81 protein-coding genes, 6 tRNA genes and 2 pseudogenes are annotated in these 88,334 nt (G+C 52.6%); 25 read left to right on the top strand and 64 right to left on the bottom strand.

Going from position 1 to position 88,334, the window contains the following annotated elements; genetic code table 11:
• Nucleotides 1–106: 106 nt before the first annotated feature.
• Genes hemG through pepQ form a run of 4 tightly spaced genes read right to left on the bottom strand, consistent with a single transcriptional unit; the run spans nucleotide 107 to nucleotide 4,099 of the window.
• Nucleotides 107–652: a menaquinone-dependent protoporphyrinogen IX dehydrogenase gene (gene hemG / locus G434_RS09025; RefSeq protein WP_000853963.1), complete on the bottom strand. Its 546-nt coding sequence runs from the start codon at nucleotides 650–652 to the stop codon at nucleotides 107–109.
• An 11-nt stretch (nucleotides 653–663) separates the two neighbouring features.
• Nucleotides 664–2,115, bottom strand: a complete 1,452-nt coding sequence (gene trkH / locus G434_RS09030; RefSeq protein ID WP_000545661.1) for a Trk system potassium transporter TrkH — start codon at nucleotides 2,113–2,115, stop codon at nucleotides 664–666.
• 38 nt (nucleotides 2,116–2,153) lie between these two features.
• Nucleotides 2,154–2,768, bottom strand: coding sequence for an IMPACT family protein (locus G434_RS09035; protein WP_001296979.1), 615 nt, complete (start codon nucleotides 2,766–2,768; stop codon nucleotides 2,154–2,156).
• Entirely contained in the window at nucleotides 2,768–4,099 is a 1,332-nt protein-coding gene (gene pepQ / locus G434_RS09040) for a Xaa-Pro dipeptidase (RefSeq protein WP_000444561.1), read from the bottom strand. Before pepQ ends, G434_RS09035 begins: the two co-directional genes overlap by 1 nt.
• A gap of 189 nt (nucleotides 4,100–4,288) precedes the next feature.
• Here pepQ and fadB point away from each other — a divergent pair, with 189 nt between their 5' ends.
• Together fadB and fadA are read left to right on the top strand one after the other, a co-directional pair.
• Nucleotides 4,289–6,478, top strand: a complete 2,190-nt coding sequence (fadB, locus tag G434_RS09045; protein ID WP_000965964.1) for a fatty acid oxidation complex subunit alpha FadB — start codon at nucleotides 4,289–4,291, stop codon at nucleotides 6,476–6,478.
• A 9-nt stretch (nucleotides 6,479–6,487) separates the two neighbouring features.
• Complete coding sequence (gene fadA, locus G434_RS09050; RefSeq protein WP_000438702.1) at nucleotides 6,488–7,651, top strand: acetyl-CoA C-acyltransferase FadA; 1,164 nt, start codon at nucleotides 6,488–6,490, stop codon at nucleotides 7,649–7,651.
• Between the two features lie 190 nt (nucleotides 7,652–7,841).
• On the opposite strand, the gene fre is transcribed toward fadA, so the two are convergent.
• Nucleotides 7,842–8,543 (bottom strand): NAD(P)H-flavin reductase, encoded by a 702-nt coding sequence (fre, locus tag G434_RS09055; RefSeq protein WP_001306785.1) that lies wholly within the window; start codon nucleotides 8,541–8,543, stop codon nucleotides 7,842–7,844.
• A 45-nt stretch (nucleotides 8,544–8,588) separates the two neighbouring features.
• A complete protein-coding gene (gene ubiD / locus G434_RS09060) occupies nucleotides 8,589–10,082 on the bottom strand; it encodes a 4-hydroxy-3-polyprenylbenzoate decarboxylase (protein ID WP_000339790.1) in 1,494 nt (497 codons plus the stop codon).
• Between the two features lie 166 nt (nucleotides 10,083–10,248).
• On the opposite strand from ubiD, the gene rfaH reads away from it, so the two are divergent.
• On the top strand, nucleotides 10,249–10,737 hold the full coding sequence (gene rfaH / locus G434_RS09065; RefSeq protein WP_001192396.1) for a transcription/translation regulatory transformer protein RfaH: 489 nt from the start codon (nucleotides 10,249–10,251) through the stop codon (nucleotides 10,735–10,737).
• Here rfaH and tatD read toward each other — a convergent pair.
• The 9 genes from tatD to udp all read right to left on the bottom strand — a co-directional run bounded on the left by tatD (nucleotide 10,734) and on the right by udp (nucleotide 18,639).
• The gene (tatD, locus tag G434_RS09070) at nucleotides 10,734–11,516 is read right to left on the bottom strand and encodes a 3'-5' ssDNA/RNA exonuclease TatD (RefSeq protein WP_001377145.1); all 783 of its coding nucleotides are present in this window, start codon (nucleotides 11,514–11,516) and stop codon (nucleotides 10,734–10,736) included. The genes rfaH and tatD overlap by 4 nt on opposite strands.
• A 41-nt stretch (nucleotides 11,517–11,557) precedes the next feature.
• Nucleotides 11,558–12,334 (bottom strand): Sec-independent protein translocase subunit TatC, encoded by a 777-nt coding sequence (gene tatC, locus G434_RS09075; RefSeq protein WP_000109944.1) that lies wholly within the window; start codon nucleotides 12,332–12,334, stop codon nucleotides 11,558–11,560.
• 2 nt (nucleotides 12,335–12,336) lie between these two features.
• Nucleotides 12,337–12,852 (bottom strand): Sec-independent protein translocase protein TatB, encoded by a 516-nt coding sequence (tatB, locus tag G434_RS09080; protein WP_000459594.1) that lies wholly within the window; start codon nucleotides 12,850–12,852, stop codon nucleotides 12,337–12,339.
• A gap of 3 nt (nucleotides 12,853–12,855) precedes the next feature.
• Nucleotides 12,856–13,125: a Sec-independent protein translocase subunit TatA gene (gene tatA / locus G434_RS09085; RefSeq protein WP_001295260.1), complete on the bottom strand. Its 270-nt coding sequence runs from the start codon at nucleotides 13,123–13,125 to the stop codon at nucleotides 12,856–12,858.
• Between the two features lie 78 nt (nucleotides 13,126–13,203).
• Nucleotides 13,204–14,844, bottom strand: coding sequence for a ubiquinone biosynthesis regulatory protein kinase UbiB (gene ubiB, locus G434_RS09090; RefSeq protein ID WP_000187543.1), 1,641 nt, complete (start codon nucleotides 14,842–14,844; stop codon nucleotides 13,204–13,206).
• Nucleotides 14,841–15,446, bottom strand: a complete 606-nt coding sequence (ubiJ, locus tag G434_RS09095) for a ubiquinone biosynthesis protein UbiJ (RefSeq protein WP_001309097.1) — start codon at nucleotides 15,444–15,446, stop codon at nucleotides 14,841–14,843. The genes ubiB and ubiJ overlap by 4 nt, the downstream gene beginning before the upstream one ends.
• Before the next feature lie 13 nt (nucleotides 15,447–15,459).
• Entirely contained in the window at nucleotides 15,460–16,215 is a 756-nt protein-coding gene (gene ubiE / locus G434_RS09100; protein WP_000227958.1) for a bifunctional demethylmenaquinone methyltransferase/2-methoxy-6-polyprenyl-1,4-benzoquinol methylase UbiE, read from the bottom strand.
• A 94-nt stretch (nucleotides 16,216–16,309) separates the two neighbouring features.
• The gene (gene rmuC, locus G434_RS09105; protein WP_000347714.1) at nucleotides 16,310–17,737 is read right to left on the bottom strand and encodes a DNA recombination protein RmuC; all 1,428 of its coding nucleotides are present in this window, start codon (nucleotides 17,735–17,737) and stop codon (nucleotides 16,310–16,312) included.
• Nucleotides 17,738–17,877: 140 nt separating this feature from the next.
• On the bottom strand, nucleotides 17,878–18,639 hold the full coding sequence (gene udp, locus G434_RS09110; protein ID WP_000045180.1) for a uridine phosphorylase: 762 nt from the start codon (nucleotides 18,637–18,639) through the stop codon (nucleotides 17,878–17,880).
• A 261-nt stretch (nucleotides 18,640–18,900) separates the two neighbouring features.
• Here udp and G434_RS09115 point away from each other — a divergent pair, with 261 nt between their 5' ends.
• Complete coding sequence (locus G434_RS09115; RefSeq protein ID WP_001309096.1) at nucleotides 18,901–19,716, top strand: dienelactone hydrolase family protein; 816 nt, start codon at nucleotides 18,901–18,903, stop codon at nucleotides 19,714–19,716.
• 38 nt (nucleotides 19,717–19,754) lie between these two features.
• On the opposite strand, the gene metE is transcribed toward G434_RS09115, so the two are convergent.
• The gene (gene metE / locus G434_RS09120; protein WP_000153949.1) at nucleotides 19,755–22,016 is read right to left on the bottom strand and encodes a 5-methyltetrahydropteroyltriglutamate--homocysteine S-methyltransferase; all 2,262 of its coding nucleotides are present in this window, start codon (nucleotides 22,014–22,016) and stop codon (nucleotides 19,755–19,757) included.
• 235 nt (nucleotides 22,017–22,251) lie between these two features.
• Between metE and metR the strand changes: the two genes are divergently transcribed.
• The gene (gene metR / locus G434_RS09125) at nucleotides 22,252–23,205 is read left to right on the top strand and encodes an HTH-type transcriptional regulator MetR (RefSeq protein WP_000573612.1); all 954 of its coding nucleotides are present in this window, start codon (nucleotides 22,252–22,254) and stop codon (nucleotides 23,203–23,205) included.
• Here the strand turns inward: metR and bioP are convergent.
• The 3 genes from bioP to pldB all read right to left on the bottom strand — a co-directional run bounded on the left by bioP (nucleotide 23,093) and on the right by pldB (nucleotide 25,898).
• Nucleotides 23,093–23,992 (bottom strand): biotin transporter, encoded by a 900-nt coding sequence (bioP, locus tag G434_RS09130; protein WP_001196244.1) that lies wholly within the window; start codon nucleotides 23,990–23,992, stop codon nucleotides 23,093–23,095. The genes metR and bioP overlap by 113 nt on opposite strands.
• 75 nt (nucleotides 23,993–24,067) lie before the next feature.
• A complete protein-coding gene (gene yigL / locus G434_RS09135; protein WP_000285353.1) occupies nucleotides 24,068–24,868 on the bottom strand; it encodes a sugar/pyridoxal phosphate phosphatase YigL in 801 nt (266 codons plus the stop codon).
• A gap of 7 nt (nucleotides 24,869–24,875) precedes the next feature.
• Nucleotides 24,876–25,898, bottom strand: a complete 1,023-nt coding sequence (gene pldB / locus G434_RS09140) for a lysophospholipase L2 (RefSeq protein WP_000487648.1) — start codon at nucleotides 25,896–25,898, stop codon at nucleotides 24,876–24,878.
• A gap of 110 nt (nucleotides 25,899–26,008) precedes the next feature.
• Between pldB and rhtB the strand changes: the two genes are divergently transcribed.
• On the top strand, nucleotides 26,009–26,629 hold the full coding sequence (gene rhtB / locus G434_RS09145) for a homoserine/homoserine lactone efflux protein (protein WP_000171710.1): 621 nt from the start codon (nucleotides 26,009–26,011) through the stop codon (nucleotides 26,627–26,629).
• Between the two features lie 61 nt (nucleotides 26,630–26,690).
• On the opposite strand, the gene rhtC is transcribed toward rhtB, so the two are convergent.
• The 3 genes from rhtC to pldA form a co-directional block, all read right to left on the bottom strand.
• Nucleotides 26,691–27,311: a threonine export protein RhtC gene (gene rhtC, locus G434_RS09150; protein ID WP_000928828.1), complete on the bottom strand. Its 621-nt coding sequence runs from the start codon at nucleotides 27,309–27,311 to the stop codon at nucleotides 26,691–26,693.
• Nucleotides 27,312–27,374: 63 nt separating this feature from the next.
• The gene (gene recQ / locus G434_RS09155) at nucleotides 27,375–29,204 is read right to left on the bottom strand and encodes an ATP-dependent DNA helicase RecQ (protein ID WP_001377144.1); all 1,830 of its coding nucleotides are present in this window, start codon (nucleotides 29,202–29,204) and stop codon (nucleotides 27,375–27,377) included.
• A 132-nt stretch (nucleotides 29,205–29,336) separates the two neighbouring features.
• Nucleotides 29,337–30,206, bottom strand: a complete 870-nt coding sequence (gene pldA, locus G434_RS09160; protein ID WP_001259694.1) for a phospholipase A — start codon at nucleotides 30,204–30,206, stop codon at nucleotides 29,337–29,339.
• Between the two features lie 164 nt (nucleotides 30,207–30,370).
• Between pldA and yigI the strand changes: the two genes are divergently transcribed.
• The 4 genes from yigI to G434_RS09180 all read left to right on the top strand — a co-directional run bounded on the left by yigI (nucleotide 30,371) and on the right by G434_RS09180 (nucleotide 32,649).
• Nucleotides 30,371–30,838, top strand: coding sequence for an acyl-CoA thioesterase YigI (gene yigI, locus G434_RS09165; protein WP_001277142.1), 468 nt, complete (start codon nucleotides 30,371–30,373; stop codon nucleotides 30,836–30,838).
• A 51-nt stretch (nucleotides 30,839–30,889) separates the two neighbouring features.
• On the top strand, nucleotides 30,890–31,780 hold the full coding sequence (gene rarD / locus G434_RS09170; RefSeq protein ID WP_000339094.1) for an EamA family transporter RarD: 891 nt from the start codon (nucleotides 30,890–30,892) through the stop codon (nucleotides 31,778–31,780).
• Between the two features lie 94 nt (nucleotides 31,781–31,874).
• Complete coding sequence (gene yigG / locus G434_RS09175) at nucleotides 31,875–32,255, top strand: protein YigG (RefSeq protein ID WP_001309870.1); 381 nt, start codon at nucleotides 31,875–31,877, stop codon at nucleotides 32,253–32,255.
• Between the two features lie 13 nt (nucleotides 32,256–32,268).
• The gene (locus tag G434_RS09180; RefSeq protein ID WP_000032585.1) at nucleotides 32,269–32,649 is read left to right on the top strand and encodes a DUF2628 domain-containing protein; all 381 of its coding nucleotides are present in this window, start codon (nucleotides 32,269–32,271) and stop codon (nucleotides 32,647–32,649) included.
• 42 nt (nucleotides 32,650–32,691) lie between these two features.
• On the opposite strand, the gene corA is transcribed toward G434_RS09180, so the two are convergent.
• Together corA and ysgD are read right to left on the bottom strand one after the other, a co-directional pair.
• On the bottom strand, nucleotides 32,692–33,642 hold the full coding sequence (corA, locus tag G434_RS09185) for a magnesium/cobalt transporter CorA (protein ID WP_000947159.1): 951 nt from the start codon (nucleotides 33,640–33,642) through the stop codon (nucleotides 32,692–32,694).
• A gap of 151 nt (nucleotides 33,643–33,793) precedes the next feature.
• A complete protein-coding gene (gene ysgD, locus G434_RS30515) occupies nucleotides 33,794–33,850 on the bottom strand; it encodes a protein YsgD (RefSeq protein WP_211180520.1) in 57 nt (18 codons plus the stop codon).
• A gap of 161 nt (nucleotides 33,851–34,011) precedes the next feature.
• Here ysgD and G434_RS09190 point away from each other — a divergent pair, with 161 nt between their 5' ends.
• Together G434_RS09190 and G434_RS0125655 are read left to right on the top strand one after the other, a co-directional pair.
• Nucleotides 34,012–34,776, top strand: coding sequence for a phosphodiester glycosidase family protein (locus G434_RS09190; protein WP_000951197.1), 765 nt, complete (start codon nucleotides 34,012–34,014; stop codon nucleotides 34,774–34,776).
• Nucleotides 34,777–34,858: 82 nt separating this feature from the next.
• Nucleotides 34,859–35,761: pseudogene (locus G434_RS0125655) on the top strand (S-adenosyl-l-methionine hydroxide adenosyltransferase family protein).
• A 44-nt stretch (nucleotides 35,762–35,805) separates the two neighbouring features.
• Here the strand turns inward: G434_RS0125655 and uvrD are convergent.
• The 6 genes from uvrD to lptM all read right to left on the bottom strand — a co-directional run bounded on the left by uvrD (nucleotide 35,806) and on the right by lptM (nucleotide 41,429).
• Nucleotides 35,806–37,968: a DNA helicase II gene (gene uvrD, locus G434_RS09195; RefSeq protein WP_000383420.1), complete on the bottom strand. Its 2,163-nt coding sequence runs from the start codon at nucleotides 37,966–37,968 to the stop codon at nucleotides 35,806–35,808.
• 83 nt (nucleotides 37,969–38,051) lie between these two features.
• Entirely contained in the window at nucleotides 38,052–38,768 is a 717-nt protein-coding gene (gene yigB, locus G434_RS09200) for a 5-amino-6-(5-phospho-D-ribitylamino)uracil phosphatase YigB (protein ID WP_001213584.1), read from the bottom strand.
• Complete coding sequence (gene xerC, locus G434_RS09205) at nucleotides 38,768–39,664, bottom strand: tyrosine recombinase XerC (RefSeq protein WP_000130691.1); 897 nt, start codon at nucleotides 39,662–39,664, stop codon at nucleotides 38,768–38,770. Before xerC ends, yigB begins: the two co-directional genes overlap by 1 nt.
• Complete coding sequence (locus tag G434_RS09210; RefSeq protein ID WP_000812789.1) at nucleotides 39,661–40,368, bottom strand: DUF484 domain-containing protein; 708 nt, start codon at nucleotides 40,366–40,368, stop codon at nucleotides 39,661–39,663. The genes xerC and G434_RS09210 overlap by 4 nt, the downstream gene beginning before the upstream one ends.
• On the bottom strand, nucleotides 40,365–41,189 hold the full coding sequence (dapF, locus tag G434_RS09215; protein ID WP_001160654.1) for a diaminopimelate epimerase: 825 nt from the start codon (nucleotides 41,187–41,189) through the stop codon (nucleotides 40,365–40,367). The genes G434_RS09210 and dapF overlap by 4 nt, the downstream gene beginning before the upstream one ends.
• 36 nt (nucleotides 41,190–41,225) lie before the next feature.
• On the bottom strand, nucleotides 41,226–41,429 hold the full coding sequence (lptM, locus tag G434_RS09220; protein ID WP_000799889.1) for an LPS translocon maturation chaperone LptM: 204 nt from the start codon (nucleotides 41,427–41,429) through the stop codon (nucleotides 41,226–41,228).
• 188 nt (nucleotides 41,430–41,617) lie between these two features.
• Here lptM and G434_RS27885 point away from each other — a divergent pair.
• A pseudogene (locus G434_RS27885) lies at nucleotides 41,618–41,772 on the top strand (DKNYY family protein); the annotation flags it as partial.
• Nucleotides 41,773–41,894: 122 nt separating this feature from the next.
• On the top strand, nucleotides 41,895–42,215 hold the full coding sequence (gene cyaY, locus G434_RS09225; RefSeq protein ID WP_000999947.1) for an iron donor protein CyaY: 321 nt from the start codon (nucleotides 41,895–41,897) through the stop codon (nucleotides 42,213–42,215).
• A gap of 39 nt (nucleotides 42,216–42,254) precedes the next feature.
• On the opposite strand, the gene cyaA is transcribed toward cyaY, so the two are convergent.
• Entirely contained in the window at nucleotides 42,255–44,801 is a 2,547-nt protein-coding gene (gene cyaA / locus G434_RS09230; protein WP_000281696.1) for a class I adenylate cyclase, read from the bottom strand.
• Nucleotides 44,802–45,187: 386 nt separating this feature from the next.
• On the opposite strand from cyaA, the gene hemC reads away from it, so the two are divergent.
• The 5 genes from hemC to aslA all read left to right on the top strand — a co-directional run bounded on the left by hemC (nucleotide 45,188) and on the right by aslA (nucleotide 51,644).
• A complete protein-coding gene (hemC, locus tag G434_RS09235) occupies nucleotides 45,188–46,129 on the top strand; it encodes a hydroxymethylbilane synthase (RefSeq protein WP_001303155.1) in 942 nt (313 codons plus the stop codon).
• Entirely contained in the window at nucleotides 46,126–46,866 is a 741-nt protein-coding gene (gene hemD / locus G434_RS09240) for a uroporphyrinogen-III synthase (RefSeq protein WP_000026054.1), read from the top strand. Before hemC ends, hemD begins: the two co-directional genes overlap by 4 nt.
• Nucleotides 46,867–46,887: 21 nt before the next feature.
• A complete protein-coding gene (hemX, locus tag G434_RS09245) occupies nucleotides 46,888–48,111 on the top strand; it encodes a uroporphyrinogen-III C-methyltransferase (RefSeq protein ID WP_000139073.1) in 1,224 nt (407 codons plus the stop codon).
• Between the two features lie 2 nt (nucleotides 48,112–48,113).
• A complete protein-coding gene (hemY, locus tag G434_RS09250) occupies nucleotides 48,114–49,310 on the top strand; it encodes a protoheme IX biogenesis protein HemY (protein ID WP_000921803.1) in 1,197 nt (398 codons plus the stop codon).
• A 678-nt stretch (nucleotides 49,311–49,988) separates the two neighbouring features.
• Complete coding sequence (gene aslA, locus G434_RS09255; RefSeq protein ID WP_000395844.1) at nucleotides 49,989–51,644, top strand: arylsulfatase AslA; 1,656 nt, start codon at nucleotides 49,989–49,991, stop codon at nucleotides 51,642–51,644.
• Nucleotides 51,645–51,745: 101 nt separating this feature from the next.
• Here aslA and G434_RS09260 read toward each other — a convergent pair whose 3' ends face one another.
• The 21 genes from G434_RS09260 to trxA form a co-directional block, all read right to left on the bottom strand.
• The gene (locus G434_RS09260) at nucleotides 51,746–52,981 is read right to left on the bottom strand and encodes an anaerobic sulfatase maturase (protein WP_000941553.1); all 1,236 of its coding nucleotides are present in this window, start codon (nucleotides 52,979–52,981) and stop codon (nucleotides 51,746–51,748) included.
• A 146-nt stretch (nucleotides 52,982–53,127) separates the two neighbouring features.
• Nucleotides 53,128–53,204 (bottom strand) — tRNA-Pro (locus G434_RS09265).
• Nucleotides 53,205–53,246: 42 nt separating this feature from the next.
• Nucleotides 53,247–53,333: transfer RNA gene (locus G434_RS09270), tRNA-Leu, on the bottom strand.
• 20 nt (nucleotides 53,334–53,353) lie between these two features.
• Nucleotides 53,354–53,429: transfer RNA gene (locus G434_RS09275), tRNA-His, on the bottom strand.
• A 58-nt stretch (nucleotides 53,430–53,487) separates the two neighbouring features.
• Nucleotides 53,488–53,564, bottom strand: a tRNA-Arg gene (locus G434_RS09280).
• Nucleotides 53,565–53,666: 102 nt separating this feature from the next.
• Nucleotides 53,667–55,052 carry a bifunctional threonine/serine APC transporter ThrP gene (gene thrP / locus G434_RS09285; RefSeq protein WP_000774741.1) on the bottom strand — a complete coding sequence of 462 codons (1,386 nt, stop codon included), beginning with the start codon at nucleotides 55,050–55,052 and terminating at the stop codon, nucleotides 53,667–53,669.
• Nucleotides 55,053–55,242: 190 nt separating this feature from the next.
• Nucleotides 55,243–55,983 (bottom strand): lipopolysaccharide N-acetylmannosaminouronosyltransferase, encoded by a 741-nt coding sequence (wecG, locus tag G434_RS09290; RefSeq protein ID WP_001064038.1) that lies wholly within the window; start codon nucleotides 55,981–55,983, stop codon nucleotides 55,243–55,245.
• A 2-nt stretch (nucleotides 55,984–55,985) separates the two neighbouring features.
• Nucleotides 55,986–57,338, bottom strand: coding sequence for an ECA oligosaccharide polymerase (gene wzyE, locus G434_RS09295; protein ID WP_000055143.1), 1,353 nt, complete (start codon nucleotides 57,336–57,338; stop codon nucleotides 55,986–55,988).
• Complete coding sequence (gene rffT, locus G434_RS09300; RefSeq protein ID WP_000217257.1) at nucleotides 57,335–58,414, bottom strand: TDP-N-acetylfucosamine:lipid II N-acetylfucosaminyltransferase; 1,080 nt, start codon at nucleotides 58,412–58,414, stop codon at nucleotides 57,335–57,337. The genes wzyE and rffT overlap by 4 nt, the downstream gene beginning before the upstream one ends.
• Nucleotides 58,411–59,661 carry a lipid III flippase WzxE gene (gene wzxE, locus G434_RS09305; protein ID WP_000050247.1) on the bottom strand — a complete coding sequence of 417 codons (1,251 nt, stop codon included), beginning with the start codon at nucleotides 59,659–59,661 and terminating at the stop codon, nucleotides 58,411–58,413. Before wzxE ends, rffT begins: the two co-directional genes overlap by 4 nt.
• A 1-nt stretch (nucleotide 59,662) precedes the next feature.
• A complete protein-coding gene (gene rffA / locus G434_RS09310) occupies nucleotides 59,663–60,793 on the bottom strand; it encodes a dTDP-4-amino-4,6-dideoxygalactose transaminase (protein ID WP_000612044.1) in 1,131 nt (376 codons plus the stop codon).
• A 4-nt stretch (nucleotides 60,794–60,797) separates the two neighbouring features.
• Nucleotides 60,798–61,472: a dTDP-4-amino-4,6-dideoxy-D-galactose acyltransferase gene (rffC, locus tag G434_RS09315; RefSeq protein ID WP_001145170.1), complete on the bottom strand. Its 675-nt coding sequence runs from the start codon at nucleotides 61,470–61,472 to the stop codon at nucleotides 60,798–60,800.
• Nucleotides 61,450–62,331 carry a glucose-1-phosphate thymidylyltransferase RfbA gene (gene rfbA / locus G434_RS09320; protein ID WP_000676063.1) on the bottom strand — a complete coding sequence of 294 codons (882 nt, stop codon included), beginning with the start codon at nucleotides 62,329–62,331 and terminating at the stop codon, nucleotides 61,450–61,452. Before rfbA ends, rffC begins: the two co-directional genes overlap by 23 nt.
• A gap of 18 nt (nucleotides 62,332–62,349) precedes the next feature.
• Entirely contained in the window at nucleotides 62,350–63,417 is a 1,068-nt protein-coding gene (gene rffG, locus G434_RS09325) for a dTDP-glucose 4,6-dehydratase (protein ID WP_001226594.1), read from the bottom strand.
• Nucleotides 63,417–64,679 (bottom strand): UDP-N-acetyl-D-mannosamine dehydrogenase, encoded by a 1,263-nt coding sequence (gene wecC / locus G434_RS09330; RefSeq protein ID WP_000006621.1) that lies wholly within the window; start codon nucleotides 64,677–64,679, stop codon nucleotides 63,417–63,419. Before wecC ends, rffG begins: the two co-directional genes overlap by 1 nt.
• Nucleotides 64,676–65,806, bottom strand: a complete 1,131-nt coding sequence (gene wecB, locus G434_RS09335; RefSeq protein ID WP_001306792.1) for a non-hydrolyzing UDP-N-acetylglucosamine 2-epimerase — start codon at nucleotides 65,804–65,806, stop codon at nucleotides 64,676–64,678. Before wecB ends, wecC begins: the two co-directional genes overlap by 4 nt.
• A gap of 55 nt (nucleotides 65,807–65,861) precedes the next feature.
• Nucleotides 65,862–66,908, bottom strand: a complete 1,047-nt coding sequence (gene wzzE, locus G434_RS09340) for an ECA polysaccharide chain length modulation protein (RefSeq protein ID WP_001295256.1) — start codon at nucleotides 66,906–66,908, stop codon at nucleotides 65,862–65,864.
• Between the two features lie 11 nt (nucleotides 66,909–66,919).
• On the bottom strand, nucleotides 66,920–68,023 hold the full coding sequence (gene wecA, locus G434_RS09345) for a UDP-N-acetylglucosamine--undecaprenyl-phosphate N-acetylglucosaminephosphotransferase (RefSeq protein ID WP_001050971.1): 1,104 nt from the start codon (nucleotides 68,021–68,023) through the stop codon (nucleotides 66,920–66,922).
• Between the two features lie 239 nt (nucleotides 68,024–68,262).
• On the bottom strand, nucleotides 68,263–69,522 hold the full coding sequence (rho, locus tag G434_RS09355; RefSeq protein WP_001054527.1) for a transcription termination factor Rho: 1,260 nt from the start codon (nucleotides 69,520–69,522) through the stop codon (nucleotides 68,263–68,265).
• An 84-nt stretch (nucleotides 69,523–69,606) separates the two neighbouring features.
• A complete protein-coding gene (gene rhoL / locus G434_RS0125650) occupies nucleotides 69,607–69,708 on the bottom strand; it encodes a rho operon leader peptide RhoL (RefSeq protein ID WP_001295255.1) in 102 nt (33 codons plus the stop codon).
• Between the two features lie 140 nt (nucleotides 69,709–69,848).
• Nucleotides 69,849–70,178: a thioredoxin TrxA gene (gene trxA / locus G434_RS09360; RefSeq protein ID WP_001280776.1), complete on the bottom strand. Its 330-nt coding sequence runs from the start codon at nucleotides 70,176–70,178 to the stop codon at nucleotides 69,849–69,851.
• A 130-nt stretch (nucleotides 70,179–70,308) separates the two neighbouring features.
• Between trxA and rhlB the strand changes: the two genes are divergently transcribed.
• Both rhlB and gppA read left to right on the top strand, forming a co-directional pair.
• Entirely contained in the window at nucleotides 70,309–71,574 is a 1,266-nt protein-coding gene (rhlB, locus tag G434_RS09365) for an ATP-dependent RNA helicase RhlB (protein WP_000047500.1), read from the top strand.
• Nucleotides 71,575–71,709: 135 nt separating this feature from the next.
• Entirely contained in the window at nucleotides 71,710–73,194 is a 1,485-nt protein-coding gene (gppA, locus tag G434_RS09370; RefSeq protein ID WP_001309088.1) for a guanosine-5'-triphosphate,3'-diphosphate diphosphatase, read from the top strand.
• Between the two features lie 46 nt (nucleotides 73,195–73,240).
• On the opposite strand, the gene rep is transcribed toward gppA, so the two are convergent.
• Entirely contained in the window at nucleotides 73,241–75,262 is a 2,022-nt protein-coding gene (gene rep / locus G434_RS09375) for a DNA helicase Rep (protein ID WP_001238867.1), read from the bottom strand.
• A gap of 86 nt (nucleotides 75,263–75,348) precedes the next feature.
• Between rep and ppiC the strand changes: the two genes are divergently transcribed.
• Nucleotides 75,349–75,630, top strand: a complete 282-nt coding sequence (gene ppiC, locus G434_RS09380) for a peptidylprolyl isomerase PpiC (protein ID WP_001140251.1) — start codon at nucleotides 75,349–75,351, stop codon at nucleotides 75,628–75,630.
• A 45-nt stretch (nucleotides 75,631–75,675) separates the two neighbouring features.
• Here ppiC and ilvC read toward each other — a convergent pair whose 3' ends face one another.
• Complete coding sequence (gene ilvC, locus G434_RS09385) at nucleotides 75,676–77,151, bottom strand: ketol-acid reductoisomerase (protein WP_000024951.1); 1,476 nt, start codon at nucleotides 77,149–77,151, stop codon at nucleotides 75,676–75,678.
• A gap of 149 nt (nucleotides 77,152–77,300) precedes the next feature.
• On the opposite strand from ilvC, the gene ilvY reads away from it, so the two are divergent.
• Nucleotides 77,301–78,191 carry an HTH-type transcriptional activator IlvY gene (ilvY, locus tag G434_RS09390; RefSeq protein ID WP_001053418.1) on the top strand — a complete coding sequence of 297 codons (891 nt, stop codon included), beginning with the start codon at nucleotides 77,301–77,303 and terminating at the stop codon, nucleotides 78,189–78,191.
• Here the strand turns inward: ilvY and ilvA are convergent.
• From ilvA to ilvL, 7 genes are all read right to left on the bottom strand, one after another.
• Entirely contained in the window at nucleotides 78,188–79,732 is a 1,545-nt protein-coding gene (gene ilvA / locus G434_RS09395) for a threonine ammonia-lyase, biosynthetic (protein WP_000785615.1), read from the bottom strand. The genes ilvY and ilvA overlap by 4 nt on opposite strands.
• 2 nt (nucleotides 79,733–79,734) lie before the next feature.
• Nucleotides 79,735–81,585, bottom strand: coding sequence for a dihydroxy-acid dehydratase (ilvD, locus tag G434_RS09400; RefSeq protein WP_001127397.1), 1,851 nt, complete (start codon nucleotides 81,583–81,585; stop codon nucleotides 79,735–79,737).
• A 64-nt stretch (nucleotides 81,586–81,649) separates the two neighbouring features.
• Nucleotides 81,650–82,579: a branched-chain-amino-acid transaminase gene (gene ilvE, locus G434_RS09405; protein WP_000208520.1), complete on the bottom strand. Its 930-nt coding sequence runs from the start codon at nucleotides 82,577–82,579 to the stop codon at nucleotides 81,650–81,652.
• A gap of 19 nt (nucleotides 82,580–82,598) precedes the next feature.
• Nucleotides 82,599–82,862, bottom strand: coding sequence for an acetolactate synthase 2 small subunit (gene ilvM / locus G434_RS09410; RefSeq protein ID WP_000983255.1), 264 nt, complete (start codon nucleotides 82,860–82,862; stop codon nucleotides 82,599–82,601).
• Nucleotides 82,859–84,505, bottom strand: coding sequence for an acetolactate synthase 2 catalytic subunit (gene ilvG, locus G434_RS09415; protein WP_001012610.1), 1,647 nt, complete (start codon nucleotides 84,503–84,505; stop codon nucleotides 82,859–82,861). Before ilvG ends, ilvM begins: the two co-directional genes overlap by 4 nt.
• A 2-nt stretch (nucleotides 84,506–84,507) precedes the next feature.
• A complete protein-coding gene (ilvX, locus tag G434_RS29910) occupies nucleotides 84,508–84,558 on the bottom strand; it encodes a peptide IlvX (RefSeq protein ID WP_001387183.1) in 51 nt (16 codons plus the stop codon).
• Nucleotides 84,559–84,644: 86 nt separating this feature from the next.
• A complete protein-coding gene (gene ilvL, locus G434_RS0125645) occupies nucleotides 84,645–84,743 on the bottom strand; it encodes an ilv operon leader peptide (RefSeq protein WP_001311244.1) in 99 nt (32 codons plus the stop codon).
• 352 nt (nucleotides 84,744–85,095) lie between these two features.
• On the opposite strand from ilvL, the gene G434_RS09420 reads away from it, so the two are divergent.
• Nucleotides 85,096–86,616: a YifB family Mg chelatase-like AAA ATPase gene (locus tag G434_RS09420; protein ID WP_000058978.1), complete on the top strand. Its 1,521-nt coding sequence runs from the start codon at nucleotides 85,096–85,098 to the stop codon at nucleotides 86,614–86,616.
• 25 nt (nucleotides 86,617–86,641) lie between these two features.
• Here G434_RS09420 and maoP read toward each other — a convergent pair whose 3' ends face one another.
• Complete coding sequence (gene maoP, locus G434_RS09425) at nucleotides 86,642–86,980, bottom strand: macrodomain Ori organization protein MaoP (RefSeq protein WP_000841001.1); 339 nt, start codon at nucleotides 86,978–86,980, stop codon at nucleotides 86,642–86,644.
• A gap of 118 nt (nucleotides 86,981–87,098) precedes the next feature.
• On the opposite strand from maoP, the gene hdfR reads away from it, so the two are divergent.
• Complete coding sequence (gene hdfR / locus G434_RS09430; RefSeq protein WP_000379230.1) at nucleotides 87,099–87,938, top strand: HTH-type transcriptional regulator HdfR; 840 nt, start codon at nucleotides 87,099–87,101, stop codon at nucleotides 87,936–87,938.
• A gap of 94 nt (nucleotides 87,939–88,032) precedes the next feature.
• On the opposite strand, the gene G434_RS09435 is transcribed toward hdfR, so the two are convergent.
• Nucleotides 88,033–88,108 (bottom strand) — tRNA-Trp (locus G434_RS09435).
• 8 nt (nucleotides 88,109–88,116) lie between these two features.
• Nucleotides 88,117–88,193: transfer RNA gene (locus G434_RS09440), tRNA-Asp, on the bottom strand.
• Nucleotides 88,194–88,334 lie beyond the last annotated feature (141 nt).

Below are 88,334 nucleotides of genomic sequence, written 5' to 3'. Positions count from 1 at the left end.
TTGCCGTTGTTCCGTGTCAGTGGTGGCGCATTATAGGGAGTTATTCCGGCCTGACAAGAGGAAATTTAAAATAATTTTCTGACCGCGCATTTTTTATTCTTTATGCTTATTTCAGCGTCGGTTTGTCGGTTAAATGGGCGATTTCTCGGGCGAAATTCGCCACCTGCTCCCAATCGGTATAGACAACTTCTTTGCGCGTATCCGTTTCACCGCCTGACATCTTCATAATTAGCTTGATCATAAAACGGTCGTACCAGCGATAACGTGGGTAACGCAGCGCCCCGGCAATGACCGCGCAGCGATCGGGACGCCATTGTGAACTCATCAGAAACTTCCGCGCGTAGCTGTTGGTCTGTGGAGTACGCTTCTCAGGTTTACGCGCCACCAGGTTTACGGAGTAAAAGGCGCTCGGCATCGAATTCAGTCGCGTCGCATGCTTTTTGACAAACTCCTGGAACGCAGAGTGGTAGTGACCATAGCGAATAGAAGCACCAATGACCACACGGTCGTAGTTTTCCCACTGTGGTTCTTCAATGCGGTGCACATTGGCGACATCCGCCTGGATCCCCAGTTCTTTCAGTTCCGAAGCCAGGTAGGAGGCAATCTCGCGCGTTTGTCCGTCCCTTGTTGAGAAAAGAATTAATGTTTTCACGTATTACTCCATCATTCACGCCAGAAAGTCGGGGTAAAGAGCACCAGCAATGTAAAGACCTCGAGACGACCAAACAGCATGTTGGCAATCAGGATCCATTTAGCCACCGGGTTCATACTGGTAAAGTTATCAGCAACCACGCCAAGCCCTGGCCCCAGGTTATTCAATGTCGCAACAACCGAGGCAAAGGCAGAAAAGTCATCCACGCCCGTGGCGATAATCGCCAGCATACTGACAATAAACACCAATGCATAGGCGGAGAAAAATCCCCAAACGGCTTCGAGGATACGTTCCGGCAGTGCGCGATTCCCCAGCTTAATGCTATAGACGGCGTTCGGATGCACCAGTCGTTTCAGCTCACGGTTCCCCTGCTTAAACAGCAGCAGGATGCGGATCACTTTCAGGCCACCGCCCGTTGACCCGGCGCAACCGCCGATAAAAGCTGAACATAAAAGCAGTACCGGCAAAAAGAGCGGCCAGCGGGCAATGCTGTCAGTCGTAAACCCGGCGGTTGTCGCCATCGATACCACCTGGAAAAACGCCTGGTTAATTGTCATCAGCGCCGAACTGTAGACATTATGAAACCACAGTACGAGTGTACAAATAACCACCAGCGTAAACTGTACGCCGATAAACATGCGAAATTCCGGATCGCGCCAATAAACCTTCAGACTACGCCCACTTAACAGTGAAAAGTGCAGACCGTAGTTACAGCCGGAGATCAGCAGGAAGATAGCAATGATAGTGTTAATAGTCGGGCTGTCGAAATAACCGATACTGGCATCATGTGTCGAGAAGCCGCCAATAGCGATAGTCGCAAAGCTATGGCCGATGGCATCAAAGGCATCCATTCCGGCAAACCACAACGCCAGCGCACAGGCGACGGTCAGCAAGACATAAATCAACCACAGGGTTTTCGCCGTTTCCGCAATTCGCGGGCGCATTTTGTTATCTTTCAGTGGGCCGGGCATTTCTGCGCGATAGAGCTGCATCCCACCCACGCCGAGGATAGGCAGTATCGCAACCGCCAACACGATGATCCCCATCCCGCCAAACCATTGCAGCATCTGGCGATAAAAGAGGATGGCGTGAGGGAGCGAATCCAGCCCCACCAGCGTAGTGGCCCCCGTGGTGGTCAGGCCAGAGAAAGATTCAAAAAACGCATCGGTAATCGTGAGGTTCGGGCTTTCCGAGAAGATAAAAGGGAGCGCACCGACGCTACCCAGCACGGTCCAGAACAGCACCACTATCAGAAACCCCTCACGGGATTTCAGTTCGCCCTTCTCTTTGCGGTTCGGCCACCACAGTATAGAGCCAATGGCGAGGGCGACAAAAAAGGTCTGGGTAAAAGCGCGGCCCGCTCCATCCCGGTAGATGAGTGCTACCAGCCCAGGGATAATCATGGTCCCTGAAAATAAGATGACCAGTAGTCCAACGATTCGGGTAATGGCGCGAAAATGCATCTCTGCCGCTTCCTTAGTTCTGCAAAACGAAGTGGGGATTATTCTTCAATCGCTAACAATTGCAATGAACCACGGCTAAAATCCGCCAGCTTTGCGGAAAATTCAGCCACTTTCGCCGCCGGAAGCGCCACCCGCAGCAGAACGAATGCCTGATAATCACTGTTGATAATTTTGCCGTCACACTGCCCCAGCAACGCTTCAATGCCGGTTAACTGACTATATTCACATTGCAAAGTATATTCGGTTAATGGCGTCTTGCGTTGGGTCGTTAGCTGGCGCAGCGCCTGATTCACGCCGCCGCCATACGCTTTCACTAACCCACCGGTACCAAGCAATATGCCGCCGTAGTAGCGCACCACCACAGCGGTAATTTCCCCGACGCCGCTGCCCATTAGTTGGGCGAGCATCGGTTTACCGGCCGTTCCCGCCGGTTCCCCGTCGTCAGAGAAACCGAGCTGTTGAGAATCATCCGGCGCACCCGCCACCCACGCCACGCAATGGTGGCGGGCATCGGGGTGTTCTGCCCGCACCGATTCAACAAACGCTTTCGCCGCCTCAACGCCATCGGTATGCGCCAACATCGTTATGAAGCGGCTCTTTTTGATCTCTTCAACGACCGTGACTGGTGCCGCAGGAATTAACCAGCTTTCCATCACGCCAGTTTCAGATCCCGGGTCATGTTTTCCACGTTGTTTTCGTGGATCACCACGTTGTCTTCGATACGAATGCCGCCGAACGGTTTCAGTGCTTCAATTTTCTGCCAGTTGAAGTGCTTGCTGAACTGCCCTTCACGCCACGGTGCCAGCAGCGATTCAATGAAGTAAATACCCGGTTCGATGGTTAACACCATGCCCGGCTGGAGAATACGGGTGCAGCGCAGGTACGGATATTTTGCCGGTGCCGCGAGGTGCGTACCGCTATCATCTTGCATAAAGCCAGCTACGTCATGCACCTGCAGGCCCAGCGGATGACCGATACCGTGCGGCATAAACGGTCCGGTGAGATCGTTTTCGACCATCGCTTCTTCACTCATATCGGTGATGATTTGATGTTTACGCAGCAATTTGGCGATGCGCTGATGGAACTGGATGTGGTAATCCACATAGCTGACGCCTGCTTTCATGGTGGCGATCAGCGCCAGTTGTTCATCATTTACGTCTTTCACCAGCTGTGCGTAGTCGTTATCGCTTTTTGCCGACCAGGTACGGGTCAGGTCAGCCGCATAGCCGTTATATTCGGCCCCGGCATCCAGCAGGAAGCTGCGCATCTCTTCCGGTGCCTGGTGGTCCAGTTTGGTGTAATGCAACACCGCAGCGTGTTCGTTAAGCGCCACAATGTTGCTGTAAGGTACGTCGGTATCACGATGACCGGTCGCGGTCAGATAGGCAATATTGATATCGAACTCGCTCATGCCAGAACGGAACGCTTCTTCTGCCGCGCGATGACCGTTGACCGCCATTTTCTGCGCTTCACGCATACAGGCCAGTTCGTACTCGGTTTTGAAGGAGCGGTAGTAATGCAGGTAGTCGATCACCCCTTTCGGGTTGATATTGCTGGCCTCAATACCCAGTTGCAGCGCACGCTCCGGCACCGGACCGATATAACCGATATTCCCGCGCGCAGCAGGCAGCAGGCTACCAATGCCATCGGCTTTCGGCAGCGCGATCACTTCTACATCTTCAGTCCAGAAGGAGGTCGGCAGCGGTTCGACGTTGTGCCAGTAATCAACCGGCAGATAAAACCACAGTTTCGGCTTGTTCACGCCATCCACCAACAGCCAGCAGTTTGGCACCTGAGTTACCGGCACCCACGCTTTGAATTGCGGATTCACTTTAAACGGATAGGGATGATCGTCGAGAAAAACGTTGAACAGTTCGCCGGAGTGAATAAGTAACGCATCCAGCTTGAAGCGCGCCAGCGCATCGCGAGTCCGTTCTTGTAAGGTAGCTATATGATTTTTATAGAGTGAGGCCAGTGATTCCATTTTTTACCCTTCTGTTTTTTTGACCTTAAGTCTCCGCATCTTAGCACATCGTTCATCCAGAGCGTGATTTCTGCCGAGCGTGATCAGATCGGCATTTCTTTAATATTTTATTTGCATATTTTTAACACAAAATACACACTTCGATGCATCTGGTACGACCAGATCACCTTGCGGATTCAGGAGACTGACATGCTTTACAAAGGCGACACCCTGTACCTTGACTGGCTGGAAGATGGCATTGCCGAACTGGTATTTGATGCCCCAGGTTCAGTTAATAAACTCGACACTGCCACCGTCGCCAGCCTCGGCGAGGCCATCGGCGTGCTGGAACAGCAATCAGATCTAAAAGGGCTGCTGCTGCGTTCGAACAAAGCAGCCTTTATCGTCGGTGCTGATATCACCGAATTTTTGTCTCTGTTCCTCGTTCCTGAAGAACAGTTAAGTCAGTGGCTGCACTTTGCCAATAGCGTGTTTAATCGCCTGGAAGATCTGCCGGTGCCGACCATTGCTGCCGTCAACGGCTATGCGCTGGGCGGTGGCTGCGAATGCGTGCTGGCGACCGATTATCGTCTGGCGACGCCGGATCTGCGCATCGGTCTGCCGGAAACCAAACTGGGCATCATGCCGGGCTTTGGCGGTTCTGTACGTATGCCACGTATGCTGGGCGCTGACAGTGCGCTGGAAATCATTGCCGCCGGTAAAGATGTCGGCGCGGATCAGGCGCTGAAAATCGGTCTGGTGGATGGTGTAGTCAAAGCAGAAAAACTGGTTGAAGGGGCGATGGCGATTTTACGCCAGGCCATTAACGGCGACCTCGACTGGAAAGCGAAACGTCAGCCGAAGCTGGAACCGCTAAAACTGAGCAAGATTGAAGCCACCATGAGTTTCACCATCGCTAAAGGGATGGTCGCACAAACGGCGGGGAAACATTATCCGGCCCCCATCACCGCAGTAAAAACCATTGAAGCGGCGGCCCGTTTTGGTCGTGAAGAAGCCTTAAATCTGGAAAACAAAAGTTTTGTCCCGCTGGCGCATACCAACGAAGCTCGCGCACTGGTCGGCATTTTCCTTAACGATCAATATGTAAAAGGCAAAGCGAAGAAACTCACCAAAGACGTTGAAACCCCAAAACAGGCCGCTGTGCTGGGCGCAGGCATTATGGGCGGCGGCATCGCTTACCAGTCTGCGTGGAAAGGCGTGCCGGTTGTCATGAAAGATATCAACGACAAGTCGTTAACCCTCGGCATGACCGAAGCCGCGAAACTGCTGAACAAGCAGCTTGAGCGCGGCAAGATCGATGGTCTGAAACTGGCTGGCGTGATCTCTACAATCCACCCAACGCTCGACTACGCCGGGTTTGACCGCGTGGATATTGTGGTAGAAGCGGTTGTCGAAAACCCGAAAGTGAAAAAAGCCGTACTGGCAGAAACCGAACAAAAAGTACGCCCGGATACCGTGCTGGCGTCTAACACTTCAACCATTCCTATCAGCGAACTGGCCAACGCGCTGGAACGCCCGGAAAACTTCTGCGGGATGCACTTCTTTAACCCGGTGCACCGGATGCCGTTGGTAGAAATTATTCGCGGCGAGAAAAGCTCCGACGAAACCATCGCGAAAGTCGTCGCATGGGCGAGCAAGATGGGAAAGACGCCGATTGTGGTCAACGACTGCCCCGGCTTCTTCGTTAACCGTGTACTGTTCCCCTACTTCGCCGGATTCAGCCAGTTGCTGCGCGACGGCGCGGATTTCCGCAAGATCGACAAAGTGATGGAAAAACAGTTTGGCTGGCCGATGGGTCCGGCATATCTGCTGGACGTTGTGGGCATTGACACCGCGCATCATGCCCAGGCTGTCATGGCAGCAGGCTTCCCGCAGCGGATGCAGAAAGATTATCGCGATGCCATCGACGCGCTGTTTGATGCCAACCGCTTTGGTCAGAAGAACGGCCTCGGTTTCTGGCGTTATAAAGAAGACAGCAAAGGTAAGCCGAAGAAAGAAGAAGACGCCGCTGTTGACGACCTGCTGGCAGAAGTGAGCCAGCCGAAGCGCGATTTCAGCGAAGAAGAGATTATCGCCCGCATGATGATCCCGATGGTCAACGAAGTGGTGCGCTGTCTGGAAGAAGGCATTATCGCCACTCCGGCAGAAGCGGATATGGCGCTGGTCTACGGCCTGGGTTTCCCTCCGTTCCACGGTGGCGCGTTCCGCTGGCTGGACACCCTCGGTAGCGCAAAATACCTCGATATGGCACAGCAATATCAGCACCTCGGCCCACTGTACGAAGTGCCGGAAGGTCTGCGTAATAAAGCGCGTCATAACGAACCGTACTATCCCCCGGTTGAGCCAGCCCGTCCGGTTGGCGACCTGAAAACGGCTTAAGGAGTCACAATGGAACAGGTTGTCATTGTCGATGCAATTCGCACCCCGATGGGCCGTTCGAAGGGCGGTGCTTTTCGTCACGTGCGTGCGGAAGATCTCTCCGCTCATTTAATGCGTAGCCTGCTGGCGCGTAACCCGGCGCTGGAAGCTGCTGCCCTCGACGATATTTACTGGGGCTGTGTACAGCAGACGCTGGAGCAAGGTTTTAATATCGCCCGTAACGCGGCGCTGTTGGCAGAAGTGCCGCACTCTGTCCCGGCGGTTACTGTCAATCGCTTGTGTGGTTCATCCATGCAGGCACTGCATGACGCAGCACGAATGATCATGACCGGCGATGCGCAGGCATGTCTGGTTGGCGGCGTGGAGCATATGGGCCATGTGCCAATGAGTCACGGCGTCGATTTTCACCCCGGCCTTAGCCGTAATGTCGCCAAAGCGGCGGGCATGATGGGCTTAACGGCAGAAATGCTGGCGCGTATGCACGGTATCAGCCGTGAAATGCAGGATGCCTTTGCCGCGCGGTCACACGCCCGCGCCTGGGCTGCCACGCAGTCGGGTGCATTTAAAAATGAAATTATCCCGACCGGTGGTCACGATGCCGACGGCGTCCTGAAGCAGTTTAATTACGACGAAGTGATTCGCCCGGAAACCACCGTGGAAGCCCTCGCCACGCTGCGTCCGGCGTTTGATCCCGTCAGCGGTACGGTAACGGCGGGTACATCTTCTGCGCTTTCCGATGGCGCAGCTGCCATGCTGGTGATGAGTGAAAGCCGCGCCCATGAATTAGGTCTTAAGCCGCGCGCCCGCGTGCGTTCGATGGCGGTCGTTGGTTGTGACCCATCGATTATGGGTTACGGCCCGGTTCCGGCCTCGAAGCTGGCACTGAAAAAAGCGGGGCTTTCTGTCAGTGATATCGGCGTGTTTGAAATGAATGAAGCCTTTGCCGCGCAGATCCTGCCATGTATTAAAGATCTGGGACTGATTGAGCAGATTGACGAGAAGATCAACCTCAACGGTGGCGCGATCGCGCTGGGTCATCCGCTGGGTTGTTCCGGTGCGCGTATCAGCACCACGCTGCTGAATCTGATGGAGCGCAAAGATGCCCAGTTTGGTCTGGCGACGATGTGTATCGGTCTGGGTCAGGGTATTGCGACGGTGTTTGAGCGGATTTAACCACTTACCGAATGCGGCGTGAACGCCTTATCCGGTCTACCGATCCGGCACCAATGTAGGCCTGATAAGACGCGCCAGCGTCGCATCAGGCATCGTGCACCAATTGCCGGATGCGACATAGATCTAAATGCCACTGAATAAAGTTTTAGTTGCCGTTCTTCCCGCCTGTCAGGGGCGGGTTTTTTATATCTCAGATAAATGCAAACGCATCGCCAAACAGGCGATCTTCCCGCGCATTACGCTCACTGCAAAACAGGTCACGGGCAATTTTCGCCATCTCAAAACGTCCGGCAATATAGATATCATGCTCTGCCAGCGTACCGTGATCCTGCAATACCGCCGTTAACACAGTGCCAGTACGCCCACGCCAGCCCGCTTCCGGTTGTTCAACCACCGGCACCACTTGCAGACCAGGATGCTTAAGCGAAAGCGCCTCAAGCTCGGAGAGATCATAAAGATGCTGCTCTTCACGCCCGCCCCAGTAAATGGTGATATCACGGTTTGGGTTACGCGCCAGCGCCGTCAGCAAAATCGAGCGCGCATAAGAGAACCCGGTGCCGCCCGCGATGAGAATCATTGGACGTTCTTCATCATCGCGCAGCCACGCTTCTCCGTGGGGAATATCGACCACGATTTGATGATCTTTGAGGATGCGGTCCATGACTGCTTTCGCGTAAAGGTTGATTTCAGAAGCGCCAATATGCAGCTCGATAAACCCTTTTTCATCCGGCGTCGAAGCCATTGAGAACGGACGTTTGTCACGCTCATCCATCACTACCATCAAATACTGACCAGCACGAAAAGAAAAGGCCGCGTCTGGTACGATTCGGACACGGTATACGGTATCCGTGATAGCTTCTACCGAGGTCACTTTACAGCTTAAGGTTGTCATGCGCTTTCTCTGTCGGATCGATAAATAGGGCAAAACAAACGCGCATCAGGCGCTTTTACCGTTGTTAAAAATAGCCAGTTCATCCCAGATGGCGTCAATATGCGCGACAACATCCGGATCTTTTTTGATGGGACGTCCCCATTCACGCTGGGTTTCCCCTGGCCATTTATTCGTGGCATCCAGCCCCATTTTTGAACCCAGCCCGGACACAGGCGAGGCAAAATCCAGATAATCAATAGGCGTATTTTCTACCAGAACAGTATCCCGCGCCGGGTCCATACGGGTAGTAATCGCCCAAATCACATCGTTCCAGTCGCGTGCGTTGACGTCATCATCGCAAACGATCACAAATTTAGTGTACATAAACTGGCGTAAGAACGACCAGACGCCCATCATGACGCGCTTCGCGTGTCCGGCGTACTGTTTTTTGATCGTCACTACCGCCAGGCGATAAGAGCAGCCTTCCGGCGGCAGGTAAAAATCGACAATTTCCGGGAACTGTTTTTGCAGAATCGGCACAAACACTTCGTTCAACGCCACGCCCAGTACCGCAGGTTCATCCGGCGGACGCCCGGTATAGGTGGAATGATAAATCGCATCTTCACGCTGGGTAATATGCGTCACAGTAAATACCGGGAAACTATCGACTTCGTTATAGTAACCGGTGTGGTCGCCATACGGCCCTTCCGGCGCAGTTTCGCCTTGTTCGATATACCCTTCCAGCACAATCTCCGCACTGGCGGGCACTTCAAGGTCATTGGAGATACACTTCACCACTTCGGTCTTGGTGCCGCGCAGCAATCCGGCAAACGCATACTCTGAAAGCGTATCTGGAACGGGGGTGACTGCACCGAGAATTGTGGCGGGATCAGCACCCAGCGCCACAGAAACCGGGAAACGTTCGCCCGGATGCGCCGCACACCACTCCTGGAAATCCAGCGCGCCGCCGCGATGCGACAACCAGCGCATAATCAGTTTGTTTTTACCAATTAGCTGTTGACGATAAATACCCAGATTCTGCCGCTCTTTATGCGGGCCACGCGTCACGGTCAACCCCCAGGTAATCAGCGGCGCGGCGTCTTCCGGCCAGCAGGTCATAATGGGAATGCGATTGAGATCGACGTCATCGCCAGAGACGATTTTTTGTTGGCAGGGCGCACCACGCAGTCGCTTTGTCGGCATGTTCAATACCTGCTTAAACTGCGGCAGTTTATCAAACAGGTCGCGAAAACCTTTTGGCGGTTCAGGTTCCTTGAGAAAGGCTAATAATTTACCGACTTCACGCAGCGCAGAAACATCTTCCTGCCCCATGCCCATCGCCACGCGCTTTGGCGTACCGAACAGGTTGCACAGCACCGGCATCGAGTAGCCTTTAGGGTTTTCGAACAACAGCGCAGGCCCACCGGCACGCAAAGTACGGTCAGCAATTTCAGTGATTTCCAAATGCGGATCCACCGGGAGCGTGATACGTTTTAGCTCACCCTGCTGTTCAAGCAGCGTCAAGAAGTCGCGTAAATCGTTATATTTCATGGCGTCCATTGTAGCCTCTTAATCTGCGCCCATTATACGGCGTTCATCTTTGCGATGCTGTAAATTTGTTAAATTAGCGTGAACTCTGACGGTATAACGCAAACTGGGGAATATAATTAACTTAGCGTAAAGCTTTTGCTATCCTTGCGCCCCGATTAAACGGATAAGAGTCATTATGCAATCCTGGTATTTACTGTACTGCAAGCGCGGGCAACTTCAACGTGCCCAGGAACACCTCGAAAGACAGGCTGTGAATTGCCTGGCACCGATGATCACCCTGGAAAAAATCGTGCGTGGCAAACGTACTGCAGTCAGTGAGCCATTGTTCCCCAACTACCTGTTTGTGGAATTTGATCCAGAAGTGATTCATACCACGACTATCAACGCGACCCGCGGTGTCAGCCACTTCGTGCGCTTTGGCGCATCGCCAGCGATAGTCCCATCGGCGGTGATTCATCAGCTATCGGTATATAAACCGAAAGACATTGTCGATCCGGCAACCCCTTATCCGGGTGATAAGGTGATTATTACCGAAGGCGCGTTCGAAGGTTTTCAGGCCATTTTCACCGAACCCGACGGCGAGGCTCGCTCCATGCTGTTACTTAATCTTATCAATAAAGAGATTAAGCACAGTGTGAAGAACACCGAGTTCCGCAAACTCTAAAACGCAATCCCAAACAGTGTTTTGACATTGGCATCCGTGGTGGCAGCCAGCCATGCGGCATCTTCTCCACGCCAGTGCGCAATACGTTGCAAAATATGGGCCAGATGGGCTGGCTCGTTGCGCCGGGATGATGGTTTCGGCGTGAGATCGCGCGGGAGCAGATACGGCGCATCAGTTTCGATCAGCAATTTCTCCGCCGGAATCAACGGCAACAGTTCCCGCAGCTCCAGTCCGCGTCGTTCATCGCAAACCCAACCGGTAATGCCGATATAAATTCCATGCGCCACGCACGCCTGCATCTCTTCGCGTGTGCCGGTAAAGCAATGAAGAACCGCACCAGGCACTTTATCCAGCCACGGCTCCAGCAATGTCATAAACCGCTCGTGGGCATCGCGACAGTGCATAAATACCGGCATGTTTAATTCTGCGGCAATGCGTAGCTGGGCAACAAAAGCGCGTTCCTGCTCTTCCGGCGTCGAAAAGTTGCGGTTAAAGTCGAGGCCACATTCACCAATCGCCACCACTTCTGGCTGCGCGGCCAGCTCAATAATCGCTTCTTCAGTCGCAGCTTGCCACTGGCTGCTGTCGTGAGGATGTACGCCCGCCGTTGACCAACAGGACGAATACTGACGCGCCAGCTTTTGCGCCTGCTGGCTTTCACGCAGGTTAGTGCCGGTGATGAGTAGCCCATTAACTCCCGCGTCAAAAGCGCGCGCTACAACATCATCACGGTCTTTCGCAAATTGCGAACTGGTCAAATTAACGCCGATATCAAACATCCTGAACTCCATATGACAACCGCCCTGACGGGCGGTTGAGTTTATTCTTTAGTTTTTTCGCTTTCTGCTTCAGCGTCGTTTTCTTCTTCTCGGTTTCGACCCTTACCAACGTAAAAGCGTGAGAAGAAGACACCGATTTCAAACAGGCAGTACATCGGGATCGCCAACAGCGTTTGCGAGAAGACATCCGGCGGTGTCAGCAGCATCCCGACAACGAATGCACCAACCAGCACATACGGGCGTTTTTTGCGTAAGTCTTCTGGCGAGGTAATCCCCATCCAGCACAGCAGCACTATTGCCACCGGCACTTCAAAGGAGACACCAAACGCCATAAACAGCGCCATAACGAAGCTTAAATAGCTGGCGATGTCGGTGGATACCTGTACCCCTTCCGGCGCGGTATTGGCAAGGAAGCCAAATGCCAGCGGAAAGACCACAAAGTAGGCGAACGCCATGCCGATATAAAACAACAGAGAGCTGGAAACCAGCAGCGGCACCACCAGGCGACGTTCATGCTTATACAGCGCTGGGGCGATAAACGCCCACACCTGATAGAGAATCACCGGCGCTGACAGAATCAGCGACACCATAAAGGTCAGCTTGATCGGCGTAAAGAACGGTGAGGCCACGTCGGTGGCGATCATCGTTGAACCTTGCGGCAACTGCTTGATCAATGGCGCGGATACCAGGTGATAGATGTCATTGGCGAAATAGACCAGACACAGGAATATCACGATCACCGCGATAATGCAGTTCAGCAGACGCTTACGCAGCTCAATCAGATGCGTGATAAGCGGTTGAGTATCTTCTACAGACATGTTTACGGTTTATCACTCGACGAAGGGGAAGGTGCAGCGGTTTTCGGTTCAGCGTCCGCAGCAGGTTTTACCACCGGCTCTGGCGTGGTTTCTGGCTTCTGTTCCGGCGAACTGGCCTGCGTTTGTGCAGCGGCAGGCGTTACGCCTTCATGCGCAGCTTCATTGTCTTTCACCACCGGGTTATGGATGGTGTGCGCTTCATCGCTCGCCTTTTCAGGATCGTTTGCAACGTAGGAACGCTTCATCGACTCCGCGGCCTGGCGTAGTTCATCCATCGACGCTTTCAGTTCGGGCGTCAGGTTAGTGAGGCTCGCCTTTTCAACCTTTTTCAGACTGTCCTGAAACTCCTGGAGTTTTAACTCCTGGGTCAGTTCGTTCTGCACCGTTGTCGCCAGTGAACGCAACGCGCGAATCCAGCCCGCGACCGTTTTTACCGCCACAGGCAGTCGTTGCGGCCCCAGAACGACGAGGCCGATGATGAATACCAATAGCAGTTCGCTAAAACCGATATCAAACACGGATTACACCTGCTCTTTATCGTGGCGCTTCGCGTCTTCTGTTTTAGCCTGTTCCTGATTCGTATCCGCCTGCTTATCGGCGATAGTTTTCGCAGTAAAATCAGCATCCTGACTGGTTTTATCCTGCTTTGGTTCATCATCGCTCATTGCTTTTTTAAAGCCTTTGATCGACGCACCAAGATCGGAACCGATGGAGCCGAGCTTTTTGGTGCCAAAAAGCAGTACAACGATGACGGCAATAATCAATAACTGCCAAATACTGATACCACCCATACATGTTCCTCTGTGGTAGATGATGATTAAACAAGGCCGCATTATACGTTACACGGCCCGCCTTGAGCGATGAAAAAATCAGCGTGTTTTGCGCCAACCGACAAACCAGGCGATCAGACCACCTGCCATTAACCAGCCGGGCATCAGCCCCCATTCAGGTCGGCTGACCAACAAGAATGTGCCACTTAATACTAACGTAGCGCCAATTCCGAGAAAATAACGCGATTGTCCCTGACGTACATGATTTGACTGAAGCTCGCGGGCAATCTTATCAACACTGTGCTGTAAATACTTGCCCTGGCGCAAACTGTCGTAAACCAGTTCAGGCAGTTCTGGCATTTTTTCGACCCAGAACGGCGCTTTTTCTTTAAATGCTCTCACCAGCGCAGGAATACCGACCTGATCTTTAATCCACGACTCCAGGAAAGGCTTCGCCGTTTTCCATAAATCGAGTTGCGGATAAAGCTGGCGTCCTACCCCTTCGACGTAGAGCAGGGTTTTCTGGAGTAACACCAGTTGCGGCTGCACTTCCATATTGAAGCGACGCGCCGTATTAAACAGATTTAACAGTACATGTCCAAACGAAATTTCGGCCAGCGGTTTCTCAAAGATAGGTTCACAGACCGTACGAATGGCAAATTCGAACTCTTCAACGTTGGTATCTGGTGGCACCCAGCCAGAATCGACGTGTAGCTCTGCCACTTTGCGATAGTCGCGATTAAAGAAGGCGATAAAGTTTTCTGCCAGATAGCGTTTATCTTCTTTGTTTAGCGAGCCAACAATCCCGCAATCAATGCCGATATATTTCGGGTTTTCCGGGTGTTCATAGCTTACGAAGATGTTGCCAGGGTGCATATCGGCATGGAAAAAGCTGTCGCGAAAGACCTGAGTGAAGAACACCTGCACGCCGCGTTCCGCCAGCAATTTCATGTTAGTGCCGTTTTTCTCCAGCGCCGCAACATCAGACACCGGAATGCCGTAAATGCGCTCCATCACCATCATCCCTTCACTACAATAGTCAGGGTAAACTTCCGGGATGTAGAGCATCGGGCTGTCTTCAAAATTGCGCCGAAGCTGAATGGCGTTGGCAGATTCCCGCAGCAAATTCAGTTCATCAATCAATGTCTTTTCGTACTCGCGCACCACTTCGGTTGGGCGCAGACGGCGACCATCCGGCAGCAAACGCGGCACCCAGCGAGCCAGACGGTAGATAAGTTTCAGATCCGCTTTAATAACCGGCAAAATATCCGGGCGGATGACTTTAATCACCACCTCTTTACCATTCGATTTCAATCGCGCGGTATGAACCTGGGCGATAGAAGCAGAAGCCAGCGGCTTGATTTCAAAATCGTCAAACCACGCTTCTACCGGCAAGCCGCCCATTGCAGCTTCAATCTGCTGCTTCGCCAGCTTGCCATCAAACGGAGCGACTTTGTCCTGCAATAACGCCAGCTGATCGGCAATATGCGGCGGAAAAAGATCGCGGCGGGTTGATAACATTTGCCCGAACTTGATCCATACCGGCCCCAGTTCTTGCAGGGCCAGTCGTAGCCGCTCACCTAAAGGTTTGTCTTTATGCCGATTTGGCATCCAGAATAATGAGTATCGCCATAGCCGTAGCGGCAGGGTGATACGCATTTTGGGGATCAGTTCATCAAGTCCGTAGCTTAAAAAAGTGCGAATGATGAAATATAGGCGCCGTACTTCACCTGGCGTCATTTAGCCTCCAGTTTTTCCAGCCGTTTGGTCAGGGCATCAACAGCACGCTCGACGGCAGCCGTCTCTTCCGCAAACCAGGCCACTTCAAGCGGACCGGGTGCCATACGCCACTCTTCAGTAATGGCTTCTGCCACATAACGTTGCTGGCGCTTAATGCCGTGATGCAGGAACTTTGCGCCTCCGCGCATGGCTTTGCTGATTCCTTCAGCGGCGATATCACCGGTATAAGGGGCCAGCAGTTCCGCAGGGTCGAACTCTGCCAGATCTGCCAGCGCAACGAAGTTTTGCACCACCTGAATATCGCCCTGCACTTCCAGCTCACCACTGCGAATCAGGGCGGCAAGCTGCTGGCGATCGCGAAGTTTCGGCAACACACTGGCGTAAGCGATAACGGTGCAGTCAGCATCGCCTGCCCATTCGCCCAGTACATCAACCTGGCGTTCGCTGAACACCAGAATCAATGACGTCGAAAAGCCCTTTACCTCCACGCGCAGCACTTTGCCCAACAGACGCGAGCGGGCCGTTTTCAGCGCGGGTGAGCGATACAGGAAGGTGTTGAGCAGACTTTCAATTCCTGCCGTCACTAAAGGTTTAAAAGGCATTTCCGGTCTCCTGTCAGAACTTATAACCACGATGCAACGCCACAACCCCTGCCGTCAGATTGTAGTAGTCGACACTTTCGAATCCGGCATCCTGCATCATGGCTTTCAGGGTATCCTGATCGGGATGCATACGGATGGATTCTGCCAGATAACGATAGCTGTCGGCGTCGTTCGCGACCAGTGAGCCAATACGCGGCAGCACATGGAAGGAGTATGCATCATAGGCTTTGCTCAGCGGCTCGATAATCGGCTTCGAGAACTCAAGCACCAGCAGGCGGCCGCCGGGTTTCAGCACGCGATACATTGAACGCAGTGCTTTATCTTTGTCGGTGACGTTACGCAGACCAAACGAAATGGTGATGCAATCAAAGGTGTTATCCGGGAACGGCAGCGCCTCAGCGTTCGCTTGAACATACTCAACGTTGCCAATCACACCGATATTACGCAGCTTCTCGCGTCCCATTTTGAGCATGGATTCATTGATATCAGCAAGGACCACTTTGCCAGTTTCTCCGACCAGGCGGGAGAATTTCGCTGTCAGGTCGCCGGTGCCACCAGCCAGATCCAGCACGGTCTGCCCGCGGCGTACGCCGCTGCAATCAATCGTGAATCGCTTCCACAAACGATGAATACCGAATGACATCAAATCATTCATGACATCGTATTTTGATGCCACGGAATGGAAAACGTGAGCGACCATATCCGCTTTTTGTTCCTTCGCGACGGTCTGAAAACCAAAGTGCGTCGTTTCTTGTGACTTATCCACCATCTCAATGCCTGCTCATCAAAAAATTGTTCCAGAAGTGTAACAGATTGGGCGTCGATGCCCTAGATTTCTACCCGGCTTAACTACCCCCAATGGGCTAGCGCGACTGCTGATTATATTCATCATCGCGTTGATAAGCTTCATCATTCGGCTGCTCCGGAACCGACCGCAGTCGATACTCTTCATCCTGGCTCACCGCCTGTTCAGCCAAATCCGGATTAATCTCGCGTTTAATTTCTACCCCTAAACCGCGAAACGCTTCTGCCTGCGCCAGCACATTTCCGCGACCTGAAGAGAGTTTTTTCATTGCCTGGCGGTAGTTATCCTGCGCTTTGTCGAGACTTTGACCAATCGCGGACATGTCATCGATGAACAAACGCATCTTGTCGTACAGCTTGCTGGCACGATCGGCGATTTGCTGGGCGTTGCGGCTTTGATGCTCATAACGCCACAGGTTGGCGATAGTGCGCAGCGCCACCAGCAGCGTAGTCGGGCTAACCAGCATGATATTGTTTTTCAACGCTTCGGTGATCAGCTCCGGCTGGCGGTCAAGCGCCAGTAAAAAAGCGGGTTCAACGGGAATAAACATCAGCACGTAATCCAGGGTTCGCAGCCCCGGCAGCTGTTGATAATCTTTGCGTCCCAGCAAACGGATATGGTTACGCACCGACGCGATATGTTCCTGTAGCGCGCTTTCGCGGGTGTAGTCATCTTCGGCGTTGAAATAGCGTTCATAGGCGACCAGCGTCATTTTGGCGTCGATCACCACATCTTTTCCCTGCGGCAACCGCACGATGACATCCGGCTGCATCCGCGAGCGGGCGTCATTTTCGATGCTGACCTGGGTTTCATATTCATACCCTTCACGCAGACCGGAAGCCTCCAGCACCCGCGTCAATACTACCTCGCCCCAGTTGCCCTGGGTTTTATTGTCGCCTTTCAGCGCGCGCGTCAGGTTGATCGCTTCCTGGGCCATTTGCGCGTTGAGCTGCTGGAGATTGCGAATTTCGTGGGTCAGGGTATGGCGTTCTTGTGCTTCTTTACCAAAGCTGTCCTGAACCTGACGGCGGAAACCGTCCAGTTGTTCACGTAGCGGCGACAACAGGCTGTTCAGACTCTGACGGTTTTGCTCATCAACCCGGCGATTGCTGTGCTCAAAAATACGGTTGGCGAGGTTTTCAAACTGCTCACTGAGGCGCTGCTCGCTGTTAATCATCTGGCGAATTTTATCGTCAGCGTGTTGCTGTGCGGCTTCCATCCGCGTGGTCACCTCACGCAGATCGGCCTCCAGAGAGGTGTTAATACTTTGCAGGCTGCGCACTTCGTTATTGAGTAACTCGCACTCAGCGCGCCAGTGCTCGCTTTGAGTAATTTGTTGTTTTGCCGCGCTTAACTCCGCGACCATCTCTTCACGTTCAGCTAATTGCTCGGCTTTTTGCTGCGCATGTTGATAACTGGCAAACAGCCAGCCAATTGCCACACCCACCAACGCAATAACTGCGTAAACCATGATTGAGAAATCCACAACGCCTCCTGACGCAACAACTTACCCGCACAAAATAGAATTGTGCTGTACAAACGTCCAGTTGGAAAGGCATTTCCTGCGAGGCGCTACGCAAAAATACAAAAGGCCGAACGCGTCGGCCTTCAGACAGGAGAAGAGGATTACAGCAGACGACGCGCCGCTTCCACCACGATTTTCACCGCTTGGCTTTCAGTTTGTTTCATCGTCTCAGCATTCGGGATCTCTTGCTGGGTGCGGTTAACGATAACACCCGCTACCATACCGGCACGTAGGCCCTGACTTGCACACATGGTCAGCAGGGTTGCAGATTCCATTTCATAGTTCATTACGCCCATCGCCTGCCACTCTTCCATAGAACCTTTAAAGTGACGAACTACGCGACCAGAGTAAGTATCGTAACGTTCCTGACCTGGGTAGAAGGTATCAGAAGAAGCCGTCACGCCAACGTGAGTCGTCGCGCCGATGGATTTCGCAGCCTCAACCAGCGCAGTCGTACATTCGAAATCAGCGACAGCCGGGAATTCCAGCGGTGCGAAGTGCAGGCTCGCGCCATCCAGACGAACAGACGCCGTGGTAACCAGAACATCGCCAACATTAATATGCGGCTGAATAGCGCCCGTTGTACCGATACGCAGGAAGGTGCGAATGCCCAGCTGTGCCAGCTCTTCAACAGCAATAGAGGTAGACGGGCCGCCGATACCGGTAGAGCAGACGATAACAGGTTTACCATCCAGCTCTGCACGCCAGGTGGTGAATTCGCGGTGAGATGCCAGCTTAACCGGCTTATCCATCAGCGCGGCGATCTTTTCCACACGATCCGGGTCGCCAGGGACGATGGCAAGCGTAGCCCCTTGTAAATCGTTTTTAGTGAGGCCGAGATGAAAAACATCAGACTTGGACATATACAACTCCTCTGTGAATCGGTTTAGTCAGAAGAAGCAAAAAGACACTTTACCGAAGGGTTTAACATTTTTTCGTGATACTCATCACCATGACGAAAATGCGTTGCATAAATTTACCCGCCAAAAGTGATGCAAATCACATAAATCACTCTTCATTCTGCAGGACTGCATAAAAGATGAGCCGATTCAGGCAATGTGATTTGTTGCATGCTGACTATAGTTAACATTGCGCAACATTTTTATAAGGGTACGGAGAATACCATGGCAACAACACAACAATCTGGATTTGCACCTGCTGCATCGCCTCTAGCTTCGACCATCGTTCAGACCCCGGACGACGCGATTGTGGCGGGCTTCACCTCTATCCCTTCACAAGGGGATAACATGCCTGCTTACCATGCCAGACCAAAGCAAAGCGATGGCCCACTGCCAGTGGTCATTGTAGTGCAGGAAATTTTTGGCGTGCATGAACATATCCGCGACATTTGTCGCCGTCTGGCGCTGGAGGGGTATCTGGCTATCGCTCCTGAACTTTACTTCCGCGAAGGCGATCCGAATGATTTTGCCGATATCCCCACGTTACTTAGCGGTCTGGTAGCAAAAGTGCCTGACTCGCAGGTGCTGGCCGATCTCGATCATGTCGCCAGTTGGGCTTCCCGCAACGGCGGCGATGTTCATCGTTTAATGATCACCGGATTCTGCTGGGGTGGACGTATCACCTGGCTGTATGCTGCGCATAACCCGCAACTGAAAGCGGCGGTGGCATGGTACGGCAAACTGACGGGCGATAAGTCGCTGAATTCACCGAAACAACCTGTTGATATCGCAACCGATCTTAACGCGCCGGTTCTCGGCTTATATGGTGGTCAGGATAACAGCATTCCGCAGGAGAGCGTTGAAACGATGCGCCAGGCGCTGCGGGCTGCTAATGCGAAAGCAGAGATTATCGTGTACCCGGATGCCGGACATGCATTCAACGCTGATTATCGCCCGAGCTATCATGCCGAATCTGCGAAAGACGGCTGGCAGCGTATGCTGGAGTGGTTTAAGCGGTATGGTGGGAAGAAGTCGCTGTAATGAGAAAAGACCGGGTGGTATTACCACCCGGTTTGGATTTACCCCCGACGCAAATTCTGCGCCGCCTGCACCATGTTCGCCAGTGCCGCGCGGGTTTCTGGCCAGCCGCGCGTTTTCAGGCCACAGTCCGGGTTGACCCACAGGCGCTCTGCCGGAATGCGTTTTGCCGCTTTCTTCAGCAAGGCTTCAATCCATTCTACGCTCGGTACGTTTGGCGAGTGAATGTCATAGACGCCAGGACCGATTTCATTTGGATAATCAAACTCTTCAAACGACTCCAGCAACTCCATGTCGGAACGCGAGGTTTCGATGGTGATGACGTCTGCGTCCAGCGCCGCAATCGAATCCATGATGTCGTTGAACTCGCAGTAACACATGTGAGTGTGGATTTGTGTGTCATCTTTCGCCACGGCGGCGTTGATACGGAAAGCCTCGACGCCCCACTGGAGATATGCATCCCAGTCGCTACGACGCAGCGGTAAACCTTCGCGCAGCGCCGGTTCATCAATCTGAATGATGCCAATTCCAGCGGCTTCCAGGTCCGCGACTTCATCACGCAGCGCCAGCGCAATTTGTTTGGCGATGGTTTCACGGCTGACATCTTCACGCGGGAACGACCAGCAGAGAATGGTCACTGGGCCGGTCAACATCCCTTTCACCGGTTTATCAGTCAGGGATTGCGCATATTTTGCCCACTCCACGGTAATCGGTGCCGGGCGGCTAACGTCACCAATAACAATCGGTGGCTTCACGCAGCGGGAACCGTAGCTCTGTACCCAACCGTTTTGCGTAAAGACAAAACCGTCGAGGTGCTCGCCAAAGTATTCCACCATGTCATTACGCTCAGCCTCGCCATGTACCAGCACATCCAGTCCCAAACGTTCCTGCTCAACAATGGCCTGCTTGATATGTTCCGCAATGCCCGTGCGGTAGTTGTTAGCGTCGAGATTACCCTTTTTGAAATCCAGACGCAGGGTACGAATTTCCGTAGTTTGCGGGAAAGAACCAATCGTGGTGGTCGGCCATGCTGGGAGTTTAAAACGCGCACGCTGGGCTTCAGCACGCACTTCATAGACATTCGCACGCTGACTGTCCTGAGCGGTGATCGCCGCCAGACGCTTTTCTACTGCCGGATTATGTACGCGGGTTGAGTGACGACGCGCCTGAATCGGGGCGCTCCACTCTGCCAGAGCTGCCGTATCACCACTGTTCAGCGCATCGCGCAGCAGTGACAGTTCATGGCATTTTTGTAGGGCGAAGGCAAACCAGCTTTTCACTTCTGCATCAAGACGCGTTTCCACGCTCAGGTCGATGGGGCTGTGCAGCAACGAGCAGGAAGATGCCACCCACAAATCACGTTTGCCGACAATGTCCTTAATTTGCGCATATTTCTCGGTAAGATCGGCGCGCCAGACGTTACGACCATTGATAAGACCCGCAGACAGTAGCCAGTCTGAAGGCAGACGCTTGTGCAGTTCAGCAACGTCATCTTTACCATGTACAAGGTCCACATGCAGCCCCTGAACAGGCAGCGCAGTAATCGTGTCGAGATTTGGCGTTACGCCTTCAAAATAGGTAGTCAGCAGCAGTTTCACCTGGCCCTGAAGCGCGTCGTAAGCGGGTTTGTATGCGTCCAGCCACGCCTGCGGTAGTTCCAGTACCAGTGCGGGTTCGTCGATCTGTACCCACTCAATGCCGCGTTTTGCCAGTTCTGCCAGTACTTGCTGATAAACCGGCAGAATGTCGTTTAGCAGGCTCAGGCGGTCAAACTGTTCACCTTTCACTTTCCCAAGCCATAGGTAGGTAACCGGCCCCAGCAGCACAGGTTTCACCTTGTGGCCCAGCGCCTGCGCCTCGTCCACTTCCTCCAGCAGCTGCGTCCAGGTCAGTTTGAACTGCTGGCCTTTAACGAACTCCGGCACCATGTAGTGATAGTTGGTGTTAAACCATTTGGTCATTTCCGCTGCCGCCGCAGGTTCGCCAGTCGGCGCACGTCCACGACCAATACGGAACAGGGTGTCGATATCTACCGAACCATCTTTGTTCTGATGACGTGGCGGAACATTACCCAGCAGCAGACTGGTGGTCAGTACATGATCGTACCAGGCAAAATCGCCCACCGGCAGCAGGTCGATACCCGCCTGCTTTTGTTGATCCCAGTGACGGGCACGCAGTTCACGCCCTACTGCCAGCAGTTCTTCACGCGTGGAGTTCCCCGCCCAATAACTCTCTTGCGCTTTTTTCAGCTCGCGACGCAGGCCAACGCGAGGGAAACCGAGGGTGTGATTCAATATTGTCATTTCTCTTCCTCTAATTATATGTAAATCCTATGGATTTTGAATTTAGGGAAGGCGGCAAGTTTATTCATCCCCGGGAGCTTACTGAAGTAAGTGACCGGGGTGAAGAAACGCAGCCAACGCACCATAAATTTAAAAGACGAAGGATTTTAGCCGTCCAGATGTTTACACATCCATAATTGGCGGTTACTGTATATTCCTCAAGCGCAAATTATTCATGCCGAAGTGAAGGACTTTCATGATCGAAGTAAAACACCTGAAAACGCTACAAGCGTTGCGGAACTGCGGCTCTCTCGCAGCCGCTGCGGCGACGTTGCATCAGACGCAATCCGCCCTATCTCACCAGTTTAGCGATCTGGAACAACGCCTTGGCTTCCGGCTATTTGTGCGTAAGAGCCAGCCGCTTCGCTTTACACCGCAGGGAGAAATCCTGTTGCAACTGGCAAACCAGGTGCTGCCACAAATTAGCCAGGCACTGCAAGCCTGCAATGAACCGCAGCAGACGCGTCTGCGCATCGCCATTGAGTGCCATAGCTGTATTCAGTGGCTGACGCCCGCGTTAGAAAATTTCCATAAGAACTGGCCGCAGGTCGAGATGGACTTTAAATCGGGCGTGACATTTGACCCGCAGCCCGCCTTGCAACAGGGAGAGCTGGATCTGGTAATGACGTCCGATATTCTGCCGCGCAGTGGCCTGCATTATTCGCCGATGTTCGATTATGAAGTGCGTCTGGTATTGGCACCTGACCATCCACTGGCGGCGAAAACGCGTATTACACCGGAAGATCTCGCCAGCGAGACGCTGTTGATTTATCCGGTGCAGCGTAGTCGACTGGATGTCTGGCGGCATTTTCTTCAGCCAGCAGGCATCAGCCCGTCACTGAAAAGCGTCGATAACACCTTATTGTTGATTCAGATGGTTGCCGCACGGATGGGTATTGCCGCACTACCGCATTGGGTGGTGGAGAGTTTTGAACGCCAGGGTCTGGTGGTGACCAAAACCCTGGGCGAAGGCTTGTGGAGCCGACTGTACGCCGCCGTGCGTGATGGCGAGCAGCGTCAGCCGATTACAGAAGCGTTTATTCGCTCAGCGCGCAATCACGCCTGCGATCATCTGCCGTTTGTGAAGAGCGCGGAGCGACCCACTTACGATGCACCCACAGTGAGGCCAGGATCACCAGCGCGCCTGTAATAAACGTTGGCCAGTGCGGCTGTTGGTGCCAGATAGCCAGGTTTACCAGCAGCCCTGCCGGAACGTGCATATTATTCATAATGCCCAGCGTTCCGGCGTCTACTTGGGTTGCGCCGTAGTTCCACATAAAGTAGCCAATCCCGGAAGCCACCACGCCAAGAAACACCAGAATGCCCCATTGCAGCGTGGTTTGTGGCATTTTCTGCGCATTTCCCAGCAAGAACCATGCAATCACCGCCACCAGGAACGCGCCAAGATAGAACCACGCAAAGGCGTTATGCTGCGGCATCGGGCGAGTTTCCATCAGACGTTTGTAACCCACCATGCCGATGGCAAAAGTGATATTGGAGAGCTGCACCAGCAGCAGGCCAGTCCAGAAGTGGTCGGTGACCTGATCATAGCGAATAATCCCGGCACCAATCACCGCCAACAAGGCGCTAAAAGCATAGCCCCAGCGCAGACGGCGCTGACTCATGATGTCATAAATCAACGTGATGTAGAGCGGCGTCAGTACGGTGAACAGCAGCAGCTCGGAGACCGTCAGGTAGAGATAGGCGCGAAAACTCAGCATATACATCACGCCGAGCTGCATCGCGCCCACCAGCATATACAGGCCGACCGTTTTCAGGCTATTGCCACGGGTACGCAGAAACGGCAGAAAAACGAGTGCCGCCAGGCCAACGCGCACCAGCACCGCAAAATAGCTATCGACGTGCCCCGCAAGGTACTCGCCATAAAAGCTAAAGGAGAAGGCCCACAGAATCGTGGTGATGATAAGTAGCGCCACAATGGAAAACTCTTTGATTAACGAGTATCCATTGTAGCGAAGTATCAGGTTGACAACTGACCAAATAAAGAACGATTACGATAAATAGAGCTTACGCAGATAATGCGGCACTGCGTCCTCGGCGTTAGTACCAATCACTTCCAGCTCCGGATGCAGATCTTTCAGCCGTTGGTGCGCACTGCCCATAATGCAGCCTTTCCCCGCCATCGACAGCATTTCGGCGTCGTTCATCCCGTCACCAAACGCAATACAATCCTTCAGGCTGTAGCCCAGTTTCTTCGCCACTGCTTCCAACGCATGGCCTTTCGACACGCCGCCCGCCATCACTTCCAGACAGGTTAAGGTAGAGAAACTGACGTTGACGCGATCGCCCCAGCGAGCGTTAATCGCCTGCTCCAGCGGCAGCAGTTGTTCATGGGAATCGCAGGTGAAGAACACTTTGCTGACGCCTTCCGGCTCCAGTAATCCAGGCTCATACAGCGCATATTTGAACACCGCTTCTTTAAAAAAGCGCATCTCTTCCGGGCGATGGCGATTCATAAACCATTCGTCGTCGCGATAAACGTTAGTAATGATGTCCGGATTGTCGTTGACTACGCCAAACAGATCGCTGGCAATGTCGCGATCCAGGTTATGAGCAAAAATCAGATTGCCATCCAGATCGTGAACGCGCGCGCCATTGGAGGTAATCATGTAAGACTTAATCTCCAAATTATCGCGAATTTGCCCCACATCAACGTGGTGACGACCGGTCGCAAACACAAAGTTGATGCCGCGCGCGGTGAGCAGCTTCAGAGTTTCTTTGGCGTAAGGGGATAACGTATGGTCGGGAGAAAGTAACGTGCCATCTAAATCAGACGCAACAACCTGGTACATAAGAAATTTAAACCTCTGTAGAGCGGTTTCCGCTGGGTGAGTTATGCCTGTTGAAAAAATCAACGATAGCGTGGAGCGCGACTGAGCGCATTGCGTCCTTTTCAAAAAGGATCTCATGGTACGCACCTTTAATTACCAACGGCCGTCCTCCTTCGACAGGATGGCCCGCAGCGGTGCGGAGTTCACAAAAACGGTCATGCATGCGGTTATCCACCACGCGTTCCTCTTCAGCTTGTAAGAGAAGCGTTGGCGTGGCGTCATCACCCGCACCGGCTAACACCTGTTCGCCAGCCAGAATACTTTCGCGTACCCAATGGTAGGTCGGCCCACCGACGCGAATCGTTGGGTCATCAGCATAAAAGCGTAAGTTACGTCGATATCGCTGTCTGCTGTGGGTCAGTACGTTGATAGCAAACGGCAACGCGCGCCAGCGCCCGGTGCCTATTGCATAGCCATCGCGGAAACGTGGATGCGCTTCGGCCCAGTTGAGGATCTGCCGTGCCATAAATGACGGCATACGAATCACGATCCCAAACATTGGCGCAGTTAGCGCAATGGCGTCACATACACCTGGATGGCGTTGCAGAAATAATGTGGAGATCGCACCGCCCATCGAGTGCGCCAGTATAAAGCGTTTACGCCACGGACCGGGCTGAACCTCCTGTTGCCAGAATGCCGCCAGATCATCAACATAATCATTAAAGCGATTAACATGCCCGAGATGCGGATCGGCTAACAGGCGACCGGAACGTCCCTGCCCGCGATGGTCGATGATTAAGACATCAAACCCCAAATGGAACAGGTCGTAGGCCAGTTCCGCATATTTTACGTAGCTCTCAATACGCCCCGGGCAGATGACTACCACCCGGTCATGGTGCTGTGCGCGAAAACGGACAAAGCGCACCGGAATGTCATCCACACCAGTAAACTCTGCTTCATCTCGCTGACGCCAGAAATCAGTCAGCGGTCCCATGGTAAAAGCAGCAAACGCGTTTTCTCTTGTTTCCCAGTCTTTTTGCTGCTGAAACATCGGGTAATCTGCCTCTTAAACCACGTAAAATCGTTTTTTTAAGCGTGCCTGACACAACGCTGCGACAGTAGCGTATTGTGGCACAAAAATAGACACACCGGGAGTTCATCATGACCTTAGAATGGTGGTTTGCCTACCTGCTGACATCGATCATTTTAAGCCTGTCGCCAGGCTCTGGCGCAATCAACACCATGACCACCTCGCTCAACCATGGTTATCGCGGCGCGGTGGCGTCTATTGCTGGGCTTCAGACCGGACTGGCGATTCATATTGTGCTGGTTGGCGTGGGTTTGGGGACGCTATTTTCCCGCTCAGTGATTGCGTTTGAAGTGTTGAAGTGGGCGGGCGCAGCTTATCTGATTTGGCTTGGGATTCAGCAGTGGCGCGCCGCTGGCGCAATTGATCTTAAATCGCTGGCCTCTACTCAATCGCGTCGACATTTGTTCCAGCGCGCAGTTTTTGTGAATCTCACCAATCCCAAAAGTATTGTGTTTCTGGCGGCGCTATTTCCGCAATTCATCATGCCGCAACAGCCGCAGCTGATGCAGTATATCGTGCTCGGCGTCACGACTATTGTGGTCGATATTATTGTGATGATCGGTTACGCCACCCTTGCCCAACGGATTGCTCTATGGATTAAAGGACCAAAGCAGATGAAGGCGCTGAATAAAATTTTCGGCTCGTTGTTTATGCTGGTGGGAGCGCTGTTAGCATCGGCGAGGCATGCGTGAAAAATAATGTCGGATGCGGCGTAAACGCCTTATCCGACTTACTCTGATGACGCGTCTGGCATCAACGCGAAATAATCAAATGAATGCCAAATCCGGCAAATAACGCCCCGGCAAAACCATCAATCCACTTCGCCAGACGTTGATAACCACGGCGCATTTGCGGCAGGGCAAACAGGCTGGCAACGACGGTAAACCACGCCAGTGTTTCGATAATAATCAACGCGAAAATGCCCCAGCGCTCAGTGGTGCCGACGTTATCGCCGACAAACAGCGAGAATACCGAACCAAAGTAGATAATCGCTTTCGGATTGGCGAGATTGGTCAGTAAGCCTTTCAGGAAACTGCGCCCGCTTTTCGCCAGCTCAACCTGTGGTGCAGGCGCAGATACAGCCTCTTTTTTCAGTGCACCACGTAGCATCTGGTAACCCATCCAGCAGAGATACAGGCCACCGCCCACCATAATCAGCGTATGCAGCCAGGCCATTTTTTCGATAATCAAATGCAGGCCAAGCAACGCAATCCCAGCCCAAACCATTACGCCGCAGGTAATGCCCAGCACGCCCATCATCGCTTCTTTACGGGAACGACTGACAGCGGTCTGAGAGACAAAAAAGAAATCGGGACCGGGGCTCATAAGCGCCACAATGTGCACCATGGCGACGGTGAGGAATAACATCAACATACATTAGACTCGCGGGGAAAACGTTTACGGAGTCTTCATCCTGGCACTTTTTTATCCTGCTGACTACTCTTCGTCATCGCCATCAACATGCGCACGAATCAGCGCCATGAACGGTTTGCCAAAGCGTTCCAGCTTGCGCATCCCAACGCCGTTAACGCTGAGCATTTCGCTGGCAGTGATCGGCATCTGTTCAGCCATCTCAATCAAGGTCGCGTCGTTAAACACCACGTACGGCGGGACATTGCTTTCATCGGCAATCGATTTACGCAGTTTGCGTAATTTGGCGAACAGTTTGCGATCGTAGTTGCCGCCGAAGGATTTCTGCATCGCTTTCGGTTTGAGCGCCACGATACGCGGCACGGCAAGTTGCAAAGAGGATTCGCTGCGCAGCACCGGACGCGCAGCCTCTGTCAGTTGTAGGGCAGAATGCTGGGCAATATTTTGCGTCACCAGGCCGAGGTGAATCAGCTGGCGGATCACGCTCACCCAATGTTCATGGCTTTTATCACGGCCCATGCCATAGACTTTCAGTTTGTCATGACCATAGTCGCGGATACGCTGGTTATTAGCGCCACGAATCACTTCCACCACATAACCCATCCCAAACCGCTGATTCACACGACCAATGGTGGAAAGGGCAATCTGAGCATCGGTTGAACCATCGTATTGTTTCGGCGGATCGAGGCAGATATCGCAGTTCCCGCACGGCTCCTGCCGCCCTTCGCCAAAGTAGTTCAGCAGCACCAGACGACGGCAAGTTTGCGCTTCGGCAAACGCGCCCATCGCATTGAGTTTATGACGTTCGATATCCTGTAACTGCCCCTGCGGTTTCTCTTCCAGACAACGACGCAGCCACGCCATATCCGCCGGATCGTAAAACAGCATCGCTTCCGCGGGCAGGCCATCACGCCCGGCGCGTCCGGTTTCCTGATAATAGGATTCAATGTTGCGCGGAATATCAAAATGCACCACGAAGCGAACGTTTGGTTTATTGATGCCCATGCCGAACGCCACCGTCGCCACCACAATTTGCAGGTCATCGCGCTGGAATTTCTCCTGCACATCAGCGCGAACATTATTTTCCAGCCCGGCATGATAGGCCGCCGCGCTAATTCCCTTGCTTTGCAGGCGCGCAGCGGTGTCTTCTACTTTCGCACGACTATTACAGTAAATAATCCCCGACTTACCGCGTTGTTCCTGTACATAACGCATCAACTGATCGAGCGGTTTGAATTTCTCCATCAGCATGTAGCGAATATTCGGACGGTCAAAACTGCTGATTTGAATCAGCGGATCGTTCAGCCCCAGCAGGCGCACGATATCCTGGCGCGTGGTGTCATCGGCTGTGGCAGTCAGCGCCATAAACGGCAGCGTCGGAAAACGCTGACGCAGCTGACCGAGGGCAGCGTATTCCGGGCGGAAATCGTGACCCCATTGGGAGATACAGTGTGCTTCATCAACGGCTAATAACACCGGATTCCAGTGCGCCAGATGCTCAAGAAAGTTATCCAGCATCAGACGTTCCGGCGCGATATAAAGCAGGCGGATTTGCCCGGTGCGACAGCCTGTCATAACTTCAAGTTGCTGCTCGCGGGTTTGCGTCGAGTTAAGGCACGCCGCCGCCACGCCGTTGGCTTGCAGTTGATCCACCTGATCTTTCATCAACGAAATCAGCGGTGAAACAACCACGGTAAGGCCGTTTAGCAATAAGGCAGGGATTTGATAGCAAAGGGATTTTCCGCCACCAGTGGGCATGACGACGAGGCAATCGCGGCCGGAAAGCACAGTGTCGATAATTTCTTCCTGGCCGGGGCGAAACTGTTGGTAGCCAAAGGTTTCTTGTAAAACCTGTTTAGCTCCGGACTCCAGATTCAACACTTCCGCCTGCGCCACATTCACCCCGATTGCCTGAAATAAAAACAGGCGCTATTTTCAGCGCCTGCGCGAGAAACTGCAATGCTTTTAGTCTCTGAGAGGGTAATCCTGGATACTGGATTCCAGATTTGCCAACCACTCAACCGTTCATCAAAACAAGTCGTTTAGCATAACCCCTACACCAACGCGGGTCTGGTTGAAGTTATAGTCGATGAGCGATTCGCCGTAACCGCTGTAAACCTGAGTATAAAGGCGCACATGTTTGGTGATCGGGTAACTTAAGCCTAACTCCGCGCCGCCGTAGCCCGTGTTCCAGTTGTACTGTCCTTTCGCACTCAACACCGCATCACCGAGGTGATAGCCGATTTTAAGCTGGTAGTAACCCATATATTTGGTGATATCCGGGTTATCGTCAGTATTACCCACCACATACCACGGCTTCACTTCTACCAGCCAGTTACCGTTTTCTGCCATCAGGCGGGTATAAAGGCGGTTCCAGCTACGGGAAGTCGGGTCTGAACGCCCGTTAGAGTCGTGGTTATACCCCATCTCCACATCGCGCAGCGTCCAACCTGCAAAACGGTAATCGGTGGCAAAACCGAGGAACAATTGCGGTTCGTAGTTGGTTTCACGAAACGGTGAAGACTCTTCGCTATTGGACAGTTGCCACCAGGATTTTTGCGTATAAGACGCACCCAATACCGAGTTCGGGCCTAAAATCCCACGCCACAGCGGAAACGCCAGGCTCAACTGAAACTTTACTTCATCCTTACGCGCATTTTCCGCCCAGTCGTAACTGGCAATCGCTTCTTTATTCAGATCGCTGGTTTGGGTATAGATGATGTAGTTGGTGTCATAAGGATAAAGGGTGAACGGATTGTCATGCTCCTGCAGCATATTGGCGATAATACTGCCACGCACCGCTGGCGCGTCATGCACCTCTTTCACCGTTGCCTCTTGTGCATATACTGCCATAGGCAACATAAACACCGGCAACAACCAGCCCTGCAGAGTCCGCATCGCTCGTGTTCTCCGTAACGAATTATTGATAAGGTGAATATTTTTCTGCGGGCTATTTTACATACTTAACTCCATAGCCGTTAGTTATCCCTTCCTAAAGTAGAAACCAACAACAAAGAAGCATAAAATCAACATTTCATTAACTAATGAAGTGTAAGGATGATATGTCTGCCGTACTGACCGCTGAACAAGCCCTGAAATTAGTGGGTGAGATGTTTGTTTATCACATGCCATTTAACCGCGCATTGGGGATGGAACTGGAGCGTTACGAAAAAGAGTTCGCACAGCTGGCCTTTAAAAATCAGCCAATGATGGTGGGTAACTGGGCGCAAAGCATTTTGCACGGCGGGGTCATTGCGTCGGCGCTGGATGTCGCCGCAGGTCTGGTGTGCGTGGGAAGTACCTTAACCCGCCACGAAACCATCAGTGAAGATGAACTACGCCAGCGGCTATCGCGGATGGGGACCATTGATCTTCGCGTCGATTATCTGCGCCCAGGCAGAGGCGAGCGTTTTACTGCTACCAGTAGCCTGTTACGTGCAGGCAATAAAGTCGCCGTCGCCCGCGTTGAATTACACAATGAAGAACAGCTTTATATTGCCAGTGCTACAGCCACCTATATGGTAGGTTGATAACGTAAAAGCAGGTAAACTGCTGTTACCAATTAAAAATGAGTATTCCCGATGGATGCAAAACAAACGCGGCAGGGCGTATTACTCGCTCTTGCCGCTTATTTTATTTGGGGTATTGCGCCAGCGTACTTCAAGCTGATTTACTACGTGCCCGCCGATGAGATCCTGACGCATCGCGTGATCTGGTCGTTTTTCTTTATGGTGGTGCTGATGAGCATTTGCCGCCAGTGGTCCTATTTAAAAACGCTGATTCAGACGCCACAGAAAATTTTTATGCTGGCAGTCTCTGCCGTGCTGATTGGTGGCAACTGGCTACTGTTTATCTGGGCGGTGAACAATCACCATATGCTGGAAGCGAGCCTTGGTTACTTTATTAACCCGCTGGTGAACATTGTGCTGGGGATGATTTTCCTCGGCGAGCGATTCCGCCGGATGCAATGGCTGGCGGTGATTCTGGCGATATGTGGCGTGTTGGTTCAGTTGTGGACTTTTGGTTCACTGCCGATTATCGCGCTGGGGCTGGCGTTTAGTTTTGCCTTCTACGGCCTGGTACGCAAGAAGATTGCTGTTGAAGCGCAAACCGGCATGTTAATCGAAACTATGTGGTTGCTGCCCGTGGCGGCGATTTACCTGTTTGCTATTGCCGACAGCGCAACCAGCCATATGGGGCAAAACCCGATGTCGCTGAATTTACTGCTGATCGCCGCCGGTATTGTCACTACCGTACCGCTGTTGTGTTTTACTGCGGCTGCGACACGCCTGCGTCTCTCAACGTTAGGCTTTTTTCAGTACATTGGCCCGACGCTGATGTTCCTGCTGGCTGTGACGTTTTATGGCGAAAAACCGGGTGCCGATAAGATGGTGACCTTCGCCTTTATTTGGGTGGCGCTGGCAATTTTTGTGATGGATGCGATTTATACGCAGCGTAGAACGTCCAAATAAAAAATAAATATATTCTGAAAAAATATGCCGACTCTTGCATGAGAGTGGGCATATTGCCATGCTGACAGGAGACTCACACAAGGATGTAAAATTTATGTTGCGTATATTTATCCCAACATCTAACGGTAAGATTTCCAGACGTCGTTATATATTTTCATTTATTTTAATAAATTTCATTTTTGCCTTTCTTATTATCTTTTTTAACGATGGGGACGCAGGTTTTCTTGTTATTGTCTCTACCATCGCACTCCATTATCTCGTCATCAACATAAATTGCCAACGACTCCGTGATAGTGGTTTCATATATATAAAAACTTATGTTTTTGGTACATTAGCAGTATATATCATCTCTATCATCACAATGATAGCCGAACATTTTGATTGTTCAGGCAATGGTTCGATGATTTTTTTGATTTGTTATTTTTCCACTTTCAGTATGCTAATGCTTGCACCTACTGATTCATCAAAACAATAGTTATGGAGTATTTATGAGTAAGGAGTATATGAACGATGGTTCATTAAGTGAAAAATGGAAATACCGATTTAACTTTTATGATCAACATGGCTTTCCTGGATTCTGGGGGGCAACACCAGAATATAAAGCAGCATTTAAAACATTAAAAGTAAGACAACGATTAACTATTAAAATGAATTTCATTGCTTTCTTCTGTTCCTGGATCTATTTATTTGTTCTGGGATTATGGAAAAAAGCAATTATAGTTCTATTACTTGGCATTCTATCTCTATTTGTTGGTGCACTAATTGGCGTTAACATTCTGGGAATTGCCGTAGCAGCCTATGTTGCTGTTAACACGAACAAATGGTTTTATGAGAAAGAGGTAAAAGGGTTAAATACCTGGAGCCTTTGAATAACAGGTGGCTTAGCCAGGCTAAGCCACCGCTCTCGTTTTTTACAACCAGTTCTTCCGCTTAAAGTACAAATACGGTGCCAGGCCCGCGAGGATCATAAAGATAATCGCGCCAGGGTAGCCGAAACTCCACTTCAGTTCCGGCATAAACTCAAAGTTCATCCCGTAGCTGGAAGCAACCAGTGTTGGCGGCAGGAACACGACGGATACCACCGAGAAGATTTTGATGATGCGGTTCTGCTCGATATTGATAAAGCCCATCGCCGCCTGCATCAGGAAGTTCACCTTCTGGAACAGAGATTCGTTATGCGGCAGCAGGGATTCGATATCTCGCAGGATTTCACGCGCCTGCTCCAGTTGACCACCCGGTAAACGCGCCTTGCGTACCAGGAAGTTGAGCGCGCGCTGGGTATCCATCAGACACAGGCGAACTTTCCAGCCGATATCTTCCAGTTCCGCCAGCGTGGAGAGCGCCTCGTCGTACTCATCGCCCTGATGCCCTTCCATAATTACCCGGCTCAACTGCTCCAGGTCGCTGTAGATATTTTCAATTTCATCTGCCAACTGTTCGATTTTGGTTTCGAACAGATCCAGCAGCAGCTCGTAGGCGTTACCGTCCACCATTGACTGGCTACGGGCACGCATACGATACAGACGGAATGCAGGCAGTTCACGCTCACGCAGAGTAAACAGACGACCATCACGGATGGTAAATGCCACAGTGGAGTTACCGGCGTGATCTTCCGCATCTTCAAAGAAGAAGAAGGAGTGAATATGCAGGCCGTCATCGTCTTCAAAGAAACGTGCCGATGCTTCGATGTCTTCCAGTTCCGGGCGGGTTGCCAGGCTCTGGCCAAGTTCAGATTGTACGCGCAGTCGCTCGTCGTCGTCCGGTTCGACAAGATCAATCCATACTGCATTTACAAGGGGTTGTGACTCTTCGACTTCCAGCCGGGTCAGTCGGTTATTTTCCAGTTGAAATGCGCTCAGCATGACCGGGACTCCCAATGCTTAAAATATCGGACAGTTCGGTGGGCACACAGAAACAAATTGGGTTTCAGACCATTAAACAGCCTGACTCAGCGCGACGGGAAAAATTGAGGTCGCTGACAACCGCTAAGGCTATCAGCAAAAAGGGATAGCCTTAGGAGTTGATCCTGGATGACAGGATAGTGAGCCAGTATCTACTGGGTGTGTCCAAGGCGAATGTCCTCTTAGAGTGATCGTGCGCGCATGTTACGCCAGCAAAATTTTGCCGTCAACACGCAACAGAACACCACAGAACAATAGTTGAACTTCGCGCTTTTTGGTACTCGTCAAGGTCGCTAACAGGATAAAAAAATCCCACATCCAGGACCTATAATGGCGCATCGGCTACTCATTGGTAAAGGAATGATCACCTTGAATCTCAAACGGATTTTTCTCGTCCTCACCTTACTTCCCTTGTTTGCTGTTGCCGCTGATGATTGCGCACTCTCAGATCCGACGCTGACCGTACAGGCGTATACCGTTAATCCTCAAACAGAGCGGGTGAAAATGTACTGGCAAAAAGCCAATGGCGAAGCGTGGGGAACGTTACATGCTCTGCTGGCGGATATGAATAGTCAGGGTCAGGTGCAGATGGCGATGAACGGCGGCATCTATGATGAAAGCTATGCGCCGCTCGGTTTGTACATCGAAAACGGTCAGCAGAAGGTGGCGTTAAATCTCGCTTCAGGTGAAGGGAATTTTTTTATCCGTCCTGGCGGCGTGTTTTATGTCGCGGGAGATAAAGTCGGCATCGTTCGTCTGGATGCCTTTAAAGCCAGTAAAGATATTCAGTTTGCGGTGCAGTCAGGGCCAATGTTGATGGAAAACGGTGTAATTAATCCGCGTATTCATCCCAACGTCGCCTCACGCAAAATTCGTAACGGTGTTGGGATTAATAAACAAGGGAACGCCGTGTTTTTGTTGAGCCAGCAGGCGACAAATTTTTATGATTTTGCCTGTTATGCCAAAGCGAAACTGAACGTTGAGCAGTTGCTTTATCTTGATGGCACAATTTCACATATTTATATGAAAGGCGGGGCAATCCCGTGGCAACGCTATCCTTTTGTCACCATGATTTCCGTCGAGTGGAAAGGTTAAGCATTGTACACTCGAGGAGGCCAGACAAACTGGGACTGGCTACACAGCTGGAAAATCATCAGATAAATGAAGGGAAACAAAAATGAAAAAAACGCTCGCAACGTTATTTTTATTAACGTGTCTGGGATCATCATCCGCCTATGCGGATAACGCTCTGATTTTACAAACTGATTTTAGCCTGAAAGATGGTGCCGTCTCGGCGATGAAAGGGGTCGCATTCGGCGTTGACCATAATCTTAAAATCTTTGATTTAACACACGAAATTCCACCGTATAACATCTGGGAAGGCGCTTATCGTCTGTATCAGACTGCCAGTTACTGGCCGCAAGGTTCGGTGTTTGTTAGCGTGGTCGATCCGGGCGTAGGCACTGACCGTAAATCGGTAGTGCTGAAAACCAAAAACGGTCAATACTTCGTTTCACCAGATAACGGTACGCTCACTTTGGTGGCACAAACTCTGGGTATTGATAGCGTCCGGGAAATCGACGAAAAAGCTAACCGCCTGAAAGGTTCTTAAAAGTCATATACCTTCCACGGTCGTGATGTGTATGCCTACACCGGTGCGCGTCTGGCTTCCGGGGCGATTACGTTCGAACAGGTGGGGCCAGAGCTTCCTGCAAAAGTTGTCGAACTTTCTTATCAGAAAGCCAAAGCAACAAAAGGTGAAGTGAAGGGCAATATCCCGATTCTCGATATTCAGTACGGCAACGTCTGGAGCAATATCAGCGACGAGTTGCTGAATCAGGCAGGAATCAAACTCAACGACACGTTGTGTGTGACCATTTCCGAAGGTTCCCAGCAAAAATACGCAGGGAAAATGCCGTATGTCGCAAGCTTCGGCGATGTGCCGGAAGGCCAGCCGATGGTGTATCTGAACAGCTTGTTGAATGTTTCCGTGGCGCTGAATATGGATAATTTCGCGCAGAAACATCAGGTTACGTCTGGTGCTGACTGGAATATTGATGTGAAGAAGTGCGCTAAGTAAGGTGCTGATGCGGGATGCGGTGTGGCGCACCGCATCCCGCAACGTCACACCGTCTCCAACCGGGCATAAGCCGCCACCAGCCATTTAATACCCTGGCCCTGAAATGCCACCTGCAAACGGCTATGCTCACCGCTGCCTTCCATATTGACGATGGTGCCTTCACCAAACTTAGCGTGGCGTACGCGCTGGCCGAGCTTGTAGCCGCTGTCGTTCTCGACCATCGGCGTACCCATCCGTTGATGGCTGACCGGGCGGCTTACCGTGGCGCGCAGGCGCACCTCTTCCACACACTCTTCCGGCAGCTCGCCGATAAAGCGCGACGGGCGATGGTAAACCTCTTTGCCATACAGACGGCGGGTTTCCGCGTAGGTCAGCGTCAGTTTCTGCATCGCGCGGGTTACGCCAACGTAGGCCAGACGGCGTTCTTCTTCCAGACGTCCGCCTTCATCCAGCGACATCTGGCTTGGGAACATGCCTTCTTCCATACCAACGATAAACACCTGCGGAAACTCCAGCCCTTTCGCCGAGTGTAGCGTCATCAACTGCACCGCATCCTGCCAGGTATCCGCCTGCCCCTCGCCCGCTTCCAGTGCCGCATGGGAGAGGAATGCCTGCAGCGGCATTAAATCTTCGTCTTCTTCGTTGTAGCTGAACTGGCGCGTCGCCGTTACCAGTTCCTCTAAGTTTTCGATACGCGTCTGGCCTTTTTCGCCTTTCTCCTGCTCGTACATGGTGCGCAGGCCGGAGTCTTTAATTACCCGGTCAGTCTGTACATGCAGCGGCATATCGGCAGTTTCCTGCGCTAAGGCGTCGATCAGTTCCATAAACCGCTGTAAGGCACTGGCAGCACGTCCGGCGAGGGCTTTTTCCTGCAACAGTTCACGACATGCCTGCCACAGCGTTAACTGGCGATCGCGCGATGTCTGACGTACCACGTCCAGCGTCCGGTCACCAATACCCCGCGTTGGTGTATTCACCACGCGCTCAAAGGCCGCGTCGTCATTACGGTTGGCAATCAGGCGCAGATACGAGAGCGCGTCTTTGATTTCCTGGCGTTCGAAGAAGCGCATCCCGCCGTAAATACGGTACGGCATACTTGCCTGTAACAGTGCTTCTTCCAGCACACGCGACTGGGCGTTGCTGCGGTAGAGAATGGCGCACTCGGCAAGCGCCCCGCCTTTGTCCTGCCAGGTTTTGATACGGTTAACCACAAAACGCGCTTCATCGAGTTCGTTAAAAGCGCAATAGAGGGAAATCGGCTCACCGTCCGCGCCATCGGTCCACAGTTTTTTACCCAGACGCCCGTTGTTGTTTTCAATCAGGGCGTTCGCGGCGCTCAGAATATTGCTGGTAGAGCGGTAGTTCTGCTCCAGACGGATAGTTTCAGCACCGGGGAAATCATTGAGGAAACGCTGAATATTCTCCACCTGCGCTCCGCGCCAGCCGTAGATTGACTGATCGTCATCGCCAACGATCATCACTTTGCCGGTATCGCCCGCTAGCAGGCGGATCCACGCATACTGAATGTTGTTGGTATCCTGGAATTCGTCCACCAGGATATTGGTAAACCGTTCGCGATAGTGCTGAAGGATATACGGCTTGTTAAGCCACAACTCGTGAGCACGTAGCAGCAGCTCGGCGAAGTCCACCAGGCCCGCGCGGTCACACGCTTCCTGATACGCCTGATACACCTTCTGCCAGGTCTGCTCCACCGGATTACCGTAGCTTTGAATATGATGTGGACGCAGGCCTTCATCTTTCTGGCTGTTGATGTACCACATTGCCTGGCGCGGCGGCCACTGCTTCTCGTCGAGGTTCATCGCCTTGATTAGGCGTTTGAGCAGGCGTAGCTGGTCCTCGCTGTCGAGAATCTGAAAATCCTGCGGCAGATTGGCGTCCATATGGTGCGCACGCAGCAGACGGTGCGCCAGCCCGTGGAAGGTGCCGACCCACATGCCGCCCTGGCTGGTGCCCATCAGCTGCCCGATACGATGACGCATCTCCGCCGCCGCTTTGTTGGTAAACGTTACCGCCATAATCGAATATGGCGAGCAGTTTTCCACGCTCATCAGCCAGGCGATACGATGCACCAGTACGCGCGTCTTACCACTGCCCGCGCCCGCCAGCACCAGAAGGTTGCTGCGTGGCGCGGCCACCGCTTCGCGCTGTTTGTCATTAAGGCTGTCGAGCAGGTAAGAAACGTCCATTGGCACCGCCGCGTAAAAATAGGTTGGGCGGAGAAGCGCAACGCCCTCCGCCAAAAAGCTGGGTATATATACAGATTTGCTGATTATATCAGCGAGGTCAGAGATGCCAACCGGGAAATTTCCAGATGCGGGAGTAAACGGCTGTCCCAGGTTTGCATCAGATCGCCATTTTCCGGTCTGATCCAACAAGCCTGCATTCCGCTACGAATTGCCCCACCCACGTCAGTGGTGAGATCGTCCCCAACATGTAAGATCTCGCCGATCGGCACGTTGAGTTTTTCCGCAGCCAGAAAGTACATATCGCTGAACGGTTTTGAGCGCCCGTGCGGGCCAGCGCGCAGCACAAACTCAAAATAATCCCCCAAACCAAACAGTTCCGGCTGGGCGTTACCGTTGGTGATCGCCACCAGCGGCCATTTCTTCGCCAGCTGTTTTAAGGTGTCGTGGGTTTGCTGCGGGACATCGATTCGGCTGCGCCATTTGGCAAAGTTGATCATTGCCGCGTGTGCGCCTGCACTGGCTTCTTCGGCACTCAGCCCGGCGTCGAGCATGGCTTGTTCAATCGAACGAAAACGCCAGCGCGTCACGTCGTGATAAATCTCGGGTTCCGCTTCCCGTACCGCCTGGCGCAGGCGTTGCAGATCTTCATTCTGGAAGCTGCGCAGCGCCGGATGATAATTTTGCACAAAGGTAAGCGCCTCTCGCTCGGTGCGCAAAATCACCGGACGGTTATCGTAAAGGGTATCATCCAGGTCAAAGGTGAGCGCCGAGATGCGCCCCAAAGGCCGGTAAAAACGCATTATTTCCCCCGTTTGGCGCGTGGATGCGCCGCATCGTACACCGAGGCAAGGTGTTGAAAATCAAGATGAGTATAGATTTGCGTGGTGGAGAGGTTGGCATGACCCAGCAGCTCCTGCACACCACGAAGATCGCCGCTCGACTCCAGCATATGCGTAGCGAACGAGTGACGTAATTTATGCGGGTGAACGTGATTATTCAGCCCTTGTTTTATGCCCCATTCGGCAAAGCGTTTCTGCACATTACGCGCGGAGATACGCTTGCCCAGTTTCGACAGAAAAAGCGCGTCGTCTTCGCTACCAAACAGGTCGCGCAAATCAAGCCAGTGCTCAATCCACGCCACAGCGTTGCGACCAATCGGCAGGCGGCGCTCTTTGCTGCCTTTCCCCATCACCCACACTTCACCAGACTCCAGGTCGAGGTGTTTGATATCGAGCCCCACCAGTTCGGAAAGACGCAGACCCGCGCCGTACATCACTTCCAGCATTGCCCGATCGCGCACGGCGAGGGGATCGTTGATATCAATATCCAGCAGCCGATTCATATCATCGACGTCGATGTTTTTCGGCAGATGACGCGGCGCTTTCGGTGCCGAAACACCTTTCGCCGGGTTGGCTTTGAGCTCGTTCTGGCTGACCAGCCAGTCAAAAAAGCTACGTAGCGCAGAAAGCCGTAACGCCAGACTTGCAGCTCCCAGCCCTTTACGGCGACTGCGTACAGCGAAATTGCGCACCATCGTCACATCACATTGCTGCCAGCTTTGCAGACCGTTTTCGCTGGCAAAATTGATGATCGCCTCAAGCTGACGCTGGTAGTTAAGCAGGGTTATCGGGCTTAGCTGGCGCTCCACGCTCAGATAACGTAGGTAGCGTTCTACATCGGTGTGTAAATCGGTCATACGCGTTCAATCCAACGCTCCAGAAGCTCCGGCAACATCAGCGCAATTTCATGAAGTAACTGCGTTCCCTGCCCTTGTTGATAGTGACTGGCATCGCGACTGGTAAACAGCACAACACCCAAATCAGCATCGCTTCCCAGCATCGACATCGCCACCGATCCCACCGCTTTCGCTTCCGGTAGCACCACCAGAAGCTCCGGTCCGTTAAGCGGCCCCAGATAGTGCTGTTCCTGCCCCAGACGCTGAATACGCAGCGGTTCGAAAGACTGACGGCTTAATGCCAGATGAATGTGGTTCGACGGCGCACCTAAGCGCCAGCGATCTGGAAACAGGCGCAAACTCGCCCCTGCCAGGCCGAGATCGCGCGCCCAGCGGTGAAAGCGCATCAGCATATCATCGAGACTGCTGGCGGCGGTGAGACTACGCTGCAAGTAGAGTAAGCGATAAAACAGGCCTTCGTTGGCAATAGCCTGTTCCATCAACAGCGCCATGTTCTCTTCCAGAACATGAATATGATTACGTGCGCGGGCCATGTGCCATTCGACCAACGAAACGGTGCCGCGTACCGGATGCGGCACACGTATCGCTTCAACTGCGCGCGCATTGCGGATAAAAAACTCAGGATTTTTAATCAGATAATCGACAACCGCCCGGTCATCAAGCTCCGTGAGTGTTTCCTGCAGTTCTTCCCCTGGTTGCTTCATAGATGAATAAATCCGTCGTAGACATGTACCGCCGGGCCAGTCATATATAACGGGTGACCCGGACCTTTCCAGGCGATATCAAGACGACCGCCGGGGAGTTCCACGCGTACTTCTTCGGCCAGCAAACCTTGCTGGATCCCTACCGCCACCGCCGCACATGCGCCGCTGCCGCAGGCCTGGGTTTCTCCTGCCCCACGCTCATAAACGCGTAAACGAATATGCTCGCGCTTAACCACTTGCATAAAACCGATATTGGCGCGCTCCGGAAAACGCTCATGGCTTTCCAGAACAGGACCAAGCGTTTCTACCGCCGCAGTATCGACATCATCGACCTGAATCACGCAGTGCGGATTTCCCATCGACACCACGCCACATAAGATTGTCTGCTCGGCGGCGCGCATAATATAGGTCTTTTCCGCTTTGTTAGCGCGAAACGGCACAGCGGAAGGTTCGAAGTTGGGCTCGCCCATGTTTACGCGAACCAGATCATCATCGGTGACGGTCAGAACCATCCGCCCGTTGGCGGTGCTGACGCGGATATCGCGCTTATTGGTCAGCCCTTTCAGACGCACAAAACGGGCAAAGCAGCGCGCGCCGTTGCCGCACTGCGCCACTTCACTGCCATCAGCATTGAAAATGCGATAGTGAAAATCCAGTTCAGGATCATACGGCGGCTCAACCACCAGCAGCTGGTCAAACCCTACCCCCAGGTGCCGATCCGCCAGGCGACGAATCAGCTCCGGTGAAAAAAAGACATTCTGCGTTACCGCGTCGACGACCATAAAATCGTTGCCAAGGCCATGCATTTTCGAGAACTGCATCATTTACTCCAATCACGCGGGTACAGAAACTGACTTTTAGTAATTCACCTGGGATGGACCATCGCCAGTGGCGCGGTCGTTTTTATCCGGCACCGTGGATTGCGTTTGCGTCTCTACCGGTTTGGTCGGCGGCGGTGCGTTTTTATCTGCAGGCGGGAAATAGAGCGGACCTTTCAGACCGCAGCCCGTCAGGCTGAAGAGAGTAAGTAATACAGTGAGTGCCTTAAACACGTTTTTCATTATGGATTGCCTGTAAAGTTCATCGCTTTCTGCTTTCTATCATCGCAGGAGAAGGCGTAAAAGCAAGCGTTTAGCGACTCTTTATGAAGTCTGAAAAGTGAGGAAATGCTGCGAGTATAACGCTTACTCGTGGCGATTTATGTTTTGCTGGTAGTTTCGTGATCGGCACCTCGCGCCAGGATGGCTTTATGCACTATCGCAATGTGGTTTGTTTGTTGGCTTGTTCGTTGTTTTTATCGTCGGCATGGGGATGTCGGCTTGATGAGCGGAACATAATATTTACCAGAAACAGGGAAAAGGCGTGGTGTATTTGCGCCCTTATGAAAAGACCAATCTTTCGCTATATAGAGACATTATTATTCCGTTGACGGATGAATCATGCCAGAACGCAGCAGACGAGCAAACTTTGAAGCCCTGACCCCATGCCGCTATACTGCCGCCATCACTTAAAAACAGGATACAACAATGAACGACAGTGAATTTCATCGCCTGGCTGATCAACTGTGGCTGACCATTGAAGAGCGTCTGGACGACTGGGATGGCGACAGCGATATCGACTGTGAAATCAACGGCGGTGTACTAACCATTACCTTTGAGAACGGCAGCAAAATCATTATCAACCGCCAGGAACCGCTGCACCAGGTATGGCTGGCAACCAAACAGGGCGGCTACCATTTTGATCTGAAAGGCGATGAGTGGATTTGCGATCGTAGCGGCGAAACCTTCTGGGATTTGCTGGAACAGGCGGCAACGCAGCAAGCGGGTGAAACAGTCAGTTTCCGCTAAGATTGCATGCCGGATAAGCCTCGCTTTCCGGCACGCTCATCACGAAAAATACTGCTGTAATAGCGGCGTGTCGTGATCCTGATTGGCAGGCGGCATGTTGCCAATCGATTTGGTGCGGAACGGAATCACCTGTTCACGACCATCAACCTTCACAATCTGATAGAACTGCGGCAGGTTGAAGTTGATGAAGCTTGAGCCGTAGGTAAAACGGTCGTGCGATGACGAGTAGAAGCGACTGACGTCACGCACCAGCTCCTCTTTGCTGCCTTCGCAGTGGTGATACACCTCAACCCGGTTGCTTTCGTCGAGAATGTAGATATTAAAGCCATTTTCGTCTTGCGTTTCTTCGAAGAAGAACTGGATGATCCCTTCGCTGGCAAAGCCGTCCACCACCGCCGGTAATTTGACGTGATTGGTTTCAACCTGCACTGACAGGCCGTGCAGTTTGTTATGCGAAATAGCGCCATAAAACTCGATGGCATTTTCTAGTTTCTGTACCGATACATTCAGGCGCTCGAAGAATAAGCCCCAGGTTTGACCAGAAACGCGCAGCGCCTTGAAGCGCCCGGTTTCCTGGCGGGTGCTGGAAAGACGCAGTTCAATGCACTCAGAAACCAGTTGCTGCACGCGAGTACGGATTAATCCGCGCAGATGCTGGCTGTAGCAGAAGACTTCCACGCTATCTGGCGGTGCGGCGTCCTGATGCATTTTGCCGAGAATAGTTTTCAGGGCTTCGATCATCGACTGCTCGCCGTTGAAGTGCAGCGTACGCACTTCGTTCCACGAGTTGCGATACAGCAGGTCCACGCTACCTACCAGGCAATTTTGATTCTCGCCAAAGCTGAAGACATCCAGCTTACGGAAATCGAAATGCACCACCTGATTGCGGAACGCAGCTGTCGGGTCATATTCCAGGTTAACGATAATCGCCAGATGGCGAATTTCACACGGGCTGTAGAGCGCTTTTGGCGTCGGTGCAGGCAGGCGCAGCGGGAAATGGTGTGACACATCGGCGACCATCTCCTGCAACTTAGGCAAATCGACAATGCCGTTGCCTTTAATATACAAGCGGGTACGCGAGGTCAGCAGGCCGTTAAACCATGCCCACGCCACCAGTTTATTCAGGTAACGGTTATATTCCAGCGGCTGATGGCTGATGATCGACTCAATATTTGGCGCGCGGTTATACAGATACCAACCTGAACGGTTAGCCCGGCCCGGCGGCACATAAATAAAGGTCAGATTCGGTTCCGAGAGATCGGGCGAAATCTGCGGGTTTACCAGCGTCACTTTACCTGGCAATGCTTCAAACGCGGCGTACAGTTTACGCGTCAGCACGCCGATATCCTGCGGACTGGCGGAGACGCTCAGGTTATTGCGACGCGCAAAGCGGATCAGATTACGGTAGCTCTGCATCATTGCATCGAGCAGCTCGTTGTGCGCCTCACGCACCTGATCAATCTTCCAGTTAGCGCGGTTATCGAGCATTGCCAGACGCGCATCGTCCCATTCCCACTCTTTCACTAACTGGGTTAGCACTTCACGACGCCAGCCTACACAGGCGCGTTCACGGCTGAGTTTTTCGCACACTTTTAAATAGAAGCAGCGACGCACTAAATCCAGACGGGTGAAATCTTCAATCGCCGTCAGGTACTCAGTAACACGCTCCAGCATCATGCAGTACGGGTCGAGGCCAAACGATACAATCTCGCCGTCGTGCAAACGCTGTTTGATATCTTTCGCCAGCAGACGTGGGTTCGGGTATTCCCAGGAATAGGCTTCCAGCAGCAGTGTTTTCAGCACCGCTTTGTATGGGGAATCAATACTCTTGTAGAGCTGCCAAAGGCTGGCACCAAAGTACTCTTCAGCAGAAAGTGAGCTTAAACCACCGAGATCCAGCCATTCATTTGGCGTCAGCACGCCCTGCGCGTAAAGCGTCATCACATAGTCGTCGTAATGCTCTTCTTCGTCGCACGGCACCATATTCCACAGAATACGCTTACCAGCGAGACGCACGGCGGTACGGTAAAATTCGTCAAGCAGCAGTATATGCTGGGTGGAGCCACAATCTTCGCCCCCCAGGCTGCCGCTTTCATTATGACGGAAGCGATTTTCATCAATCAGGAAGAAGCTAACTTCCACGCCCAGCGAGGCGGCCCAGCTTTCCAGCAGGCTGCATTTACGTTGTAGTAACTGGCGCTCTTCGCTATCAAGCCAGGATTGATGACAGACCCAGATATCCAGGTCAGAGGAACAACTTTGCCCTACGGACGAGGTGCTGCCCATGGTGTATACACCAGTAATTGGAAGCTCACCTTTCGGCGGATCCTGTACTGACATTCCACGATACAGTTCAAGCTCGTTCAGGTAGTGGCGTTGAGTTTCATCAGGCGTGTAAAGGCAAATGCCTTTGGGAACGTTACCATCAAGGTAACCCGGCATTAGCGGATGGTGATAGTGCAACAATGTCGGCAGTAGACTGTAGACCTGTTGGAATGCAGGCCCCATAGCAGCAAGCGCGCGATCCACACGCAATTGATTTATGGCATCCAGTCTCTGTTTCAGAGTCTCAATATAGAGGTACAAGACGTATCGCCTGATTTGCTACCCGTCATGACTGTGATTCCGCCAACATCAACGGTAACACGCGGCATTCGGGATATTTCGTATGTCAAAGGTAACCGTTACCACTTTTCGCGCCTGGTTTTTTTAGTTTCACGACGAAAAAATGGTCTAAAACGTGATCAATTTAACACCTTGCTGATTGACCGTAAAGAAAGATGCGCTACATACAAGTGTAGCACCGTTTATTCTCTGTAAATTCCTTATTACGACGGCGTGAAATGCCTGTCAGGATCCACTGCCAGACCTCATTTTACGGTTTGCGCAGGCGTCTACGTTTCACCACAACACTGACATCGCTCTGGCAAGGATGTTAGGATGGACCACGGATGATAATGACGGTAACAAGCATGTTAGACAATGTTTTAAGAATTGCCACACGCCAAAGCCCACTTGCACTCTGGCAGGCACACTATGTCAAAGACAAGTTGATGGCGAGCCATCCGGGCCTGGTCGTTGAACTGGTACCGATGGTGACGCGCGGCGATGTGATTCTTGATACGCCGCTGGCGAAAGTAGGCGGAAAAGGCTTATTTGTAAAAGAGCTGGAAGTCGCGCTCCTCGAAAATCGCGCCGATATCGCCGTACATTCAATGAAAGATGTGCCGGTTGAATTCCCGCAAGGTCTGGGACTGGTCACTATTTGTGAGCGTGAAGATCCTCGCGATGCCTTTGTGTCCAATAACTATGACAGTCTGGATGCGTTACCGGCAGGCAGTATCGTCGGGACGTCCAGTTTACGTCGCCAGTGCCAACTGGCTGAACGCCGCCCGGATCTGATTATCCGCTCCCTGCGCGGCAACGTCGGCACTCGCCTGAGCAAACTGGATAACGGCGAATACGATGCCATCATTCTTGCCGTAGCCGGACTAAAACGTTTAGGTCTGGAGTCACGTATTCGCGCCGCGTTACCACCCGAGATTTCTCTTCCGGCGGTAGGACAAGGTGCGGTCGGTATTGAATGCCGCCTTGATGATACACGCACTCGCGAGCTGCTTGCCGCGCTGAATCACCACGAAACTGCACTACGCGTTACCGCAGAACGCGCCATGAATACCCGTCTCGAAGGCGGATGTCAGGTGCCAATTGGTAGCTACGCCGAGCTTATTGATGGCGAAATCTGGCTGCGTGCGCTGGTCGGCGCGCCGGACGGTTCGCAGATTATTCGCGGTGAACGCCGCGGTGCGCCGCAAGATGCCGAACAAATGGGGATTTCGCTGGCAGAAGAGCTACTGAATAACGGCGCGCGCGAGATCCTTGCTGAAGTCTATAACGGAGACGCCCCGGCATGAGTATCCTGGTCACCCGCCCGTCTCCCGCTGGAGAAGAGTTAGTGAGCCGTCTGCGCACACTGGGGCAGGTGGCCTGGCATTTTCCGCTGATTGAGTTTTCTCCGGGTCGACAATTACCGCAACTTGCTGATCAACTTGCAGCGCTGGGGGAGAGGGATCTGTTGTTTGCCCTCTCGCAACACGCGGTTGCTTTTGCCCAATCACAGCTGCATCAGCAAGATCGTAAATGGCCCCGACTACCTGATTATTTCGCCATTGGACGCACCACCGCACTGGCGCTACATACCGTAAGCGGACAGAAGATTCTCTACCCGCAGGATCGGGAAATCAGCGAAGTCTTGCTACAATTACCTGAATTACAAAATATTGCGGGCAAACGTGCGCTGATATTACGTGGCAATGGCGGTCGTGAGCTAATTGGGGATACCCTGACGGCGCGCGGTGCTGAGGTCACTTTTTGTGAATGTTATCAACGATGCGCAATCCATTACGATGGTGCAGAAGAAGCGATGCGCTGGCAATCCCGCGAGGTGACGACGGTCGTTGTTACCAGCGGTGAAATGTTGCAGCAACTCTGGTCGCTGATCCCACAATGGTATCGTGAGCACTGGTTACTACACTGTCGACTATTGGTCGTCAGTGAGCGTTTGGCGAAACTCGCCCGGGAACTGGGCTGGCAAGACATTAAGGTCGCCGATAACGCTGACAACGATGCGCTTTTACGGGCATTACAATAACTCTCATAACAGGAAGCCATAATGACGGAACAAGAAAAAACCTCCGCCGTGGTTGAAGAGACCAGGGAGGCCGTGGACACCACGTCACAACCTGTCGCAACAGAAAAAAAGAGTAAGAACAATACCGCATTGATTCTCAGCGCGGTGGCTATTGCTATTGCTCTGGCGGCGGGCGTCGGTTTGTATGGCTGGGGTAAACAACAGGCCGTCAATCAGACCGCCACCAGCGATGCCCTGGCTAACCAACTGACGGCATTGCAAAAAGCCCAGGAGAGCCAAAAAGCCGAGCTGGAAGGCATTATCAAGCAACAGGCTACGCAGCTTGAACAGGCGAATCGTCAGCAAGAAACGCTGGCAAAACAGTTGGATGAAGTCCAACAAAAGGTCGCCACCATTTCCGGCAGCGATGCTAAAACCTGGCTGCTGGCTCAGGCCGATTTTCTGGTGAAACTCGCAGGACGGAAGCTGTGGAGCGATCAAGACGTCACGACCGCTGCAGCGTTGCTGAAAAGTGCAGATGCCAGCCTGGCGGATATGAATGACCCGAGTCTGATTACCGTTCGTCGGGCAATTACCGATGATATCGCCAGCCTTTCTGCGGTATCGCAGGTGGATTATGACGGCATCATCCTTAAGCTTAATCAGCTTTCAAATCAGGTAGATAACCTGCGTCTGGCCGATAATGACAGCGATGGTTCGCCGATGGATTCCGACGGTGAAGAGCTTTCCAGTTCCATCAGCGAATGGCGTATCAATCTACAAAAAAGCTGGCAGAACTTTATGGACAACTTCATTACGATTCGCCGTCGTGATGACACCGCCGTACCGCTGTTAGCGCCAAATCAGGATATCTATCTGCGCGAAAATATTCGCTCTCGCCTGCTGGTCGCGGCACAAGCCGTACCGCGTCATCAGGAAGAGACTTATCGCCAGGCGCTGGAGAACGTCTCCACCTGGGTACGTGCTTACTACGATACTGATGATGCCACCACCAAAGCGTTCCTCGACGAGGTGGACCAGTTAAGCCAGCAAAATATCTCGATGGATCTCCCGGAAACCCTGCAAAGCCAGGCGATGCTGGAAAAACTGATGCAGACTCGCGTGCGTAACCTGTTGGCACAACCGGCAGCGGGGACAACGGAAGCTAAACCTGCACCTGCACCTGCACCTGCACCTGCACCTGCACCTGCACCTGCACCTGCACCGCAAGCTGATACTCCGGCAGCCGCGCCGCAAGGAGAATAACCATGCTAAAAGTGTTATTGCTCTTTGTTTTGCTGATTGCGGGGATAGTGGTTGGCCCGATGATTGCCGGTCATCAGGGTTACGTATTGATTCAGACCGACAACTACAATATTGAAACCAGCGTCACTGGCCTGGCGATTATTTTGATTCTGGCGATGGTAGTGCTGTTTGCCATTGAGTGGCTACTGCGGCGGATCTTCCGCACAGGCGCACACACCCGTGGGTGGTTTGTCGGACGTAAGCGTCGCCGTGCCCGTAAGCAGACCGAACAGGCGCTGCTGAAACTAGCGGAAGGCGATTATCAGCAAGTTGAAAAGCTGATGGCGAAAAATGCCGATCACGCTGAACAACCGGTGGTGAACTATCTACTGGCTGCCGAAGCCGCGCAACAACGTGGTGATGAAGCACGCGCCAACCAACATCTGGAACGCGCAGCGGAGCTGGCCGGCAATGACACCATTCCGGTAGAAATCACCCGTGTACGTCTGCAACTGGCCCGTAATGAAAACCATGCTGCACGCCACGGCGTGGATAAGCTGCTGAAAGTTACGCCACGCCATCCGGAAGTATTACGTCTGGCGGAACAGGCGTATATCCGCACAGGTGCATGGAGTTCGCTGCTGGATATCATCCCATCAATGGCGAAAGCCCATGTTGGTGATGAAGAACATCGTGCAATGCTGGAACAACAGGCATGGATTGGCCTGATGGATCAGGCGCGTGCCGATAACGGTAGCGAAGGTTTGCGTAACTGGTGGAAAAACCAAAGCCGGAAAACGCGTCATCAGGTGGCGTTGCAGGTGGCAATGGCGGAACATCTTATTGAATGTGACGATCATGATACTGCCCAGCAAATTATCATCGACGGCCTGAAACGCCAGTATGACGATCGCCTGCTGCTGCCGATCCCGCGTCTGAAAACCAATAACCCGGAACAGCTGGAAAAAGTGCTGCGCCAACAGATCAAAAACGTGGGCGATCGCCCGTTGTTGTGGAGCACACTGGGTCAGTCGCTGATGAAGCACGGCGAATGGCAGGAAGCATCGCTCGCCTTCCGCGCGGCGCTGAAACAACGTCCGGACGCCTACGATTACGCATGGCTTGCCGACGCGCTGGACAGACTGCACAAGCCGGAAGAAGCCGCAGCGATGCGCCGCGACGGTTTGATGTTAACGTTGCAGAACAACCCGCCACAGTAGTTCTTTCTCACCCGGAGGCAAGCACCTCCGGGACCTTTCTGATACATAAAAAAACGCCTGCTCTTATTACGGAGCAGGCGTTAAAACAGGTCTGTATGACAACAAGTGGGTGCTTCACTCAACGTTGTGTCCATGGTGTCTGATGAGGCATAAGCGACATCTGTCAGTGGACGATAAGCACCGTAAACGGCTCTGCGTCATTCCGGAGTTTATGAGGCACTAAGGCGAACATAAGAGATGGAATGAGCATCTACTCGTTTATTATGCCACAGAGAACCGGGAAATAACATCCCTTAACACTTGTTATGAGATAATTCTGTAATCCTCTTTGCTTCCTGAGTAATAACTTCCTGAGTGAATATTTCTCCTGCGCACGATTCTACACATATATATAATGAATAATAAAAGTCATTTAATTAATAATATATATATTAATTGCCGTTAAAACTAAAAACAGCATCAATAATCAACGCGATATAACATCACCGCCTTACATATCACCTGCGCCAGAGGTAGGATTGAAAACGCTCTCCTGATTTTCCAATTCATTTTCTGGATAAATAAATAATTTATTTTCATCACTATTATTTATGCAATCATCCTGTCAGGGAGAGGGATCTCAATTATCAATGCTTAATTACGTCATCATTTTGACGACATGAAACCGGAGCATTTTGCATGGAATTTTCGTTTTCACCCAAACTTCTTGTTGTGGCTGTCGCCGCCGCTCTTCCACTCATGGCCAACGCAGCAGATACCCCGTCAACCGCCACCGCACGCAAAGGCTTTGCCGGATACGATCACCCAAACCAGTATCTGGTTAAACCGGCGACCACTATTGCCGACAACATGATGCCGGTGATGCAGCATCCTGCACAAGACAAAGAAACCCAGCAGAAGCTGGCAGAACTTGAGAAAAAAACCGGTAAAAAACCGAACGTGGTTGTTTTCTTGCTGGATGATGTGGGCTGGATGGATGTTGGCTTTAACGGCGGCGGCGTGGCGGTGGGTAACCCTACACCAGATATCGACGCCGTTGCCAGCCAGGGGCTGATTTTAACTTCGGCGTATTCTCAACCGAGTTCTTCCCCAACCCGCGCCACGATTCTTACCGGGCAATACTCCATCCACCACGGCATTCTGATGCCGCCAATGTACGGGCAACCGGGCGGTCTGCAAGGGTTAACCACTCTGCCGCAGTTGCTGCACGATCAGGGCTACGTCACTCAGGCCATCGGGAAATGGCATATGGGGGAAAACAAAGAGTCGCAGCCGCAGAACGTTGGCTTTGATGATTTCCGCGGCTTTAACTCGGTGTCCGATATGTATACCGAATGGCGTGATGTTCATGTCAACCCGGAAGTCGCCCTGAGCCCGGATCGTTCTGAATACATCCAAAAACTGCCGTTCAGCAAAGATGACGTTCATGCCGTGCGCGGCGGTGAACAGGAAGCCATTGCCGACATTACGCCGAAATATATGGAAGACCTGGATCAACGCTGGATGGAATATGGCGTTAAGTTCCTCGACAAGATGGCGAAGAGCGATAAGCCTTTCTTCCTCTACTACGGCACTCGCGGCTGTCACTTCGATAACTACCCAAATGCGAAATATGCGGGTAGCTCTCCGGCGCGCACCTCTTACGGCGACTGCATGGTGGAGATGAACGATATCTTCGCCAATCTGTATAAAGCACTGGAGAAAAACGGTCAGCTTGATAACACGCTGATTGTGTTCACCTCTGATAACGGTCCGGAAGCCGAAGTTCCGCCGCACGGTCGCACACCGTTCCGCGGTGCGAAAGGTTCTACATGGGAAGGCGGCGTTCGTGTGCCAACCTTCGTTTACTGGAAAGGCATGATCCAACCGCGTAAATCTGACGGCATTGTCGATCTGGCGGATCTCTTCCCTACGGCGCTGGATCTGGCGGGGCATCCTGGGGCGAAAGTAGCGAATTTAGTACCGAAAACCACCTTTATCGATGGTGTGGACCAGACATCTTTCTTCCTGGGAACAAATGGTCAGTCTAACCGTAAGGCCGAGCACTACTTCCTCAACGGTAAACTTTCTGCTGTGCGTATGGATGAGTTCAAGTATCACGTCCTGATCCAGCAACCGTACGCGTATACCCAGAGCGGGTATCAGGGTGGATTCACCGGCACAGTAATGCAAACGGCGGGATCGTCGGTGTTTAACCTGTACACCGATCCGCAGGAAAGCGACTCTATCGGCGTGCGCCATATCCCAATGGGTGTACCGCTACAGACCGAAATGCATGCGTATATGGAGATCCTGAAAAAATATCCACCACGCGCGCAGATTAAATCTGATTAAGCCGGCGCTAACGCTACATCGGGCCACACTGACCTTGCCGGATGCGGCGTGAACGCCTTATCCGGCAATCAACCGCAGGCGGCCACAAAATGGCCGCTTTTTTACTTATTCACCACCATCAAATGCGCCTGCATAATGTCGCTGGCCGGACGACCGTGCGCCAGCAAATCAGCCATTGCTTTAAGATATGGCGGTAGATGGCGGAAATAACGCTGATACCCGGCACACAAATAATTCAGCCCCGGTTTGCCGCTGGCATCGAGCATAAAGCGGTGTTTCGGACAGCCTCCCCAGCACGCTTTTAACACGTTGCAACTGCGACACTGCGCCGGTAACTGCTTAAATTTATCTTCACCAAACACCTGCTGTTGCGGGGAATCTACCATTTCTGCAATTGTCTGCTGAAGCATATTCCCCAGTCGATATTGCGGATAAACATAGTGATCGCAGGCGTAAACGTCGCCGTTGTGTTCAACAATCACCGAGCGCCCACAGGTTGGCTGATGATGGCAAACCGCTCCTGGCGCACCGACAAAATTGGCAAACGCCCATTCGATATTCATCACGAAAATCTTGCCGACGTCGCGTTTGATCCAGTGGTCGAATATCGCCACCAAAAATTCACCGAACTCATCGGGGCGTACCGACCATTCCGTCAGTTCGCCCTGAATATCGCCGGGAGCATGTAGCTTAAGTCCAGCATGAGCAGCCGTTTCATCAGCCAGGCGCTCGACCACCGGAATAAACTGGATGAACTCAGCGCCTGCATCACACAGAAAATCATAGACTTGCAAAGGTTGTAACGCACTGGTGCGATTAACGCAGACCAGCACGTTATAGTCGACATGATGTTTTTGCAGGAGCGTCAGGGCACGCATCACCAGCTTATGCGTTGGTCTGCCGCCTTTGGTCACGCGATATTGATTGTGGATCTCAGCCGGACCATCCAGCGATAACCCTACAAGAAAATGATTTTCTGCCAGAAATGCACACCATTCGTCATCAAGCAGAACGCCGTTAGTCTGGAAGCTGTTACTTATCTTCCTGCCAGCACCATATTTCGCCTGTAGCGCCACGGCACGGCGGTAAAAATCCAGCCCGAGTAACGTTGGTTCGCCGCCCTGCCAGGTAAAAGCCACTTCGTTTTGGGTTTCGCTGGCAGCGATATAGTGACGGACATACGCTTCCAGCGTGTCATCGTCCATATGCGTGACTGGCTTTTCGCGGTAAAGGGATTGTTTTTCGAGATAAAAACAGTAGTCACAGTTCAGATTACAATCGGAACCGCTCGGTTTCGCCATCACATGAAAAGCACGCGTTGGAACCTGTTGCAGCATGGTCGCTCCTTGCCTGAAGTCATCCTTCAATAAGTTAAGGGCGAAATCATACCGTGGCGCAATGAGTTATTACGGGCGTTTATTGCGAAGGGAAAGTGACGAAATGCACAGAAAACAAAAAACCCCGCCGAAGCGGGGTTCAAAATTGGTCGGCGAGAGAGGATTCGAACCTCCGACCCACTGGTCCCAAACCAGTTGCGCTACCAAGCTGCGCTACTCGCCGAAATACTGCTTTTTGAATTTTTAGTTCAATTCTTTAAAGTCGTGGTGCGAGGGGGGGGACTTGAACCCCCACGTCCGTAAGGACACTAACACCTGAAGCTAGCGCGTCTACCAATTCCGCCACCTTCGCATTGTCACAACTTCTAATAATGGGGTGGCTAATGGGATTCGAACCCACGACAACTGGAATCACAATCCAGGGCTCTACCAACTGAGCTATAGCCACCACTACAAATCTTGTTACGCGGTATTACTACCACCGCAGCTCAAGCGCCGGGACTAAATGGCGCGCCCGACAGGATTCGAACCTGAGACCTCTGCCTCCGGAGGGCAGCGCTCTATCCAGCTGAGCTACGGGCGCTTAGCGCCGTTGCGGGGGTGGATAATACGGACTTCCCACCCCTCTGTCTAGTCCCTTTTTAAATAAATTGCGCGTTTGGTTACGGTTTGTGCGTTTTGCTGCTTATTCCTCCAGTTTATGCGCTTTACCGTGGCGATTAAGCCCAAAAATTTTATAAATCGCCGTCACCGCCAGCATAAAGATGATGCCGACAAACAGCGACATACGCGTATCTTCATTAAAGTACATGCCGATCAAAACGCAAATCAGGAATGCCATTGTTACGTAGTTGGCCCACGGGAACAGGATTGAGCGGAACGGATGGCTGGCAATCGCCGCTTTATGCGCACGACGAAAACGCAGCTGGCTTATCAATATCACAAACCATGGCACCATCCCCGGAAGCACGCTGGCACTGTAGACGTAGACAAACACACGCTGCGGATTGGGAATGATGTAGTTCAGGCATGAGCCAATTAACAGGATAGCAATAGATACTGCCACACCCGCAACCGGTACGCCGTTACGGGAAACTTTCGCCATCGCCGTCGGTAACTGACGGTTTTTCGCCAGTGCGTAGAGCATACGTCCGCAACTGTACATGCCGCTGTTACAGCCAGAGAGCGCAGCCGTCAGCACCACAAAGTTGATAATGCCCGCCGCTGCGGTAATGCCGATTTTGGCGAAAGTCAGTACGAACGGGCTACCGTTGCTGCCTATTTCATTCCACGGGAAGATAGTAACGATAACGAAAATCGCGCCTACGTAGAAAATCAGAATCCTCCACAGCACTTTGCCTACTGCACTGCGCAGCGTCACCTGCGGATTCTTCGCTTCACCAGCGGTAATGCCAATCAGCTCCACGCCCTGGTAGGACGCCACCACAATACACAATGCGGTCAGGAACCCTTTCCAGCCCCCCGCAAAGAAACCGCCATGCTCTGTGAGGTTGCTAAAACCAATCGACTGCCCGCCATTGCCAAAGCCAAAGAAAATCACGCCCAGGCCAATGACAATCATCACGATAATCGTGGTGACTTTGATCATCGCGAACCAGAACTCGATTTCGCCGTACAACCGCACCGCCGCCAGATTCGCCAACGCCACCAGCGCCACCGCGATCAATGCGGGTATCCACTGCGCCATCTCCGGGAACCAGAACTGGACATAAACGCCAATGGCGGTGATTTCTGAGATCCCCACCGCCATCCACATAAACCAGTAAGACCAGGCGGTGAGATAGCCAAAGAACGGGCTCATATAGCGATGCGCATAAACGGCGAACGAACCGGTAACCGGTTCGAGGAATAACATTTCGCCCATTGAACGCATGATGAAAAAGACGAACAGCCCGGCGATGATATAGGCCAACAATACGGATGGCCCGGCCCATTTCAGGGTACTGGCGGCCCCCATAAACAGGCCGACGCCAATGGTGCCCCCCAGGGCGATGAGTTCGATATGTCGAGCTTCCAGCCCACGCTGTAGCTCTGGTTTGTTATCTGCCATAAATCCTCGTGTTGTGTTTGCATGCTTTCCGGTGTTACCGGTTATCGTTATGGGTACATCGAGTGTTGCGAATGTTTTCGTAATTCAGGAGAAATGGCAAATAAAGCATTAAAAATTTGAATGCTTTGTGTAATAAAAAAGCAGACAGGCGACGGAGTGACCACTCCGTCGCTTTACAAAGAGAGGAAAATCAGAGGTTGCCGGTGTAGTGCCAGCGTAAATAACGCAGCAAACGAAGCTGACGCTTAATGCGGCTCGGCTGCGAAAGCAGGCGGTAGAGCCACTCCAGCCCCAGCGTTTGCCAGATTTTCGGTGCGCGTTTTACGTGACCGGTGAAAACATCGTAAGTCCCGCCAACGCCCATATACAGCGCATCTGGATGCACCAGACGGCAGTCGCGCATGAAGATCTCCTGCTTTGGCGATCCCATCGCAACGGTGACGATTTGCGCTCCGCTGGCATGAATGCGTTCAAACAGCGCCTGACGCTGCTCGGGTTTAAAATAACCATCCTGGCTGCCAACGATATTCACATTCCACTGGTTGCGCAGTTTAGCTTCAGTTTGCGCCAGCACTTCAGGTTTACCGCCCACAAGAAATACCGGTGTCCCTTCTTTGCCTGCGCGCGCCATCAGCTCTTCCCAGAGATCGGCCCCGGCAACGCGGGAAACCTGCGCCTGCGGGTACTTTTTACGTACTGAACGTACAACGCTGATGCCATCCGCATATTTAAATTCGGCAGCGTTAATTAACTCCCTGACCTCGGCGTTATCTTCAATGGTCAGCATTTTTTCGGCATTAATGGCAACCAGCGTTCCCTGCTTAAGCTGCCCGTCAGCGAACAGATAATCGAGGGCGTGCTGCATATCACGCCAACCGATCAACTGTAAGCCACGCAGCGTATAGGTCGGTGCCGTGGTGTTGTTATTCATTGTTATCCTTCAACCTGCGTCCGGAGCGATGATTTTGTACGTTTATGAATGAGTCCGGCGCTTTCAAAAAGCCAGTACAACAGTTTTGCGATCATCAGACATGCGCCGAAGACCACGATAAAAAAGACCACGCGTGAGACAAACGAATCCAGCCCTTCACGCGCCAGCACGATCATATTGAAGATCGCCCCAAAGCAGAAACTGTGCAATATCGCAGCTTTATAGCGATTAGGCTCGCGGTTGCCCAGCTCATACAGCCAGTCGAACCATTTGATGATCAGTCCAACAACAATCGCCCCGAGCGGGATGAACAACGCGCCGCCCATCACCACCAGTGAGCCTATAAGCGTAGGCGAGATCGCCAGTCCGGAGTGGTTATTCAGCACTTCCCAGGTAAAGTAGTTGGCGGTGTTCAGTACCATACTCGGGCGACCCGGCCACAGCCAGGAAGGGATAAAGACATAGAAATCGCGGACAATGGGAGCCAGACCCTGGAAGTCGATGTTGTCGTAGTTCTGCAACAGCAATGCCAGATTCTCCCACGGCGAAAAGGTATCGCGGGTGAGATAGAGAAACGTATAGAACGCTTCATCACCGCTCACATTCATTCCATAGCGTTTTAGCGCCAGCCAGAACATGCCCACAATCCCCAGCACGCCCGCCGCCGCCAGCATCCACAACGAAATCCAGCCGCGAATAATGCCAATAAACAGGAAGATAGCGAATGCGATGATGATATTGGCGCGAGTGCCGCCGACAATCATATAAGTCAGCAAGCCAAAGGCGACCGTGCTGACGAGGAAAAACAGCCACGCTTTGCTGTCCTGGCGCAGAAAGTAGACCACCAGCATCGCCGGGATGAAAAAGTAAAAGAAGCGTTTTAACGCCACGCCGGAGACTTCACTGGAGAAGATCTGACTGTAGGAGTTAAGCCGGAACAGCAAAAAGCCGTTGTGCATGAAGAAGATGCCGACGCTTACCAGCGCGACGCCCATCAGGATCACCCACGTGAGATTGGTCTCCACGCGGTTCATGGTAAACAGCGGACGGCGCGGTACATCGGCAACGCGTTTGCGTAGGCGGGTTTTGTAGGTGACGTAGTAAACCGCGTAGAAGCAGCCCGCAGAAAGCAACGCCTGCAACAAGATTTCTGGCGGCGCGACACCAACATCAAAGCGAAATACCAGCACGCTGGTCAGCGGGAAGCCGAAGAAAAAGGTGAGCAAAAACAGCAATGAAAAGAAGACATTGAAGTTAAAACGCACACGGCGAAACTCAAACCAGGTCAGCGTGGCAATAAACAGCGTGCAGAGCAGCCAGACAACAAACAGGCCACTGAATTGCAGCAGACTCATGCAACCTCCCCGGCGGCAATCGCCAACGCCCGCTGCCAGCCTTGCAGATAGTTCGGGCTAAAGAAGGCAATGGTGTTTTTATCCACCGACGCCAACTGGCGCTGCGCTTCACGCACAATATCCTCGTTGAGATCGTCGGTAGTAAACAGCACCGGCAAATGCTGTTCCGTCATATCCTGCCAGAACGGATTTTCCCGGTTAAGCACACAAGGAATGCCCGCCTGAATTAGTAAGCACAGCGTACCAATGCCCTGCTGGCGGGCAAAAATAAAGTAACCAAGATCGCACTGACGAAGTAGCGCCAGATAGGCGTCAAATTCCAGTTTTTCGTTCAGAATTTGCAGATTTTCTTCGCTGAATAACGCCAGCCCCGCCTGACGAACTTCCTCGATGTACGCTTCGTTATTAGGCGGATATCCCATCGGCACCACCACTTTTACCGTATCGCCAAATTGCTGATGAACGGCGCGCAAGGCAGCAATATGCTCATTGCTGCGGTCGCCGGAGTTCCCCACCAGAATGGTCATTTTCCCTTTACGTTGCCGATCATTCGCCATCATATTGAGTGAAGGGTCCATCCGCGTCGGGAAGTACAGCAGTTCGCCCCGCACCTTTGGATGCGTTTTGGCAAAAAAGCTCAAATCGCCGCGGGTGGCAAATACACAGCCGACTCGCTTTTGCGCCAGGCGACGTAGTGGGTAAAAAAGCTTATATCTCAAGCCACTGGAAAGCTCGTACAGGTCTGCCCCCCAGATATGCCAGTAAAACTGGCTGGGCTTAATGCCACCACTCAGCAGAGCCAGCCACAGTGTGGGATTGAACTGACCGTGGAAGAAAAAACGCTGCTGACGGTTAGCTTTTGCTTTCGCGATGACCGCTTCCGCCAGCGATTTTTTCCCAGGGAAAAATTGCACAGAAAGCGCCGGACAGCTATCACTTAAGCCGTCGTCCTTGCCAACAACCATAAACTCGCGCGCGTGCTCGCTCGTCGCGGCCAGCGCGTCGTTGAAAAACCGCAGAACGGTTCGGTTATGGTGAGGGATATCCGATCCCAGTACGTGAATCAGTACAGTCATGCCCGCCTACGCCAGAGTAAAAACACGCCACAACAAAGAGAAAAATAGACGATATAGGTTGCCATATAGGCCTGCGCCGCGCCCAGTGCACCATGCGCAGGGATTAGCCAGTGGGCAAATACCATCAATAAAGTGAACTGGCTGACTTCCGCCAGAATATAAAACCGCAGTGACGCTTTGGCGATCACCAGATAACCAAAGACATAAGCGCCCACTTTTAACACATCACCCACTAACTGCCAGGCAAAGAGATCGCGCATAGCGGTAAATTTATTCGACAACAGCAGCCAGATAGCAAAATCACGCAGCAACCAGACGGTAAAACTCGCCGCCGCCACTGCCGGTAAGACGAATTTCAGCGATTTAACCACTTCCCGGGTGATATCGCGCTTTTCCGTTAGCCGCGACAACGTGGGCAGCAAATATACGCTGAACGATGCCGTAATAAATTGCAGGTAGGCATCGGAAATACTGCTCACCCCTTGCCAGATCCCCACCTCATCCCAGCTATACTGCGCCGCCAGCAGTTTACGCATCATGATGTAAGCAACAGGCAAGGTCACCGACGTAATCAACGCCATGAGCGTAAATTTGCTCAACTGCCCTGCCAGGCCGTTATCCCAGCTGGGTTTCAGATAGCTTAACGGGATTGCACCACGCTTAATTAGCATGATGACGGCAGGAATCACCACCAGCGCGGGAATCAGCGCCAGACCCAGCAACGCCCCTTCATAACCGCCCAAACGGTAACTGACGTAGTACGCAAAAACGCCAATCAAGCTGCCGACAATCAGGGATAACGCATTACCTGCGGCATCGCGAAAGCCTTTCATCAACGCCAGTAACAGGTTGCCCCAGGCAATCCCCATTTGCACCAGCGCCACTAAACGCACCAGTCCCTGATAGTCGGTATTACCAAACAATCCCTGGCTGATTGGCGCTGCTGCCAGCACAAAAACCAGCGCCATTAGCGTAGAGAAGCCAAGTACCATCGCTGATGAAGTGCCGACCACGCGGCGCAGCTGTTGGGGATTATCATGGTACTGAGCAACGTATTTGGTTACGCCATTAAAGATGCCAGCCCCGGCAAGCACGCCGAGCACGGTAATCAACTGGCGGAAATTTGCCGCCAGCCCAAGCCCCGCCGGACCAAATGACACCGCCAGCAACTTACCGACCAGTAACCCGGCACCAATCTTGACCAGTGTACTGGCCGCCGTCCACAAGGACGCTTTTGCCAACGACATATCAGGAGAAGTAGTTCAACAAAGTCGCAATTACCGTACGCTGATTGACGGGCGACAGGTTGTAGAACAGCGGCAGGCGCAGCAGGCGCTCACTCTCTTTGGTGGTGTAGCGATCTTCACCGTGGAACTCACCAAAGCGTTCCCCCGCAGGGCAACCGTGCAGCGGAATGTAATGGAACACCGCCATGATTTCCGCTTCTTTCAGAAAGTTAATCAACGCGCTCCGGTCATCAATATCCCGCAGTTTAATGTAGAACATATGCGCGTTCTGCACGCAGCCATCGGGAATCGACGGCAGCTCGATACGCCCGGCTTTCGCCAGAGGTGCTAACGCATCGTAGTAGTTTTGCCACAGCGCCAGACGTTGCTGATTGATACGATCTGCTGCTTCCAGTTGCGCCCACAGGTACGCAGCTTGCAGATCGGACATCAAATAGCTGGAGCCGATATCGCGCCAGGTATATTTATCGACCTGACCACGGAAGAACTGGCTGCGGTTTGTGCCTTTTTCACGGATGATCTCGGCTCGTTCGATCAACGCTTTATCGTTAATCAGCGTCGCGCCGCCTTCACCGCCCGCCGTGTAGTTTTTGGTTTCATGGAAGCTAAAGCAGCCAATATGACCAATGGTTCCCAGTGCACGCCCTTTGTAAGTGGACATCACGCCCTGAGCAGCATCTTCCACCACAAACAGATTATGCTTTTTCGCCAACGCCATAATGGTGTCCATTTCGCAGGCCACACCCGCGTAATGGACCGGCACGATAACGCGCGTTTTGTCGGTGATCGCTGCTTCAATCAACGTTTCGTCGATGTTCATGGTGTCCGGGCGAACATCCACAAAAACGATTTTTGCGCCACGCAGCACAAAGGCATTGGCAGTGGAGACAAAGGTGTAGCTCGGCATGATCACTTCATCGCCAGGCTGGATATCGAGCAGCAGCGCCGCCATCTCCAGCGAAGCGGTGCAGGACGGCGTCAGTAACACTTTGGCGCTGCCAAAACGTTGCTCCAGCCACTGCTGGCAGCGACGGGTAAAACCGCCATCGCCACACAGTTTGCCGCTACCCATTGCCGACTGCATATAGTCGAGTTCGGTTCCCACCACCGGCGGTGCGTTAAATGGAATCATGTGATCACCTGTATAACCAGTACGCGGTGCTTTCTACATTCGCACCACTTTGTATGTATCGTTTAAGCGCGGCGGTGTTGCCCATCTGGGTCGCCACCCGCAAAGTTATTTTACCGCGAGCATACGCCCAGTTTAGCGCCGTTTGCATAAGCTCAGCACCTGCACCGCGTCCAGCCAGCAGGCCAATTCGCGCATCTGTCGCATTGAGTTCCCGTAAAGAGACATAACCGCGAATATCGCCGGACGCCGCACGTAAAATCAGACATTGATGATCAAAGGTGCCGCGCACGGCATTTTCAATCCACTGTGCATAAAAGCGACCGCTGGCGTCAGGCGCATACCACGGCGCACGAAAACGGCTTTGCGCAAATGCGGCGCTGGCTAACTGACGTAATGCGGGAATATCGGTCTCTTGTGCCACTTCTGCGCCGCTATCACCGACATTGTTCACGGGTAGCGCCAAATCAACTTCACCTTCTACCAAGGAGAATCCCAGCTGTTGCAGGGCATCCAGTTCCCCCGTATTTGATGCCGCAATTTTGGCCTGCACCCGTGACCACGGCGCTAAAGCGTCTGACGTCAGGAGTGCCGCGTCAGGACTAATGCGCACAATGGCGCTGTTAACACCAAAGAAGGCGTTTTCCCAGGTTAGTGGCTCAATACTGGCGCGGACGGGCACGAAGTAACTCCAGCAGATATTGGCCGTAACCAGTTTTCGCCAGCGAGCTGGCGGCGCGCTTCACGCCTTCGTCATCAAGCCAGCCGTTACGCCAGGCGATCTCTTCCAGGCAGGCAATCTTAAAGCCCTGGCGTTTTTCCACCGTCTGTACAAAGGTGCTGGCTTCAATCAGGCTGTCGTGAGTGCCAGTGTCCAGCCAGGCAAATCCGCGCCCGAGCAGTTCAACGGTCAGGTTGCCCGCCTCGAGGTACATCTGGTTGATGGAGGTAATCTCCAGTTCACCACGCTCCGACGGCTTCACCTGCTTTGCGTACTCCACGACTTTACTGTCGTAGAAATAAAGTCCGGTCACCGCCCAGTTTGACTTCGGCTGTTTTGGCTTTTCTTCCAGCGAGATAGCGCGGAAATTGTCGTCAAACTCCACGACGCCAAAGCGTTCCGGATCCATCACCTGATAGCCAAATACCGTCGCGCCTTGCGTGCGCGCCGCAACATGACGCAGCTTCGGACTGAAGCCCTGACCGAAGAAGATGTTATCACCCAGCACCAGACAAGAAGGTTCACCGTTAAGGAAGGTTTCACCGATGATAAAGGCCTGCGCCAGACCGTCCGGACTGGGCTGTTCGGCGTATTCCAGCTGGATACCGAACTCACTACCATCGCCCAGCAGGCGCTGGAAATAACCTTTATCTTCCGGAGTAGTGATGATGAGAATTTCGCGGATACCGGCCAGCATCAGCACCGACAGCGGATAGTAAATCATTGGCTTATCGTAAATCGGCAACAGTTGCTTCGATACGCCGCGCGTAATCGGATGCAATCGGGTGCCGGAACCGCCCGCCAGGATAATACCTTTCATGTTTGCCTCCGCTGAAAATTAGCCTTTCAGACCTAAACGCTCGCCCTGATAGCTGCCGTCCTGCACCTGCTTCCACCAGCTTTCATTAGCCAGATACCACTGCACCGTTTTACGCATTCCACTTTCAAAGGTTTCCTGCGGCAGCCAGCCAAGTTCACGGGCAATTTTCGAAGCATCAATGGCATAACGCAGATCATGCCCCGGACGGTCAGCGACAAAGGTGATCAGGTCACGATAGTGCGCCACGCCGTGCGGCTTGTTCGGGGCAAGTTCTTCCAGCAACTCGCAAATGGTTTCCACAACATCGAGATTCTTACGCTCGTTGTGACCACCAATATTATAGGTTTCACCGACTTTCCCGGTGGTCGCCACGCAATACAGCGCGCGGGCGTGATCTTCAACATACAGCCAGTCACGGATTTGCTGCCCGTTGCCATATACCGGCAGCAGTTTACCCGCCAGCGCGTTGAGGATCATCAGCGGGATCAGTTTTTCCGGAAAGTGGTAAGGGCCGTAGTTATTCGAGCAATTGGTGATAAGCGTCGGCAGACCATAGGTCCGCAGCCAGGCGCGTACCAGATGGTCGCTGCTGGCTTTTGAAGCGGAATAAGGGCTGCTCGGCGCATACGGCGTGGTTTCGGTGAAGAAATCATCCGTCGAGTGCAGGTCACCATATACTTCGTCGGTAGAGATATGATGAAAACGGAACGCTGATTTTTTATCTTCCGTCAGCGCATTCCAGTAAGCCCGCGCCGCTTCAAGCAATGTATAAGTCCCGACAATGTTGGTTTCAATAAACGCTGCCGGGCCGTCAATAGAACGGTCAACATGGCTTTCGGCTGCCAGATGCATGACACAGTCTGGCTGATGCTCAGTGAATACGCGCGCCAGTTCTGCCCGATCGCAGATATCAACTTTCTCAAAGGCAAAGCGCTCGCTTTGCGCGACCGGTGCCAGCGACATCAGGTTTCCGGCGTAGGTCAGCTTATCGACCACTACCACCGCATCGCTCGTTTCGTTGATGATATAACGCACCAGCGCCGAGCCAATAAACCCGGCACCACCTGTTATCAGAATCTTTCTCATCAGCGCCAGACTCCTTTGGCATCGACGACATACTGCTGATGGACGTTGTCGCCATTGATAACTTTGAACTGACTATGATCGACCAGCATCACCAGCACATCTGCCGTTGCCAGCGCCTCGTCAAGCTGCGCCAGAGTACAAAGCCCGGTCAGTTTCTTCGGCAACTGGTGGATGTTAGGCTCAACAACCAGCGTTTCGCCGCTGTGCCACTGGGCGATCAGTTCAGCGATTTCCATCGCCGGGCTTTCGCGCAGGTCATCAATATTCGGTTTAAACGCCAGACCAAAGCAGGCGATTTTCAGTTCACTGGCGCGTTTATCGGTAGCCGCCAGGCAATCAGCCACCGCCGCTTTCACCTGATCGATAACCCAGAAAGGTTTGTGATCGTTCACTTCGCGCGCGGTACGGATAAGCCGCGCCTGCTGTGGGTTCTGTGCCACAATAAACCACGGATCAACAGCGATGCAGTGGCCGCCCACGCCAGGGCCAGGCTGAAGAATATTGACGCGAGGGTGACGATTCGCCAGGCGAATCAGTTCCCAGACGTTAATTCCCTGATCGGCACAAATCAGCGACAATTCATTAGCAAAAGCGATATTCACATCGCGGAAGCTGTTTTCGGTGAGCTTACACATTTCCGCCGTCCGCGAGTTAGTGACGACACACTCACCTTCGAGGAAAATCTTGTACAGTTCGCTGGCGCGGGCCGAGCAAACCGGCGTCATGCCGCCAATCACGCGATCGTTTTTAATCAGCTCGACCATTACCTGTCCCGGCAACACGCGTTCCGGGCAGTAGGCAATATTGACGTCAGCCTGCTCGCCCACCTGCTGTGGGAAAGTGAGATCTGGACGCATCTCTGCTAACCATTCTGCCATCTTCTCGGTTGACCCCACCGGCGAGGTGGATTCGAGGATCACCAACGCGCCTTTTTTCAGCACTGGCGCAATGGAGCGAGCAGCCGATTCAACGTAGGTCATATCTGGCTCATGATCGCCTTTAAACGGCGTGGGTACAGCAATCAGCCAGGCATCCGCTTCAACTGGCGTCGTGCTCGCTCGTAAAAAACCGCCTTCTACGGCAGTTTTTACTACGCTCGCCAAATCAGGCTCGACGATATGGATTTCGCCACGATTGATGGTATCAACCGCGTGTTGGTTGATATCGACACCAATCACCTGTTTTTGCCGTGAGGCAAACGCAGCTGCTGTAGGCAGCCCGATGTAACCCAGTCCGATAACAGAAATGGTCGCAAAACTCATAGTGATATCCGATTATTTTTTAACGCTTCCAGAATGCGAGAGCATGCCTGACCATCACCATACGGGTTATGGGCGCGGCTCATAGCTTGATATTCGTTTTCGTCTTTTAAAAGACGCGTCACTTCCTCGACGATTCGCTGCTTATCCGTGCCGACCAGACGTACCGTACCCGCCGTCACCGCTTCCGGACGCTCAGTGGTATCGCGCATTACCAGCACCGGTTTCCCCAGCGAAGGCGCTTCTTCCTGAATGCCGCCTGAGTCGGTCAAAATCAGCCAGGCGTGGTTCATCAGCCAGACAAACGGTAAATACTCCTGGGGATCGATCAGAATGACATTTTTCACGTGCCCCAGAATGCGATTGACCGGCTCTCTGACGTTCGGGTTGAGATGCACCGGATAGACAATCTGGATGTCCTGGTGCGTGGTGGCGATGTCTGCCAGCGCATGGCAGATTTCTTCAAAGCCACGACCGAAGCTCTCACGCCTGTGACCGGTCACCAGAATCATTTTTTTATTGGGGTCGATAAACGGGTAATTTGCCGCCAGTTCTGAACGCAGCGTATCGCTGCTCATCACCTGGTCACGCACCCATAACAGTGCATCAATAACTGTATTACCGGTAATGAAGATTCGGCTGTCAGCAACATTTTCACGCAGCAAGTTTTGCCGGGAAGTTTCGGTTGGAGAGAAGTGATACATCGCCAGATGCCCGGTCAATGTACGGTTAGCCTCTTCCGGCCACGGCGAATAGAGATCGCCCGTGCGTAAACCAGCCTCAACGTGACCAACAGGAATACGCTGATAAAACGCCGCCAGGCTGGTTGCCAGCGTTGTAGTAGTATCGCCGTGAACCAGCACGACGTCTGGTTTGAACTCGGCAAGAATTGGTTTTAGCCCTTCCAGAATCCGACAGGTTATCTCTGTCAGGCCCTGTCCTGGCTGCATTATGTTGAGATCGTAGTCAGGTACAATGGAAAAGAGTTTCAGCACCTGATCGAGCATCTCCCGATGCTGCGCAGTGACGCAAACTTTAGCCTCAAAAAAAGGATCTTTTGCCAACGCATGCACCAACGGAGCCATCTTGATGGCTTCCGGGCGCGTACCAAATACAGTCAGTACTTTCACATCGATTCTCTTCGAATAAGCGGCGAGCGCCTTTGCGCTCACCGCAGCAGTGTTGCTATTTCGAGCAACGGCGGGTTAATGCGACACCAGCCCCGATCAGCCCCCCGACAATGCCCCACATAATCATCAGGAAGGCACGACGTGGGCTATCGCGTTTTACCGGTTCTTCCGGCGTACGCAAATAGCGATAGGTCTGAAAACGCGGATCCAGGGTTGGACCAACATTCAGGGTGTTTAACATGGCCCGATTCTGATCATAGTCGAGATCAAAGGCCGGACCGACGGCCTGTAAATTTTCCAGTCGAGCCTGGAGCATTGGACGCCCAAGCAGGAACATTTCTGAATCAGGCAATTCCTCGGCAGGCACATCTGTCGCACTGCGCGAAATATTATGCTGCTCAGCAATTTTCAACGCCTGTTCAATACTGTTCATCCGGCGGTCGTAGATGGCTTTCGCCACCTCTTCCTGACGCTTTACCTGAGCTTTCATCTGGATGGTGCGCGCCGCCCATGCACCTTTCAGCTCATCATTCAGATGGCTGGCTGCACGCTGGCTGGCAAAAGCAACATACTGACGTAACAGGTTATTAGCGTCAGGCGCGGTTTCGGCAATCAGCTTCACGCTGTCATTGACCGCGCGGGTAAAGTCTCCGGGGATAAACTGGATGTTGTTAATCATTTCATCCAGCAACGCCGCATCGGCTTTGCTGTTGCCCACCATCCGCTGCTTGTAATAGTCGGTTTGCAGCCAGAACTCTCTGCGGGTATCCCACGAGGCCAGTTGCATAACAAACTCTTTATAGGCTTCGTCCATGACCGATGGTTGGTCGGCAGAAGCCATGTTTGAACGGACATCCAGGTTACGCAAAAATTGCTGCTGTGAGTAATATCCCCCCAGCATATTCACCGTTGGACGATCGGTAATCGCCGTCGAGCTCCACTCCTGACGAGCAAAAAAAGTATACGCCAGCGCGATTAACGCAAACGCCAGTCCCATGCCAATAATCCACAGCTTCCCAGCCCACAAGGTACGAAACAACCCACGAATATCCAGTTCATTTTCAGCGTCTTCGGCCGGTTTCCCAGGCATTGGTTGTGTCATCACATCCTCATTTATTTGGTTAAATTGGGGCTGCCACCACGATTTCTACGCAGTCTGCGTTTTACGCGCTTAATAAAGCGAGCAACTTTCCAGGCACGCTTAATGCAATATCCATAAAGGAAGAATGCTAGCAAAAAGAGCACCAGCATGACCCACTCCGGGACAAAATGAGAATATTCTGCCAGCACCCCAATGGAGGCGAGCAGAGCTGCGGCAAGGGTAATCAGCACAAACGCCTGGCGGGAAGTAAACCCGGCACGCATGATCAAATGGTGAATATGCTGGCGATCAGGAGAGAACGGACTCATGCCTTTACGCAGGCGACGGTACATAATCGCCACCATATCCATTAGCGGAATGGCGATTATCCACAAAGCGGTAACCGGGCTGATGGGATGGGTTTTGCCCTGGGTCGTTTCGAGCAGGATCCAGATAACGGTAAAACCAATCAGCGTACTGCCCGCATCACCCATAAAGACTTTGTAGCGGCGACCCAGGATACCAAGGTTAAGCATGATGTATGGCAGGATGGCGGCGATCATCGCAAAACACCAGATTGCAAGGCTGGTTTGCCCGTCGAACCACAAAATCATACCGATTGCTGCAAACGAGACGCAGGACAACCCGCCCAGCAAGCCATCAATGCCATCAACCATGTTGAACGCATTAATGGCCGCCCAGACGGCAAATAGCGTCAGGAAGTAACCAAACGGTCCGAGCACCATCTCCCAGGAGCCAAAGATATAACCCAGGCTACTGAGATAAAGGTTGCCAAACACCATCATAACAATGCCAACAGCAGCCTGTATGGTGGCACGGATTTTTACGCTGATATCAAAACGGTCATCCAGCGCACCGATAAACACCAGTACACCGGCACAAGCGAGATAGAGAGATGCATGCGGAATATAGTAATCGACAATTCCGAACGTGAAGCAAATCCCTGCGTAAACCGAAATACCCCCAACGAGTGGTATCAACCCCTGGTGACGTTTGCGGAAGTTAGGTTTATCCACTAAACCGACTTTTTTTGCCACCTTACGGGCAAAAAACAGAAACAGTGTCGTGAATAAAAAAATACTGATGAGATCAGTACTCACTGTCAGTAAATTCACAATGCATGCTCTCAGAGAAAATTATTAGCAGAAGTATAACCACGAAGACCTTTATTCAGAAGGGAAAGTCCGTTCCGAACCCACCAGTCCTGTGCAAAAATTAACCATTTGATATGCAAATTGCATAACACACCAGCAAAATCCAGGAATTTTCCTAACATTGCCAGCGCGGCATTAAGATTACAGATATAAAAGCAAAACGCCACGTAAACACGTGGCGTTTTTGGCATAAGACAAATTTATGAGCGTTTCATCATTTCGAAGAAATCGTCATTGGTCTTGGTCATTGCCAGTTTATTAATGAGGAATTCCATTGCATCGATTTCGCCCATCGGGTGAATGATTTTGCGCAGGATCCACATTTTCTGCAGTTCTTCCTGAGTAGTGAGCAGCTCTTCTTTACGGGTACCGGAACGGTTGTAGTCGATTGCCGGGAAGACGCGTTTTTCAGCGATCTTACGAGAGAGGTGCAGTTCCATGTTGCCTGTACCTTTAAACTCTTCGTAGATAACTTCGTCCATCTTGGAACCGGTATCGATAAGCGCGGTAGCGATGATGGTCAGGCTGCCGCCCTCTTCCACGTTACGCGCCGCACCGAAGAAGCGTTTCGGACGATGCAGGGCGTTGGCATCCACACCACCGGTCAGCACTTTACCTGACGCCGGAACAACGGTGTTGTAAGCGCGCGCCAGACGAGTGATGGAGTCGAGCAGGATGATAACGTCTTTCTTGTGCTCAACCAGGCGTTTCGCCTTCTCGATCACCATTTCCGCAACCTGAACGTGGCGAGATGCTGGTTCGTCAAAGGTAGAAGCAACAACTTCACCTTTTACCAGACGCTGCATCTCGGTTACTTCTTCCGGACGTTCGTCGATCAGCAGAACCATCAGCACACAATCCGGGTGGTTGTAAGCAATGCTCTGAGCAATGTTCTGCAGCAGCATGGTTTTACCGGCTTTCGGCGGTGCCACAATCAGACCTCGCTGACCACGACCGATAGGTGATGCCAGATCCAGTACGCGAGCGGTTAAATCTTCAGTAGAACCGTTACCACGTTCCATACGCAGACGAGAGTTTGCGTGCAGCGGGGTTAAGTTCTCAAAGAGGATTTTGTTGCGGGCGTTTTCAGGTTTGTCGAAGTTAACTTCGTTAACTTTCAGCAGCGCAAAATAGCGTTCACCTTCTTTCGGCGGGCGAATCTTACCAGAGATGGTATCACCAGTGCGGAGGTTGAAACGGCGGATTTGGCTAGGGGAAACGTAGATGTCATCAGGACCGGCGAGGTAGGAGCTGTCTGCGGAACGGAGGAAACCAAATCCATCCTGCAATATCTCCAGTACACCATCACCAAAGATATCTTCGCCACTCTTTGCGTGCTGCTTCAGGATGGCAAAAATAATGTCCTGCTTACGCATACGAGCCAGGTTTTCCAGCCCCATATTTTCGCCGAGAGTGATCAGCTCAGAAACCGGCGTATTCTTTAATTCGGTAAGATTCATAGTGGTGTGAGTTCTTAAACTTGGGGTAAATCTCGAACTTAATGTTGTGAATGGTATGGCAGGATCATCCATGCCTGTTTACGGTCATCGACTCATGTCTTTTCGCTGTCTGGTCACAGGAGAGTACGCAGAACTGAAACGACAAGACGGATTGAGTGACGAGCCAGAAATCTGTTCACTTCGCATTTAAGATAAAACGGGAAGCGTTGGAAATTACAAGATTCAAACTTAATAAGGTATGTTTAATACGAAGTCAACACTAAGTTAGCATGACTCACGCCGGGCGTCCAGTTTTTAGCGACGGGGCACCCGAACATGAAATTCCCTTACGCCAGGTTAGCGTCGAGGAACTCTTTCAACTGACCTTTAGACAGTGCGCCCACTTTGGTTGCCGCCACTTCACCGTTTTTGAACAGCAGCAGAGTCGGGATACCACGGATACCATATTTCGGCGCAGTGCCAGGGTTTTGATCGATGTTCAGTTTTGCAACGGTCAGTTTGCCCTGATATTCGTCAGCGATTTCATCCAGAATCGGGGCGATCATTTTGCACGGACCGCACCACTCTGCCCAGAAATCGACGAGGATCGCCCCGTCCGCTTTGAGTACATCCGTGTCAAAACTGTCGTCAGTCAGGTGAATAATTTTATCGCTCATATATAACTCCACAGGAATAAGCCTGGCGTGTTGGTTTAGTTGTTGGTGTAACATTAACCAACTAAAGGTTGACTTTATTTCACCGGATACGCTTTCGTAAAGCAATAGTAAGCTGATATTCTACCACACTATGAGCAAAACACATTTAACAGAACAGAAGTTTTCCGACTTCGCCCTGCATCCGAAGGTTGTAGAAGCCCTTGAAAAAAAAGGGTTTCATAACTGTACGCCCATTCAGGCACTGGCCCTTCCGCTGACGCTGGCGGGTCGTGACGTAGCCGGGCAGGCGCAAACCGGTACCGGGAAAACGATGGCGTTTCTTACGTCAACGTTTCATTATCTTCTCTCTCATCCCGCGATTGCCGATCGCAAGGTGAATCAACCGCGTGCCTTAATTATGGCACCGACGCGTGAACTTGCCGTGCAGATCCACGCCGACGCGGAACCGCTGGCGGAAGCTACCGGCCTGAAGCTGGGTCTGGCTTACGGTGGTGATGGCTACGACAAACAGCTGAAAGTGCTGGAAAGCGGCGTTGACATTCTGATTGGCACCACGGGGCGTTTAATTGACTACGCCAAGCAGAACCACATTAACCTCGGTGCCATTCAGGTAGTGGTACTGGACGAAGCCGATCGTATGTACGATCTGGGCTTTATTAAAGATATCCGCTGGCTGTTCCGCCGTATGCCGCCTGCAAACCAGCGCCTCAACATGCTGTTCTCCGCCACGCTTTCGTACCGGGTACGTGAACTGGCGTTCGAGCAGATGAACAATGCCGAATATATTGAAGTGGAACCGGAACAGAAAACGGGCCACCGTATTAAAGAAGAGCTTTTCTACCCTTCTAACGAAGAAAAAATGCGTTTGCTGCAAACGCTGATCGAAGAAGAATGGCCAGACAGAGCGATTATTTTCGCCAACACCAAACACCGTTGTGAAGAGATCTGGGGCCACCTGGCGGCAGATGGTCATCGTGTCGGTTTGTTGACAGGCGATGTCGCGCAGAAAAAACGTCTGCGTATTCTTGATGAATTTACCCGTGGGGATCTGGATATTCTGGTTGCCACCGACGTTGCCGCGCGTGGTCTGCATATCCCGGCTGTGACGCACGTCTTTAACTACGATTTACCCGATGACTGTGAAGATTACGTTCACCGTATTGGTCGTACAGGTCGTGCAGGCGCAAGTGGTCATTCCATCAGCCTGGCGTGTGAAGAGTATGCATTGAATTTGCCTGCTATTGAGACCTATATTGGTCACTCAATTCCGGTAAGCAAATACAATCCGGACGCATTGATGACCGATCTGCCAAAACCGCTGCGCCTCACGCGCCCGCGCACAGGCAATGGTCCGCGTCGTACTGGCACTCCGCGTAATCGTCGTCGTTCAGGTTAAATAAAAAATGTCATACTCCAAATCATTCAAGCTGTATCAAGATGGCAAGAGAATGAATCCCGATGAGTTTACTGTAGTAAGTGATTCAGGTGAAAGAATGCAGCCAACGCAGAGACAGATTGAAGGATGAAGAGTATGGGTTCCACCTCGTCGCTGTATGCAGCCATTGATCTCGGTTCGAATAGTTTTCATATGCTGGTTGTGCGCGAGGTGGCTGGAAGCATCCAGACGCTGACGCGAATTAAACGCAAAGTGCGTCTGGCTGCTGGCCTGAACAGCGAAAATGCCCTCTCTAATGAAGCAATGGAGCGCGGTTGGCAATGTTTGCGCCTGTTTGCTGAACGTCTGCAAGATATCCCTCCCTCGCAAATTCGCGTTGTCGCTACGGCGACATTACGACTAGCCGTCAATGCGGGTGATTTTATCGCCAAAGCACAGGAAATCCTTGGCTGCCCGGTACAAGTCATCAGCGGTGAAGAAGAAGCCCGCCTGATTTATCAGGGGGTGGCCCACACAACAGGCGGTGCCGATCAGCGCCTGGTGGTGGATATAGGCGGTGCCAGTACTGAACTGGTAACCGGCACGGGTGCACAAACCACCTCGTTGTTCAGCCTGTCGATGGGCTGCGTCACCTGGCTGGAACGCTATTTTGCCGATCGTAATCTGGCGCAGGAAAATTTTGATGCTGCAGAAAAAGCGGCACGCGAAGTGTTACGTCCGGTTGCCGATGAATTACGGTATCACGGCTGGAAAGTGTGCGTTGGCGCTTCCGGCACCGTGCAGGCGTTACAGGAAATCATGATGGCACAGGGGATGGATGAACGCATTACCCTAGAAAAGTTGCAGCAACTGAAACAGCGAGCCATTCATTGCGGTCGGCTGGAGGAACTGGAGATTGACGGGCTGACGCTGGAACGTGCGTTAGTGTTCCCGAGTGGTCTGGCAATCCTGATAGCCATTTTTACCGAACTGAATATTCAGTGTATGACCCTGGCAGGTGGTGCGCTGCGTGAAGGCCTGGTCTACGGCATGTTGCATCTGACCGTCGAGCAGGATATTCGCAGCCGTACGCTGCGTAATATTCAGCGCCGCTTTATGATCGATATTGATCAGGCACAGCGCGTAGCCAAAGTTGCGGCTAACTTCTTCGATCAGGTGAAAAACGAATGGCATCTTGAAGCAATAAGCCGCGATTTGCTCATCAGCGCCTGCCAGCTTCATGAAATCGGCCTGAGCGTTGACTTCAAACAAGCGCCGCAACACGCTGCTTATCTGGTACGTAATCTGGATCTTCCCGGTTTTACCCCCGCACAGAAAAAACTGCTGGCGACGCTACTGCTCAACCAGACGAATCCGGTCGATCTCTCATCGCTGCATCAGCAAAACGCCGTACCGCCGCGCGTCGCAGAACAACTCTGCCGTTTACTACGCCTGGCCATCATTTTTGCCAGCCGTCGCCGTGACGATCTCGTGCCAGAGATGACATTACAGGCTAACCATGAACTGTTGACCTTGACGCTTCCGCAAGGTTGGCTAACCCAACATCCGCTGGGTAAAGAGATTATTGCTCAGGAAAGCCAGTGGCAGAGCTATGTCCACTGGCCGCTGGAAGTGCATTAATGAGTAAGTGCCGGATGCGATGCTGACGCATCTTTTCCGGCCTTGATTATTTCCCTCGTTTTGCCGCCATCATCGCTTTCAGATTCGCCAGATGGCTTTGCCCTTTCTGCATCCGTTCTTCGGCGCTCACCACTTTGCGCTCCTGTTCCCAAATCAGATCATCCTGCGGCAGCTCCAGCAAAAAGCGGCTCGGCTCCGGGCGCACTAGTTCGCCGTACTGACGGCGTTCTTTACACAGCGTAAAGGTCAATTCCTTCTGGGCGCGAGTAATGCCGACATAGGCCAGCCGCCGCTCCTCATCGATATTATCTTCATCGATGCTGCTCTGGTGCGGCAAAAAACCTTCTTCCATACCGACCATGTAGACATAAGGAAACTCCAGCCCTTTCGACGCGTGGAGAGTCATCAGTTGCACCTGATCCAGCTCTTCCTCGCTCTCGCCGCGCTCCATCATGTCGCGCAAAGTAAAGCGCGTCACCACCTGGGTGAGCGTCATCGGCTCATCCAGTTCGCTGCCTTCCAGCATCTCCGTCATCCAGCTAAACAGTTGGTTGACGTTCTTCATGCGCATTTCGGCGGCTTTCGGGCTGGGCGATGTTTCGTACAGCCAGGATTCATAATCCATGCCATGGATTAGATCACGCACCGCAGCAATCGGCTCCCGCTCCGCCAGGCGCTGGATTTCTGCCAACCAGTGAGTGAAGCGGGTCAATGCTTCATAACCACGTCCGCTAAGCGTCTGACTCAGGCCCATATCAAAGCTGGCGGTAAACATGCTTTTATTGCGCGTCATCGCCCACTCACCCAGCTTTTTCAGCGTAGCCGGGCCAATCTCTCGCTTCGGCGTGTTAACGATACGCAGAAATGCGCTGTCATCGTCCGGGTTAGTCAGCACGCGCAGATAAGCCAGCAAATCCTTGATTTCAGGACGAGAGAAAAACGACGTACCACCAGAAATTTTGTACGGGATGCGGTTTTGCATCAGGAATTTTTCAAACACCCGCGACTGATGGTTGCCGCGATAAAGAATGGCGTAATCTTTGTACTGCGTTTTATTGACGAAGTGATGCGCGATCAGCTCGCCGGTGACGCGCTCGGCTTCATGTTCTTCGTTATTCGCGCTTAAAACTTTTAGCTCCGCGCCATAGCCCAGTTCGGAGAACAGACGCTTTTCAAAGACGTGCGGGTTATTGGCGATCAGGATATTCGCCGCTTTCAGAATACGTCCGGAAGAGCGGTAGTTCTGCTCAAGCTTAATCACCTTCAGTGCCGGGAAATCCTGACTCAACAGCACCAGGTTTTGCGGACGTGCACCGCGCCAGGAGTAGATCGACTGGTCGTCATCGCCAACTACGGTAAAGCGCGCGCGGCTGCCCACCAGCAGTTTCACCAGTTCATACTGGCTGGTGTTGGTGTCCTGATACTCATCCACCAGCAGGTAGCGAATTTTGTTCTGCCAGCGTTCGCGTACTTCTTCATTGCGTTGCAGCAGCAACGTCGGCAATAAAATCAGGTCATCGAAGTCGAGAACGTTACAGGCTTTCAGGTGTGCATCATACAGCCCATAACAATGGGCAAAAATACGATCCCGCTCGCCCTTTGCCTCTGCCGCCGCCTGCGCCGGAGTTTTGAGATCGTTCTTCCAGTTGGAGATGGTCGAAATCAGCTGTTGCAGGAGAACTTTGTCATCTTCAATCAGCCCCTCGGTCAGCTCTTTAAGCAAAGCAAGCTGATCGGTATCGTCAAACAACGAGAAGTTTGCTTTCATCCCAAGCGCCGCATACTCGCGTTTGATGATATCCAGCCCCAGCGTGTGGAAGGTGGAGATCATCAGCCCACGCGCCTCTTTGCGACCCAGCGTCTGCCCGACACGCTCTTTCATCTCGCGCGCCGCCTTATTGGTAAAGGTCACCGCCGCGATATGTCGCGCCTGATAACCGCAACCGCGGATCAGATGGGCGATTTTATTGGTGATAACACGAGTTTTACCGGAACCCGCGCCCGCCAGCACTAGGCAGGGGCCGGTAACGAATTCGACAGCTTGTTGTTGGCCGGGGTTTAGACGCATAGGAAAATCGCTCAATGAAAGTCGGGAGGGGAAAATAACAGCGTGGTAGTATAGCCAGCCTCATCCTTACCACTCAAGGCACGATCATGGCAAAAACAGCAGCAGCACTGCATATCCTTGTAAAAGAAGAGAAACTGGCTCTGGATCTTCTGGAGCAGATTAAGAACGGTGCCGATTTCGGCAAGCTGGCGAAGAAACACTCCATTTGCCCATCAGGCAAACGCGGCGGCGATTTAGGTGAATTCCGCCAGGGTCAGATGGTTCCGGCGTTCGATAAAGTTGTGTTCTCTTGTCCGGTACTGGAGCCGACTGGCCCGCTGCATACCCAGTTCGGTTACCACATCATTAAGGTGCTTTACCGTAACTAACAGCAAGGCCTTCTCCGGGAGAAGGCCTTGAACTCTGAATCGCACTTAACCCGCAACTGCAATACGTTTCATATCCGTCATGTAGCCGCGCAGTTTCTTACCTACCTGCTCAATCGCATGGCTGCGAATCGCTTCATTCACATCACGCAGCTGCGCGTTGTCTACCGCACCTTCCGGAATAGCTTTACCCAAATCGCCCGGTTGCAGCTCTGCCATAAACGGTTTCAGCAACGGCACACAAGCGTAAGAGAACAGATAGTTACCGTACTCGGCGGTATCAGAGATAACTACGTTCATTTCGTACAGACGCTTACGGGCGATGGTGTTGGCAATCAGTGGAAGCTCGTGCAGTGATTCATAGTAAGCAGACTCTTCGATGATGCCGGAATCAACCATGGTTTCAAACGCCAGCTCAACGCCCGCTTTTACCATCGCGATCATCAGTACGCCTTTATCGAAGTACTCCTGCTCGCCGATTTTGCCTTCATACTGCGGCGCGGTTTCGAACGCGGTTTTGCCGGTCTCTTCACGCCAGGTCAGCAGTTTCTTATCGTCGTTGGCCCAGTCTGCCATCATGCCGGAGGAGAATTCGCCGGAGATGATATCGTCCATATGTTTCTGGAACAGCGGTGCCATGATCTCTTTCAATTGCTCAGAGAGCGCGTAAGCACGCAGTTTCGCCGGGTTAGAGAGACGGTCCATCATCAGGGTGATGCCGCCCTGTTTCAGTGCTTCGGTGATGGTTTCCCAACCGAACTGAATCAGTTTTTCTGCGTATGCCGGATCGGTGCCTTCTTCCACCAGTTTGTCGAAGCACAGCAGAGAGCCAGCCTGCAACATACCGCACAGGATGGTTTGCTCGCCCATCAGGTCAGATTTCACTTCCGCAACGAAAGAGGATTCCAGCACGCCCGCACGATGACCACCGGTTGCCGCCGCCCACGCTTTAGCGATCGCCATGCCTTCGCCTTTCGGATCGTTTTCCGGGTGAACGGCAATCAGCGTCGGTACGCCGAATCCACGTTTGTACTCTTCACGCACTTCGGTGCCAGGGCATTTCGGCGCAACCATTACTACGGTGATGTCTTTACGGATCTGCTCGCCTACTTCCACGATGTTGAAACCATGCGAGTAACCCAGCGCCGCGCCGTCTTTCATCAGTGGCTGTACGGTGCGCACTACATCAGAGTGCTGCTTGTCCGGCGTCAGGTTAACCACCAGATCCGCCTGCGGGATCAGTTCTTCGTAAGTACCCACTTTAAAACCGTTTTCGGTCGCTTTACGCCAGGATGCGCGCTTTTCGGCAATCGCTTCTTTACGCAGAGCGTAGGAAATATCCAGACCAGAATCACGCATGTTCAGGCCCTGGTTCAGACCCTGTGCGCCACAGCCGACGATGACTACTTTTTTACCCTGAAGGTAGCTCGCGCCATCGGCGAATTCATCGCGCCCCATAAAGCGACATTTGCCCAGCTGTGCCAGCTGCTGGCGCAGATTCAGTGTATTGAAGTAGTTAGCCATGGTGATTCCTCATGATGTTGTGCTTCTTATTGTTCGGTTCGCGTTTGCGAGATTGAATTCACTATATGACAGGAAATTTATTGCGGAAATTGATATATTCACAACGTCACATTGCAATTTTTGCAACGTCAACATTGAGGGCTGCGCCATTGAATTTACGCGATCTGAAAACCTTCCTGCATCTGGCGGAAAGCCGCCATTTTGGCCGTAGCGCGCGGGCAATGCACGTTAGCCCGTCTACGCTTTCGCGACAAATACAGCGCCTGGAAGAAGATCTCGGTCAGCCGCTGTTTGTGCGTGATAACCGCACGGTAACGCTGACGGAAGCGGGCGAAGAACTGCGCGTTTTCGCCCAGCAAACGCTGTTGCAATATCAGCAATTGCGCCACACCATCGACCAGCAAGGGCCGTCGCTCTCTGGTGAATTACATATCTTCTGCTCGGTGACCGCTGCCTACAGCCATCTTCCACCGATTCTCGACCGCTTCCGCGCGGAACATCCGTCAGTGGAGATCAAACTCACTACCGGTGATGCGGCCGATGCGATGGAAAAGGTGGTCACTGGCGAAGCGGATCTGGCGATTGCCGGGAAACCGGAAACCTTGCCGGGCGCAGTGGCGTTTTCGATGCTGGAGAATCTGGCGGTGGTGCTGATTGCTCCCGCGCTGCCCTGCCCGGTGCGTAATCAGGTATCTGTCGAAAAGCCCGACTGGTCTACAGTGCCGTTTATCATGGCCGATCAGGGACCGGTACGCCGCCGCATTGAACTGTGGTTTCGGCGTAACAAAATCAGCAACCCAATGATTTACGCCACGGTTGGCGGGCATGAAGCGATGGTATCGATGGTGGCGCTCGGCTGTGGCGTGGCGCTGTTGCCGGAAGTGGTGCTGGATAACAGCCCGGAACCGGTGCGTAACCGCGTGATGATTTTAGAGCGCAGTGATGAAAAAACGCCGTTTGAGCTGGGCGTGTGTGCGCAAAAAAAGCGGCTGCATGAGCCGCTGATTGAGGCATTCTGGAAGATTTTGCCGAACCACTAACCCGCCAAAAAGAACCTGAACGCCGGGTTATTGGTTTCGTCGTGGCAATCGTAGCCCAGTTCATTCAGCCGGGTTTCAAAATCCGGTTCATGATCGCCAAGCTCGAACGCCGCCAGTACGCGCCCGTAGTCGGTACCGTGGCTGCGATAATGGAACAGCGAGATGTTCCAGTGCGTACCCAGCGTGTTGAGGAAACGCAGCAGCGCGCCCGGTGATTCCGGGAATTCGAAGCTGTAGAGGCGTTCCTGCAACGGATGCGATGGACGCCCGCCAACCATATAGCGCACATGTAGCTTCGCCATTTCGTCGTCGGAGAGATCAACCACGCTGTAGCCACCGTCGTTGAGCATCTGCAAAATTTCTTTGCGCTCTTCGAGACCGCGGCTCAGGCGCACGCCGACAAAAATGCAGGCGTTTTTGGCATCAGCAAAGCGGTAGTTGAACTCGGTGACCGAGCGCCCACCAAGTAACTGGCAGAATTTGAGGAAACTGCCCTTTTCTTCCGGAATGGTCACCGCCAGTAACGCTTCACGCTGTTCGCCCAGTTCGCAGCGTTCCGAGACGTAGCGCAGACCGTGAAAGTTCACGTTAGCACCGGAAAGAATATGCGCCAGCCGTTCACCGCGAATGTTGTTCTGAGCGATGTATTTTTTCATCCCCGCCAGCGCCAGCGCGCCGGAGGGTTCCGCCACTGCGCGCACATCTTCGAACAGGTCTTTCATCGCCGCACAGATGGCATCGCTATCGACGGTGATGATGTCGTCAAGATACTCCTGGCATAAACGGAAGGTTTCATCGCCGATGCGTTTTACCGCTACGCCTTCAGCAAACAGCCCCACGCGGGGCAGATCAACGGGATGACCTGCATCAAGTGCCGCTTTCAGGCAGGCGGAATCTTCCGCTTCCACGGCGATCACTTTGATTTGCGGCATCAATTGTTTGATCAGTACCGCGACGCCCGCCGCCAGACCGCCGCCGCCGACCGGTACAAATACGCGGTCGAGATGGGCGTCCTGCTGGAGCAGTTCCAGCGCCAGCGTGCCTTGCCCGGCGATCACCATCGGATGGTCGAACGGCGGTACCCAGGTGAAACCCTGCTGCTGTGACAGTTCGATCGCTTTCGCTTTCGCTTCATCGAAATTTGCGCCGTGAAGCAGCACTTCGCCGCCAAAGCCGCGCACCGCATCAACTTTGATATCGGCGGTGGCGGTTGGCATGACGATCAGCGCCTTCACGCCTAACCGTGCGGAAGAAAACGCGACACCCTGCGCGTGGTTACCTGCAGAAGCGGTAATCACGCCGTGCGCTTTTTGTTCTTCCGTCAGGCCCGCCATCATGGCGTATGCGCCGCGCAACTTAAAGCTATGAACTGGCTGGCGATCTTCGCGCTTCACCAGAATCACGTTATCGAGACGCGACGACAGTTTTTCCATTTTCTGTAGCGGCGTGACCTGCGCCGCTTCGTAGACCGGCGCGCGCAGTACCGCTCTTAAATATTCGGCACCTTCCGGGGTACCGGACAGGGGTTGCGAGTCAGCCATTATTAACCCCCCAGTTTCGATTTATCGCGCACCGCACCTTTGTCGGCGCTGGTTGCCAGGCTGGCGTAGGCGCGCAATGCAAAGGAGACCTGACGTTCGCGATTTTTCGGCGTCCAGGCTTTGTCGCCACGAGCTTCCTGCGCTTCACGACGCGCCGCCAGTTCGGCATCGCTTACCTGTAACTGAATGCCACGATTCGGAATGTCGATAGCGATAAGATCGCCGTCTTCAATCAGACCAATGCTGCCGCCGCTTGCCGCTTCCGGCGAGACGTGGCCGATGGAAAGACCAGAGGTGCCGCCGGAGAAGCGTCCGTCGGTGATCAGCGCGCAGACTTTACCGAGACCCATTGATTTCAGGAAGCTGGTTGGGTAGAGCATTTCCTGCATCCCCGGACCGCCTTTCGGACCTTCGTACCGGATCACCACCACATCGCCAGCGACAACTTTGCCGCCGAGAATCGCTTCTACCGCGTCATCCTGGCTTTCGTACACTTTCGCCGGACCGGTGAATTTGAGGATGCTGTCATCGACGCCCGCGGTTTTAACGATGCAGCCGTTTTCTGCGAAATTACCGTAGAGCACCGCAAGGCCACCGTCTTTGCTGTAGGCGTGTTCCAGCGAGCGGATACAGCCGTTTGCGCGATCGTCATCGAGAGAATCCCAACGGCAATCCTGCGAGAATGCCTGTGTGGTACGAATGCCTGCCGGGCCTGCGCGGAACATATTTTTTACCGCGTCATCCTGGGTCAGCATAACGTCGTATTGTTCCAGCGTTTGCGGCAACGTCAGGCCAAGTACGTTTTTCACATCACGGTTCAGTAACCCCGCGCGATCCAGTTCGCCGAGAATACCGATAACACCACCAGCACGGTGAACATCTTCCATATGGTATTTCTGGGTGCTCGGCGCAACTTTACATAACTGCGGGACTTTACGCGAAAGTTTGTCGATATCACTCATGGTGAAGTCGATTTCCGCTTCCTGCGCCGCCGCCAGCAGGTGAAGTACGGTGTTGGTAGAGCCGCCCATTGCGATATCCAACGTCATGGCGTTTTCAAACGCCGCTTTGCTAGCAATATTGCGCGGCAGTGCACTTTCGTCATTTTGCTCGTAGTAACGTTTGGTCAATTCAACAATGCGTTTACCGGCATTGAGGAACAGCTGCTTACGATCGGCGTGAGTTGCCAGCAGCGAGCCGTTGCCCGGCTGCGACAGGCCCAGCGCTTCGGTCAGGCAGTTCATTGAGTTAGCGGTAAACATCCCGGAGCAGGAGCCGCAGGTCGGACACGCGGAACGTTCAACCTGATCGCTCTGGGAGTCAGAAACTTTCGGGTCTGCGCCCTGGATCATCGCATCAACCAGATCGAGCTTGATGATCTGATCGGACAGTTTGGTTTTCCCGGCCTCCATCGGGCCGCCGGAAACAAAGATCACCGGAATATTCAGGCGCAGGGAAGCCATCAGCATCCCCGGGGTGATTTTGTCGCAGTTAGAGATGCAGACCATGGCGTCGGCGCAGTGAGCGTTGACCATATACTCAACGGAATCAGCGATCAGTTCGCGAGATGGCAGCGAATAAAGCATCCCCCCGTGGCCCATGGCAATCCCATCATCCACCGCAATGGTGTTGAACTCTTTGGCAACGCCGCCAGCCGCTTCAATTTGTTCGGCGACCAGTTTACCGAGATCGCGCAGATGGACGTGACCCGGTACAAATTGGGTGAACGAGTTCACAACCGCGATAATCGGCTTACCGAAATCGGCGTCGGTCATTCCGGTGGCGCGCCACAGCGCACGAGCACCCGCCATATTACGACCATGAGTGGTGGTGGCGGAACGGTACTTAGGCATACTTTATTTACTCCCAGTGTCTGTCTCGTAAATGGGACGGTGCGTGCCGTCCCATTTTTTGTATTTATTGATTAACTTGATCTAACCAGCCCCATTTATCTTCGGTTTCGCCAGTGAAGAGGCCGAAGAAGGCTTGCTGAATGCGTTTGGTAACCGGGCCACAACGGCCTTCACCAACCTGAATACCGTCTACACTTCGCACTGGCGTGATTTCTGCCGCAGTACCGGACATAAACACTTCATCCGCCAGGTACAGTGATTCGCGCGACAGCACCTGCTCACGCACTTCAATTCCCAGCTCTTTCGCCAGTTTGATGATGGCATCACGGGTAATACCCGGCAGCGCGGAGGAGGTGAACGGTGGGGTGAACAGCACACCGTCTTTCACTTCAAACAGGTTTTCGCCTGCGCCTTCAGAGATATAACCATTCACATCCAACGCGATACCTTCCTGATAACCGTGGCGGCGTGCTTCGCTACCCACCAGCAGGGAAGAGAGGTAGTTACCACCGGCTTTCGCCGCGGTTGGGATGGTGTTTGGCGCTGCGCGGTTCCAGGAAGAAACCATCGCATCGATCCCCTGCTCCAGCGCTTCTGCGCCTAGATACGCTCCCCACGGGAAAGCGGCGATAATCACGTCGGTTGAGTATCCCGCTGGCGGGTTTACGCCCATGCCAACATCACCAACGAAGATCAGCGGACGGATATAGGCGCTGGTGAGATTGTTTTTGCGGATCACGTCACGACAAGCTTCCATCAGCTCATCAATGCTCTGCGAAACCGGGAAGCGATAGATTTTGGCGGAGTCATGCAGACGCTGCATATGCTCACGATGGCGGAATACAACCGGTCCTTTGTGCGAGTCGTAGCAACGGATGCCTTCAAAAACCGAGGTGCCATAGTGCAGCGCGTGCGACATCACATGCACCTTCGCGTCTTCCCAGCGAACCATCTCCCCATTGAACCAAATGTAATCAGCTTTCTTCGTGGTCATTTTTATATTCCTTTTGCGCTCAGGCGCGGATTTGTTGTGATGTGGTTGTGCTCTGGCAGATGGCAACGTGTGCGACGTCCACCAGTTTATTTAACTGACTAAACAGTAAGTCGACCGACCGTGGGCTGGCAACGGTCAATTCGATATTTATATTTTGTGCATCGCTGGCGGCGGCCATATTCATTGAGCAGACGTGGAAACCACGATGACGCACCACGCGTAAAACACGTTCTAAGGTTTCCGGATTGAAGCGAGCCGATACATTGACCTGATGTTGCATCATGATAATTTCTCCAACATTTCTGAATTACTGGCACCAGGCGGCACCAGCGGCCAGACGTTCTCAAGTTCGTCGATTGAGACATGAAGCAGGTATGGCCCATCACTGTTCAGCATGGTGTCGAGTGCCGCTTCAACCTGGTCTTTACGGGTGATGTGTTGGCCAGGGATGCCGAAGGCGCTGGCTAACATGAGGAAATCGGGGTTATCGGTAAGGGTGGTTTCGCTGTATCGTTCCTGGAAAAACAGTTGCTGCCATTGTCGAACCATCCCTAACCGTTGGTTATCGAGTAAGACGATTTTCAACGGTAACTGCTTGCGTTTTACGGTGCCCAGCTCTTGCACATTCATCATGAAAGAGCCGTCACCGGAGATACAGACGACGGTATCGTTCGGTCGCGCGACTTGTGCGCCAACCGCCGCAGGTAAACCAAAACCCATGGTGCCTAAGCCGCTGGAGGTGATGAAATTTTCCGGGCGAGTGTGGGCGATGTGCTGGGCAGCCCACATCTGGTGCTGCCCCACATCTGTGGTCACGACGCAATCCGCAGGTTTACGATCCGACAGTTGTTTTAACAACAACGGCGCGTAGATAGCGTCACCGGGATGGTCGTAACGCCAGGTATGTTCATCACGCAGCTGCGCGCAGTATTGCTGCCAGTCATTGATATTTAACGGCTGCTGTAATGCTGGTAACAGAGCATTTAAATCACCCTGTAATGCCACATGTGCCTGACGCAGCTTGTTCATTTCTGCCGGGTCGATATCCATATGGATAACACTGGCGAGTGGTGCGAAGGTGTTCAGTTTGCCGGTCACCCGGTCATCAAAACGTGCACCCACGGCGATCAGCAAGTCGCACTCCTGAACCGCGAAGTTCGCCGCTTTGGTGCCGTGCATTCCCAGCATGCCCAGATAGTACGGATAATCTGCTTCAACTGCGCCCAGCCCTTTCAGCGTGCAGGTGACAGGCATTTTTGTAGCAGCGAGAAATTCACGCAGAGCGGGAACTGCCTGCGCCATGCCCACGCCACCGCCAACGTACAGCATCGGTTTTTGCGCCTTTGCCAGCATCTGGCGCGCTTGCTCGACTTCGGCATGTGGGAAATTCACTTCGTTTTCAACGGTGGTGAACCATGGTTCCAGATCGCCGCTGGCTAACTGGATATCTTTTGGGATATCGACCAGAACCGGACCAGGACGACCTGAGCCGGCAACGTCGAATGCTTCAGCCATGATGCGCGGCAACTCTTCCAGCGACTGCACCAGAAAGCTGTGCTTGGTACAGGCTAATGACAATCCCAGTACATCCACTTCCTGAAATGCGTCAGTGCCGATAAACGGTGCGGATACCTGACCGGTGATAGCAACAACGGGGATGGAATCTAACAGCGCGTCCGCAAGCCCGGTTATCAGGTTGGTTGCACCTGGACCAGACGTGGCGATACATACGCCAGTTTTGCCGGTAGCACGGGCATAACCGATAGCCGCCATTGCTGCACCTTGCTCGTGTCGGCACAGCAAGTGTTCCACGCCACCGTCATACAATGCATCGTAAACCGGCATAATTGCGCCACCCGGATAACCGAAAACGGTGTTCACACCCTGTGCCCGCAACGCATGTACCACCCACTGTGCGCCATTCATAGTTAGTTCCCCGTCCTGAATCTTGAGAAACAGAATTTTGTGCTGTTATTCATTGTCTGCTCCTCAGTTATGTTTTTAAGGTCAAAAAAAACCCCCGGACCTTTCGGTGCGGGGGTCTTAGTTCGTTAAGGCTTGATCTCTAAGCCTTTCCTCGTCCAAGTGCAGCCCCGCACGGTGGGATAATAATCACCACCACGCTAATCACGACCAGGCTAATCACTCGTAGAAGGGCTGTCATTTTGTCTTTTCTTGCATCTTGTTCGAAGGAATGCCTAAAGAGTTACCATAGATTTTGCGAATAGCACAAGATATTTTTTGGCCGATTTTTATGATGTCTTTAATAATTTCAAGAGAAATTGTTGTTTTTTAAAAAGAAAATAGTGAGTGAAAAAAATTCAATTTCAGTATGAATGTTGTTCCCTTCCTCGTAGTTCATCCTTTGCCCGCTGCATTTTTGCGAGCATCATTCCACCGCCAGAACAACTCAACTTCACTTGCACAAATAAACAGGAATCAGCCACTAAAATTCACGAATTAGCGGGCTACAGCAGCGATATCTTATGCACATAATGGTGACTCAAGGAGGGCTTATGTCACTGTCAATTGTTCATACCCGCGCAGCCCTGGGAGTAAATGCGCCCCCAATCACTGTTGAGGTACATATCAGTAAAGGTCTACCCGGCTTAACGATGGTGGGCTTACCAGAAACAACGGTAAAAGAAGCTCGCGATCGCGTGCGCAGCGCCATTATCAATAGCGGATATGAATATCCGGCGAAAAAAATCACCATCAACCTTGCTCCAGCCGATCTGCCAAAAGAAGGGGGACGATATGATTTGCCTATCGCTATTGCGTTGCTGGCGGCCTCAGAACAGCTTACAGCCAATAAGTTAGATGAATATGAATTAGTCGGAGAACTGGCGCTTACAGGCGCTCTGCGTGGCGTTCCCGGCGCAATCTCCAGTGCAACTGAAGCCATTAAGTCGGGCAGAAAAATTATCGTCGCGAAAGATAACGAGGATGAAGTGGGGCTAATTAACGGTGAAGGATGCCTGATAGCCGATCATCTGCAGGCTGTCTGTGCGTTTCTGGAGGGTAAGCACGCTCTCGAACGCCCGAAACCAACTGATGCAGTATCCCGGGCGCTACAACATGATCTCAGTGATGTTGTCGGTCAGGAGCAAGGAAAGCGAGGGCTGGAAATTACCGCCGCTGGCGGGCACAACCTTTTACTGATTGGGCCGCCGGGAACAGGTAAAACAATGCTCGCCAGCCGTATTAATGGCCTGTTGCCAGATTTAAGCAATGAAGAGGCACTGGAGAGCGCTGCGATATTAAGTCTGGTAAATGCTGAATCAGTACAAAAACAATGGCGGCAGCGCCCGTTCCGCTCACCTCATCACAGTGCGTCGTTAACTGCGATGGTGGGCGGTGGTGCAATTCCAGGGCCAGGTGAAATTTCGCTGGCGCATAACGGCGTGCTTTTTCTTGATGAGCTACCTGAATTTGAACGGCGTACACTGGATGCCTTGCGAGAGCCGATTGAATCCGGGCAGATCCATCTTTCACGCACACGAGCAAAAATAACCTATCCAGCCCGTTTCCAGCTTGTCGCGGCGATGAATCCCAGCCCTACCGGACATTATCAGGGAAACCATAACCGCTGCACACCAGAACAGACATTACGTTATCTCAACCGGCTCTCGGGGCCCTTTCTCGACCGCTTCGATCTCTCACTGGAGATCCCATTACCGCCCCCCGGCATTTTGAGTAAAACGGTAGTGCCGGGAGAAAGCAGCACCACCGTTAAACAACGTGTAATGGCCGCCAGAGAGCGCCAATTTAAGCGGCAGAATAAGTTGAACGCCTGGCTGGATAGTCCGGAAATACGCCAATTCTGCAAGCTTGAGAGCGAAGATGCGCAGTGGCTGGAAGAAACGCTGATCCATCTGGGGTTATCGATTCGTGCCTGGCAGCGGTTATTGAAAGTTGCACGAACAATTGCTGATATTGATCAGTCTGACATTATCACACGTCAGCATTTGCAGGAGGCAGTTAGCTATCGTGCGATTGACCGTTTGCTCATCCATCTGCAAAAACTACTGACATAAAAAAAAGGGCATTTCGCCCTTTTTATTAATCGTCAGAATCGGTGTAGTCTTCAGCACCTTCAACCTGCGGTTTGCCGCCGGAAAGGGTGTGAAAACGTTTTGGACGCTTGATACGCGTCATATACTTGGACCACACGCGTTCTGCTTCTGTCACTGGCTCACGTTCGCCACGGCATACTGCTACGAAGAGTTTCTCTTCCTCGGTAACCGGCTCGCGTTTGCCAAGATCCAACTCATTGAAGGCATAACCATGACGCTCAAGCAGTTGTGCCTCTTTGATGGTGAAGTCACCATGACGAGAGAATCCACGTGGATAATGTTTATTGTCGAAATATCGATTAGTCGTCGTAAAGCTTTCCGCCATCCTGCACGCTCCTAATTCTTTGACCGAGCTAGTTATGGCGCGGAGTATTAGTTACGCTTGACAGAGTGTAAAACAAAACATTTAAATCATAACGACAAATAATTTTGCGGAGAGCACTGTGGATACGGAATTGTTAAAAACTTTCCTGGAAGTTAGCCGAACGCGTCACTTTGGTCGAGCGGCTGAATCGCTCTATCTGACCCAGTCAGCAGTGAGCTTTCGAATCAGACAACTGGAAAATCAACTGGGTGTGAATCTTTTCACCCGCCACAGAAACAATATCCGTTTAACCGCTGCTGGTGAAAAACTACTGCCTTATGCAGAAACGCTCATGAGCACCTGGCAGGCCGCCCGTAAGGAGGTGGCGCATACCTCACGACATAACGAGTTTTCTATCGGTGCCAGCGCCTCGTTGTGGGAATGTATGCTTAATCAGTGGCTGGGACGCTTGTATAAAAATCAGGATGCCCATACAGGCTTACAGTTCGAAGCGCGAATTGCCCAACGGCAGTCTCTGGTAAAACAGCTGCATGAACGCCAGCTTGATCTTCTTATTACTACTGAAGCGCCCAAAATGGACGAATTTAGCAGTCAGTTGCTCGGGTATTTCACTTTAGCGCTTTATACCAGTGCCCCTTCCAAACTAAAGGGAGATCTTAACTATCTGCGACTGGAATGGGGGCCAGATTTTCAACAGCATGAGGCAGGTTTGATCGGTGCTGACGAAGTTCCCATTCTGACAACCAGTTCTGCTGAACTGGCACAGCAACAGATTGCGACGCTTAATGGTTGCACCTGGCTACCCGTCAGTTGGGCGCGTAAAAAGGGCGGCCTGCATACCGTTGTCGATAGCACAACACTTTCACGGCCGCTTTATGCCATATGGCTGCAAAATAGCGATAAAAATGCGTTGATTCGCGATCTATTGAAAATTAACGTGCTGGATGAAGTGTATTAATCTGAATGGCTGGCAAGGATGCCGGTAGAAGGATTTACTTCGGAGAGGTTATTTCAGATAAAAAAAATCCTTAGCTTTCGCTAAGGATGATTTCTGGCAGGGGCGGAGAGACTCGAACTCCCAACACCCGGTTTTGGAGACCGGTGCTCTACCAATTGAACTACGCCCCTAATTAGGGTGGCGGAACGGACGGGACTCGAACCCGCGACCCCCTGCGTGACAGGCAGGTATTCTAACCGACTGAACTACCGCTCCACCGAATTCTTTTACAACCACCGGTTTTATGACCGGCTAACTGCTTAATTTGATGCCTGGCAGTTCCCTACTCTCGCATGGGGAGACCCCACACTACCATCGGCGCTACGGCGTTTCACTTCTGAGTTCGGCATGGGGTCA

The sequence above is a fragment of the Escherichia sp. KTE172 genome (genome assembly GCF_000408845.1).
Taxonomy (GTDB): domain Bacteria; phylum Pseudomonadota; class Gammaproteobacteria; order Enterobacterales; family Enterobacteriaceae; genus Escherichia; species Escherichia coli.
The sequence above is the reverse complement of the archived record's forward strand: the minus strand, read 5'-3'. Positions and strand labels throughout refer to the sequence as shown.

Coding starts and splice junctions, on each gene's coding strand:
- ubiB (WP_000187543.1), bottom strand. CDS start 14,844: ATGACGCCAGGTGAAGTACGGCGCCTATATTTCATCATTCGCACTTTT.
- rfaH (WP_001192396.1), top strand. CDS start 10,249: ATGCAATCCTGGTATTTACTGTACTGCAAGCGCGGGCAACTTCAACGT.
- rffG (WP_001226594.1), bottom strand. CDS start 63,417: ATGAGAAAGATTCTGATAACAGGTGGTGCCGGGTTTATTGGCTCGGCG.
- rhlB (WP_000047500.1), top strand. CDS start 70,309: ATGAGCAAAACACATTTAACAGAACAGAAGTTTTCCGACTTCGCCCTG.
- ubiD (WP_000339790.1), bottom strand. CDS start 10,082: ATGGACGCCATGAAATATAACGATTTACGCGACTTCTTGACGCTGCTT.
- trxA (WP_001280776.1), bottom strand. CDS start 70,178: ATGAGCGATAAAATTATTCACCTGACTGACGACAGTTTTGACACGGAT.
- rarD (WP_000339094.1), top strand. CDS start 30,890: ATGGATGCAAAACAAACGCGGCAGGGCGTATTACTCGCTCTTGCCGCT.
- dapF (WP_001160654.1), bottom strand. CDS start 41,189: ATGCAGTTCTCGAAAATGCATGGCCTTGGCAACGATTTTATGGTCGTC.
- ubiE (WP_000227958.1), bottom strand. CDS start 16,215: ATGGTGGATAAGTCACAAGAAACGACGCACTTTGGTTTTCAGACCGTC.
- hemX (WP_000139073.1), top strand. CDS start 46,888: ATGACGGAACAAGAAAAAACCTCCGCCGTGGTTGAAGAGACCAGGGAG.
- yigI (WP_001277142.1), top strand. CDS start 30,371: ATGTCTGCCGTACTGACCGCTGAACAAGCCCTGAAATTAGTGGGTGAG.
- pldB (WP_000487648.1), bottom strand. CDS start 25,898: ATGTTTCAGCAGCAAAAAGACTGGGAAACAAGAGAAAACGCGTTTGCT.
- wzzE (WP_001295256.1), bottom strand. CDS start 66,908: ATGACACAACCAATGCCTGGGAAACCGGCCGAAGACGCTGAAAATGAA.
- rho (WP_001054527.1), bottom strand. CDS start 69,522: ATGAATCTTACCGAATTAAAGAATACGCCGGTTTCTGAGCTGATCACT.
- uvrD (WP_000383420.1), bottom strand. CDS start 37,968: ATGGACGTTTCTTACCTGCTCGACAGCCTTAATGACAAACAGCGCGAA.
- G434_RS09035 (WP_001296979.1), bottom strand. CDS start 2,768: ATGGAAAGCTGGTTAATTCCTGCGGCACCAGTCACGGTCGTTGAAGAG.
- pldA (WP_001259694.1), bottom strand. CDS start 30,206: ATGCGGACTCTGCAGGGCTGGTTGTTGCCGGTGTTTATGTTGCCTATG.
- thrP (WP_000774741.1), bottom strand. CDS start 55,052: ATGGCAGATAACAAACCAGAGCTACAGCGTGGGCTGGAAGCTCGACAT.
- yigG (WP_001309870.1), top strand. CDS start 31,875: ATGTTGCGTATATTTATCCCAACATCTAACGGTAAGATTTCCAGACGT.
- wzyE (WP_000055143.1), bottom strand. CDS start 57,338: ATGAGTCTGCTGCAATTCAGTGGCCTGTTTGTTGTCTGGCTGCTCTGC.
- wecG (WP_001064038.1), bottom strand. CDS start 55,983: ATGAATAACAACACCACGGCACCGACCTATACGCTGCGTGGCTTACAG.
- G434_RS09180 (WP_000032585.1), top strand. CDS start 32,269: ATGAGTAAGGAGTATATGAACGATGGTTCATTAAGTGAAAAATGGAAA.
- wecC (WP_000006621.1), bottom strand. CDS start 64,679: ATGAGTTTTGCGACCATTTCTGTTATCGGACTGGGTTACATCGGGCTG.
- cyaY (WP_000999947.1), top strand. CDS start 41,895: ATGAACGACAGTGAATTTCATCGCCTGGCTGATCAACTGTGGCTGACC.
- yigL (WP_000285353.1), bottom strand. CDS start 24,868: ATGTACCAGGTTGTTGCGTCTGATTTAGATGGCACGTTACTTTCTCCC.
- ilvL (WP_001311244.1), bottom strand. CDS start 84,743: ATGACAGCCCTTCTACGAGTGATTAGCCTGGTCGTGATTAGCGTGGTG.
- ppiC (WP_001140251.1), top strand. CDS start 75,349: ATGGCAAAAACAGCAGCAGCACTGCATATCCTTGTAAAAGAAGAGAAA.
- rhoL (WP_001295255.1), bottom strand. CDS start 69,708: ATGCGAAGTGAACAGATTTCTGGCTCGTCACTCAATCCGTCTTGTCGT.
- fre (WP_001306785.1), bottom strand. CDS start 8,543: ATGACAACCTTAAGCTGTAAAGTGACCTCGGTAGAAGCTATCACGGAT.
- xerC (WP_000130691.1), bottom strand. CDS start 39,664: ATGACCGATTTACACACCGATGTAGAACGCTACCTACGTTATCTGAGC.
- pepQ (WP_000444561.1), bottom strand. CDS start 4,099: ATGGAATCACTGGCCTCACTCTATAAAAATCATATAGCTACCTTACAA.
- rffA (WP_000612044.1), bottom strand. CDS start 60,793: ATGATTCCATTTAACGCACCGCCGGTGGTGGGAACCGAACTCGACTAT.
- lptM (WP_000799889.1), bottom strand. CDS start 41,429: ATGAAAAACGTGTTTAAGGCACTCACTGTATTACTTACTCTCTTCAGC.
- aslA (WP_000395844.1), top strand. CDS start 49,989: ATGGAATTTTCGTTTTCACCCAAACTTCTTGTTGTGGCTGTCGCCGCC.
- G434_RS09115 (WP_001309096.1), top strand. CDS start 18,901: ATGGCAACAACACAACAATCTGGATTTGCACCTGCTGCATCGCCTCTA.
- tatC (WP_000109944.1), bottom strand. CDS start 12,334: ATGTCTGTAGAAGATACTCAACCGCTTATCACGCATCTGATTGAGCTG.
- trkH (WP_000545661.1), bottom strand. CDS start 2,115: ATGCATTTTCGCGCCATTACCCGAATCGTTGGACTACTGGTCATCTTA.
- rhtC (WP_000928828.1), bottom strand. CDS start 27,311: ATGTTGATGTTATTCCTCACCGTCGCCATGGTGCACATTGTGGCGCTT.
- fadA (WP_000438702.1), top strand. CDS start 6,488: ATGGAACAGGTTGTCATTGTCGATGCAATTCGCACCCCGATGGGCCGT.
- rfbA (WP_000676063.1), bottom strand. CDS start 62,331: ATGAAAGGTATTATCCTGGCGGGCGGTTCCGGCACCCGATTGCATCCG.
- G434_RS09260 (WP_000941553.1), bottom strand. CDS start 52,981: ATGCTGCAACAGGTTCCAACGCGTGCTTTTCATGTGATGGCGAAACCG.
- tatA (WP_001295260.1), bottom strand. CDS start 13,125: ATGGGTGGTATCAGTATTTGGCAGTTATTGATTATTGCCGTCATCGTT.
- ilvM (WP_000983255.1), bottom strand. CDS start 82,862: ATGATGCAACATCAGGTCAATGTATCGGCTCGCTTCAATCCGGAAACC.
- G434_RS09210 (WP_000812789.1), bottom strand. CDS start 40,368: ATGAAGCAACCAGGGGAAGAACTGCAGGAAACACTCACGGAGCTTGAT.
- ubiJ (WP_001309097.1), bottom strand. CDS start 15,446: ATGCCTTTTAAACCTTTAGTGACGGCAGGAATTGAAAGTCTGCTCAAC.
- G434_RS09420 (WP_000058978.1), top strand. CDS start 85,096: ATGTCACTGTCAATTGTTCATACCCGCGCAGCCCTGGGAGTAAATGCG.
- rffT (WP_000217257.1), bottom strand. CDS start 58,414: ATGACTGTACTGATTCACGTACTGGGATCGGATATCCCTCACCATAAC.
- tatD (WP_001377145.1), bottom strand. CDS start 11,516: ATGTTTGATATCGGCGTTAATTTGACCAGTTCGCAATTTGCGAAAGAC.
- metR (WP_000573612.1), top strand. CDS start 22,252: ATGATCGAAGTAAAACACCTGAAAACGCTACAAGCGTTGCGGAACTGC.
- rep (WP_001238867.1), bottom strand. CDS start 75,262: ATGCGTCTAAACCCCGGCCAACAACAAGCTGTCGAATTCGTTACCGGC.
- hemY (WP_000921803.1), top strand. CDS start 48,114: ATGCTAAAAGTGTTATTGCTCTTTGTTTTGCTGATTGCGGGGATAGTG.
- ilvD (WP_001127397.1), bottom strand. CDS start 81,585: ATGCCTAAGTACCGTTCCGCCACCACCACTCATGGTCGTAATATGGCG.
- wzxE (WP_000050247.1), bottom strand. CDS start 59,661: ATGTCGTTGGCAAAAGCGTCCTTGTGGACGGCGGCCAGTACACTGGTC.
- yigB (WP_001213584.1), bottom strand. CDS start 38,768: ATGCGTTTTTACCGGCCTTTGGGGCGCATCTCGGCGCTCACCTTTGAC.
- maoP (WP_000841001.1), bottom strand. CDS start 86,980: ATGGCGGAAAGCTTTACGACGACTAATCGATATTTCGACAATAAACAT.
- udp (WP_000045180.1), bottom strand. CDS start 18,639: ATGTCCAAGTCTGATGTTTTTCATCTCGGCCTCACTAAAAACGATTTA.
- ilvG (WP_001012610.1), bottom strand. CDS start 84,505: ATGAATGGCGCACAGTGGGTGGTACATGCGTTGCGGGCACAGGGTGTG.
- metE (WP_000153949.1), bottom strand. CDS start 22,016: ATGACAATATTGAATCACACCCTCGGTTTCCCTCGCGTTGGCCTGCGT.
- hemC (WP_001303155.1), top strand. CDS start 45,188: ATGTTAGACAATGTTTTAAGAATTGCCACACGCCAAAGCCCACTTGCA.
- rhtB (WP_000171710.1), top strand. CDS start 26,009: ATGACCTTAGAATGGTGGTTTGCCTACCTGCTGACATCGATCATTTTA.
- gppA (WP_001309088.1), top strand. CDS start 71,710: ATGGGTTCCACCTCGTCGCTGTATGCAGCCATTGATCTCGGTTCGAAT.
- ilvC (WP_000024951.1), bottom strand. CDS start 77,151: ATGGCTAACTACTTCAATACACTGAATCTGCGCCAGCAGCTGGCACAG.
- fadB (WP_000965964.1), top strand. CDS start 4,289: ATGCTTTACAAAGGCGACACCCTGTACCTTGACTGGCTGGAAGATGGC.
- corA (WP_000947159.1), bottom strand. CDS start 33,642: ATGCTGAGCGCATTTCAACTGGAAAATAACCGACTGACCCGGCTGGAA.
- G434_RS09190 (WP_000951197.1), top strand. CDS start 34,012: ATGGCGCATCGGCTACTCATTGGTAAAGGAATGATCACCTTGAATCTC.
- ilvE (WP_000208520.1), bottom strand. CDS start 82,579: ATGACCACGAAGAAAGCTGATTACATTTGGTTCAATGGGGAGATGGTT.
- hemD (WP_000026054.1), top strand. CDS start 46,126: ATGAGTATCCTGGTCACCCGCCCGTCTCCCGCTGGAGAAGAGTTAGTG.
- ilvA (WP_000785615.1), bottom strand. CDS start 79,732: ATGGCTGACTCGCAACCCCTGTCCGGTACCCCGGAAGGTGCCGAATAT.